Source organism: Streptomyces sp. CAU 1734, assembly GCF_039888735.1.
GTDB lineage: Bacteria > Actinomycetota > Actinomycetes > Streptomycetales > Streptomycetaceae > Streptomyces.
This window is the reverse complement of sequence record NZ_JBDQQP010000008.1, coordinates 1-115,343: the sequence shown is the minus strand read 5'-3', so window position 1 is coordinate 115,343 and position 115,343 is coordinate 1. Positions and strand designations below refer to the sequence as shown.

General features: G+C 71.5%; 86 protein-coding genes, 1 tRNA gene, 2 rRNA genes and 1 riboswitch (1 of these 90 running past the window's edge). Of the genes, 29 read left to right on the top strand and 60 right to left on the bottom strand.

The features are described from left to right. A protein-coding gene (locus AAFN69_RS17095) for a helix-turn-helix domain-containing protein (protein WP_347729377.1) crosses the window boundary here: on the top strand, positions 1-473 show its 3' portion. 397 nt of this gene lie to the left of the window's left edge; only the last 473 of its 870 coding nucleotides appear in the window; the start codon falls outside the window, past its left edge; it ends in the stop codon at positions 471-473. Positions 474-551: 78 nt separating this feature from the next. Here the strand turns inward: AAFN69_RS17095 and AAFN69_RS17090 are convergent, their stop codons facing one another. Further along, complete coding sequence (locus tag AAFN69_RS17090; RefSeq protein ID WP_347729376.1) at positions 552-1,820, bottom strand: MFS transporter; 1,269 nt, start codon at positions 1,818-1,820, stop codon at positions 552-554. Between the two features lie 422 nt (positions 1,821-2,242). Continuing rightward, complete coding sequence (locus AAFN69_RS17085; protein WP_347729375.1) at positions 2,243-3,076, bottom strand: sulfurtransferase; 834 nt, start codon at positions 3,074-3,076, stop codon at positions 2,243-2,245. Positions 3,077-3,308: 232 nt separating this feature from the next. On the opposite strand from AAFN69_RS17085, the gene AAFN69_RS17080 reads away from it, so the two are divergent. Continuing rightward, complete coding sequence (locus AAFN69_RS17080; protein WP_347729374.1) at positions 3,309-4,112, top strand: VOC family protein; 804 nt, start codon at positions 3,309-3,311, stop codon at positions 4,110-4,112. A gap of 75 nt (positions 4,113-4,187) precedes the next feature. Here AAFN69_RS17080 and AAFN69_RS17075 read toward each other — a convergent pair whose 3' ends face one another. The 4 genes from AAFN69_RS17075 to AAFN69_RS17060 all read right to left on the bottom strand — a co-directional run bounded on the left by AAFN69_RS17075 (position 4,188) and on the right by AAFN69_RS17060 (position 10,218). Next, a complete protein-coding gene (locus tag AAFN69_RS17075; RefSeq protein WP_347729373.1) occupies positions 4,188-4,874 on the bottom strand; it encodes a thymidine kinase in 687 nt (228 codons plus the stop codon). A 121-nt stretch (positions 4,875-4,995) separates the two neighbouring features. Beyond that, a complete protein-coding gene (locus AAFN69_RS17070; protein ID WP_347729372.1) occupies positions 4,996-6,198 on the bottom strand; it encodes a nucleotide pyrophosphatase/phosphodiesterase family protein in 1,203 nt (400 codons plus the stop codon). Next, positions 6,198-6,791: a DUF5998 family protein gene (locus AAFN69_RS17065; protein ID WP_347729371.1), complete on the bottom strand. Its 594-nt coding sequence runs from the start codon at positions 6,789-6,791 to the stop codon at positions 6,198-6,200. The genes AAFN69_RS17070 and AAFN69_RS17065 overlap by 1 nt, the downstream gene beginning before the upstream one ends. Before the next feature lie 46 nt (positions 6,792-6,837). Beyond that, entirely contained in the window at positions 6,838-10,218 is a 3,381-nt protein-coding gene (locus AAFN69_RS17060) for a GNAT family N-acetyltransferase (protein ID WP_347729370.1), read from the bottom strand. 220 nt (positions 10,219-10,438) lie between these two features. Here AAFN69_RS17060 and AAFN69_RS17055 point away from each other — a divergent pair, with 220 nt between their 5' ends. After that, entirely contained in the window at positions 10,439-10,720 is a 282-nt protein-coding gene (locus AAFN69_RS17055; RefSeq protein WP_347729369.1) for an HPr family phosphocarrier protein, read from the top strand. Between the two features lie 227 nt (positions 10,721-10,947). On the opposite strand, the gene AAFN69_RS17050 is transcribed toward AAFN69_RS17055, so the two are convergent. The 4 genes from AAFN69_RS17050 to AAFN69_RS17035 form a co-directional block, all read right to left on the bottom strand. After that, on the bottom strand, positions 10,948-11,625 hold the full coding sequence (locus AAFN69_RS17050; RefSeq protein ID WP_347729368.1) for a GntR family transcriptional regulator: 678 nt from the start codon (positions 11,623-11,625) through the stop codon (positions 10,948-10,950). A 413-nt stretch (positions 11,626-12,038) separates the two neighbouring features. Further along, positions 12,039-12,803: a M23 family metallopeptidase gene (locus AAFN69_RS17045; RefSeq protein ID WP_347729367.1), complete on the bottom strand. Its 765-nt coding sequence runs from the start codon at positions 12,801-12,803 to the stop codon at positions 12,039-12,041. A gap of 13 nt (positions 12,804-12,816) precedes the next feature. Next, a riboswitch (cyclic di-AMP (ydaO/yuaA leader) is annotated at positions 12,817-12,978 on the bottom strand. Between the two features lie 255 nt (positions 12,979-13,233). Next, positions 13,234-14,601: a pitrilysin family protein gene (locus tag AAFN69_RS17040; RefSeq protein ID WP_347729579.1), complete on the bottom strand. Its 1,368-nt coding sequence runs from the start codon at positions 14,599-14,601 to the stop codon at positions 13,234-13,236. A gap of 26 nt (positions 14,602-14,627) precedes the next feature. Further along, positions 14,628-16,004 (bottom strand): pitrilysin family protein, encoded by a 1,377-nt coding sequence (locus AAFN69_RS17035; RefSeq protein WP_347729578.1) that lies wholly within the window; start codon positions 16,002-16,004, stop codon positions 14,628-14,630. Between the two features lie 389 nt (positions 16,005-16,393). Here AAFN69_RS17035 and AAFN69_RS17030 point away from each other — a divergent pair, with 389 nt between their 5' ends. Continuing rightward, positions 16,394-18,847, top strand: coding sequence for a DNA topoisomerase IV subunit A (locus tag AAFN69_RS17030; RefSeq protein WP_347729366.1), 2,454 nt, complete (start codon positions 16,394-16,396; stop codon positions 18,845-18,847). Positions 18,848-19,011: 164 nt separating this feature from the next. Here the strand turns inward: AAFN69_RS17030 and AAFN69_RS17025 are convergent, their stop codons facing one another. Both AAFN69_RS17025 and AAFN69_RS17020 read right to left on the bottom strand, forming a co-directional pair. Further along, on the bottom strand, positions 19,012-20,211 hold the full coding sequence (locus AAFN69_RS17025; RefSeq protein WP_347729365.1) for a CobW family GTP-binding protein: 1,200 nt from the start codon (positions 20,209-20,211) through the stop codon (positions 19,012-19,014). Positions 20,212-20,223: 12 nt separating this feature from the next. Next, on the bottom strand, positions 20,224-21,411 hold the full coding sequence (locus tag AAFN69_RS17020) for a citrate synthase/methylcitrate synthase (protein ID WP_347729364.1): 1,188 nt from the start codon (positions 21,409-21,411) through the stop codon (positions 20,224-20,226). A 65-nt stretch (positions 21,412-21,476) separates the two neighbouring features. Here AAFN69_RS17020 and AAFN69_RS17015 point away from each other — a divergent pair, with 65 nt between their 5' ends. The 3 genes from AAFN69_RS17015 to AAFN69_RS17005 all read left to right on the top strand — a co-directional run bounded on the left by AAFN69_RS17015 (position 21,477) and on the right by AAFN69_RS17005 (position 25,228). Further along, positions 21,477-22,715 carry a citrate synthase family protein gene (locus AAFN69_RS17015; protein ID WP_347729363.1) on the top strand — a complete coding sequence of 413 codons (1,239 nt, stop codon included), beginning with the start codon at positions 21,477-21,479 and terminating at the stop codon, positions 22,713-22,715. 120 nt (positions 22,716-22,835) lie between these two features. Continuing rightward, positions 22,836-24,515, top strand: a complete 1,680-nt coding sequence (locus AAFN69_RS17010) for a sensor histidine kinase (RefSeq protein WP_347729362.1) — start codon at positions 22,836-22,838, stop codon at positions 24,513-24,515. Positions 24,516-24,547: 32 nt separating this feature from the next. Further along, positions 24,548-25,228: a response regulator gene (locus AAFN69_RS17005; RefSeq protein WP_347729577.1), complete on the top strand. Its 681-nt coding sequence runs from the start codon at positions 24,548-24,550 to the stop codon at positions 25,226-25,228. Between the two features lie 85 nt (positions 25,229-25,313). Here the strand turns inward: AAFN69_RS17005 and AAFN69_RS17000 are convergent, their stop codons facing one another. Next, complete coding sequence (locus AAFN69_RS17000; protein ID WP_347729361.1) at positions 25,314-27,431, bottom strand: DNA topoisomerase IV subunit B; 2,118 nt, start codon at positions 27,429-27,431, stop codon at positions 25,314-25,316. Between the two features lie 434 nt (positions 27,432-27,865). Here AAFN69_RS17000 and AAFN69_RS16995 point away from each other — a divergent pair, with 434 nt between their 5' ends. Then, a complete protein-coding gene (locus AAFN69_RS16995) occupies positions 27,866-28,096 on the top strand; it encodes a hypothetical protein (RefSeq protein WP_347729360.1) in 231 nt (76 codons plus the stop codon). 227 nt (positions 28,097-28,323) lie between these two features. On the opposite strand, the gene AAFN69_RS16990 is transcribed toward AAFN69_RS16995, so the two are convergent. The 6 genes from AAFN69_RS16990 to AAFN69_RS16965 form a co-directional block, all read right to left on the bottom strand. Further along, positions 28,324-29,139, bottom strand: coding sequence for a serine protease (locus AAFN69_RS16990; RefSeq protein WP_347729359.1), 816 nt, complete (start codon positions 29,137-29,139; stop codon positions 28,324-28,326). A gap of 179 nt (positions 29,140-29,318) precedes the next feature. Continuing rightward, the gene (locus AAFN69_RS16985; protein ID WP_347729358.1) at positions 29,319-30,863 is read right to left on the bottom strand and encodes an RNA polymerase sigma factor; all 1,545 of its coding nucleotides are present in this window, start codon (positions 30,861-30,863) and stop codon (positions 29,319-29,321) included. 345 nt (positions 30,864-31,208) lie between these two features. Continuing rightward, positions 31,209-32,096 (bottom strand): FCD domain-containing protein, encoded by an 888-nt coding sequence (locus tag AAFN69_RS16980; RefSeq protein WP_347729357.1) that lies wholly within the window; start codon positions 32,094-32,096, stop codon positions 31,209-31,211. A gap of 159 nt (positions 32,097-32,255) precedes the next feature. Next, positions 32,256-34,457, bottom strand: coding sequence for an ATP-binding cassette domain-containing protein (locus AAFN69_RS16975; protein WP_347729356.1), 2,202 nt, complete (start codon positions 34,455-34,457; stop codon positions 32,256-32,258). 150 nt (positions 34,458-34,607) lie between these two features. Continuing rightward, entirely contained in the window at positions 34,608-35,372 is a 765-nt protein-coding gene (locus tag AAFN69_RS16970) for an NUDIX domain-containing protein (RefSeq protein ID WP_347729355.1), read from the bottom strand. A gap of 186 nt (positions 35,373-35,558) precedes the next feature. Beyond that, a complete protein-coding gene (locus AAFN69_RS16965) occupies positions 35,559-36,968 on the bottom strand; it encodes a DUF4192 family protein (RefSeq protein ID WP_347729354.1) in 1,410 nt (469 codons plus the stop codon). Between the two features lie 113 nt (positions 36,969-37,081). On the opposite strand from AAFN69_RS16965, the gene AAFN69_RS16960 reads away from it, so the two are divergent. Together AAFN69_RS16960 and AAFN69_RS16955 are read left to right on the top strand one after the other, a co-directional pair. Beyond that, the gene (locus tag AAFN69_RS16960) at positions 37,082-39,271 is read left to right on the top strand and encodes a RecQ family ATP-dependent DNA helicase (RefSeq protein WP_347729353.1); all 2,190 of its coding nucleotides are present in this window, start codon (positions 37,082-37,084) and stop codon (positions 39,269-39,271) included. Positions 39,272-39,500: 229 nt separating this feature from the next. Beyond that, positions 39,501-40,130: a hypothetical protein gene (locus AAFN69_RS16955; protein WP_347729352.1), complete on the top strand. Its 630-nt coding sequence runs from the start codon at positions 39,501-39,503 to the stop codon at positions 40,128-40,130. 231 nt (positions 40,131-40,361) lie between these two features. Here AAFN69_RS16955 and AAFN69_RS16950 read toward each other — a convergent pair whose 3' ends face one another. From AAFN69_RS16950 to AAFN69_RS16925, 6 genes are all read right to left on the bottom strand, one after another. Further along, positions 40,362-40,979: a hypothetical protein gene (locus tag AAFN69_RS16950; RefSeq protein ID WP_347729351.1), complete on the bottom strand. Its 618-nt coding sequence runs from the start codon at positions 40,977-40,979 to the stop codon at positions 40,362-40,364. A gap of 81 nt (positions 40,980-41,060) precedes the next feature. Further along, positions 41,061-41,762 (bottom strand): ribonuclease HII, encoded by a 702-nt coding sequence (locus AAFN69_RS16945; protein ID WP_347729350.1) that lies wholly within the window; start codon positions 41,760-41,762, stop codon positions 41,061-41,063. 370 nt (positions 41,763-42,132) lie between these two features. After that, positions 42,133-43,893: a DUF4153 domain-containing protein gene (locus AAFN69_RS16940; protein ID WP_347729349.1), complete on the bottom strand. Its 1,761-nt coding sequence runs from the start codon at positions 43,891-43,893 to the stop codon at positions 42,133-42,135. A gap of 242 nt (positions 43,894-44,135) precedes the next feature. Continuing rightward, complete coding sequence (locus AAFN69_RS16935) at positions 44,136-45,047, bottom strand: ADP-ribosylglycohydrolase family protein (RefSeq protein ID WP_347729348.1); 912 nt, start codon at positions 45,045-45,047, stop codon at positions 44,136-44,138. Positions 45,048-45,060: 13 nt separating this feature from the next. Then, entirely contained in the window at positions 45,061-45,720 is a 660-nt protein-coding gene (locus tag AAFN69_RS16930; protein WP_347729347.1) for a histidine phosphatase family protein, read from the bottom strand. Positions 45,721-45,884: 164 nt separating this feature from the next. Beyond that, positions 45,885-46,490 (bottom strand): YdbC family protein, encoded by a 606-nt coding sequence (locus AAFN69_RS16925; RefSeq protein WP_347729345.1) that lies wholly within the window; start codon positions 46,488-46,490, stop codon positions 45,885-45,887. 207 nt (positions 46,491-46,697) lie between these two features. Between AAFN69_RS16925 and AAFN69_RS16920 the strand changes: the two genes are divergently transcribed. Beyond that, the gene (locus AAFN69_RS16920) at positions 46,698-47,237 is read left to right on the top strand and encodes a TerD family protein (protein ID WP_347729344.1); all 540 of its coding nucleotides are present in this window, start codon (positions 46,698-46,700) and stop codon (positions 47,235-47,237) included. Between the two features lie 75 nt (positions 47,238-47,312). On the opposite strand, the gene AAFN69_RS16915 is transcribed toward AAFN69_RS16920, so the two are convergent. Then, a complete protein-coding gene (locus AAFN69_RS16915) occupies positions 47,313-50,201 on the bottom strand; it encodes a vitamin B12-dependent ribonucleotide reductase (protein WP_347729343.1) in 2,889 nt (962 codons plus the stop codon). A 172-nt stretch (positions 50,202-50,373) separates the two neighbouring features. After that, positions 50,374-50,886, bottom strand: coding sequence for a transcriptional regulator NrdR (nrdR, locus tag AAFN69_RS16910; RefSeq protein ID WP_347729342.1), 513 nt, complete (start codon positions 50,884-50,886; stop codon positions 50,374-50,376). Between the two features lie 679 nt (positions 50,887-51,565). On the opposite strand from nrdR, the gene lexA reads away from it, so the two are divergent. Further along, entirely contained in the window at positions 51,566-52,360 is a 795-nt protein-coding gene (gene lexA / locus AAFN69_RS16905; RefSeq protein WP_347729341.1) for a transcriptional repressor LexA, read from the top strand. Positions 52,361-52,777: 417 nt separating this feature from the next. On the opposite strand, the gene AAFN69_RS16900 is transcribed toward lexA, so the two are convergent. Beyond that, positions 52,778-54,748, bottom strand: coding sequence for an ATP-dependent DNA helicase (locus AAFN69_RS16900; protein WP_347729340.1), 1,971 nt, complete (start codon positions 54,746-54,748; stop codon positions 52,778-52,780). 140 nt (positions 54,749-54,888) lie between these two features. Continuing rightward, positions 54,889-56,805: an IucA/IucC family protein gene (locus tag AAFN69_RS16895; RefSeq protein ID WP_347729339.1), complete on the bottom strand. Its 1,917-nt coding sequence runs from the start codon at positions 56,803-56,805 to the stop codon at positions 54,889-54,891. A 544-nt stretch (positions 56,806-57,349) separates the two neighbouring features. On the opposite strand from AAFN69_RS16895, the gene AAFN69_RS16890 reads away from it, so the two are divergent. Both AAFN69_RS16890 and AAFN69_RS16885 read left to right on the top strand, forming a co-directional pair. Beyond that, complete coding sequence (locus tag AAFN69_RS16890) at positions 57,350-58,525, top strand: hypothetical protein (RefSeq protein WP_347729338.1); 1,176 nt, start codon at positions 57,350-57,352, stop codon at positions 58,523-58,525. 69 nt (positions 58,526-58,594) lie between these two features. Then, positions 58,595-59,752: a hypothetical protein gene (locus tag AAFN69_RS16885; protein ID WP_347729337.1), complete on the top strand. Its 1,158-nt coding sequence runs from the start codon at positions 58,595-58,597 to the stop codon at positions 59,750-59,752. A gap of 313 nt (positions 59,753-60,065) precedes the next feature. On the opposite strand, the gene hflX is transcribed toward AAFN69_RS16885, so the two are convergent. The 6 genes from hflX to miaA all read right to left on the bottom strand — a co-directional run bounded on the left by hflX (position 60,066) and on the right by miaA (position 68,463). Continuing rightward, the gene (gene hflX / locus AAFN69_RS16880; RefSeq protein WP_347729336.1) at positions 60,066-61,592 is read right to left on the bottom strand and encodes a GTPase HflX; all 1,527 of its coding nucleotides are present in this window, start codon (positions 61,590-61,592) and stop codon (positions 60,066-60,068) included. A gap of 259 nt (positions 61,593-61,851) precedes the next feature. Beyond that, complete coding sequence (locus AAFN69_RS16875) at positions 61,852-63,387, bottom strand: M1 family metallopeptidase (RefSeq protein ID WP_347729335.1); 1,536 nt, start codon at positions 63,385-63,387, stop codon at positions 61,852-61,854. 65 nt (positions 63,388-63,452) lie between these two features. Next, on the bottom strand, positions 63,453-65,765 hold the full coding sequence (locus AAFN69_RS16870; protein WP_347729334.1) for an HD domain-containing protein: 2,313 nt from the start codon (positions 65,763-65,765) through the stop codon (positions 63,453-63,455). 143 nt (positions 65,766-65,908) lie between these two features. After that, positions 65,909-66,844, bottom strand: coding sequence for a diaminopimelate epimerase (gene dapF, locus AAFN69_RS16865; protein ID WP_347729333.1), 936 nt, complete (start codon positions 66,842-66,844; stop codon positions 65,909-65,911). A gap of 139 nt (positions 66,845-66,983) precedes the next feature. Continuing rightward, the gene (locus tag AAFN69_RS16860) at positions 66,984-67,418 is read right to left on the bottom strand and encodes a hypothetical protein (RefSeq protein WP_347729576.1); all 435 of its coding nucleotides are present in this window, start codon (positions 67,416-67,418) and stop codon (positions 66,984-66,986) included. 106 nt (positions 67,419-67,524) lie between these two features. After that, positions 67,525-68,463, bottom strand: coding sequence for a tRNA (adenosine(37)-N6)-dimethylallyltransferase MiaA (miaA, locus tag AAFN69_RS16855; RefSeq protein ID WP_347729332.1), 939 nt, complete (start codon positions 68,461-68,463; stop codon positions 67,525-67,527). Positions 68,464-68,647: 184 nt separating this feature from the next. On the opposite strand from miaA, the gene AAFN69_RS16850 reads away from it, so the two are divergent. Together AAFN69_RS16850 and AAFN69_RS16845 are read left to right on the top strand one after the other, a co-directional pair. After that, a complete protein-coding gene (locus AAFN69_RS16850; protein WP_347729331.1) occupies positions 68,648-69,085 on the top strand; it encodes a hypothetical protein in 438 nt (145 codons plus the stop codon). A 41-nt stretch (positions 69,086-69,126) separates the two neighbouring features. Next, positions 69,127-69,372, top strand: a complete 246-nt coding sequence (locus AAFN69_RS16845; RefSeq protein WP_347729330.1) for an antitoxin — start codon at positions 69,127-69,129, stop codon at positions 69,370-69,372. A 171-nt stretch (positions 69,373-69,543) separates the two neighbouring features. Here the strand turns inward: AAFN69_RS16845 and AAFN69_RS16840 are convergent, their stop codons facing one another. Continuing rightward, positions 69,544-70,251: a hypothetical protein gene (locus AAFN69_RS16840; RefSeq protein ID WP_347729329.1), complete on the bottom strand. Its 708-nt coding sequence runs from the start codon at positions 70,249-70,251 to the stop codon at positions 69,544-69,546. Between the two features lie 58 nt (positions 70,252-70,309). Further along, on the bottom strand, positions 70,310-71,827 hold the full coding sequence (miaB, locus tag AAFN69_RS16835) for a tRNA (N6-isopentenyl adenosine(37)-C2)-methylthiotransferase MiaB (protein WP_347729328.1): 1,518 nt from the start codon (positions 71,825-71,827) through the stop codon (positions 70,310-70,312). 160 nt (positions 71,828-71,987) lie between these two features. Here miaB and AAFN69_RS16830 point away from each other — a divergent pair, with 160 nt between their 5' ends. Further along, positions 71,988-72,986 (top strand): TAXI family TRAP transporter solute-binding subunit, encoded by a 999-nt coding sequence (locus AAFN69_RS16830; protein WP_347729327.1) that lies wholly within the window; start codon positions 71,988-71,990, stop codon positions 72,984-72,986. Between the two features lie 183 nt (positions 72,987-73,169). Here AAFN69_RS16830 and AAFN69_RS16825 read toward each other — a convergent pair whose 3' ends face one another. Both AAFN69_RS16825 and AAFN69_RS16820 read right to left on the bottom strand, forming a co-directional pair. Next, positions 73,170-74,567 carry a HAMP domain-containing sensor histidine kinase gene (locus tag AAFN69_RS16825; protein ID WP_347729326.1) on the bottom strand — a complete coding sequence of 466 codons (1,398 nt, stop codon included), beginning with the start codon at positions 74,565-74,567 and terminating at the stop codon, positions 73,170-73,172. Between the two features lie 7 nt (positions 74,568-74,574). Further along, entirely contained in the window at positions 74,575-75,276 is a 702-nt protein-coding gene (locus tag AAFN69_RS16820) for a response regulator transcription factor (RefSeq protein ID WP_347729325.1), read from the bottom strand. 477 nt (positions 75,277-75,753) lie between these two features. On the opposite strand from AAFN69_RS16820, the gene AAFN69_RS16815 reads away from it, so the two are divergent. From AAFN69_RS16815 to AAFN69_RS16780, 8 genes are all read left to right on the top strand, one after another. Beyond that, positions 75,754-76,542: an amino acid ABC transporter ATP-binding protein gene (locus AAFN69_RS16815; RefSeq protein WP_347729324.1), complete on the top strand. Its 789-nt coding sequence runs from the start codon at positions 75,754-75,756 to the stop codon at positions 76,540-76,542. Between the two features lie 34 nt (positions 76,543-76,576). Beyond that, positions 76,577-77,410, top strand: a complete 834-nt coding sequence (locus tag AAFN69_RS16810) for a glutamate ABC transporter substrate-binding protein (protein ID WP_347729323.1) — start codon at positions 76,577-76,579, stop codon at positions 77,408-77,410. A 75-nt stretch (positions 77,411-77,485) separates the two neighbouring features. Continuing rightward, positions 77,486-78,160, top strand: a complete 675-nt coding sequence (locus tag AAFN69_RS16805; RefSeq protein ID WP_347729322.1) for an amino acid ABC transporter permease — start codon at positions 77,486-77,488, stop codon at positions 78,158-78,160. Further along, the gene (locus tag AAFN69_RS16800) at positions 78,157-79,035 is read left to right on the top strand and encodes an amino acid ABC transporter permease (RefSeq protein WP_347729321.1); all 879 of its coding nucleotides are present in this window, start codon (positions 78,157-78,159) and stop codon (positions 79,033-79,035) included. The genes AAFN69_RS16805 and AAFN69_RS16800 overlap by 4 nt, the downstream gene beginning before the upstream one ends. A 277-nt stretch (positions 79,036-79,312) precedes the next feature. Then, positions 79,313-80,920 carry an FAD-dependent monooxygenase gene (locus AAFN69_RS16795; RefSeq protein WP_347729320.1) on the top strand — a complete coding sequence of 536 codons (1,608 nt, stop codon included), beginning with the start codon at positions 79,313-79,315 and terminating at the stop codon, positions 80,918-80,920. Positions 80,921-80,952: 32 nt separating this feature from the next. Next, the gene (locus AAFN69_RS16790; RefSeq protein ID WP_311605579.1) at positions 80,953-81,039 is read left to right on the top strand and encodes a putative leader peptide; all 87 of its coding nucleotides are present in this window, start codon (positions 80,953-80,955) and stop codon (positions 81,037-81,039) included. Between the two features lie 173 nt (positions 81,040-81,212). After that, a complete protein-coding gene (locus AAFN69_RS16785) occupies positions 81,213-81,716 on the top strand; it encodes a cysteine dioxygenase (protein WP_347729575.1) in 504 nt (167 codons plus the stop codon). Next, positions 81,713-82,156, top strand: a complete 444-nt coding sequence (locus AAFN69_RS16780; protein ID WP_347729319.1) for a rhodanese-like domain-containing protein — start codon at positions 81,713-81,715, stop codon at positions 82,154-82,156. The genes AAFN69_RS16785 and AAFN69_RS16780 overlap by 4 nt, the downstream gene beginning before the upstream one ends. Before the next feature lie 272 nt (positions 82,157-82,428). On the opposite strand, the gene recX is transcribed toward AAFN69_RS16780, so the two are convergent. The 4 genes from recX to AAFN69_RS16760 form a co-directional block, all read right to left on the bottom strand. Then, positions 82,429-83,109 (bottom strand): recombination regulator RecX, encoded by a 681-nt coding sequence (gene recX / locus AAFN69_RS16775; protein ID WP_347729574.1) that lies wholly within the window; start codon positions 83,107-83,109, stop codon positions 82,429-82,431. After that, the gene (gene recA / locus AAFN69_RS16770) at positions 83,021-84,151 is read right to left on the bottom strand and encodes a recombinase RecA (protein WP_347729318.1); all 1,131 of its coding nucleotides are present in this window, start codon (positions 84,149-84,151) and stop codon (positions 83,021-83,023) included. The genes recX and recA overlap by 89 nt, the downstream gene beginning before the upstream one ends. Positions 84,152-84,476: 325 nt before the next feature. Beyond that, positions 84,477-85,613 carry an AI-2E family transporter gene (locus AAFN69_RS16765; protein ID WP_347729317.1) on the bottom strand — a complete coding sequence of 379 codons (1,137 nt, stop codon included), beginning with the start codon at positions 85,611-85,613 and terminating at the stop codon, positions 84,477-84,479. Positions 85,614-85,876: 263 nt separating this feature from the next. Continuing rightward, on the bottom strand, positions 85,877-86,071 hold the full coding sequence (locus AAFN69_RS16760; protein WP_347729316.1) for a DUF3046 domain-containing protein: 195 nt from the start codon (positions 86,069-86,071) through the stop codon (positions 85,877-85,879). 79 nt (positions 86,072-86,150) lie between these two features. Between AAFN69_RS16760 and AAFN69_RS16755 the strand changes: the two genes are divergently transcribed. Further along, positions 86,151-87,086, top strand: a complete 936-nt coding sequence (locus AAFN69_RS16755; RefSeq protein ID WP_347729315.1) for a hypothetical protein — start codon at positions 86,151-86,153, stop codon at positions 87,084-87,086. Between the two features lie 64 nt (positions 87,087-87,150). On the opposite strand, the gene AAFN69_RS16750 is transcribed toward AAFN69_RS16755, so the two are convergent. From AAFN69_RS16750 to AAFN69_RS16740, 3 genes are all read right to left on the bottom strand, one after another. After that, positions 87,151-87,459 carry an AzlD domain-containing protein gene (locus AAFN69_RS16750; RefSeq protein ID WP_347729314.1) on the bottom strand — a complete coding sequence of 103 codons (309 nt, stop codon included), beginning with the start codon at positions 87,457-87,459 and terminating at the stop codon, positions 87,151-87,153. After that, the gene (locus AAFN69_RS16745) at positions 87,456-88,277 is read right to left on the bottom strand and encodes an AzlC family ABC transporter permease (protein WP_347729573.1); all 822 of its coding nucleotides are present in this window, start codon (positions 88,275-88,277) and stop codon (positions 87,456-87,458) included. Before AAFN69_RS16745 ends, AAFN69_RS16750 begins: the two co-directional genes overlap by 4 nt. Positions 88,278-88,354: 77 nt before the next feature. Further along, positions 88,355-89,380 (bottom strand): AraC family ligand binding domain-containing protein, encoded by a 1,026-nt coding sequence (locus tag AAFN69_RS16740; RefSeq protein WP_347729313.1) that lies wholly within the window; start codon positions 89,378-89,380, stop codon positions 88,355-88,357. 221 nt (positions 89,381-89,601) lie between these two features. Here AAFN69_RS16740 and AAFN69_RS16735 point away from each other — a divergent pair, with 221 nt between their 5' ends. Together AAFN69_RS16735 and AAFN69_RS16730 are read left to right on the top strand one after the other, a co-directional pair. Next, a complete protein-coding gene (locus tag AAFN69_RS16735; RefSeq protein ID WP_347729312.1) occupies positions 89,602-94,344 on the top strand; it encodes an ATP-dependent helicase in 4,743 nt (1,580 codons plus the stop codon). A 69-nt stretch (positions 94,345-94,413) separates the two neighbouring features. Beyond that, entirely contained in the window at positions 94,414-95,229 is an 816-nt protein-coding gene (locus AAFN69_RS16730) for a DNA-formamidopyrimidine glycosylase family protein (RefSeq protein WP_347729311.1), read from the top strand. A gap of 136 nt (positions 95,230-95,365) precedes the next feature. On the opposite strand, the gene AAFN69_RS16725 is transcribed toward AAFN69_RS16730, so the two are convergent. The 11 genes from AAFN69_RS16725 to AAFN69_RS16675 all read right to left on the bottom strand — a co-directional run bounded on the left by AAFN69_RS16725 (position 95,366) and on the right by AAFN69_RS16675 (position 111,740). Next, the gene (locus AAFN69_RS16725; protein ID WP_347729310.1) at positions 95,366-95,602 is read right to left on the bottom strand and encodes a hypothetical protein; all 237 of its coding nucleotides are present in this window, start codon (positions 95,600-95,602) and stop codon (positions 95,366-95,368) included. A gap of 485 nt (positions 95,603-96,087) precedes the next feature. Continuing rightward, complete coding sequence (locus AAFN69_RS16720; protein WP_347729309.1) at positions 96,088-96,492, bottom strand: hypothetical protein; 405 nt, start codon at positions 96,490-96,492, stop codon at positions 96,088-96,090. Between the two features lie 303 nt (positions 96,493-96,795). After that, positions 96,796-97,266: a DNA starvation/stationary phase protection protein gene (locus AAFN69_RS16715; RefSeq protein ID WP_347729308.1), complete on the bottom strand. Its 471-nt coding sequence runs from the start codon at positions 97,264-97,266 to the stop codon at positions 96,796-96,798. A 438-nt stretch (positions 97,267-97,704) separates the two neighbouring features. Then, positions 97,705-98,088 (bottom strand): helix-turn-helix domain-containing protein, encoded by a 384-nt coding sequence (locus AAFN69_RS16710; protein WP_347729307.1) that lies wholly within the window; start codon positions 98,086-98,088, stop codon positions 97,705-97,707. Between the two features lie 109 nt (positions 98,089-98,197). Next, on the bottom strand, positions 98,198-98,725 hold the full coding sequence (locus tag AAFN69_RS16705; RefSeq protein ID WP_347729306.1) for a CinA family protein: 528 nt from the start codon (positions 98,723-98,725) through the stop codon (positions 98,198-98,200). Then, entirely contained in the window at positions 98,722-99,390 is a 669-nt protein-coding gene (gene pgsA / locus AAFN69_RS16700; protein WP_347729305.1) for a CDP-diacylglycerol--glycerol-3-phosphate 3-phosphatidyltransferase, read from the bottom strand. Before pgsA ends, AAFN69_RS16705 begins: the two co-directional genes overlap by 4 nt. Further along, entirely contained in the window at positions 99,387-100,934 is a 1,548-nt protein-coding gene (gene rimO, locus AAFN69_RS16695) for a 30S ribosomal protein S12 methylthiotransferase RimO (protein ID WP_347729304.1), read from the bottom strand. The genes pgsA and rimO overlap by 4 nt, the downstream gene beginning before the upstream one ends. Before the next feature lie 187 nt (positions 100,935-101,121). Beyond that, positions 101,122-101,952: a helix-turn-helix domain-containing protein gene (locus AAFN69_RS16690; RefSeq protein ID WP_347729303.1), complete on the bottom strand. Its 831-nt coding sequence runs from the start codon at positions 101,950-101,952 to the stop codon at positions 101,122-101,124. Positions 101,953-102,161: 209 nt separating this feature from the next. Next, positions 102,162-105,068, bottom strand: a complete 2,907-nt coding sequence (locus AAFN69_RS16685) for a DNA translocase FtsK (RefSeq protein ID WP_347729302.1) — start codon at positions 105,066-105,068, stop codon at positions 102,162-102,164. Between the two features lie 209 nt (positions 105,069-105,277). After that, positions 105,278-106,006 carry a response regulator gene (locus AAFN69_RS16680; RefSeq protein ID WP_347729301.1) on the bottom strand — a complete coding sequence of 243 codons (729 nt, stop codon included), beginning with the start codon at positions 106,004-106,006 and terminating at the stop codon, positions 105,278-105,280. Between the two features lie 274 nt (positions 106,007-106,280). Further along, positions 106,281-111,740, bottom strand: coding sequence for a HAMP domain-containing protein (locus AAFN69_RS16675; RefSeq protein WP_347729300.1), 5,460 nt, complete (start codon positions 111,738-111,740; stop codon positions 106,281-106,283). Positions 111,741-112,009: 269 nt separating this feature from the next. Here AAFN69_RS16675 and AAFN69_RS16670 point away from each other — a divergent pair, with 269 nt between their 5' ends. Further along, positions 112,010-114,664, top strand: a complete 2,655-nt coding sequence (locus AAFN69_RS16670; protein WP_347729299.1) for a SpoIIE family protein phosphatase — start codon at positions 112,010-112,012, stop codon at positions 114,662-114,664. 44 nt (positions 114,665-114,708) lie between these two features. Here the strand turns inward: AAFN69_RS16670 and AAFN69_RS16665 are convergent. The 3 genes from AAFN69_RS16665 to AAFN69_RS16655 form a co-directional block, all read right to left on the bottom strand. Further along, positions 114,709-114,781 (bottom strand) — tRNA-Thr (locus AAFN69_RS16665). 272 nt (positions 114,782-115,053) lie between these two features. After that, positions 115,054-115,170, bottom strand: a 5S ribosomal RNA gene (gene rrf, locus AAFN69_RS16660). A gap of 72 nt (positions 115,171-115,242) precedes the next feature. Beyond that, a 23S ribosomal RNA gene (locus tag AAFN69_RS16655) occupies positions 115,243-115,343 on the bottom strand; the annotation flags it as partial.

Here is a 115,343-nt window from a genome sequence, read left to right as displayed (position 1 = left end):
TGGGCTGGAACGCGGCCTGGGGCGCCCTGTGGGGCAGCCCCGACGCCGTGCCGTCCGACCGGCGCAATCTGATGTGGCTGATGGTCGCCGACCAGCGGCTGCGCGCGGTGCTGCACGACTGGGAGCCGCTGGCCATGAATGTCTTCCAGCACTTCCGCGCCCAGGCGGGTCCGGCGCTGGCGGATCCGCGCACCTCCGAGGTCTATCAGCGCCTGGACGAGGACGCGCCGGAGCTCCGCCACTGGTGGGGCTGCCATTCGGTGGCGGAGCTGACGGCGCGCGCGGTCACGGTGGAACCGGCCGGGGTGGGACGGGTGGAGCTGTCGCTGTCGTCCTTCCACCCCGTGGACGACCCGAGCGCGCTGGTCCTTCTCTTCACTCCGGTGACGGCGGCGGGGCGGGCCCGGATGACGGCGCTGGCCGAGCGCCCGCTGCGGTCCGTGGACACGGACACCGGCCGCCGGGCGGTCTGACCCCCGGCACGGAACGCGCGTACGGACACCGGGATCCTCCCACCGGTGTCCGTACGCGTTTCTCGTGGCCCGCCCGGTTCAGACGCGCTCGTCCCGGCTGTCGTCGCGGGGCCGCTCGGCGGGGGTCCGGCGGCCGGCGGTGAGCGTCACCGCGACCAGGGCGGCGAGGAGCGCCAGTCCGGTGCCGATGACCAGGGTGCCGGCCGTGACGCTGCCGAAGAGCCCCAGCGCCCAGGCCCCGACACCGGTTCCGGCGTACATCGTGGAGGTGAGCCAGGCGCTGGAGGTGGCGCGCAGCTCCGGGTTGACGGTGCCCGCGAGGGTCTGCTGATCGGTGACGAAGCCACCGCTCGCCACGAACCAGAGCACGACGCCGACGAGGGCGAGCGGCAGCCCGGGCCCGTACGCGGAGAGCGCGATGCCGCCGGCCATCAGCAGGCCCCAGAGCGGGAGCAGCGGCACCTGGCTGCCGCCGCCGCCCGCCGCCCGCGCCTTGTCGCCGAGGCGTCCGCCGAGCAGCGACCCGATGACGCTGCCGGCGCCGACCAGGACCCCGATCAGCCCGAGCGCCGAAACGGAGAGGTCGAAGCGGTGCACGAGCAGGGCGCCGAGGAAGGTGTACGCGCCGAGGTTGGCCGCGTGGAAGAGGGTGTTGACGGTGAGCGCCTTGCGGAGCGTCGGGTCGCTCCACCCGGCGAACACGGCGCGCACGGCACCGGCCGAGGGCTTCCCGGCGCCCGGCGCGCCGGTGCCGGCGGGGTCGGCGGGGAGCTGGCGCAGCAGCAGCGGGAGCGCGGCGGCGGTGGCGATCGCCATGGCGAGGAAGGCGGAGCGCCAGCCGGCCCAGCCGGCGAGCAGGGCGCCGAGCGGCACGCCGACGACCTGCCCGCAGGAGAAGAGCGCCATACCGAGTCCGAGGGCCCGGCCGCGTACCGCGTCCGGCGCGGTCTCGGCGATATGCGCCCAGATCGCGGGCCCGGCGGCCGCGGCGGCCAGTCCGGCGACCGCCCGGGAGATCACCAGCACGGTGAGGCCGCCGGAGATGGCGGCGATGGCGTTGGAGACGAGGAAGAGCAGCGCTCCCGCGACCAGGGTCCGGCGGCGGCCGAAGCGGTCGCTGAGCAGCCCGAGGAAGGGCGCGCTGATCGCGTACACCAGCACATAGGCGGTGACGCTGGAGGCGGCGGCGGCCTCGCTGACGTCGATGTCGTCCGCGATGGTCGGCAGCAGCGGCGAGACGAGGAAGGTCTCGGTGCCGAAGAGGAAGAGGAGGGCGAAGACCCCCGCGTACTGGAGCCGGTTGAAGGTTCCGGCGGCGGGGTCGGGGGCGTCCGGCGGAGCGCTCAAGGGGAGTTCACTGCCTTTCGGGCGGCTGCGGGGAGGGGATGGTGTGCGGAGCCGCGGAAAGGCCGTACGGGGTGGTGCGGAGGTCAGCGGGCGGCTCCCCCGGCGGGATCGGACCCTCGGGGCAGCCATCGTGCTCGGGCGGCGGAACGCCAGCCAGACAGGCGTTGATCCTGTGACCAGGGGTCACAGGCACGGGGGCGCCATCCGGGGGCGGGGCGGGGGCAGGATCGGGGCCGGGCGCCGCCCCGGCGGTGGACCGGGCACGGGCCGGGGCCGCGAGCGGTCGGCTCGCACGGCCCTGCCCGTGGAGCCGGGCACCCGCCGGGAGGAACCCGTTCGTACCGGCCGCGGAACCGGGAGCGGTGGCCCCGGCCGGTACGGGCCGGCCCCGGGGCCCCCGTACCCGCCGGGCAGCGTCCGGCTCAGCCGCGGTCCGGGCCCGTCGCCACCGGGCGGGCCGGGTCGCGGGTCCACTCCGACCAGGAGCCGACGTACAGGGCGGGGGTGTATCCGGCCAGTTCCAGGGCGACGGCCTGCTGCGCGGCCGAGACACCGGAGCCGCAGTAGACGCCGACCTCGGTCCCGGCCTCGCCCGCGCCCAGCGCGGCGAACCGCGCGGCCAGCACGTCCGGCGGCAGATAACGCCCGTCCTCCGCGGTGTTCTGCGCGGTCGGCGCGGAGACCGCGCCCGGGATGTGTCCGCCCACCGGGTCGATCGGCTCCACCTCGCCCCGGTACCGCTCCGCCGCGCGGGCGTCCAGCAGCACTCCCTCGCGGGCCAGTTCCGCCGCGGTGCCGGCGGTCAGCAGGGGCAGTCCGCCACCCGGCACGGGCACGAAATCGCCCTCCGCGGGGGCGGGCACGGCGGTCTCCAGCGGTCCGGTCCAGGCGGCGAGTCCGCCGTCGAGGACCCGGACATCCCGGTGGCCCGCCCAGCGCAGCAGCCACCAGGCGCGCGCGGCGGCCCAGCCGAGCCCGCCGTCGTAGACGACGACGGGGGCGGAGGCCGAGACCCCGGCCCGGCGCATCACCGCGCCGAACTCGCCCGGGTCCGGCAGCGGATGGCGCCCGCCCTCCCCCGCCGGGCCGGCGAGCTCCGCGTCGAGGTCGACGAAGACGGCCGAGGGCAGGTGCCCGGCCTCGTACTCCGGCCGCCCGTGCGGGCCGCCGTGCTGCCAGCGGATGTCCAGAAGCACGGGTGGCCGGGAACCGTCCAGCGCGTCTCGGAGTTCATCTACGGAAATGATCGGCTTCATGAAGGTCATCCTTGCGTAGAAAGTCGCGTCACATAACGCCGCCGATAAGGATGTGCAACATCAAAACGGGCAGGCTCTCAGCGAGAACCCGCCAAAATCGGCGCGGCCGGGGAGCGCTCGGGCGTGGGTAATGGAAGCATTCGCACGGGGCGCACGGTCTCACGCCATACCCGCGCAGACACGCCCCGGTCCCCCCGCACGGCCACCACGATGGTCCGAGGAGAGAGTGACAATGACCGAGGCGACTCGGCACACGCCCGGCACACCCTGCTGGGTGAGCTTGATGGTGCATGGTCTGGATGAGATCCAGACGTTCTACGGTGAATTGTTCGACTGGGAGTTCTCCCCCGGGCCCCGGAAACTGGGCCCCTACGTACGTGCGCTGCTGGACGGAAAGGAGGTCGCCGGCCTGGGGCGGCTCCCCGTCGACCGGCATCTGCCGGTCGCGTGGACGCCCTACATGGCGGCCGACGACGCGTACACCGCCGCCGAGACGGTCCGGCACAGCGGCGGCACACTGGGCGTCGGTCCGCTGGATGTCGAGGACGCCGCCCGGATCGCGATCGTGACGGACCCGGCCGGCGCGATCTTCGGACTGTGGCAGCCCGTCGCCCATGGCGGTATCGCGCTGAGCGGCACCCCGGGCACACCGGTCTGGCATGAACTGCGGACCTTCTCCACGGAGTCCGTGACCAAGTTCTACGAGACGGTCTTCGGCTACGAGCCGGAGCCCGCGGCACTCGCCGACGACGACGCCGATGACGTCATCGGTGTCGGCGAGGACCATGTGACGCTGCGGCTGAACGGCCGCCGGGTGGCCTCGCTGCACGGAGTGGGCCGCTCGGTGCTGCCGCGCGACCGCGGTTCGTACTGGATGACCTATTTCGCGGTCGAGGACACCGATGTGACGGCGGCTCGGGTGACCGAGCTGGGCGGTCATGTGCTCGAACAGCCGGCCGAGGGGCCCTATGGGCGCGTGGCGACGGTGACGGATCCGGAGGGCGCGGTCTTCACGATCATACGGCCGCGTTCCTGAGACGGCCGGGTGCCCGGGACGCGGTGCACCGTACTCGTGTGCCGGGGGTGACCCCGGCGCACGGGTACGGACGGGTCAGGCTCCGGTCCGGTCCGCCGCGGGGCCGCCGGCGGTGTCCACCGGCAGTACGTCCGGCGACAGGGCCGCCGCCCGGGCGCTCGCCGCGGTCATCCGGCGCCGGTGGTGGCGCCGGCAGAGAACCTCGTAACCGACGGTCCGGTCGTGCTCGCCGGCGTTGACGTCGCCGATGACGACCTGGGCGCCCTCGACGACCATCATCCCGCCGACCGTGCGGGCGTTGTGCGTGGCGCGCGCACCGCACCAGCAGAGGGCCTCGACCTGAAGCACCTCTATCCGGTCCGCGAGCTCCACCAGCCGCTGCGAGCCGGGGAAGAGCTTGGAACGGAAGTCGGTGGTGATCCCGAAGGCGAAGACATCGAGCTCCAGGTCGTCGACGACCCGGGCGAGCTGGTCGATCTGGTCGGGCGCGAAGAACTGCGCCTCGTCGGCGATCACATAGTCACATCGGCCGCCCTGGGAGAGCCGGTCGACCAGATGACCGTAGAGGTCGAACCCCGGCCCCGCCTCGACGGCGTCGGTGACCAGGCCCAGCCGGGAGGAGAGCTTGCCCTCGCCGGCCCGGTCGTCGCGGGTGAAGATGATCCCCTGAAGGCCGCGTGCGGAGCGGTTGTGCTCGATCTGAAGAGCGAGGGTGCTCTTTCCGCAGTCCATGGTTCCGGAGAAGAACACCAGCTCGGGCATGGCAGGTTGGGGGCCTTTCACATCTGTTGTCCGTACCGGACAGTGTCACGCGCACGGGTGGAACGGTGGTGGAATCGGGCTCGGGCGATCCGCTCGGGCGATCCGCTCGGCGGAGGCAGTCTCAGGAGCGCACTTCGATGAGCGGGACGAGCTGCTCGACGGGCGTCATGGACCCGTGCATACCGACCAGCGCCGACTCATTGGGCTCGCGGACGGATGCGGTGATCGCGACATCGTCGCAGGCCGCGGCGATCACATCGCCGATCCGGCCGAGCACCCGCCCGTCCACCGCGGGCCCGAACCAGCCCGCGGCGATCGCCTCGTCCCGGCTCGCCACCCAGAAGCGCTCGCCGAGCACCTCGCGCCAGACGGTCAGCACATCGGCCGCCGCGCCCGGGACCGCGTAGACATGCCGGGAGCGTCCCTCACCGCCGAGGAGGGCGACTCCGGCCCGCAGTTCCCAGTCCTCGTCGAAGTCGATCCTGGACTCTTCGTCGAAGGGGATGTCGATCATGCCGTGGTCGGCGGTCACATAGAGCGCGGTGCGCGGCGGGAGCTGTTCGGCCAGCCGCTCGGCGAGGCGGTCGACATACATGAGCTGGCCGCGCCAGGCGTCGGAGTCGACCCCGAAGCGGTGGCCCTTGCCGTCGACCTCGCTGTAGTACGTGTAGACCAGCGACCGGTCCCCGGCCGCGAGCTGCTCGGCGGCCAGGTCCATCCGCTCCTCGCCGCTGAGGCGCCCGTGGAAGGTGCCGCCGCTGAGGGCGACCTGGGTGAGCGGGGTCTGCTCGAAGGCCGGGGACGACACCTGCGCGGTGTGCACCCCCGCCTCGTGGGCGAGCCGGAAGACGGTGGGATACGGCTGCCAGACCTGCGGCGGGGTCCACGGCCGCCAGCGGAGCTGGTTCATCAGCGCGCCGGTCTCCGGGTCGCGGGCGCTGTAGCCGGGGAGGCCGTGCCGGCCGGGGGGCTGTCCGGTGCCGACCGAGGCCAGCGAGGTGGCGGTGGTGGCGGGGAACCCGGCGGTGATGGGGCGGCCGGTGCCGCCGCGCGAGGTGTGCAGCAGCGAGGCGAGGAAGGGTGCCTCGGCGGGATGGTTCCTGATCTGCTCCCAGCCGAGGCCGTCGATCAGGAAGACGCAGTTCCGGTCGGCCGGGGTCAGCTCCGGGATGACGGGTGTGAATCCGGGCACACCCTGTCCGGCCACGAGCGTCGGCAGCAGGTCGGCCAGCGAGCCGGCGCCGTACTCCGGGACGGGAGCGGTCGCCACGGCGAGCGGTATCGGGTCGTCCGGCCAGAGTGCCGTCGTCGCGGACCGGCCCATCAGTGCGCGGAGCCGGTGGCGGCGGTCGCCTCGGAGAGCGCCTGCGCGAAGGCGAGGGTCTGCCGGACGGTGTCCGGGCCGTCCCCGGCCTCGCTCACCCGGAGGCTGAGGTCGTCGGCGGTGGAATTGCCGGTGTAGCCGTGGTCGGCCTCGCAGTTGGGGTCGCCACAGGCGGCGGGCTCCAGATCGAGCCGGGACACCGCGCCCCAGCCGATGGTGAGCACGACCTCGCGGGGCAGCGTGCCGGGCGTGTAGGACTCCGGGTTGGCCACCACACGGCTGACGACCACGGAGGAGATCCGGTCGAGCTTGACCGACTCCGTGGAGGTGGTGGCGTACGGGGTCGGGGAGCTGGAGTCCGCGGTCTGCTCGTCGGTATGGCTGACGATGAAGCGGTTGCCCGTGAGCACGAGGACGGTCACATGGCGACGCACTTCATTGGCGTCGAAGGTCGTCTCCTGGTGCACCAGGTACGACGCGATCTGCTCGCCGCCGACGGCGGCCTCCACCGCCTCTGCCACGAGAGCCGGGTAGTAGCCGCTGCGCTCGATCGCGGCGCGCAGCCCCTGGGTCGTCGTACCGGTCTTCGCCATACGGTCCATCCTACGGGGCCTCCGGGGCGGCATACGCGCACTCCGCTCAGTAGCTGGGGAGTCTGCGTGGTCCCAGGTCAGTGAAGGTGGCGGGCGGCGCCAGCCGGACGGAGGCGCCGAGAACCGAGAGTCCGTGCTGAGCCACGACAACGGGTTCAAGACTGATTCCGACCACTTCCGGGTGGTCGTCCACAAGTCGTGATACCCGGAGCAGCAGCTCTTCGAGCGCCGGGGTGTCGACCGGGGCGGATCCCCGCCAGCCGAAGAGGAGCGGTGCGGTGCGGATGGCTCTGATCAGTTCGGCCGCGTCCCGGTCGGTCGCGGGCACGAGCCGGTAGGAGATGTCCCCGAGCAATTCCGAGGCGGCTCCGGCGAGCCCGAAGGAGAGTACCGCCCCGACGGCGGGGTCGATGACGGCGCGGATGACGGTGTCGACGCCCCTCGGGGCCATGGACTGGACGACGGGTTGCAGCTCAGCGGGCTTGCCGAGGTGTGCGGTGAGTTCGCGGTAGGCCAGCCGGAGCTGCTCCTCATTGGCGAGATCGAGCCGTACGCCGCCGAGGTCGGCGCGGTGGCGGAGGTGGGGTGCGGTGGTCTTGAGCGCGACGGGGTAGCCGAGCTTCCCGGCCGCGGCGGCGGCTTCGTCCGGGCCGGGCGCGGGCAGCGTCGGCCGCACCTCGATCCCGTACCGCCCGAGCAGCTCCCGCGCGTCGTCACCGGCGAGTTCGCTGCTCCGCCGCCCGCTCCCGGCCGCGACCGCCCCGCCGCCGCCGAGGGGCGGACCGGGCGTCCCGCGCCCGCCCCGCACGATCCTCCCCGCGGTCCGGTCCACGGCCCCGGGCCACGCGGGACTCCCGGGCGCGGGCGGACCGGCGGTCATGACGCTGTCACCGGGGGACGCGGCGTGCCCGGCCGCGGGGCCGGACGACGCACCGGCGTCCCGCGCGGACGCGGTCCCGGGTCCGGGCGGAGTACGGGATGACGCCGCGTGATCCACCGCGCCGCCCTGCCCGGCCGGCCCGGACGGAACCACGGCCCCCGTCGCGCCGGCACGCCCGGCCGTGGGACCGCCCACATCCCCGGCGCCCCGCACGGACGCGGGCGACCCGGCGGCATCCTGCCCGGACGGAACCACTGCCACCGGCCCGCCGGGCTCGGGCGCGACACCGTGACCGGGCCGGGCCCCGGGCCCGGCCCCGCGCTCCCCCGCGCCGAGCAGGCGCTCGATCTGCGCGGCGGCGCCGCTCTCGTCGATGTCCTCGTACCCGGGCACCTTGCCCGGCTCGGCGGCGTGGCGGCGCCAGTCGGCGTAGGCGACGGCACGGGAGAGGGCCCGGACGGCCCGCTCGGCGGCGGGGTAGGCGGGGATGCGGGAACGGGGGGCGGCGGACGCGGCACTGTCCGGCCCGCCGGCCGGCTCGTCCGGCGCCGCGTCCCCTCCGGGGGCGCCGGCGGCGTCCGGGACCCCCGGCGGCGTGCCCGGCACGGACGGCTGCCGGAAGACGGACGCCGCGCCCGGCACCGTACCGGCACCGGCCCCGCGCCGGTCCGCCGGCGCGGGCCTGGCCGCGGCGAGGGCGTCCGAGAGGCCACCGAGCTCCACATGGACCACCGCGACCGGCTTGGCCGGCGCCGACGCGGCGGCCTCGCTGAGCGCGGCGGCCAGCACCTCGCCGTCGCCCGACTCCATGACGCCGTTCTCCCCGGCCCAGGGGATCGCGGTCACCACCACGGCGTCGCAGTCGTCGCCAGCCAGCGCCGCGGCGAGGGCGGCCCGGAAGCCGGCGGGGGTCGCCTCCGTGGTCAGGTCCTGCGGCGGCAGCGGACGGAGCCCTTCCGCGAGACAGGCGTCATAGGTCAGCAGCCCCAGCGACTCGGAGTTCCCGAGGATCGCCACCCTCGGCCCGGCGGGCAGCGGCTGGCCGGCGAGGAGCAGACCGGCGTCGATGAGTTCCGTGACGGTGTCGACCCGGATCACCCCCGCCTGCCGGAGCAGCGCCCCGACCGCCGCGTCGGGGATGCGGGTCACCGGCACCGCGTGGCCGGGCGGCTCGCTGCCGCTGTGGCGGGCCCCCTTCACCACCACCACGGGCTTGACCGCGGCCGTGCGGCGGGCCAGCCGGGTGAATTTGCGCGGGTTGCCGATCGACTCCAGATAGAGCAGGACGACATCGGTGTCCGGGTCCTCGTACCAGTACTGGAGGAAGTCGTTGCCGGAGACGTCGGCGCGGTTGCCGGAGGATATGAAGGTCGAGAGTCCGGCGCCGCGCCGGTGCAGACCGGAGAGCAGGGCGATCCCGATCGCCCCGGACTGGCTGAAGAGGCCGATCCGGCCGCGCTCGGGGGCCTGCGGTGCCAGTGAGGCGTTCAGCCGGACGCTCTCCGCCGTGGAGATGATCCCGAAGGAGTTCGGGCCGATGATCCGCATGCCGTACGAACGCGCCCGCCGCACCAGATCGCGCTGGCGCCGCCGCCCCTCGGCGCCGCTCTCCGCGTAGCCGGCGGAGAGGACCACGAGCCCCCGCACCCCGTGCTCGCCGCAGTCGGTGACCACCTCCGGCACCCGCTCCGCCGGGACGGCGATCACCGCGAGATCGACCGGTTCGCCGGTCTCGGCGACGATCTCGCCGATGGAGCGGAAGGCGGGCGCCCCGTCGAGTTCCCGCTGCTCCGGGGGGAAGGCGGTGTTCACCGCGTGGACGCGGCCGGTGAATCCGCCCGCGAGAAGATTGCGCAGCACGCTCCGCCCGACCCCGCCGGGGGCACGGCCGGTGCCGATGACCGCGACCGAGCCGGGGGCCAGCAGCCGCTGCACCGAGCGGGCCTCGGCACGCTGCTCGCGGGCGCGCTGGACCGCGAGGGACTTCTCGGTCGGTTCGAGATCGAGGGTCAGATGGACGGAGCCGTCCTCGAAGCTGCGTTTCTGGGTGAACCCGGCGTCCCGGAACACCTTGATCATCTTGGTGTTCGCGGGCAGCACCTCCGCCGCGAACCGCCGGATCCCGCGTTCCCGGGCGACGGCCGCGATGTGTTCGAGGAGCGCGGAGGCAACCCCGCGCCCCTGATGCGCATCCTGTACGAGGAAGGCGACCTCGGCCCGGTCGGCGGGGGCGCTCGCGGGACGCCCGGCGGAGTCGATCCGGTCGAAGCGGACCGTCGCGATGAACTCGCCGCCCACCGTGACGGCGAGACCGACCCGGTCGACGAAGTCATGGTGGGTGAAGCGGTGCACGTCCTTGGCGGAGAGATGCGGGTAGGGCGCGAAGAAGCGGTAGTACTTCGACTCGTCCGACACCTGTTCGTAGAAGCTGACCAGGCGCTCGGCGTCCGCGGTGGTGATCGGCCGGATGCGCGCGGTGCCTCCGTCGCGGAGCACCACATCCGCTTCCCAGTGATCGGGGTACGCGTGCTCCGGCTCGGTCTGCATGCCGAAAGCCTACGGCTCGGCGGGCCGGTACGGATGGTCCGGAGCCGGCCGGATCGCGGTACGGAAGCGGCGGGCCGCCCCGTCGCCGCGGCGCCCGGGGCCGGGCCCCGGGGGCCACCCCGGCCGGAAGCCACCGCCCCGCGCGGCGGTGACGGCCCCCGGGCTCCGTATCATGAGACACTGGTCTAGACAACATCTTTTGATCTTGAAGGGCAGAACCATGGCTGAGCGCCGCGTCAATGTCGGCTGGGCCGAGGGCCTTCACGCCCGTCCCGCCTCCATCTTCGTCCGTGCCGCCACGGCTTCCGGCGTCCCCGTGACGATCGCCAAGGCCGGCGGCAGCCCGGTCAACGCCGCTTCGATGCTGGCCGTGCTCGGCCTGGGCGCCGAGGGCGGCGAGGAGATCGTGCTCGCCTCCGACGCCGAGGGCGCGGACGCCGCCCTGGACCGGCTGGCCAAGCTGGTCGCCGAGGGGCTCGAGGAGCTTCCGGAGACGGTCTGAGCCCGATCGGCCGCCCTCTCCGCCGAGGAGCCGCTGTTTCCCGTCCTCGGGAGACCGCGGCTTCTCTGTTTTCCCGGTGCGCCCCCGCCGGGCGGGCCGTTCCCTCCCCCGCATTCAGCCGGGAAATACTCGCGCGATAAACAAACCGGGACCCGGAACCCTCGTGAATCCGGGCAGCGCGGAACAGGCCCCGCGAATGGGGCCGTTCTTTTTGTACGGCCCCATTGTTAAATGCGGGCACGCGCCGTGTTCACAGCGTGTTGCGGAGTCCGCGGCCGTCCGGCGTCCCGGAGCCGGTGCGCGGCGGCGGCGTGCCCGGCGTGGCGCGCGGTCAGCTCCCGCGCCCGGTCCGCGTCACCCCGGGCCACCGCGTCCAGGATCGCCGCGTGTTCGGCCCACCACAGGCCCGGCTCGGCCGGCTGGTCCACCGCGTACATCCAGGTGATCTTGGCTCGCAGCTGGGTGAGCATGGTGATCAGCCCCGGACTGCCGGACGCCTGGACGAGGGTCTCGTGGAACCAGCCGCCGAGGGCCCGCAGATCCTCGCTGTGACCTCGGCGGGCCCGCTCCCGGCCGAGCCGCACCAGCCCGCGCAGCACCTTGAGATGCGCCTCGGTGCGCCGCCGGGCGGCTCCCGCCGCCCCCAGCGGTTCGAGCAGCGTCCGGGCCTCCAGCAGATCGGCGGCCTCCTGCGCGGTGGGTTCGGCGACGGCGGCACCGGCATGGCGGCGGATGGTGACAAAGCCCTCGGACGCCAGGGTGCGCAGCGCCTCGCGGACCGGGACGCGGGAGACCCCGTAGCGGCGGGCGAGCTGTTCCTCGGCGAGCCGGGTCCCGCGCGGGAATACCCCGGAGACGATGTCGTCGCGAATCGCCGTGCAGACCGAGTGCGCGGGCACGCGCATAACCGAACCTCCGCTTCAATCCGCTGAAAACGCGAGCGAAACGCGGCTGACCGCGTTTGTCCGGTGACTCTATTGCAGCCATCCGGGGTTTCCGGGGGAACAGCGGAAACCATGGATGTCTTTTGGCCGGTCCGGCACGGATGAACCGGGGCCGGAGTCGCGGAATGCCCGGCGCACCCGGGGATCGCGGGCCTGCGCACCCGGGGACCGCGGACCGGCCGCGGGACCGTGCCCGCCGGACATGCGCCGGGCCGGTATCGGCGGCGGGCCGGCGGGCCGGCACCGGCGGTGATGCGGCGGTGCGGCGGTGCCGAACGGCTCAGGGGCGGGTTCCGGGGGTGATTGCCCCCGGAACCCGCCCCTGAGCACTCCCGCCCGGCCGGGAGCGCGGCCCCCGGCCCGCCGGGCCGGTGTCAGATCGCGACGCCGTGCGCCCGCAGATACTCGATCGGATTGAGGTCGGATCCGTACTCCGCCGTCGACCGGGCCTCGAAGTGCAGATGGGCGCCGGTGGAGTTGCCGGACGAGCCCGCCTGGCCGATCTGCCGCCCCGCCGTGACCTCCTCGCCGACCGCGACCTGGATGGAGGCGAGGTGCCCGTACTGGGTGAAGGTGCCGTCGAACATCCGGATCACGACATTGTTGCCGTAGGCGCCGCCCCAGCCCGCCTCCACGACCGTGCCCGTGCCGACGGAGACGACCGGAGTGCCGTGCGAGGCGTGGAAGTCGATGCCGGAGTGACGGCCGGAGGACCAGAGCGAGCCGCCGGATCCGTAGGCCGTGGAGACATGGGAACCGGCGACGGGGAGCGTGAAGGTGTTGAGCCGCTTGCGCTCGGCCTCCCGGGCGGCGCGCGCCTCGGCCTCGCGGAGCTCCTTGGCGCGCGCCTCGGCCTTGCGCCTGGCCTCCTCGGCCTGCCGGGCCGCGGCCACGGCCTCCTGCTTCTGCGCGACGGCCTGGCCGGCGACCTCGTCGGAGAGCGTGTCCGGGTCGGCGGCGAGGATCAGCGTCATCCCGGTGTCGTCGGGAGCGGCCGTACCGGTCTCGGCGGCCACCGCCGTGGTGGTGAGACCGGTGCACACACCGGTGGCGAGGGTGGCGACACCCGCGAAGCCCGCGCCTCTGCGTGTCATCCGGCTCGGGGCACGGTGCTTCCCGGTGGGGCGGTCGAACGCCATGAAGGGGGCGGTCCTTTCCTTCCTTCTCGCCTACCGGGTTAGCTGACGGGTTCGGAGCAGGAAGGTCTCCTACGGGCGTCTCCGCGCTGCCGCGGACGGGCCCGATTCACCCCGGGGGATATGGATCCCCGGCTCCCCTGGCTCGCGCCGGACGGGGACTCGGCGATGACTGTCCGTGCCGCGGATGCGGCGTACTGCGGGCGAACAGCCGGACCGACGCTAAGCGCGCGGCCTTTCGATCACCAAACAGAGATCGATTTTTGTTGCGCATGCCACAAGGCAGACGGGTGAGTACCCCATAACAATCCACCAAATAGGACATAAGCGAGAACCCCGGCATCCATGTGATGCCGGGGTTCCCTCCGGTGGACCGGATTCCCGGGCCCGGTTTCCCGGGCGATCCGGGGCGATCCGCCCGGCGGCGGCTCAATCAGCCGGTGACCACGGTCACTTCGCCGATACCGAGCGCCTTGACCGGCTCGGCGATCTGCGCCGCGTCGCCGACGAGCACGGTGACCAGGCGGTCCTGCGGGAAGGCGCTGACGGCCGCCGCGGTCGCCTCCACCGTGCCGGTCTCCGCCAGCCGCGCGTACAGCCGGGCCTGGTAGTCGTCGGGCAGATGCTGCTCGACCTGGTCCGCCAGGGTGCCCGCGACCGATGCGGCGGTCTCGTACTTCAGCGGCGCGACACCGACCAGATTCTGTACGGCGACATCCCGCTCGGCGTCGGTGAGCCCGCCCTCGGCCAGGGTGCGGAGCACCTTCCAGAGGTCGTCCAGGGCCGGACCGGTGTTGGGGGTGTCCACCGAGCCGCTGATGGCCAGCAGCGAGCGGCCCGAGCCGTCCGGACCGGAGCGCAGCACCTGGCCGTAGGCGCGGACGCCGTAGGTGTATCCCTTCTCCTCCCGCAGCACCCGGTCGAGCCGGGAGGTGAGGGTGCCGCCGAGGCAGTAGGTGCCGAGCACCTGTGCGGGCCAGACGCTGTCGTGCCGGTCGGGACCGACCCGGCCGATCAGCAGCTGGGTCTGCACGGCTCCGGGGCGGTCCACGATGACGACCCGGCCGGTGTCATCGGCGGTGATCGGCGGGATGGGACGGGCCGGGGCGGTGTTTCCCGTCCAGTCGCCGAGGGTCTCGGCGAGCACCGCGTCGAGGTCGACCCCGGTGAGATCGCCCACGATCACCGCGGTGGCGGTGGCCGGCCGGACATGGGCGTCGAAGAAGGCGCGCACGGCGGCGGAGTCGATCCGCGCCACGGTCTCCTCGGTCCCCTGGCGGGGGCGGGACATGCGCAGGGAGCCGGGGAAGAGCTGGCGGTACAGCTCCTTGGCGGCGCGGCGCCCCGGGTTGGCCATCTCGTGCGGGATCTCGTCCAGCCGGTTGCGCACCAGCCGCTCGATCTCGCCGTCCAGGAACGCGGGGGCGCGCAGCGCCTCGGCGAGCAGGCCGAGCGCCTTGGGGAGCCGGGAGACCGGCACCTCCAGCGAGACCCGGACACCGGGGTGGTCGGCGTGTGCGCCCAGGGTGGCGCCACAGCGCTCCAGCTCGGCGGCGAACTCCTCGGCGGACCGCTTGTCGGTCCCCTCGGAGAGGGCGCGCGCCATGATGGTGGCGACCCCGTCGAGACCGGCGGGCTCCGCTTCGAGCGGTGCCTCCAGATTGATCTCGACCGCGACGACCTGCTGTCCGGGCCGGTGGCAGCGCAGTACGGTCAGGCCATTGCCCAGGGTGCCGCGCTCGGGGGCGGGAAACGCCCAGGGCCTGGCTTCCCCGGCCTGCGGCTGCGGGTGGAACTCCATGGTGGTCAACGGCTCGGCGGTGTCGGTCACTGGCCCGCCCCTTCTTCGTTGTCGTCGCTGTCGCTGTGGTTGCCGGCGTCGTCGCCATCGCCGTCACCGGCCGCGGCCGGGAGCGGCTCATAGACCAGCACGGCGCGGTTGTCGGGGTGCAGCCTGGCCGCGGCGACCGCCCGCACCTCCTCCGCGGTGACGTCGAGCACGCGTTCCACGGCGGTCAGCGCCAGCTGCGGGTCCCCGAAGAGGACCGCGTACCGGCAGAGCTCGTCGGCGCGGCCCGCGACGGTGCCGAGCCGGTCCAGCCACTCGCGCTCCAGCTGGGCCTGGGCCCGCTCCATCTCCTCCTCGGTGGGACCCTCCGCGGCGAACCGGGCCAGCTCCTCGTCGACCGCGGCCTCGATCTGCGGAATCTCGACCCCGGCCGAGGTCTTGACGTCCAGCCACCCCAGGGACGGCGCCCCGGAGAGCCTGAGCAGCCCGAATCCGGCGGCCACCGCCGTCCGGTCGCGGCGCACCAGGCGGTTGTGCAGCCGGGAGGACTCGCCGCCGCCGAGCACGGTGAGCGCCAGGTCGGCGGCGTCCGACTCCCGGGTGCCGTCGTGCGGCAGCCGGTAGGCGGCCATCAGGGCGCGGGCCGGCACCTCCTCCTCGATGACATGGCGCAGCTGTTCGCCGATGTTCTCCGGGAGGGAGCCGTCGCGCGGGGGCTGCTTGCCGTCGTGGGAGGGAATGGAGCCGAAGTACTTCTCGACCCAGGCGAGGGTCCGCTCCGGGTCGATGTCGCCGACGACGGAGAGCACGGCGTTGTTCGGCGCGTAGTAGGTGCGGAAGAACGCGCGCGCGTCGTCGAGGGTGGCGGCGTCCAGATCGGCCATCGATCCGATCGGGGTGTGATGGTACGGATGGCCCTCCGGATAGGCGAGGGCGGTCAGCCGCTCGAAGGCGGTGCCGTAGGGGACATTGTCGTACCGCTGGCGGCGCTCGTTCTTGACGACGTCCCGCTGATTCTCCATCGACTCCTCGTCGAGGGCGGTGAGGAGGGAGCCCATGCGGTCCGCCTCCAGCCAGAGCGCCAGCTCCAGCTGATGGGTGGGCATGGTCTCGAAGTAGTTGGTGCGCTCGAAGCTGGTGGTGCCGTTGAGCGAACCGCCGGCGCCCTGCACCAGCTCGAAGTGGCCATTGCCGAGCACCTGCTTGGAACCCTGGAACATCAGGTGCTCGAAGAGGTGGGCGAGTCCCGTACGGCCCTTGACCTCGTGGCGCGAGCCGACGTCGTACCAGAGGCAGACCGCGGCGACCGGGGTCAGATGGTCCTCTGAGAGCACCACGCGCAGGCCATTGGCCAGCCGGTGCTCCGTCGCTGTCAGGCCGCCCGAACCGGCCTGCGCTGTGGCCGTGTGACCCATGGGCATGTACGTCCCTTCGATCGCGATGCTGCGTTCACTGTGTTTGCCGCGTGTGGCGTTTTCCCCGCACTGCCACTGTATGCAAGCGCGCTGACACCTGGCGAAGTTCCCGCGCGCGGCGACGCCGGGTCCGCGGCGGGTCCGGCCGGGACCGGGACCGGGGGCGGCCGGCGTCGGGACCGGCTCCGGCAGCGGTCCCGCGGGGCCGCGGCGCGGCTCCCGTACGGTACGCGGGAGGGCCGGCCGGGGTGGTGAACACACCCGCCGCGAGTGGCTTTCCGGGGCCGGTGCGCTCTCTTCGACCGGGTCGCGGTCCGTGTTGTCAGTGGGACGGTCCACAATGGTCGGCATCAGAACCCGACCCGGTACGTGAAGGAGCAGCAGCCGCGATGGCCCGCCGCAGCACGAAGACCCCGCCGCCGCCCGACGATTTCGAGGAGCGGATCCTCGACATCGACGTCGTCGACGAGATGCAGGGCTCCTTCCTCGAGTACGCCTACTCGGTGATCTACTCCCGGGCCCTGCCGGACGCGAGGGACGGCATGAAGCCGGTCCAGCGCCGGATCGTCTACCAGATGAACGAGATGGGGCTCCGGCCGGACCGGGGCTATGTGAAGTGCGCCCGGGTCGTCGGGGAGGTCATGGGCAAGCTGCACCCGCACGGCGACGCCTCGATCTACGACGCCCTGGTGCGGATGGCGCAGCCGTTCTCGATGCGCTTGCCGCTGGTCGACGGCCACGGCAACTTCGGCTCGCTGGGCAATGACGACCCGCCGGCCGCCATGCGGTACACCGAGTGCCGGATGGCCGACGCGACCTCGCTGATGACCGAGTCGATCGACGAGGACACCGTCGACTTCTCGCCGAACTACGACGGGCAGGAGCGGGAGCCCGTCGCCCTCCCGGCCGCCTATCCGAATCTGCTGGTCAACGGCTCGTCCGGGATCGCGGTCGGGATGGCGACCAACATGGCGCCGCACAATCTGGGCGAGGTCATCGCCGCGGCCCGCCATCTGATCCGCTATCCCCACGCGGATCTGGAGGCGCTGATGCGCCATGTGCCGGGCCCGGATCTGCCCACCGGCGGGCGGATCGTGGGGCTCTCCGGCATCAGGGACGCCTATGCGACGGGCCGCGGCACCTTCAAGATCCGCGCCACGGTCACGGTGGAGGACGTCACCCCCCGCCGCAAGGGCCTGGTCGTCACCGAGCTGCCGTTCTCGGTCGGCCCGGAGAAGGTGATCGCCAAGATCAAGGACCTGGTCGGCTCGAAGAAGCTCCAGGGCATCGCCGATGTGAAGGATCTGACCGACCGCGCCCACGGCCTGCGGCTGGTCATCGAGATCAAGAACGGCTTCGTTCCGGAGGCCGTGCTGGAGCAGCTCTACAAGCTCACGCCGATGGAGGAGTCCTTCGGCATCAACAATGTGGCCCTGGTGGACGGCCAGCCCCTGACCCTGGGGCTCAAGGAGCTGCTGGAGGTCTATCTCGACCACCGGTTCACCGTGGTCCGCCGGCGCAGCGAGTTCCGGCGCGGCAAGCGGCGCGACCGGCTGCATCTGGTCGAGGGCCTGCTGGTGGCCCTGATCGACATCGACGAGGTCATCCGGCTGATCCGCTCCAGCGAGAATTCGGCGCAGGCGAAGGAGCGGCTGATCGAGCGCTTCTCGCTGAGCGATGTGCAGACCCAGTACATCCTGGACACCCCGCTGCGCAGGCTCACCCGGTTCGACCGGATCGAGCTGGAGTCCGAGCGCGACCGGCTCACCGGTGAGATCGAGGAGCTGACCCGGATCCTGGATTCGGACAGCGAGCTGCGCAAGCTGGTCTCCGGCGAACTGGCCGCGGTGGCGAAGAAGTTCGCCACCGAGCGCCGCACCGTGCTCCTGGAGTCGGCGGGGACCCCGGTCGCCGCGGTGGCCCTGGAGGTCGCGGACGATCCCTGCCGGGTCCTGCTCTCCTCCACCGGGCTGCTCGCGCGCACCGCGACGGACGAGCCGCCGTCGGAGCCCGCGGCCAAGCGCGCCAAGCACGATCTGATCGTCTCGGCGGTGCCCGCCACCGCGCGCGGCGATGTGGGGGCGGTGACCTCGGCGGGCCGGCTGCTGCGCCTCGCGGTGATCGACCTGCCACAGCTGCCGCAGACGGCCACCGCGCCGAATCTCTCCGGCGGCGCGCCTCTCTCGGAGTTCCTCTCCCTGGAGACGGGCGAGTCGGTGGTCTGTCTCACCACCCTGGACGAGTCCTCGCCGGGGCTGGCGCTGGGCACCCTTCAGGGGGTGGTGAAGCGCGTGGTCCCCGACTATCCGTCGAACAAGGACGAGTTGGAGGTCATCACCCTCAAGGACGGTGACCGGATCATCGGCGGGGCAGAGCTGCGCACCGGGGAGGAGGATCTGGTCTTCATCACCTCCGATGCCCAGTTGCTCCGCTATCAGGCGGCGCAGGTCCGTCCGCAGGGCCGGGCGGCGGGCGGTATGGCCGGCATCAAGCTGGCGGACGGCGCCAGGGTGATCTCCTTCACGGCGGTCGACCCGGCGGGCGATGCGGTGGTCTTCACCGCGGCGGGATCCACCGGCGCGCTGGACGACTCCGTCACCACGGTGAAGCTGACACCGTTCGACCAGTACCCGCGGAAGGGCCGGGCGACCGGCGGAGTGCGCTGCCAGCGCTTCCTGCGCGGTGAGGATGTGCTGCTGCTGGCGTGGGCGGGGCCGGCCCCGGCCCGCGCGGCCCAGGCCAACGGCATGGCGGCCGTGCTGCCGGAGCCCGATCCGCGCAGGGACGGCTCGGGTACGCCGCCCGCCTCGGCGATCGCGGTCCTCGCGGGCCCGGCGGGCTGATCACCGGGGGATGCGGGCGGGTCCCGTACCGCCGGGGGTGCCGGGCCGGGCCACCGGGGGTGCCGGGCAGCGGACGCCCGTACCGCCCCCACGGCTCGCACCACCCGTATCGCTCATGAAGGGACCGGCCGGTCCGGAGCATGTCTCCGGGCCGGCCGGTTCTCTCACTCCGCGTCCCACTCGCCGCCCGCCGGATCCGGGTCGGGCCAGGCTTCGGCTTCGGCTTCGGCTTCGGCGGAGTCCGGCGCGCCGGTCTCGTCGTCCGGCCGCCGCACATAGCGCAGTACGCCCCACATGCTCCGCTCGTCGGGCAGATCGGACGCCCCGGTCACCCTGGTGGCGTCGAGCTCCCCGCGCAGGGCGGGGCCGTCGATGCCGGACCCGATGAGCACCAGTTCGGTGAGGGGTTCCGCACCGCCCGGCCAGGGTTCCGGGTAGAAGCGCAGAAAACGGCCGACCGCGTGCACGGCGTACCGGTTGCGCGGATCGGCGGTGCCGAAGTCGATGAATCCCTTGATCCGGTAGAGCCCGCCGGGCCTGGAGTCCAGGAATTCGATCAGCCTGCGCGGATGCAGGGGCTCCCGGGCGGTGAAGTCCACGCCGGTGTAACCGGAGTGCAGATGTCCGGTGTGCCGGTGGCCGGCCTCCCCGCACTCCCCGGCAGCGCACCCGCCGTCCGCGCCCTGCCCGCCGTCCGCCGCGGTGTCGTCGTCCAGCAGGTCCTCGAAGGCGAGCTGGCCGACCCGCTCCCCGGCCGGTCTGCGGTCGAAGAAGAGTTCGGGGTCGACCCGCCCGTACACGGACTCGACCAGCGCCGCCGTGCCGCCGAGCGCGGAGCGCAGCCGGGTGAGCTCCGCCGCGTCGATCCGGTCCGTCTTGTTGAGCACGACCAGATCGGCGATGGCGAGATGGCGGTCGATCTCGGGGTGGCGTTCCCGGGTGGACTCGAACTCGGCCGCGTCGACGACCTCCACCAGCCCCCCGTACACAATCCGCTCGTTCTCGCTGGCCAGCAGCATGCGGACCAGTTCCTGCGGTTCGGCGAGGCCGCTCGCCTCGATCACGATCACATCGAGCCGGGCGGCGGGCCGGGCCAGCTTTTCGAGAAAGACATCGAGCTCGCTCGCGTCGACGGCGCAGCAGAGGCAGCCGTTGCCGAGGGAGACGGTGGAGTCGCCGAGCTGGCCGGCCACCGTCATGGCGTCGATCTCGATCGATCCGAAGTCATTGACGATGGCCCCGATCCGGGTGCCCCGGCCCGCTCTGAGCAGATGGTTGAGCAAGGTGGTCTTGCCCGATCCGAGGAAGCCCGCGAGGACGATGACGGGAATTTGCCTGCTCGGCGGCGGGGTGGACGGGCTCACCTGGGACCTTTCTCAGACTGCGGGCACGGGCTGCGGCGGGGGCGGCCCGGCGTAGCGGGCCGCCGGGCGGATGATCTTCGAGTCCGCCGACTGCTCCAGGATATTGGCGCTCCAGCCGACCACCCGGGCGGCGCAGAAGGTGGGGGTGAACATCTCGCGCGGCAGACCGCACAGCTCCATGACCACTCCGGCCCAGAACTCGACATTGGTGTGCAGCTCCCGGCCCGGCTTCAGCTCCGCCAGGATCTCCACCACCTCCTTCTCGACCCGGACGGCCAGTTCCACCAGCGGCCCGCCGAAGCTCTCCGCGATGGAGCGCAGCAGCCGGGAGCGCGGGTCCTCGGTGCGGTAGACGGGGTGGCCGAAGCCCATGATCCGGTCGCCCGCGAGCACCCGCTCCCGGATCCAGGGGCCGATGCGCTCCGGGGTCCCGATGGCGTCGAGGGTGTCGAGCGCCCGGCTCGGCGCACCGCCGTGCAGCGGCCCGGAGAGCGCGCCCACCGCACCGGTCAGGGCGGCGACGACATCGGCGCCGGTGGAGGCGATCACCCGGCCGGTGAAGGTGGAGGCGTTGAAGCCGTGGTCGACGGTGGAGACGAGGTACTGCTCGACGGCCCGGACCCGGTCCGCCGCCGGTTCGGTGCCGGTGAGCATGTACAGGTAGTTGGCCGCGTACGGCAGATCGTCGCGCGGTTCGACCGGCTCCAGGCCCCGGCCGAGCCGGTGCAGCGCGGTGAGCAGGGTGGGTACGGCGGCGACCGCCCGGAGCGCGTCCGCGCGGCGCTCCTCGGGGGCGAGGTCGTACACCGGGCGCATCCCGGCCGAGGCCCCGAGCAGGGAGAGCGCGGTCCGCAGCCCGGTGAGCGGGCCGGAGGGGGCACCGGCGCGGGCGATGGCGGGCAGCGCGGCCGACACCTCGCCGGGGAGCCGGCGCAGCGGCGCGGTGTGCGCCAGGAAGGCGGTGCGCCCGGCGGCGTCCGGGAGCCGCCCGTCGAACATCAGCTGCCAGACGTCCTCGAATGTCCTGGTGCGGGCGAGCTCCACCGCCGAGTACTGGCGGTAGTGGTAGAAGCCCTCGCGTCCGCGCACATCTCCGAGCTCGGTGTCGGTGACAACGACACCCGCGAGTCCGCGCGGTACGGGGGTGGGGGTGGGGGTGGGATGCATGGTCTCCTCCTCGGACATGATTCGACTGTCCATGCTTGATTCAATCCTTGTCAATATTGATTGAATCAATGTGTACATGGAGTGTGTACGGTGTTCCCATGACGGATCACTCAGCGGACGCGGGGCGGCTGACCACCCGCGAGGCGGCCGACCGGCTCGGGGTGAAGCCCGAGACGGTGTACGCGTATGTCAGCCGGGGCCAGCTCGCCAGCCGCCGGGATCCGGGCGGGCGCGGCAGCACCTTCGACGCCGCGGAGGTGGAGACACTGGCGCGCCGGGGCCGCCGGGACCCATCGGCGGGCGGCGATCCCACCCAGCGGATCCGTACCGGCATCACCCTGATCGAGCGGGACCGCTACTGGTTCCGCGGCGTCGACGCCGCGGAGCTGGCGCGCCGGTACCACTACGAGGAGATCGCCGACTGGCTCTGGACGGGCACCCTGCGGCCCGGAATCCGCTTCACCGCCCCGCCGGGGGCGCTCGCGGCGGGGCGGCGGGCGGTGGCGGCGCTGCCCGCGGAGAGCGGCTCGGCGGACCGGCTCCGGGCGGCGGCGATCGCCGCGGCCGTCACCGACCCGGTCAGATTCGACCTCGACCGGGACGCGGTGCTCGGCAGCGCCAGGATCCTCATCCCCACCCTGGTGGACGCGCTGCCGCCGGCCGGGCCGGGCGGTTCCGGCGAGCGGGATCCGCTGGCGCTGCGGCTCTGGTCCCGGCTGACCGCGCGGCCGGCCGACGCGGAGTCGCTGCGGACCCTGGACATGGCGCTCTCGCTGCTCATCGATCACGATCTGGCCGCCTCCACCCTCGCCGTGCGGGTCGCGGCGTCGACCCGGGCCCATCCCTACGCCGCTGTCTCGGCCGGTCTCGGCGCGCTCGACGGCCCGCTGCACGGGGCGGCCGGCGGACTGGCCCACCGGATGCTCGCGGAGGCGCTGGAGCGCGGCGGCGCGGCGCCGGTGGTGGCGGACCATCTGCGGGCCGGCCGCTCCGTCCCCGGCCTCGGGCACCGGCTCTACCGGGGCCGCGATCCGCGCGCGGAGGCGCTCTTCGAGGCGCTGGGGCGGATCCCGGCGGCCGGTCCGGCGCTGGAGACGGCCCTGGAGGTGGAGTCGGCGGCGGCCCGCGGGCTCGATCTGAAGGCCAATGTCGATCTCGCCCTCGCGGTGCTGACGGTGGCCTCGGGGATGCCGGCCGACGCGAGCGAGACGATCTTCGCGGTGGGGCGCACGGCGGGGTGGATCGCCCATGCCCTGGAGGAGTACGGGGAAGGGTCGCTCCGGCTCCGCCCCAGCGGCCATTACACGGGCCCCCGGCCCCCGCTGCCCCTGCCCTGAGCGGCCGGGCCCGCGAGGCCCTGGCGGGCGGTCCGGCGCCCTTCCGGACAGCCCGGGGATTTCGCCGTCCCGGCAGTGTGAATTTCGGAAAGCCACATTCGCCGTTTACCGTTCTCAGACATGAGCCCCGAACCGAGCACCTCCGCCAGACGACGGCGGTTCGGCTGGCCGCAGCGGGTCTTCTCCCAGGTCCTGCTGATGCAGCTGGCCATCGCCACCGGAGTCACCGTGCTGGCCACGGGCTTCTTTCTGGCGCCGCTGAGCGCCCAGCTGGACGACCAGGCGATGCGCAGGGCGCTCGCGATCGCGCAGACCACCGCCTCCGGCGATGTCGCCCGGGATCTGCTGGCCACCAGTCCGACGCCCGACGGCCCCGTCCAGGCCGAGGCGGAGCGGATCCGCAAGGCCACCGGCGCCGAGTATGTCGTGATCATGGACATGGGAGGGGTGCGCTGGTCGCACACCTCGACCGAGCAGATCGGCCGGGTCGTCTCCACCGATCCCAGCGCCGCCCTGGCCGGCCTGGAGGTCATGGAGATCGACGACGGCACGCTCGGCCGCTCCGCCCGGGGCAAGGTCCCGCTCCGCGACGCCGACGGCCGGATCATCGGCGGGGTGTCGGTCGGCATCGAGTACGACAGTGTCCGCGACCGTCTCTTCTCGGCCATCCCCGGTCTGCTGCTCTATGCGGGAGGGGCGCTGGCAGCGGGGGCGCTGGCCGCCTATCTGATCTCCCGCAGACTTCAGCGGCAGACCCATGACCTGGCCTTCTCCGATATCTCCGCACTGCTGGCGGAGCGCGAGGCGATGCTCCACGGCATCCGCGAGGGAGTCGTGGCCCTGGACGCCAAGGGCCGGATACGCCTGATGAACGACGAGGCCCAGCGGCTTCTCGGCCTGGAGTCCGACGGCAAGGGCCTCGGCCTCGCCCAGCTGCTCGGCGAGGGCCGCACCACCGATGTGCTCGCGGGGCGGGTCACCGGCGAGGATCTGCTGACCGTGCGCGGACACCGGGTCCTGATAGCCAACCGGATGCCGACCGACGACGGCGGCGCGGTGGCCACCCTGCGCGACCGCACCGAGCTGGAACAGCTCGGCCGGGAACTGGACTCCACCCGGGGTCTGATCGACGCCCTCCGCGCTCAGGACCATGAGCACGCCAACCGCATGCACACCCTGCTCGGCCTGCTGGAGCTGGAGATGCACGACGAGGCGGTCGACTTCGTCACCGAGGTCGTCGGGGTGCACCGGGCCACCGCGGAGCAGGTGACCGAGAAGATCCACGACCCGCTGCTCGCCTCGCTGCTGGTGGGCAAGGCGACGGTGGCGGCGGAGCGGGGCGTCTCGCTGTGGATCGCGCCCGAGACCCTGCTCCCGGACCGGGTGGTGGACCCGCGCGGACTGGTCACGATCGTCGGCAATCTGGTCGACAACGCGATGGACGCCGCCGCCGGGGCGGAGAGCCCGCGCATCGAGGTCGAGCTGTACTCACAGGGCCGCACGGCGGTGATCAGGATCACCGACACCGGTCCGGGCGTCCCGGACGAACACCGCGAGCTGATCTTCACCGAGGGCTGGAGCACCAAGGAACTCCCCTTCCACGGCAAGCGCGGGCTCGGACTCGCCATGGTCCGCCGGCTGGCGGAACGGCAGGGCGGCAGCGCCCGGGTGCGGGACGCGGACGGCGGCGGCGCGGAATTCGTCGTCGTGCTCCCGGAGGCGCTGAACGAACTGCCCGGTGAGTCCGAGCCGGAGTCCGTACCGGCGGCCGGCGGAGAGCTGGAGGCGGAGGCGCGATGAACAGCATGGGCGGCACCGGCCGGATCCCCGGTGTGATCGATGTTCTCGTCGTGGACGACGATGTCAGGGTCGCGGGCATCAACGCGGCCTATGTGGCCAAGGTGCCCGGTTTCCGGGTCTGTGCCACGGCCCACTCCGCGGCCGGGGCACTGGCCCGGATCGCCGATTCACCGGCCGATCTGGTGCTGATGGACCACTATCTGCCGGACGGCAACGGCCTCGCGGTGGTGCGCGAACTGCGCAGACTCGGCCACCAGACCGATGTGATCATGGTGACGGCCGCGCGCGATGTGGCCACCGTCCAGGCCGCGATGCGGCACGGCGCGCTCCAGTACCTGGTGAAGCCGTTCAATTTCGCCGGACTGCGCGCCAAGCTGGAGGCGTACGCGGGGCTGCGCCGCACGCTCTGCGGGGGCGGTGAGGCGGAGCAGGCCGAGGTGGACCGGATCTTCGGCGCGCTGTCGGCCGGCTCGGTCACTCCCGACCTGCCCAAGGGCCACTCCCCCACGACGGCCGAGGTGGTGCGCCAGGTGCTGCTGGCCGCGGAGGGGGCGCTCTCCACTCAGGAGATCGCCGACCGGGCGGGGGTGAGCCGTCAGACCGCCCAGCGCTATCTGAAACTGCTGGAGCGCACCAACCGGGTCCGTCTCAGTCTGAAGTACGGCGAGACGGGCCGTCCCGAGCACCGCTACCTCTGGTCCGCGAGCCCCTGACGCCGGGGTGCTGCCCCCGGAGCCCGGTCAGGGGCCCCGGGAGCCGGCCATGCGGGCCGGGGGGACCCCCCGGCCCGCCGCCGCGTCAGGCGTCGATCCGCGAGCGGTCCAGGGTCGCCGCCGAGCTGGTGATGAACTCCTTGCGGGGAGCGACCTCATTGCCCATGAGCAGATCGAAGACCTGCTCGGCCGATTCCAGATCACCGATGTTGATCCGCCGCAGGGTGCGGTGGCGCGGATCCATCGTCGTCTCCGCCAGCTGGTCGGCGTCCATCTCGCCGAGGCCCTTGTAGCGCTGGATCGCGTCCTTGTAGCGGACTCCCTTGCGCTGGTACTCCAGCAGCGTCTGGCGCAGTTCGTTGTCCGAGTAGGTGTAGACGTACTTGTCCTGGCCCTTCTTGGGCTGGACCAGCTCGATCCGGTGCAGCGGCGGCACGGCGGCGAAGACCCGCCCCGCCTCCACCATCGGGCGCATGTAGCGCTGGAAGAGCGTCAGCAGGAGACACCGGATGTGGGCGCCGTCGACATCGGCGTCCACCAGCAGCACGATCTTGCCGTAGCGGGCGGCGTCGATGTCGAAGGTCCGGCCCGAGCCGGCTCCTATGACCTGGATGATCGCGCCGCACTCGGCGTTCTTGAGCATGTCCGAGACGGACGACTTCTGGACGTTGAGGATCTTTCCGCGGATCGGCAGCAGTGCCTGGAATTCGCTGTTCCGGGCGAGCTTGGCGGTGCCGAGCGCGGAGTCGCCCTCCACGATGAAGAGCTCGCTGCGCTCGACGTCGTCGCTGCGGCAGTCGGCGAGCTTGGCGGGGAGCGTGGAGGACTCCAGCGCCGTCTTCCGGCGCTGCGCCTCCTTGTGCTGGCGTGCGGCGATACGGGTGCGGGCGGCGGCGACCGCCTTCTCCAGCACCGCGCGCGCCTGGGCCTTGGCATCGCGCTTGGTGGAGGTCAGGAACGCCTTCAGCTCCTTGGCGACCACATTGGCCACGATTCTGTTGGCCGCCGAGGTGCCGAGCACCTCCTTGGTCTGCCCCTCGAACTGCGGCTCGGCCAGCCGGACGGTGACCACGGCGGTCAGTCCCTCCAGGGCGTCGTCCTTCACGACGTCGTCCTCGGCGACGCGCAGCAGCTTGGCGGAGCGCAGGACCTCATTGACCGTCTTGGTGAGCGAGCGCTCGAAACCGCTCACATGGGTGCCGCCCTTGGGGGTGGCGATGATGTTGACGAAGGACCGGACATTGGTGTCGTAGCCGGTGCCCCAGCGCAGGGCGATGTCGACACCGAGCTCCCGGGTGACCTCGGTGGGGGTCATGTGTCCGCGGTCGTCGAGAACGGGCACGGTCTCCTTGAAGGTGCCCTGCCCGGTGAGCCGCAGCACGTCGCAGACGGCCTTGTCCTGGGCCAGGTACTCGCAGAATTCGCTGATCCCGCCGTCGAACCGGAAGATCTCCTGGCTCTTGCCCTCGCCCGCCAGATCCCGCTCGTCGCGGACCACGATGGTCAGGCCGGGCACCAGGAAGGCGGTCTGGCGGGCGCGCTGGTGCAGCGTCTCCAGATTGAGCTTGGCCTCTTTGAGGAAGATCTGGCGGTCGGCCCAGTACCGCACACGGGTGCCGGTGCGGTTGCGGGGTACGCGCTTGCCCTTGAGGAGGCCGTTCGCCGGGTCGAAGGGGGCGTCGGGGCCCTGCTCGGTGAACATCCCGGGGACGCCTCGGCGGAAGCTGATCGTGTGGGTGGCGCTGTTGCGGTCCACCTCGACGTCCAGCCGGGCCGAGAGGGCGTTCACCACGGAGGCTCCCACGCCGTGGAGGCCGCCCGAGGCGGCATAGGAGCCGCCGCCGAACTTGCCGCCCGCGTGGAGCTTGGTCATGACGACCTCGACCCCGGAGAGGCCGGTCTTGGGCTCGACGTCGACCGGGATGCCCCGGCCGTTGTCCTGCACCTCGACGGAGCCGTCCTCGTGGAGGATGACCTCGATGTGATCACAGTAGCCGCCCAGGGCCTCATCGACGGAATTGTCGATGATCTCCCAGAGGCAGTGCATCAGACCACGGCTGTCCGTGGACCCGATGTACATGCCCGGGCGCTTGCGGACCGCTTCGAGACCTTCAAGGACGAGCAGGTGCCGCGCGGTGTAGTTGGAGCCGTCACGCTCTGCGGTCAGCAGCGCTGTGGACGGCACGGACGTTTCGGCGGTCACGCGGTTCGCTCCTCGCTGAATTTCGGAAGTGGCCCAAGGGGGTAAGGCCCGGCGTCGGTCACCGGCTCAGAGGGTACCGATGCCTGGTAGAGCCGGTGTAACGCCACCCTCGTGTCTCCGTCATGCTAGTCCAGCCTCGTACGCTCGTTCGATCCCTCGATGGAGTGAAGCAAACATCACGTTCCCTTTGAGGCATGAACCATTTAGGCTCCGGGCACGTCCTCAACAACAACCGGCAAGCCGGCCGGGAGGGCCAAATGAGACAAGCAACGCGAAATCCGTAAAGCACAGCAATACGGCTCATTCGCCGCCACCCGGAAGCAGTCAGCCTCCTTGAGAAGAAAGTTCAGGGAAAAGTCCCGAGCGGGAACGTTTTGGGACTGGTTGGATGTTGACCCTGGTACGACAGCTCGTCGAGCTAGAGAAGAGGCGACGTGACTACTGTTCTGACCCCTGCGAGCCCGTTGACGGCCGCTGACCGCTGCGACCGCTGCGGCGCCCAGGCGTACCTGCGCGTCGTTCTGAGCAGCGGCGGTGAACTGCTCTTCTGCGCCCATCACGGACGCAAGTTCGAGCCGGAACTCAAGAAGATCGCCGCGGAAATACAGGATGAGACCGACCGACTGACGGCCGTACCGGCCGGAGCCGGTGAAGAGGGGCACTGAACCTCTTATCCACGACGAGCGACGGTCGGTCCCCCCGGACCGGCCGACGGGCGGGCAACCCTGACGATTCAGGGGTGCCCGCCCGCTCTCGTACCGCGCCACTCCCGCACCCGCGTTCCGTACCGCCCCGCTCACGGACGGTCCGGAACGCACCCGGGTCACCCTCTCCCGCCGCCCGCCGTGCGGTTCCGCCCGCGGCCCGGGCCGCGGGCGGAACCGCACGGCGGCTACGGTCCGGCGATCGCGGCGACCCGTGTGTAGACACCGGGGCTGTCGGCCCGTCCGCAGCCACTGCCCCAGGACACCAGGCCGATGAGCCTCCCACTGGCCACCAGAGGCCCCCCGCTGTCCCCCTGGCAGGCGTCCCGCCCTCCCCTGGGGTCTCCGGCGCAGAGCATCGTGGCGGCCCGGTAGCGGCCCCCCAGGCCCCCCGGGTACGCGGCCTCACAGGCCCGGTCCGAGAGCACGCTCACCTCGGCGGCATGCAGCGACCTGGCATAGGTCCCCGTACCGCTGGTGTCGCCCCAGCCGTAGACGGTGGCCGCCGCTCCCGGCCGGTAGCGGGGATCCCCGGCGGGGGCCACCTCGATCACCTGGGACTGCGGCAGCGCCTCCGCGAGGGTCAGCACCGCCAGATCGGCGTTGCTGGTGCCCGGGTCGTACTGGGGCGAGACCCAGCTGCCGGCCACCGCGACCTCCCGGCCCTCGCCGCCCGACAGCTCCGTGCGCCCGACGATGACCCGCAGATCCGGCACCTCGTCCACCTCCCGGCCCAGTACCGACCGGCCGAGACAGTGCGCGGCGGTCATCACCCGGGTGGGTGCCACCACGACTCCCCCGCAGAACTGTCCCGACCGCGTTCCCCCGAACCGGTCACGGCTGGCGAGCGCGACCACCCAGGGGCTCTGGGCGGCCCGCGCCGGCGAGCCGCCCACCACAATGCTGTCGGCCGCGGCCTGCCCCGGGGCGGCCAGGGGCAGCAGGGCGCCCGCGGGAAGCAGGGCGAGTGCCCCGGTCAGCGCTCGGACGAACGGACGGCGCATAACTACTCCTGACTCTGTGTGAATTGGGCCCACTCAGAGTCATGCAACGTACGGCCCTTCGCACCTGCGGACACGGCGAGGGCCCGGATTCCTGGCGGAATCCGGGCCCTCGAACGTCTCATTCCGTACTGTCGTGGCGCCACTTCCGATGGCAGGCCGCGGCGGTGCGGAGGCCGCTCCTAGTCGAGGTAGTCGCGCAGCACCTGCGAGCGCGACGGGTGGCGCAGCTTCGACATGGTCTTGGACTCGATCTGGCGGATGCGCTCGCGCGTCACGCCGTAGACCTTGCCGATCTCGTCCAGGGTCTTCGGCTGTCCGTCGGTCAGGCCGAAGCGCATGGAGACCACGCCCGCCTCGCGCTCGGAGAGCGTGTCGAGCACCGAGTGCAGCTGCTCCTGGAGCAGGGTGAAGCTGACCGCGTCGGCCGGGACGACCGCCTCGGAGTCCTCGATGAGGTCACCGAACTCGCTGTCGCCGTCCTCGCCGAGCGGGGTGTGCAGGGAGATCGGCTCACGGCCGTACTTCTGGACCTCGATGACCTTCTCGGGGGTCATGTCGAGCTCCTTGGCCAGCTCCTCCGGGGTGGGCTCACGGCCCAGGTCCTGGAGCATCTGGCGCTGCACCCGCGCGAGCTTGTTGATGACCTCGACCATGTGCACCGGGATACGGATGGTGCGGGCCTGGTCGGCCATGGCGCGGGTGATGGCCTGCCGGATCCACCAGGTGGCGTACGTGGAGAACTTGTAGCCCTTGGTGTAGTCGAACTTCTCGACGGCGCGGATCAGACCGAGGTTGCCCTCCTGGATCAGGTCCAGGAAGAGCATGCCGCGGCCGGTGTAGCGCTTGGCCAGCGAGACGACGAGCCGGAGGTTGGCCTCCAGCAGGTGGTTCTTGGCGCGGCGGCCGTCCTCGGCGATGATCTCCAGCTCGCGCTTGAGCTTCGGCGCCAGCTTGTCGGAGTTCGCCAGCTTGTCCTCGGCGAAGAGACCGGCCTCGATGCGCTTGGCCAGCTCGACCTCCTGCTCGGCGTTGAGCAGGGGCACCTTTCCGATCTGCTTGAGGTAGTCCTTGACCGGGTCGGCGGTGGCACCGGCCACGGCGACCTGCTGCGCGGGAGCGTCGTCCTCGTCCTCGTCGGAGAGTACGAAGCCCTTGTTCTCGCCCTCGGCCTCTTCCTCGTCGCCCTTGGCGCCGGGCTGGACCTCATCGAGCAGCTCTTCGCCGTCGCCCGGCTCGTCGGCGTCCTTCTTGGCGGTCGTCTTCTTCGCGGCCGTCTTCTTGGCGACGGTCTTCTTCGCGACGGTCTTCTTCGCGGCCGTCTTCTTCGCGGCGGCCTTCTTGGCGGGCGTGGCCGCCGGGTCGTCGCTCTCGGAGCCGGCGGCGGAGGCCGTACCGGCGGCGACGGTCCTGACGGTCGTCGTCTTGGCGGCGACGGCCCTGGTGGCGGTGCGCTTCGCCGGGCTCTTCGCGGCGACGCTCTTGCGCGAGCGTTTGGGCGATTCCGCGGCACTGACCATCAGCGTCACACCCTCTTCCTCGAGGATCTGGTTGAGGCTGCGCAGAACATTCTTCCACTGGGTTGGCGGAATCTGGTCGGCCTCGAAGGCGCGACGCACGTCATCGCCGGCGATCTGCCCATCAGCCTTTCCCCGCTCGATGAGCGCCATCACAGACTCGGACTCGGCGATCTCCGGCGGGAGCGTACGGGATGTGCTGGCCGACACGAACAACCTCTCGGAACGATGGAAACGAGTTCCGGTCCCGCCCATGATCGGGCAGGGACCGACGACCACCGGGCTGCGGATGTGCCGGTGGCGCGGGCGGAACCTCGGGTGAAACTGAACAGCGCCGCGAACGGCTGCCGTATTCCCTCCTAGGCTGTCACCTCTTAGGTCATCGCCCTGTTTCGAGGAGTGTTACGCCCAATCCGCGTGGCCCGAGTCACACTCCATCTGCGACGAAACAGCCATATCGGCTGATTAGCGCATAACCGTGCCGCCGGACCCCCATGGAGTCCGGCGGCACTCGGTGCGCACGCCTCGGCACTCCCGGCCGCGCGGCCGTGCCGGTCAGTGCTCGCGCGGCGCGGGCACGACGCGCTCCACCTCCGGGTGCACGGTGAGCAGCTGGCGCATGGCGGATTCGGCGGCATGCGCGTCGCCCGCCGCGAGGGCGTCGGCGATCCGGGCGTGGTGCGCGAGGGAGACCTCATTGGGGCGGTCACAGCCGGTGACGGGCCCGCCGGAGACCTGGAGCGCGGCGGAGACGATCCCCGAGAGGTGTTCGAGCATGCGGTTGCCCGCGAGCTGGATGAGCAGCGCGTGGAACTCCGTGTCGGCGCGGGAGAAGGTGATCCCGTCGTTCTGCGCGAGGGCGTGCCCCATGATCTCGACCATGTCGGCGACACGCTGCTGGATGTCCTCCCGGCTGTGCCCGGCGGCGAGGCGGGCGGCGAGGGGCTCGATGGTCCAGCGCAGCTCGAACAGCTCGCGGCGCTGGTCGTCGCGCTGCGGACCGAAGGCGCGCCACTCGATGATGTCGGGGTCGAGCAGATTCCAGTCACTGACCGGACGGACCCGGGTGCCGACATTGGGGCGGGCGCTGACCAGGCCCTTGGCCTCCAGGACGCGGAGGGATTCGCGCACGACGGTGCGGGAGACCTCGAATCGCTGGCCGATCTCCTCGGGGACGAGCGGGCGGTCGGCGCCCAGATCGCCGGAGACGATCATCTGGCCGAGCTGCTGGACGAGTTGGCCGTGCAGACCTCGGCCGCGGCTGCCCGCCGTGCGGCGGCCGACCCGGCCCAGCTCGGTTTCGGAGCTGTCCCAGGCGGGCGGGGAGACGCGGTCGGGGCCGGGCGACTCCGCGTACGGGTATCGGTCGAGTTCGCCCGGGCCGGCGAGGCCGGAATCGGCGGGGCGGGCGGCGGTCATCATGGTGTGCGCAAGGGTACTCACGCATCCTTTGTCGGCCCGCCTTCGACGGCCCTTGAGGTCTTTGCTGAAAAGCACACGAAAGGGTGATCGCCGCTTCCCCCACAATTGACGCTTTAAGGGAGAGAAACGGGCGCACTCAAGGGAGTTGCCGACAGATCGCCACACCTCGATCGATCATGATCACCAAGGGGTCTCACGGCGAAGGCCGGTGAACAAATACACGCAGATCAGAACAGTCAGCGACAACATCAGTGCCAGGCCGACCGGTTGTGCTGACAGCCGCAGCACCGCCGCCGGCGCTCCGTCGGCCGCCCTCGGCAGCCACACCCAGCCGATTTCCCGGAGTCTGCCGGGGAATCCGGCGATCGAACGCGCCGAGGGCACGACCAGCGCCTGCTGGAGGAGCGGTGCGACGACCACCGGTACGGCGAGGACCGCGGCGACCCCGGCGGACGTGACCCGGAAGACCCCGGCGGCCAGCAGTCCGGCCCAGGCGCAGCCGGCCGTGAGGGCGCACCAGCCGGCGAGCGGGCTGGCCGGGTTCCGGGGCAGCGCGTCGGCTCCGGTGCCGTAGACGAGATGGAGCGCGAGGGCGTCGGCCGCCACGACGGCCAGGGCGGCCGGCACGACGACGGCGGCGGTCACCACGAGCTTGGCGAGGAGCAGGCCGAGCCTGCGGGGAACGGCACCGCGGGCGGCGGCGAGCGCCGGATAGCGGTACTCGTCGCCGAAGGAGAGCGCCCCGATGAGCCCGGCGCCGAGGGCGGCGGGCGGCAGCGGCAGATACTCCGGCCAGGCGGCGAGCGCGACGGGCACGGGGGTGGCCCGGGAACGCGCCATCAGCAGACAGATCACGACGGACGCGAGCGCGGTGACGGCCAGGACGACGGCGGGGGTGCGCACCCCGAACAGCCGGTGCAGCTCGTACCGCACCGGCCGTACGGGGCCGGCGGCCCGGCCCGGCCGGGGGCGGGGTGCTGCGGCGCGGCGGGAGGGTGTCGCCCCGGAGGCGGTGGACCTCTTGGGGGTGATGGGACTCTCCGGGTTGGCGGGGCTCTCGGGAGCGGTGGGCCTTCGGAGACCGGAGACGCCCGCGAGGGCTGCGGTACGGGAGGGGGCGGGAGGGGGGGCGGGGGCGACCGCCGATGAGGCGCGCCCGCCGGCACCACCGGGCTCGGGGTGGGGGTGGGGGTTCGAGTCCGGGAGTGTCTGCGGCTCCGTGCCGGGGGCCGCCGGTCCCGGTACCGGGGAGGCTGACGACACGGGCTCCGGGTTCGGGCCCGAGGGCGGGTCCGAGTCCGCATTCGGGCGCGAGGCCGAGTCCGGAGCCGGGTCCGGGTCCGGCACCGGGGAAGGCAGCGAACCCGGGCCGGCGGCCGGGCTCGCGATCGGGGTCACGGGAACGGGCCGGCTCACGGACGGGCCCTCGGATTGCCGGACGGCGCGGCCCCGGCCGGCCTCCCCGCGCTCCGGGGGCCGCCCGGCCGCGAAGGCCCCCGGCCGGGCTGCGGCGCCGTCCCCGCTCTCCTCCGCGAGCCGGTGTACGAGCACACCGTGCCGGAAGGCCGTCTCGCCGACCTCCGCACAGCTGCTGCCGTACACGGAGAGCAGGCTGCCGTGCTCCGCCACGGCCTCTACGGAGCGGTGTGCGGCCCGCGCCTCCCGCTGGAGCAGGGCGGCGAGCCGGGCGGCGTGCGGGGTGCTCACGGCCACCCTGGGGCGCAGCCTGGTGCGGGCGAAATCCCCGGCGTCCTGGTCCGCGACGAGCCGCCCGCTGTCGATGGTGACGACCCGGTCCGCGAGACGGACGGCCTCCTTGGGGTCCTCACCGGTGCACAGCACCGCCCGGCTCCGGGCCGCCTGGTCGCGCAGCGCGGCGTACCACCAGCCCCGCTCGCCCGGGGAGAGGCCGGTCAGCGGCTCGTCGAGAACGAGCGTCCGGGGGTCGGCCAGCAGCGCGGCGGCCAGGCCGAGCCTGCGGTCCGCGCCGAGGGGAAGGGTGCCGAGCCGGTGAGATCCGAGTGCCGTGAGGCCGACCGCCGCCAGCGCTTCGTCCGCGCGGGCCGACGGCACTCCGGCGGCGGCGCAGAGCATCCGGAGCTGCCCCCGGGCCGTCCGCGCGGGATGGCCGGGTACGTCTCCGAGGAGCGCGCCCACCTCGCGTGCGGGGTTGGCGACTCGGTCCAGGAGGTTTCCCCGGAAGCGGGTGATCCCCCGGCCCGATTCGATTCCCAGGATCAGGCGCAGCGCGGTCGTCTTCCCGGAACCGGCCGGGCCGAGCAGCACGGTGACCCGGCCGGGCGGGGCGTCGAAGCTCAGGTCGTCGACGGCGGGCGGGCCGGCTCGCCGGTGCGTGCTGGTCAGTCCGATGGCCTGGAGCATCGTTTCTCTCGGGGAACGGCGTAGGGGGGCGGCTCGGCAACAGAAGGAATATCGCGGAAGATAACGCGACCTTCAGCCCATTTCCGTGCACCGCGCTGCCGCCCGCCGCCAACCACCCCGATCCGGCCCACCCGGGCCGCGACGGACCCGTCAGACGTCGGGCCGCAGCATCGGCGGGTTGAGCACCGTGGCCCCGCCGGCCCGGAAGAGCTGTGCGGGCCGGCCGCCCTGACGGGTGGTCGTCCCGCCCGAGGGAACCAGGAAGCCGGGGGTGCCGGTCACCTTCCGGTGGAAATTCCTCGGGTCGAGCGCCACGCCCCACACCGCCTCGTACACCCGCCGCAGCTCGCCGACGGTGAATTCCGGCGGGCAGAAGGCGGTGGCCAGGGAGGAGTACTCGATCTTGGACCGGGCGCGCTCCACACCGTCCGCCAGGATCCGCGCGTGATCGAACGCCAGGGGGCCCGAGTGCTCCTCGTCCCGCCCGAACCCGCCCTCCTGACCGAGCAGATCGTCGACGGACGCCCACCGTGCGCTGTTGGCGTCACCACCCGCCCGGGGGGCGGGCAGATCGGGGGCGAGCACCAGATGGGCGACGCTGACCACCCTCATTCGGGGGTCCCGCCCGGGGTCTCCATAGGTGGCGAGCTGCTCCAGATGGGCGCCGTTGCCGGATGCCTGGGAGGCCGGGTCGTGCGCGGTGAGCCCGGTCTCCTCCGCCAGCTCACGGCCGGCCGCCGCCGCCAGGTCCTCGTCCCCCCGTACAAAGCCGCCGGGCAGCGCCCACCGGCCCTGGAAGGGCGGCTCCCCGCGGCGTACGACCAGCGCACAGAGCGCGTGGCGCCGCACGGTGAGCACGACCAGGTCGACGGTGACAGCGAAGGGGGGAAAGGCCGACGGGTCGTAGGGAGACATGCCGTGATCATAGTCGTCTGCCTGACGATAAACACTCCTTTCCCCTCCCCCGGCCCGGGGTTTTCGCGCGGCCCGCCGCGGCTGTCGCGAGGGGCCGGTCCCCTCCGGCCGTACCGCCCCCGGAGCCCGGCCGCCCTCGTGCGCCCAGGGCCCCGGGAGACGCGGCGCGACCGGGACGGAGGCGGCTCACCGGCGCGCTTCCCCCTCCTCCTGTGACCGGCTCTCGGCCCGGCGGCGGTTGCGGACGGCCTTCACCGGACCGCTCCCGGCGGGCCGCACCGGCTTCCCGGCCGGCGGCCGGGGTGTCCTCGCCGCACCGGGCGGGCGCGTCCTGCGGACCCGCGCCGGACCGGCCGCTCCCCGGTGATCGTGCGGCGCGGCCGGCCGGTCGCCGGCCTCCGGGGCGCCGGGCATGTCCAACCCCTCCGGAATCTCCGGCACCGTCTCCGGGATCTCCCGTCCGGCCTCCCCCGGGCCCCGCTCCCGCCGGAAGCACGCACGCAGCTCCTCCGGGTCGAGCCCCTCATTGCACGCCTCGTGCAGCAGCCGGGCGAACACGTACTCCGGGTCCTTCCGCAGCGCCAGCCCGAGGGCGACCCGCGCGCCCGTCTCGTCGCCGGTGGACCAGGCGACCCAGGCGGCGAGGGTGAGCGGCGCGGCCGCGTGTTCGGAGTAGGCACCGACACAGCGGCGCGCCAGCGCCCGCCAGAGCCGCAGGGCAGGCCTGGTGTCCGGCCCCTCCATCCAGGCGGCGGCCCGGTCCCGGGTCTCCCGGTCCTGCATTCCCAGAATGACGGCGGCCGCCTCGTCGTCGGTGATGAGCAGATCGTCGGCTCCGTCGACGTCCCAGGTCTCCGGGGTGCGCTCGGCGCCGGCGAGGCGCTCGATGAGGGACCGGGAGAGCGCGATGGTCTCCTCCCCGATGCCGGCGCGGTCCACGCTGCTCAGCAGCCTCGGCACCAGGCGCGCGCATGCCTTGTCCAGCGCCGTCTCCTGGTCCTTGACGGAGACCAGGACGGACGGCTCCAGCCTCGCCTCCAGCTCGCGGAGTGATCCGCGGACCCGGATTCCGGCATAAGCCGCGGCGGCGGCCATCACCGAGGTGCCGGGGACGGCCATGGCACTGCCCTCCGGCGGACAGCAGCGCTCATCGGGACAGCAGTAGGACCAGTAGCGTCCGTCCGAGATGCACAGCGCCTCGTAAACGGGCACGTCGAGCTCTCCGCAGGCGGTCCGCAGCCGCTGCGCCAGCGGGCGGAGCCGCTCCATCACCTGGTTTCCGCTCTCGCCCCGGGCGGGGTCCTGGCAGAGGAAGACGACGATGCCGTCGGGCCGGGCACCCCGGCGCTCGCTCCCCTCGATCAGTGATTCGGCGAGCTGACGGGCGACGGGCGGCCATTCCCGCTCCGAGGCCGGGATACCGAGCCGGGCGCGCCCGCCGAAGCGGCCCCGGCTGCCGTGCAGGGCGACCATGACGACGGAATCGGTCGGGTGGTACCCGAGCATGTACGGAAGCGCGTCGGCGAGTTCGGCGGGGCCCCGCAGGGTGATCTGCGGTTCATCGGCATGGCCCATGGATTCCTGGTGCTTGTTCATGGCATCGACGGTCTCCTGAGCACAGCGGACCCGTCGACCCCTGTGGATAACGTTATCCACAGGCTGAGGCGCTCGTTTCGCGTGTTGTCGGTCCCATCGGGTTGCATGGGGGTATGACCAACGCAGAGCACACCGATCCCGCCGACCGCGCCGGCCTCAGAGCGGAAGCCGATGCCGTGCTCACCCGTCTCGTCTCGGACGACACCGGTACCGCACGGCTGCGCGAGGACCAGTGGCGGGCGATCGAGGCGCTCGTCGCCGACAAACGCCGGGCGCTGGTCGTGCAGCGGACCGGCTGGGGCAAGTCGGCGGTGTATTTCGTCGCCACCTCGCTGCTCCGCCGGCGCGGCAGCGGACCGACCGTGATCGTCTCTCCCCTGCTGGCTCTCATGCGCAACCAGGTGGAGGCCGCCGCCCGGGCGGGCATCCGCGCACGCACGATCAACTCCTCCAACCCCGAGGAGTGGGAGACGGTCCAGCAGGAGATCACCTCGGGCGAGGTGGATGTCCTGCTGGTCAGTCCGGAGCGGCTGAACAATCCGGATTTCCGCGATCAGGTGCTGCCGCGGCTGGCAGCCGCCACCGGTCTGCTCGTGGTGGACGAGGCGCACTGCATCTCCGACTGGGGCCATGACTTCCGCCCGGACTACCGCCGGCTGCGCACCATGCTGGCGGAGCTGCCCGCGCGGGTGCCGGTGCTGGCGACCACCGCCACGGCCAATGCCCGGGTGACCGCCGATGTGGCGGACCAGCTCGGCACCGGCGCCGGTTCGGACGCCCTGGTCCTGCGCGGGCCGCTCGACCGGGAGAGCCTTTCGCTCGGGGTCCTCTCGCTCCCCGACGCCGCGACCCGGCTCGCCTGGCTCGCCGATCACCTCGGGGAGCTGCCGGGCTCGGGAATCATCTACACGCTGACCGTCGCAGCGGCCGAGGAGGTCACCGCGCATCTGCGGCAGTGCGGGCACACCGTGGCCTCCTACACCGGTCGCACGGAGAACGCCGACCGACAGCAGGCCGAGGAGGATCTGCTCGCCAACCGGGTCAAGGCGCTGGTGGCCACGTCAGCGCTCGGAATGGGTTTCGACAAGCCCGATCTGGGCTTCGTGATCCACCTCGGCTCCCCCTCCTCGCCGATCGCCTATTACCAGCAGGTGGGCCGGGCGGGCCGCGGTGTGGACCATGCCGAGGTGCTGCTGCTGCCGGGCCGGGAGGACGAGGCGATCTGGCAGTACTTCGCCTCGGTGGCCTTCCCGCCGGAGGAGCTGGTGCGGCGCACCCTGGACGTGCTGGCGCACGCGGACCGGCCGCTGTCGCTGCCCGCCCTTGAGCCCCTCGTCGAGCTGCGCCGCACCCGGCTGGAGACCATGCTCAAGGTGCTCGACGTGGACGGCGCCGTACACCGTGTGAAGGGCGGCTGGACCAGCACCGGCACCCCCTGGGTGTACGACTCCGAGCGCTATGCCCGTGTCGCCCGGCAGCGGGAGGCGGAACAGCAGGCCATGCGGGAGTACGCCCGGTCGACGGGCTGCCGGATGGAGTTTCTGCGGCGGCAGCTGGACGACCCGGAGGCGGTGCCCTGCGGGCGCTGTGACAACTGCGCGGGAAGCCGGTTCAGCGGGAAGGTCTCCGATTCGGCGCTGGACGCCGCGCGCGGGGAGCTGAGCAGGCCGGGCGTGGAGGTCGAGCCGCGCAAGATGTGGCCGACCGGTCTGGCGGCGGTGGGTGTCGGCCTGAAGGGCCGGATCCCCGAGGGCGAGCAGGCGTTCGCGGGCAGGGCGCTCGGCAGGCTCTCCGACATCGGCTGGGGCAACCGGCTGCGGCCGATGCTGGGACCGCAGTCCCCCGACGCCCCCGTGCCCGACGATGTGGCCGGCGCGGTGGTGACCGTGCTCACCGACTGGGCGAGGGGGCCCGGCGGCTGGGCGTCCGGTGCGCCCGGCGCGCCCGCCCGGCCCGTGGGTGTCGTCACCGTCGCGTCCCGCGCCAGGCCCCGTCTGGTGGAGTCGCTCGGGGCCGGAATCGCCGAGGTCGGCCGGATGCCGCTGCTGGGATCGGTGGAGTACACCCCCGAGGCCGAGGGGCTCCGCGCGTCACGCACCAACAGCGCTCAGCGGGTGCGGGCACTGCACGAGGCGTTCTCGGTTCCGGCCGAGCTCGCGGCGGCGCTGGCCGCGGCCGAAGGACCCGTACTGCTGGTTGACGACCTTTCGGACAGTGGCTGGACTCTCGCCGTTGCGGCCCGGCTGCTGCGCAGGTCCGGAGCGAAAGGAGTGTTCCCGCTGGTCCTCGCGGTTCAGGGGTGAGCCGTGAGGAGCGCTGAAGGGCTCCGCGAGACCTCCGATAGGACGGGATAAGTACGTCATACCCACTGATTCCCGCCGGTGTGCCAAATTGCTCGTTGCCGCATGACGGCGGGACAGCAAGAATTGGAATGCTCCCCGCACGGCCTGTTCGCGGTTCGCAACGGCTGTGTCTCGGCGCGCCCTCACCCGACCCTGCCCGCACTGTGGGCGCGTATGCGAAGGGAGGACTGTGACCTTCGGATTCGCTTCGTCCGCAGCCACCTCGATCAGTAACTCCGCCAATTCCGCCAGCCGCCTCGCCAGGATGCTGGAACCCGCCGAGTGGGCGGCGGCGGGCATCCCGCTGCTGCGCAATCCCCGTGAGGTGGTGAGCGGGCTCCACGCCCGCCACCGGCCGATACCGACGACGGCGGTCGTCGCGGTGCTCGACCCCGAGGAACGCCTCGCGGCGAGTGCCTCATTCGTCCGCCGTTCCGTGCCCGCCGACGGCTGGGAGTTCCGCAATGCGCTCCTCTCCCATCTGCGCCGGGTGATCCCGCACGACCTGCGCCGCCGGACTCCGGTGCGCACCGCCGTTCTGCTCTACTGCCGCGAGGGCGACGAGCGGTGGACGGAGGAGGACGGCGCCTGGATGTGGGGCCTCCGGGACGCCTGCACCCTGCACGGCCTGCGGTGCGGTGCGTACATCACGCTGACCCGCGGGGGGTGGCAGGTGCTCGGTGAGGGCCGGGGCGGTCGCAGACCGAGCTCCACCTCCGAACCGAGCGATCTGGCCGAGATCTCGGCCACCGTCGAGCCGCTGGAGCTGCGTACGGCCAGCGGGGCGCCGGAGGCCCTCCGCCGTACGGCCGCTCGCTGATGTTCCCGGGCCGGGCAGGCCCGGGAACTCCCGCCCTGCCGCGTCGCCGGTCGGGCATGCCCCGTGCCGGTGAGCCGGGTGCCGAGTCCTGACCGGCGGCCCTGCGGCAGGAGGCGGAGCGGCAGCGCGAGGCAATCACCGTGCCCGTCCGGCTGCCCGCGCGACGGGCAGCCGGTGAAGCATCCGGCCGGGCGGCGGCCCGTGCCGTACGGATGGGCCCGGGCCAGTGGCTCAGACGCTCGCGCCGAGAACCGCGCCGACCCGCTGGGGATCACCGCAGACGATCAGCAGCGCGCCGGCCTTCGCCCTGGCCGCGGGGAGCGCCCGGGCGTCGGTGTCGGCACCGCCGTTGAGCGCCACCACGACCACCGGACGGGCGGCGGCCCGCTCGGCCGCCGAGGCGTCGGCGTAGAAGACATCGTCGCCCGCGTCCTGCTGGGACCAGTAGGCGGCTTCGCCGAAGGACAGCTCGTGTGCGGCCCACGGGTGCTGTTCCCCCGTGGTGAGCACCAGGACGTCACCGGGTGCCCGGCCCGAGTCGAGGAGCAGGTCCACCGTCTCCTCGGCGGCGTCGAGCGCGCCCTCGGCGGAGGCGGGAATGAGCTGGACCTGCGGCTCGGCGGGTCGCGGCGCCGGGGAGACCGGCGGCTGTCCGGTGGCGGGATTCGTGCGCTGCGCCGGCGGGGCGGGCTTGACGGCACCGGGCCCGGGGCTTCCGGGGCGCGGGGAGGTCATGGAACGCGGACCGGGTACGGGACGAGGGGTCGGCGCGGTACGGCTGGTGGCCGGAGTGGCGCGGGGACCCTGGGCGCTCTCGTGAATCTGAGGCTCCTCGGGAGGGAGAGGCATGGGTGGATGTCTATCAAATGCCGGTTCGAACGGCATCGGTGGGTGGGCACCTGAGTGCCGCCGCCCGGTGGACGGGGTGGTTCAGAAATCGAAACCGAGCTGACCCCCGCTCTCCCGTTCCGCGGCTCCGGCGGGGACGCGGACCTTCTTGAGGTGGCGCCACCGGGGCATTGCGTCGAGGTAGGCCCAGGAGAGCCGGTGGTACGGGGTGGGGCCGCATTCCTCGAGGGCCGCCTTGTGCACGGGTGAGGGGTACCCGGCGTTGGAGCCGAAGGCGAAGTCCGCGTACTGCCCGGGGAGTTCGGCCATCATCGCGTCGCGGTGGACCTTGGCGAGCACCGATGCCGCGGCGACCGCGATACAGGACTGGTCGCCCTTGATGACCGTCCGGACCTGCCAGGGGGCGCCGAGGTAGTCGTGCTTGCCGTCGAGGATGACGGCATCGGGCCGCACCGGCAGGGCTTCCAGCGCCCGGCCGGCGGCGAGCCGCAGTGCTGCGGTCATCCCGAGCAGGTCGATCTCCTCGGGCGAGGCGTGGCCGAGCGCATGGGCCGTGACCCATTTCTCCAGTTCGGCGGAGAGCTCGGTACGGCGTCTGGGGCTGATCAGCTTGGAGTCGGTGAGTCCGGCGGGGGGTCTGCGCAGACCGGTGATCGCGGCGCACACCGTGACGGGACCGGCCCAGGCCCCGCGTCCGACCTCGTCGACACCGGCAATGACCTTGGCGCCGGTGGTGGCCCGGATCGAGCGCTCGACTGTGTGTGTGGGTGGTTCGTACGGCATGGCGCCAGCAAGGTTACGCCGCTCGCCCCCCGGGATGACAACCGGATTCCGGTCTCAGTTCGTCTCACGTCCGGGTGTTCCCGTCCGGGCACCGCGGCACGGTCCGGGCGGAGCGGCCGGACCCCCGGCCGGCATGACGGAGAGTTCCCGCTCGGGACACGCAGTCGTTCGCTCACGCACACACATGAAGGGCCCGCCCATGACCTCGGGACAGCGGTGGCCGACCACTTCGCGGACTCCGGCCGGCACACGGAGAGCAGGTGGAGAGAGGCGATGAGAGTGCGAGGGCCCACCACACCGCGATACCGCCCCGGAAGCCGCAGAGGCCACCCGGCCCGATCATTGCTCCGGCAAACCATTCGACTGCGGGCTACCGCCCGGGGGTGGCGCCCCCGTCGTACTCGTCCCCCTCCCCGCGCATCCGCCCGTACTCACCGCACTGCGAGCCCGTGGCGTCGACCGGGCGCTCGGCGATGATCCGCCGCGCCCGGTGCTCCGACCAGCTGGTGGCGTACCAGGGTTTCCCCCTGTCCGCTTCGAGGTTCCGGGCCAACCGCTCCAGCGCACAGGAGCGCAGGGGTTCCGGCAGCCCGTCGAGTGCGGGTACGGCGTCAGCCGAGAGGGCCGGGAAGTAGTCGACATCGATCTTGCCGGTCCGCTCGTACCGTGCCACGTTCCGCTCGGCGACCACGCCGTCCGGGGACATCAGCCCGAAGGCCAGCACCGCGGCGACGGCACTGGCGCCGACGGCCCGGGGCAGCCAGGCCGCCCCGAACACCCCGGCCGCCATGATCAGTACGATCACGAGGCCCAGCCATAGCTCCATGGCCGCGACCGACACCCGCAGCCGGGTCAGCCCGTACGCGTCGACATAGAGATCCATCCTCCGCAGGGCGGAGGCCACCACCACCAGGGTGAGCAGGCAGAGGGTGCCGAGCACTCCGCGCACCAGGGCGCGGTCCCGGGGGCCGGAGCGCGGGGCCCAGCGCAGCGCGAGCGCGATCACGACCAGGGTGAGCAGGGTCGCCCAGAGCAGCTGCCAGAAGCCCTGGCGTGCGTACTGCGCGTACGTCAGCCCGGTCTCCTCCAGCACCTTGTCGTACCCGCCGAAGAGAACCGCCAGCTGGACGGCGATGAAGGCGGCGACCAGCAGATCGAGGACGATGAGCGGCAGCGCCCATTCCCAGCGGGGGCGGGCCTTCCCGGCGCGGAAGGCGAGCCGGTCCCAGCGGAGCGGCGCGGCGGCGGCCCTGGCCGCGGCGAGCGCGCCGGTCAGGCCCAGCAGGAAGAGAAGGAAGCGCCAGGGCCCGTCCGCCACCGGGACATCCGGTATGAGCCCGCCGAGCAGATCCGCGAAGGCCGCGTCGGCACTCGCGAAGAGCGCGCCGAAGACCAGCAGCAGGCCGGCGGCGATGCCGGTGGTCCGCAGCACCGGGCCCCAGCGTCCGCGCGACCGGCCCACGCGTTCGGCCACACCCTGCCGGGCCCAGCCGATGGCGGGGACGACCGCGGCCGGGATTCCCAGCGGGCCGAGGAGAAGCCCGGGCCAGGTACGGCCGCCGTGCAGCGCCAGCGCCCCGGCGCCGAACGCCGCGACGACGGCGAGCGAGGAGGGCCAGTTCGAGTCCCGCAGCGCGGGCACGACCAGCAGGACGAGCCCGCCGGCGGCCCACACCCAGGTCCAGGGACGCGGCAGACGGCCGGCCGTCCGGGCGGCGAAGGACGCGGCGAGGGCGGCACTCACGGCCACGATGAGCAGATTCGGCCCGGCGCCGTCGCCGAGCAGTGCCGCGCTCAGCAGACCGGTCGCCAGAGCCGACCACAGCGTGGCCGGCCGTACGGCGGCGGGAGGACGGGGGCGTACGCGCATCGCCCAGGGTTCCTGTTCGCCCTTGCGCCATCGCCCCGCCGTCGATCCCTCGGCGGCGGCACGGGAGCGCACGGGTCCCGGCCCGGCCGCCTTGGCCGGGGCGGGCCCCGGCGCGGGAGATCTCCCCTCGACGGCTTCCGGCGCGGATGCCTCCCCCGGGACTGCTCCCGGCCCGGTCGCCTCTCCCCGGGTGGCCGCCGGTGTGGCGCTTTCCGGCGTGGTGTCCTCCGGGCCGGTCTCCGCCGGCTGGTTTCCGGACATGGGTCCCCCTCCCGACCGGGTCGTCCCGCACGGCGGCAGGCCCCCGCGACCCGGCATCCTCGACTGCTCGCACCGGCGCCGGAGCGGAGTGCCGACCGGTCCGGCGCGCGTGACGGACAGGCTAACCGCGCGCCATCAGCCCTACAGCGGACGGCCATTGGCTGGATCAAGACCGTGACACTCGGCAGCCGGGGATGGGCGCACCCCGATCCCGGCCGCCGGGCACCGGCTCGCCCGGCGGGTCAGCGCGCGGTGCGGGGAAGCCAGTCCGGCAGTTCCTCCGTACGGTCCAGCCAGGCGGCCGGAGGCCGGCCCGCACTCCCGGAGCCGGCGACCACACCGCCCACGATCGCGCAGGTGGTGTCCACATCACCGCCCACCTGAGCGGTGGTCCAGAACGCCCGCTCGAAGTCGCCGAGCGAACGGGCCGCCGACCACAGCGCGAACGGCACCGTGTCATGGGCACTCGTCCGCCGTCCGCTGCCGAGGACTGCGGCGACGGTGGCGGGATCGTCGTAATCGAGCATGTCCAGCGCGCGACGCAGACCGGCCCCGACCGCACTGCGCGGTACCAGCGCGATCACACCCTCCAGCAGGACGCGCGGGCTGGGCGGCCCGGCCGGATCGGCGGCGATCGACGCGGCGGCGGCCACGGCCATCGCGCCGACGACCGCCTCGCGGTGCTGATGGGTGGTGTACGAGGAGATCTCGGCCTGGTGGGTGGCCTGCTCCGGGTCGTCCGCGTACCACGCGCCCAGCGGGGCGATGCGCATCGCCGAACCATTACCCCACGAGCCCTGGCCGTTGAACAGGCCCGCGGCGAGTTCTCGCCAGTCGCCGCCCTCTCGGATGAGCCGGAGCATACGGTTCACGGCGGGGCCGTACCCGCGGTCGAAGTCGTGGTGGTCGGCGAAGGAGCGGGCCAGTGCGTCCTGGTCCACCCGGCCGTGGCCGGCGAGGACGGCGAGCACCGAGCACGCCATCTCGGTGTCGTCGGTCCACTGCCAGCCACCGGACGGCAGTTCACGGCGCTTCAGCAGCGGATAGTTGGCGGGTACGAAGAACTGGGAGCCCAGGGCGTCTCCCACGGCGAGTCCGCGCAGGCTGTTCAGGGCGCTTTCAAAGCGCTGGTGCAGAGAGAAGTCAGCGGTCATCTTCCTGCCAACTCTAGCCGGTGGCCCCGTACGGTTCCGGGGTCCGCCAGCGCTCGAAGGGCCGGTCAAGGCTGTAGCGGCCGTCCTCGCGGAGCTCCAGGACCCGGATCTCGCCGTTGCCGGGATTGGACAGCGACTCGAAGTCGGCGACGGTCCAGTGGAACCAGCGCATGCAGAAGAGCCGCATCGTCAGCCCGTGGGTCACCAGCAGGACGTTCGGCGGATGGTCGGGGGCCTCGAAGCTCCGGTACAGACTCTCCAGGAAGGCCCCGACCCGGTCGTAGACATCCGCCCCGGACTCTCCCTGGGCGAACCGGTAGAAGAAGTGCCCGTACGCGTCCCGATACGCCTTCTGCAACCGCACGTCGTCCCGGTCCTGCCAGTTTCCCCAGTCCTGCTCACGCAGGCGCGGCTCCTCCCGTATGCGCACCCGGCCCGGGTCGAGGTCGAAGGCCCGGAAGGTTTCATGGGTGCGCCGGTAGGGCGAGACATAGACACTGACCCGCTCCGGTCCGAAGAGCTCCCGCAGCCGCACACCGGCGGCTCTGGCCTGGGCCTCTCCCCTGGCGGTCAGCCGCAGTGCGTGATCGGGCTCGCGCTCGTACACGGTGTCGTCGATGTTCCCCTCCGACTCGCCGTGCCGGACGAGGACGATGCGTCGTGGTCGTGCCATGTCTCCGACACTAGATCGGTCCGGCCGCGGACGGGCGGTCGGGCCGGGGCGGGCCGGCACCGGCAGGGGTCCTCCGGACGGAATCCGCACCGCTCCGGTCCGGGCCCGCACGATCCGCGACCGCCGGATTCGAGACCGCCGGACTCAGGACCCCGGGTCCCGGGTCAGACCGTCCAGGAGGGTTCGAGCTGCACCACGTCCCCGGCGAGGGACGCGATGTCCGCCTCCGTCTGGGTCCGCAGCAGCAGTCGCTCCACGCGCTCCCGCCGGTACTTTCCGTGCTCGGCCTCGGACCGCCACATCGACATGACCAGGAACTCGTTCTCCGGCGCCTCGCCGAAGAGGCCGCGCACCATCCCCGGTGAACCGGCCATCGCCGGATTCCACACCTTCTCCTGCATCAGGGCGTAGTGCTCCACCCGGTCCGCGTGGACCTTGCAATGCGCGATCCGCACCACGTCAACACCGGTGAACCGCGGCTCGAACCCGGTCTTCACATCGAATCGGTAGTCGAACAGCTTCGCCTGAAGATCCCGGTAGGTGCCGGACTGGCCGGCCGCCAGGCGATCGTGCGAGCGCGCCATGAAGGAGTCGTAGAAGGCACGGCTCTCCCAGAAGGCGAACACATGAGCGACATTCGGCCGTCCCTTGCTCCACCCGCCGCCCTGCCCCCGGAATCCCGGCTCGCCCGGCAGCCCCGCCCATTTCCGCTGTCCCCGCTCGAACCCACGACGGTCCACCACGGTGCAGCGAATCCACTTGACCAGCACCGCGCCATCGTACGGCCCGGAGCGTGGCCGCGGTCACTGTCCGCGAAAGGTGCTCTCCGGGCGCAGCGCGGTGCCGTCGGAGCGCCCTTACCGGAATACGCGATGCCGGATGCGGCGTACAGCAGCCAACTCCTCGCCGTGACCGGTGCGGAGCCGATACGGTCAATGAACGGAGCAGAACTGGCGGTTACGGGGAAGGGGTATTGGGTGAGCAGCCTGAGCAAGGGCGTCCGCAAGGCGGAGGTGAGCCTCCGGTGGGATCCGAGCCCGATGGGTGCCGACCCGCATGACCTGGACATAGTCGCGGCGACCTACCGAGGGGACGACCCGCACGGACAGCCGGCGTATGTCGTGCACTTCGACAGCCGTTCGCCCGACGGCACCATCACTCTCGCCCGGGAGAGCAGGACAGGGCAGGGTTTCGGCTTCGACGAGGTCATGTCCCTGGAGTTCGAGCGGCTGGCACCGGTGTACGGCCGGGTCGTGGTGGGCGTGGTCGTACAGCAGCGTGACGGCCGATGCGTATTCGGTGATGTCGCGAACACACACGCCAAGGTGAATGAGGGGCACACCGAGCTGTGGAAGACCGATTTCTCGGCAGTGGCGGGGTCCACGGCGGCGGTCGTCGCGGAGTTCGTCCGTGACGAGGGCGGAATCTGGAGCTACCGGGAGGTGCTGCGCGGCTTCGACGCCGATCCGCAGGAGTTCGTTCCGCTGATGGGCGGCCGGGGAGAGCACGGCCAGTGAAAAGACCGGGGTGGTGGCGCCGGCCACCGGCACCACCACCCGAGTCACCCCGTCACGCCGGGCCGGCGTGAGGGATCAGCTGCAACCGCTGGTCGAGCCGCAGCCCTCACAGATGTAGCAGGAGCCCGCCCGCTGCATCTTGGTACCGCAGGAGAAGCAGAGCGGCGCGTCCGCGCTGATGCCCAGCTGCATCTCCACCAGTTCGGCGGAGGTGTGGGCCTGCTGCGGCGCGGGGACCGCCGCCTGGGGGGCGGCGACCGGGGCCGGCTCCTGGCGGAGCGGCGCCGACTGGGCCAGGCCCGCGACATCGAGCGCGAGCTCTTCGTCGGAGGGCTCGTACGAACCGGTCTCCAGGTGACGCTGACGCTCGTCGGCCGAGTGGATTCCGAGCGCGGAGCGGGTCTCGAAGGGCAGGAAGTCCAGCGCCAGGCGGCGGAAGATGTAGTCGACGATCGACTGCGCCATGCGGACGTCCGGGTCGTCGGTCATTCCGGCCGGCTCGAACCGCATATTGGTGAACTTCGAGACATAGGTCTCCAGGGGCACGCCGTACTGGAGGCCGACCGAGACGGCGATCGAGAAGGCGTCCATCATGCCCGCCAGGGTGGACCCCTGCTTGGACATCTTCAGGAAGACCTCACCGAGACCGTCGTCCGGGTAGGAGTTGGCCGTCATGTACCCCTCGGCTCCACCCACGGTGAAGGAGGTGGTGATGCCGGGGCGGCCCTTCGGGAGGCGCTTGCGGACCGGACGGTACTCGACGACCTTCTCGACCGCGGCACGGATCGTGTCCTCGGCCTTCTCGGTGATCTCCGTCTTCTCCGCTTCCTTGGTCTTGGCGGAGAGCGGCTGGCCGACCTTGCAGTTGTCGCGGTAGATCGCGAGCGCCTTGACGCCCATCTTCCACGCCTTGAAGTAGATCTCCTCGACCTCTTCGACGGTCGCCGACTCCGGCATGTTCACCGTCTTGGAGAGGGCGCCGGAGATCCAGGGCTGGATCGCGGCCATCATCCGGACGTGACCCATCGCGGAGATGGACCGCTCGCCCATGGCGCAGTCGAAGACCTCGTAGTGCTCGGTCTTCAGGGCCGGCGCGCCGATCACATTGCCGTTGTCGGCGATGTGGGCGACGATCGCGTCGATCTGCTCGGGCTGGTAGCCGAGGCGGCGCAGCGCCTGCGGCACCGTGCCGTTGACGATCTGCATCGAGCCGCCGCCGACCAGCTTCTTGAACTTGACCAGGGCGAGGTCGGGCTCAAGGCCGGTGGTGTCGCAGGACATCGCCAGACCGATGGTGCCGGTCGGGGCGATGACGGACGCCTGGGCGTTGCGGAATCCGTTCCGCTCGCCGAGGCGGATCACGTCCTGCCAGGCTTCGGTGGCCGCCGCCCAGACCGTGCTGTCCAGGTCGTCCACCCGGACGGCCGTGGCGTTGGCGTCGGCGTGCTGCCGCATGACGCGGTTGTGCGGAGCGGCGTTGCGGGCGTAGCCGTCGTAGGGCCCCACCACGGCGGCCAGCTCGGCCGAGCGCTTGTAGGAGGTTCCCGTCATCAGGGAGGTGATGGCACCCGCGAGGGCACGTCCGCCGTCGCTGTCGTAGGCGTGGCCCGTGGCCATCAGCAGCGCGCCGAGGTTGGCGTAGCCGATGCCCAGCTGCCGGAAGGCGCGGGTGTTCTCGCCGATCTTCTCGGTCGGGAAGTCGGCGAAGCAGATGGAGATGTCCATCGCGGTGATGACCAGCTCGACGACCTTGGCGAAGCGCTCGACGTCGAAGGACTGGTTGCCCTCGCCGTCGTCCTTGAGGAACTTCATCAGGTTGAGCGAGGCGAGGTTGCAGGACGTGTTGTCCAGGTGCATGTACTCGCTGCACGGGTTCGAGCCGTTGATCCGGCCGGACTCGGGACAGGTGTGCCAGTGGTTGATGGTGTCGTCGTACTGGATACCCGGGTCGGCACAGGCCCAGGCGGCCTCCGCCATCTTGCGGAAGAGCGACTTGGCGTCGACCTCCTCGATGACCTCGCCGGTCATACGGGCCCGGAGGCCGAAGGAGGAACCGGACTCGACGGCCTTCATGAACTCGTCGTTCACCCGGACCGAGTTGTTGGCGTTCTGGTACTGGACGGACGTGATGTCGTCGCCGCCCAGGTCCATGTCGAAGCCCGCGTCGCGCAGGGCGCGGATCTTCTCCTCTTCCTTCACCTTGGTCTCGATGAAGCTCTCGATGTCCGGGTGGTCGACATCGAGGATGACCATCTTGGCCGCACGGCGGGTGGCGCCGCCGGACTTGATCGTTCCGGCGGAGGCGTCGGCTCCGCGCATGAAGGAGACCGGGCCGGAGGCATTGCCACCGGAGGAGAGGAGCTCCTTGGAGGAACGGATCCGGGAGAGGTTCAGGCCAGCTCCGGAGCCGCCCTTGAAGATCATGCCCTCTTCCTTGTACCAGTCGAGGATCGACTCCATGGAGTCGTCGACGGCCAGGATGAAGCAGGCGGAGACCTGCTGCGGCTGGGGCGTGCCGACGTTGAACCAGACCGGGGAGTTGAAGCTGAAGATCTGGTGGAGCAGGGCGTACGCCAGCTCGTGCTCGAAGATCTCGGCGTCGGCGGGGGAGGCGAAGTACTTGTGGTCCTCGCCGGCCTTCCGGTACGTCTTCACGATCCGGTCGATCAGCTGCCGCAGACCGGTCTCGCGCTGGGGAGTGCCGACAGCCCCGCGGAAGTACTTGCTGGTGACGATGTTGACCGCGTTCACCGACCAGAAGTCGGGGAACTCGACGCCACGCTGCTCGAAGTTGACCGAGCCGTCGCGCCAATTGGTCATGACGACGTCACGGCGCTCCCAGACCACCTCGTCGTACGGATGCACGCCGGGGGTGGTGTGGATGCGGTCGATGCGCAGACCCTTGGCCGTCTTGATCCCCTTGGTGCGGGACCCTCGTGCCGGGCCGCTCGTCGTCTCTGTCATGCCGCCTCCCATATACGGGCAAAAACGCCCTGAAGTGCCGAGATCTTCCCAGGGCACAGTCTCTGTTCTGATGACATGGGCGCACACGGCACCCATGGCAGATCTTGTCGCCGCCCCGCCGCGGGACCGGTCGTCCGGGCCCGCGGGCGCGAACCGCTCCGCGCGGCGTCGCTCAGTCGGCGGCGGGGGCGGGGACGCGGACCGCTGGGGCCTCCGGCGTTCCGCTCTTCCCCGCGGGCAGCCGGTGGTCGCGGAGCTCCGCGATGGCCGCCTCGAAGTCCTCAAGTGAATTGAACGCCCGGTACACGGACGCGAAGCGCAGGTAGGCGACGAGGTCGAGTTCCTGCAGGGGGCCGAGTATGGCCAGACCCACGTCGTGCGTGGTGAGCTCGGCGCTTCCGGTCGCGCGCACCGCTTCCTCGACCCGCTGGCCGAGCTGGGCGAGCGCGTCCTCCGTGACCGGCCGCCCCTGGCATGCCTTGCGCACGCCGGAGATGACCTTGGTGCGGCTGAAGGGCTCGGTCACGCCGCTGCGCTTGATCACCATGAGCGACGCGGTTTCCACCGTCGTGAACCTGCGCGAGCAGTCGGGGCACTGCCGACGGCGCCGGATCGACGTGCCGTCGTCGGTGGTGCGACTGTCGACCACTCGGCTGTCCGGGTGCCTGCAGAAGGGGCAGTGCATGGATCCCAACCCTTTCTGATGACATGACCGAATTGCCCCGACCGGCCGTGGAGCCTCTCGAAGCAGCCCCCAGCATAGGCGATGGCCGCACCCCCGGAGCACAGGGACCACTAGTTCTGGGCAGCAGCCACAATCCAACCACTAGATCTGGGGTTTGACCGCGGTTTCCACCCCAACCGCGTGTCGTTCGGAGGGCCGCCGCTCGCGGAGGGCGTACGGGCCGTGACACGGCGGTACGGAACCGGCGCCGCCCCGCATCGCCCCGCCCGTCCCGGCGGCGGGCGCGGCTCGCACGGTGCGCGGTCGCCGCGCCGCGGCGGGTGACATCACCGCCCTCGGCCGGTGCCCCGGGATGCCGGGGCGGAGGCGCCGCCATGAGAGTACGGGAAAGGCACGGCATCCGGCATTGCGGTCCGGTTCCCCGGATTCCGGGGCGGCGAATGCGAGACTGGGCGCACCCGCCCGCGCCGCGACGGCCGAGAAGCCTTACCGTAATGGACGTGAATTGCCTCGGGGGCGCCGCTATCGGAGCCCCCGGTGAAGCGACCGCTTGGACATACACCCAAACGCAGACGCACGTAAGGCAATCCTTAATTTTTCACTCGAACGTGTGTTTGGCGCAACCTTTCGAAACCAACTACCGTTGTCCAGCTAGGGAGACCATTCGAGAGGGGCCGACGTGACCACCACCGCAGACAGTGCCACCATCACTGCCCAGGACCGCTCCCATAACCGATTCGAGCCGGTGCATGCCATGAACGACGCAGCCACGCCCCCCGATGGGGCAGAGCCTTCCCGGGCCGCTCGATCGATGCCCGGCCGACCTCCGGGTATCAGGGCGGACAGTTCCGGACTCACGGATCGGCAGCGGCGCGTCATCGAGGTGATCCGTGACTCCGTGCAGCGTCGCGGATATCCGCCGTCGATGCGCGAGATCGGCCAGGCCGTGGGGCTCTCCAGCACCTCCTCCGTCGCCCACCAGCTCATGGCGCTGGAGCGGAAGGGCTTTCTGCGGCGCGACCCGCACCGGCCCCGGGCGTATGAGGTGCGCGGCTCCGATCAGCCGAGCACCCAGCCCACCGACACCACCGGGAAGCCGGCCGCCTCCTACGTTCCACTGGTCGGGCGCATCGCGGCCGGCGGCCCCATCCTGGCCGAGGAATCCGTCGAGGACGTCTTCCCGCTCCCCCGGCAGCTCGTCGGCGACGGCGAGCTGTTCGTCCTCAAGGTCGTCGGCGATTCGATGATCGAAGCGGCCATCTGCGACGGGGACTGGGTGACCGTGCGCCGCCAGCCCGTCGCGGAGAACGGCGACATCGTCGCCGCGATGCTCGACGGCGAAGCCACCGTCAAGCGCTTCAAGCGGGAGAACGGGCATGTGTGGCTCCTCCCCCACAATGCCGCCTACCAGCCGATCCCCGGAGACGACGCCACCATCCTCGGCAAGGTCGTCGCGGTCCTGCGGCGGGTCTGACCACCCGCCGCCCCCGACCGGGGCCCCGGGACCCACTGCGCCGGTCCCGGGGCCCCGTACACAGCCACAGAGCCGGCGAAGCTCCCGGCCCGCCAAGCCGCGATTCGCCGCCCCGGAACTCCCCCGGGGGTTGTGACCCGGTTCGGTTCGCCCTTCCCTCTCGCACACGCGCCAGGCCGATGCGCCCCCGCACACCATTGCGGGGGCGCATCGGCATCCGCGAAATGCCACACCGCGCACCCCCGCGCCCCGCACAAATTGTGTGCCCCGGCCATACGGCCACCGGCCAATCCCGCACCGCCGCGCAATACCCGCATCACCGGCGCCATCTGCCGGTCCCGGTAATGGCGCCGTCGTTTGTTGGCCACACCAAAGTGTGTGCCGCCCCAAAGGATTGCGGCGGCACACCGCCGCGGATTACGCCCCGTCCGCCTTCGCGGTCGCGTCAATAGCGGCCAGGGACCGCCGCACCTGGTTACGGTCCGTCGTGTACCAGAAATCAGGCAGTGACGCCCGGAGGAAACTGCCGTACCGCGCATTGGCCAAACGCGGGTCCAGCACGGCGACCACACCCCGGTCCCCGGTGGCCCGGACCAGACGGCCCGCGCCCTGAGCCATCAGAAGGGCCGCATGGGTCGCCGCGACCGCCATGAATCCATTGCCGCCCGCGTCCTCCACCGCCTTCTGCCGGGCGCTCATCAGCGGATCGTCCGGGCGCGGGAACGGAATACGGTCCATCACCACCAGCTGGCAGCTCGGGCCGGGGACGTCCACCCCCTGCCAGAGCGAGAGCGTGCCGAAGAGGCAGGTCTCGGGATCAGCCGCGAAGTTCTTGATCAGCTCGCCGAGGGTCTCCTCGCCCTGGAGCAGAATCGGCTTGTCGAGCCTGCCGCGCAGCTCCTCCGCCGCCGCCTGCGCGGCCCTCATCGAGGAGAAGAGCCCCAGCGTGCGCCCGCCCGCGGCCTCCACCAGCTCGGCGAGCTCGTCCATCATGTCGCCCCGTGATCCCTCACGCCCCGGGGTCGCCAGATGCCGGGCGACATAGAGAATGCCCTGCTTCGGATAGTCGAAGGGCGAACCGACGTCGAGTCCCTTCCACTGCGGAACATCCTCCCTCTCGGTCCCCTCCGGCGAGAGGCCCAGCGAGGCGCCCACGCCGTTGAAATCGCCGCCGAGCTTGAGGGTGGCCGAGGTCAGCACCACCGACCGGTCGGTGAAGAGCTTCTCCCGCAGCAGCCCCGAGACATTCATCGGCGCCACCCTGAGCGAGGCGCCGAAGCGGTCGTGGCGCTCGTACCAGACGACGTCGTACTCGGAGCCCTGGGTGATCCGCTCCGCCACTCCGTGGATGGACTCCACCGAGGCCAGGGCCTGCTTGCGCACGGCGTCCTCGTCCTGGACGGACTTGTCACGGGTGGCGCCCAGTGCGGAGATCACGGTGCGCGAGGCGTCCCGCAGGGAGAGCAGGGCATAGCCCAGATCCTCGGGGATCTCCACCAGCCGGCCCGGCAGGGCCAGCTCCATCAGCCGCTCGAATGTCTCGGCGGCGGTCTGCAGCGAATCCGCGGCCTTCTCATTGACGAGCTTGGCCGCCCTGCGGACGGCACGGTTGACCTGGCCGGGGGTGAGCTCGCCGGTGGCCGCTCCGGTGACCCTGGAGACCAGCTCATGCGCCTCGTCGATGACCAGGACCTCATGCGGCGGCAGCACGGGGGCGCCCTCGATGGCGTCGATGGCGAGCAGCGCGTGGTTGGTGACGACCACATCCGAGAGCTTCGCCCGCTCCCGGGCCATCTCGGCGAAGCATTCCGCGCCGTACGCGCACTTCGACGCCCCCAGGCACTCCCGGGAGGTCACGGAGACCTGGGACCAGGCGCGGTCCGAGACACCCGGCGTCAGGGCGTCGCGGTCGCCCGTCTCGGTCTCGTCGGCCCAGTCCCGCAGCCGCAGCAGGTCCTTGCCGAGCTTGCTCGTCGGGGTGGCCGACTCGAACGGGTCGAAGAGGCCGTCTTCCTCCTCCTGCGGCACCCCCTCGTGCAGCCGGTGCAGACAGAGGTAATTCGACCGCCCCTTGAGCATCGCGAACTCGGGACGGCGGCGCAGCAGCGGATGGAGCGCGTCGACCGTACGCGGCAGATCGCGCTCGACCAGCTGGCGCTGGAGGGCGAGCGTCGCGGTGGCGATGATCACCCGCTCCCCGTGAGCCACCGACGGGACCAGATAGCCCAGCGACTTCCCGGTGCCGGTGCCCGCCTGGACCAGCAGATGGGAACCGTCGTCCACCGCCTGCGCCACGGCCTCCGCCATGGCGATCTGACCAGGTCTTTCCACACCTCCGACGGCGGAGACGGCGGCATGGAGGAGCTCGGGGAGGGATGGCTTCGTCATAGGCCGACCACCCTAAGGCCCGACACTGACACCGCGCTCCGTTCCCCTCGGAATCCGCCCCCGCGAGGGTTACGGAATAGCACCTTCCGCAGGCGGGCCCCGGCGGCCGGGCCACGCCCGGCGACACGGCCCCTCATGCGTCAGGGGGCGAGCGGGTTGGTGATGGTGACATAGACGGACTGGGTGTCGACGGGACCGATCAGTTCGTCGAGGCCGTGCAGCCGGGTGAGGAGATTCGCCTTCGTGCGCAGGGTGGGCGATTCCAGCAGCCTCGCGGGCAGGGACGAACCGATGGACGCGGCGGAGGCCAGGAACCGCCGGAGGGCGGCGAGCAGCACCCGCTCGTCTGCCAGGCGCTGGGCCCCGAAGGCTCCGATCAGACCGAGAATGTTGTTGATCCCGAGGTAGTAGACGAATCGCTCGTCCACCACGCCGTCCGCGACAAAGGTGTCGCTCGCGACGCCGACCCCCGGGAGCCGGTGATCCAGCTCGGTCCGCCGTGACTCACGGAAGTAGTACCCCTGATTGTCCCGGTACCGGCCTCCGGCGGGCCAGCCGTCGGGGTCGAGGACGACCAGGGTGTTCTGCTGATGCGCTTCGAGGGCGATCCCGGCGATGGCGTCCAGCCGGAGCACGGGGCGGACGCAGTGATCGAGATAGCGGAGGAACCACTCGCCGGCCACCGCGCCGGCGGGCCGGCCGGTGCGCGCGGCCAGCCGGTGCACGATGTCCCCGAGCCGGGAGACCATCCCGCGATGGCCGGGGCGCGGGCGCGGTGCGGTGAGGCCCGCCACGCAGACGGCGTCGTCGCCGGGGCCGAAGGGATTGTGGCGCAGTACGGCGTCGAGCCCGGCCACGGGTGTGCCGTCGGGGCCGTCGACAGCGAGCCACGCGGGGTCGCGCACAATGTCGAACCCCGGGTCGGCCGCCCGCCACTGTTCCGCGAGGCCGGTTCGCAGCAGCCGGTGGACCTCCACCCCCCGGTGGAGCTCCTTGCGGAGGTGCTCGCGGCGGGAGTTGGTGATGCGCACGCCGAGCGAGAGCTTGAGCATGGCCTCGGCGCCCGGGCGGTACACGGTCCGGAGGGAGGAGGTGGGGTGCCAGTGGGCGCCGCGCGGTCCCAGATCGCGGAGCAGGCCGGCGTCGAGCAGCGCGGCGACGGCGGGGCGGTGGGTCACCTCACGGGCCTGCCAGGGGTGCAGGGGAAGGGCGGCGGTGTGCTCGGGGAGGGCGGGGCCGTCCAGGAACCGCGCGGCCAGACGGTCGGCGGGGACGAGCCGGCCGCGTTCGGTCCAGGCCGAATCCGCGGCCAGGACCGACCGGTCGACAGCCATCCAGTGCAGCCGGAAGGATCCGTACGACTCCGGCGACCAGCGGCGGTTCTCGGCCGGGGTGAATTCCTCGCGGCTCTTGGGGCTCGGATGGAGGGGATGGCCGAGCGTCAGGGACTGCTCGGCGGTGAGGAAGAGATCCGCCCCGGGGGCGGGGTCCGGGTGGGCCCGGCGCTCGGCGATGAAGAGCGCGGTACGGCGTACGGAGTCGGCGACCCGCCCCACCAGATCGCGGCCGGCCCCGGCGGGACCGGCCTCCCGGCTCAGCAGGGCGGCGACGGTCACGGCGTCGGCCGGCCCGGCACCGGCCCGCGAGTGTTCCAGGGCAGGCGGCGCGAAGCGGTGCCATCCGGTGGTTGACCAGTAGCGGACCGGGACGAGCAGCGCGGTGCCGCTGGCGGGCAGGGGAATGCGCAGCACCGGGCCCGGGGGCATGCCGATGTCGTTCTCCCGTACCCAGCAGCGCAGCAGATTCTCGGCCGTCGCGGTGTCCGCGGCGCGTTCGGGGTCGGGTCCGTCGAGCGGATCGGGGGACGGCGGGACGGCGGAGGCGCCGGCCGCGGTGGTCGCCGGTAACGGCTGCCGGATGTTCCGGTGCCCCCGGTACTGGCGGGGGACGGCCGGCTCGGCGCCGGGATGCGGGAGATCCGGCGTACGGGCGTCCGCGACATGGCCGGCGCCGTCCTCGCGGGTGCGGGGGGCGCCGGTTCCGGGGTGGGGGATCACATGGCTCCTCGGGGCTGAGCGGGGCGGGGGCGGGGTGCTGCGGACGAGGCGGGCGGGCCGGGACCCTGGTTCACAGGGGAGTTCCCCGGCCCGGCCCGGGGGCCGCGCGGGTGGCTCCGGGGATTGTTCCCGGCTTTCTCGCGGGGTGTCCCACCGGGGGCCGGCGGTGCGGCCGGGCCGCCCCGAGATCGTCGGGGCGGCCGGGGCCCGTCCGGGAGATCCCGCCGCGCCGGTGTGCCGCGGCGGCCGGCGGCACGGTGTCCGCCGGCCGTGCCCGTCCGTGCTCCCACCCACACCAACGACCTCCCGGGGCGGGGATCACGGGCGGCGCGAAGATCCTTGCGCCCGCGGAACCGCGGACCGGCCGCGTGCCGTCCCCCACGGCACCGGCATAGTCTGGTCCGCGTTCCGGGGAGGGATCGGGTCCGCCGCGGCCGCGCCGCTTCGGGTTCCCCGGAGCCCGGCGCGGCGCAACTCGGCGGCACGGTGGTCCGGTTCCGCGGTTCACATGTACCGAAGCACGAAGTCCCAGGGGGATCACGAGATGCGACCCATTCGCCCGAAGCCGGCTGTTGCCGCGATATCCGCCGTGCTCGCGCTGGCCCTCACCGCCTGCGGGCCGGGCGGGGACACCGCGGCCGACGCTCCGAGCACCCCCGCCGGCCAGGGGCCGGAGGGCGGGATAACCATCCCGGAGGAGCTCAGGAACCGGCTCAAGGAGCACGGTATCGATCTGGACGCGTGGCGCGGCGGCGAGTGGAGGAACTGGGACAGGGACAAGTGGCTTCGCGAGGCGAAGGACTATGTCAATCCGATCATCGAGGACTTGTGGGACCCGGACCGGATGCGTGAGGCGGAGAAGCCGCCGGAGCAGCCGATCGACCGGGACATCCCGGGCGACGAGGGTGTCACCGACCCGGCGCCCGCGCCGGTGAAGGCGCGGGCGGTGAACGCCCCGTACCGTGCGAACGCCGCCGAGGCGGGCAAGGTCTTCTTCGACGGCCCGGGTGGTTCGATGGTCTGCTCGGCGACGGTCGTGAAGGACCCGGCCAACCCCGGCAGGTCGAATCTGGTGTGGACGGCCGGTCACTGTGTTCACGCGGGCAAGAAGGGCGGCTGGTACCGCAACATCGCCTTCGTGCCTGCCTACAACGACGGCGCGAAGCCGTCGTCGGAGCTGGAGGGCACGCCGAAGGCGGAGATCGCCCCGCACGGCGTCTGGTGGGGTGACTGGGTGCAGACCTCGGACCAGTGGATCGCCCGGGGGGCGAAAACCGGTGGCCAGGGGGCTCCGTACGACTTCGCGGTGATCCATGTGACCCCGGAGAAGGGCGGCAAGGGCAAGTCGCTGGAGGAGACGGTGGGTTCGGCGCTCCCGGTGGAGTTCAGCGCCCCGGCGGCCCCGGAGATCAGCGGAATGACGGCCACCGGCTATCCGGCGGCGGCGCCGTTCGACGGTGAGCGGATGTTCCAGTGCGCGGACGCCCCCGGCCGGCTCTCCGTCAGGGCCGAGGAGCCGACGATGTACCGCATCGGCTGCACCATGACCGGCGGTTCCTCCGGGGGCGGCTGGGTCGCCGCCGGCCGGGACGGCCGGCCCGCGCTGGTGTCCAACACCTCGATCGGCCCGGTCTCGGCCGGCTGGCTGGCCGGCCCCAGGCTGGGCGAAGAGGCGGAAGCCGTGTACAACGCCGTGAGTGAGAAGTTCGCCGGACGGTAGTTCCGGACCGGCGGTGGGCAGCGGGAGCTCCCCCGGGCGGTAGAGAAGACCCGGAGGGGGCTCGCACCCATGCGATCCAAGCGTTCTTCGCCGGCCACCGCCGTCGTCGCCCTGGCGATGGCGGCGGCCATCGGCGCCTGCGGAGTGACAGCCCCGGGCGATCCGGTCCCCGCCGCGCCGGCGTCGGCCGGTACGGCCGGGGATGTCACCGGTGGGCCGGCCGGTGGCGGGAACGGCGGCTTCGGCGCGGACGGCGGGCGGGACGGTGACTGGCGGAACTGGGACAAGGACGGCTGGCGCCGGGAGGCCCAGGACTTCACCAATCCCGTGATCGAGGATCTGTGGCGGCCGGAGCGGATGAACGCGGCACAGCCGCCACCCCAGACGCTCGCGGAGAGCGACGCCCCCGGTGACCAGGGGGTCACCGACCCGGAGCCGCGGCCGGTCGCCGCGGAGGAGGAGGCCAGGCCGTACCACCGGAACGCCGCTCCGGTCGGCAAGGTCTTCTTCGACGGCCCGGCCGGGCCGATGGTCTGCTCGGCGACGGTCGTGAAGGACCCGCGGAGCCCCGGCAGGTCGAATCTGGTCTGGACCGCGGGCCACTGTGTCCACGCCGGGCGGGACGGTGGGTGGTACCGCAACATCGCCTTCGTACCGGCCTACAACGACCATGGCCTGACCCCCGATTCACTGGGGTCGGCCCGGCCGCACGAGGTCACGCCCTACGGCGTCTACTGGGCGGACTGGGTGTCGACCTCGGCCGAGTGGATCGGTCTCGGCGGCCCGGACGGGGGCGCCGGGGCCCCGTACGACTACGCGGTCATGCATGTACGGCCGAAGGAGGGCACCAAGTCCCTGGAGGAGACCGTCGGTGCCGCCCTCGATGTCGACTTCGACGCTCCGGCCGCCCGGCACATCCCCTCCATCGGGGCCTGGGGCTATCCGGCCGCTCATCCCTTCAACGGCGCGATCATGCACAAGTGCATCGACCGGCCGGGGCGGCTCTCCCTCGCCCCCGGCGCGCCGACGATGTGGCGCATCGGCTGCACCATGACCGGCGGCTCCTCCGGCGGCGGCTGGTTCGCCGGAGGGCCGGACGGCCGGTCGGTCCTGGTCTCGAACACCTCCATCTCCTCCGACACCGCCGGCTGGCTCGCGGGGCCGCGGCTCGACGAGGGGGCGCGGCGGATCTACACGGCGGTCAGCGAGAAGTACGCGGGCGGGTGACCCGGCCCGGGCGGGCGGAAACGCCCCCGCCGGAACGGGGACGCCGGCGGGGACCGCGACCGGACCCGGCAGGGGGACCGGGGCTGTCGGAAAACCGGGCCGGGGAACCTGCGGAGGACCGGGCCGGGGAACGAGCGGAGGACCGGGCGGGGCGGGGAACAGCAGCCGGACCGGGCCGGCGATCCGGCGCGGGACCTCGGAGGAAGAGGAAACGGAGAAGTGCCCGCCCCTCACGCGGAGGGACGGGCACTTCCGTCGCCGGCTCCGGTCACGGGCGCCGATGGCGCCCGGTCACGGAGACCGGTGGGCGAATCTAGTGAGGCACCGGCACATACGGCGCGAGGGCCGCCGCCAGCTCCTCATGGACACGGGCCCTGAGCAGGGTGCCTTCCGAGGTGTGCTCCTCGGAGAGAACCTCGCCGTCGGCGTGCACCCGCGAGACGAGACCGCCCTCGGTGTAGGGCAGCAGCGCCTCGATCTCCACCTCGGGCCGGGGCAGCTCTGCGTCGATGAGCGCCAGCAGCTCCTCGATGCCCGCACCGGTCCGGGCCGATACGGCAATCGCGTGCCGCTCGATGCGGAGCAGCCGCTGGAGCACCACCGGATCGGCCGCGTCGGCCTTGTTGATCACCACGATCTCGGGCACGTCGAGCGCGCCCACATCGCGGATCACCTCGCGCACGGCGGCCAGCTGCTCCTCCGGCGCCGGGTGTGATCCGTCCACCACATGAAGGATCAGATCGGATTCGCCGACCTCCTCCATGGTGGAACGGAACGCCTCGACGAGGTGGTGCGGCAGATGCCGTACGAATCCGACGGTGTCGGCCAGGGTGTAGATCCGGCCGCTCGGCGTCTCGGACCGGCGGACGGTCGGATCCAGGGTGGCGAAGAGGGAGTTCTCCACCAGGACTCCGGCGCCGGTGAGGCGGTTGAGCAGCGAGGACTTTCCGGCATTGGTGTATCCGGCGATGGCGACCGAGGGCACCTTGTTGCGGCGCCGCTCCTGCCGCTTGATCTCACGGCCGGTCTTCATCTCCGCGATCTCCCGGCGCATCTTCGCCATCTTCTCGCGGATCCGGCGCCGGTCCGTCTCGATCTTGGTCTCACCGGGGCCTCGGGTGGCCATGCCGCCACCGCCGCCGCCACCCATCTGCCGGGAGAGCGACTGTCCCCAGCCGCGCAGCCTCGGCAGCATGTACTGCATCTGCGCCAGGGCCACCTGCGCCTTGCCCTCACGGGACTTGGCGTGCTGGGCGAAGATGTCGAGGATCAGGGCGGTCCGGTCGACCACCTTGACCTTGACGACATCCTCGAGATGGATCAGCTGCCCGGGGCTCAGCTCACCGTCGCACACGACGGTGTCCGCACCGGTCTCGAGCACGATGTCCCGAAGCTCCTGTGCCTTGCCCGATCCGATGTAGGTGGCCGGGTCGGGCTTGTCACGGCGCTGGGTCACACCGTCGAGCACCAGCGCGCCCGCCGTCTCGGCGAGAGCCGCCAGCTCCGCGAGGGAATTGTCCGCGTCCTGCACGGTGCCCGAGGTCCAGACACCGACCAGCACCACACGCTCCAGGCGCAGCTGCCGGTACTCGACCTCGGTGACGTCTTCCAGCTCGGTGGAGAGGCCCGCGACTCGCCGCAGCGCGGCCCGCTCGGAGCGGTCGAACTGATCGCCGTCCCGCTCTCCGTCGATCTCGTGGCTCCAGGCGACGTCCTCTTCCATCAGGGCATCGGCCCGAAGGCTCTCAAAACGCGTCTCGGCGTCAGTCTCCGCGGAGCCGGCGCGGCTCTGCTTCTCGGAGCGCTGCTCGTCCTGGGAAGGGGATGAAGAGGAGGTCATTGGATCCTTACGTTGATGAGGATGGTTCTCAGGGGCCGCCGGACGGATCCGGGACGGCCTCTCACAGTCACAACGGGTGACGGGCTCGGATGATTCCCCTGCGGATCACCGATTCGGGTCCGGTCCCGGCTCCGTCGTCGACCCGTCGATGTTCCCACGGTGCCGACCGGGGCGTCATCCGGGTTTCCACCGGTTTCCCGAACCCCGGCCGCCGGGCCCCGGACACCCGGCGCCGGGCCCGACCCGGGCTCCGCGGGCGTCAGCCGCGTACCGGGGTGCTCGTCGGCACCACCGTCCAGTCGGGGTGCCCCGGCATCGGCGGCGTCTTCTCCGCGTACAGCCAGCCCCGGAAGAAGTCGTCCAGATCGCGCCCCGCGATCCGCGCGGCCAGCGCGGTGAAGTCCGCGGTGGTCGCCGTGGAGTCCCGGTGGGTCCGCACCCAGGCCCGCTGGAGCTGGTCGAAGGCGTCCGCGCCGATCGTCTGCCGCAGGGCGTACAGCACCAGTGCGCTGCCGTCGTACACCACCGGCCGGAAGAGGCTGATCTTCTCCCCGGGAGCCGGGGGCTCCGGTGCGGCCGGCGGGCCGCCGTCCGCCCGCCACGCGTCGGAGCGCCGATACGCCTGGCGCATCCGCTTCTCCAGCGTGTGCCCGGACGTCTCCTCGGCGTAGAGGGCTTCGTACCAGGTGGCGTGCCCTTCGTTCAGCCAGAGATCGGACCAGGCGCGGGGCGAGACACTGTCGCCGAACCACTGGTGGGCCAGTTCGTGGACCATGATCGAGTCGACGTACCACTCGGGGAAGAGCCCGCCGGCGAAGATCCGGCGTTCGAAGAGCGAGAGTGTCTGTGTCTCCAGCTCGAAGCCGGTGTCGGCATCCGCGATCAGCACACCGTAGTTCTCGAAGGGGTACGGGCCGACCTTCCCCTCCATCCACGCGATCTGGCCGGGGGTCTTCCGCAGCCAGGGCTCCAGTTCGTCGCGGTCGGCGGCGGGCACCACATCGCGCACCGGCAGCCCGCGGGGGCCCTCCCGGGTGGGCACCGCGGAGTCGCCGATCGAGACCTGTGCCAGCTCGGTCGCCATGGGGTGCACGGTCCGATACGCCCAGGTGGTGGTGGCGCCGTTGACCTCCCTGCCGGTCCGCAGGCCGTTGGCGACCGCGGTGAGCTCGCTGGGCGCGGTGATCCGGAAGGTGAAGTGGGCCTTGTCGGACGGATGGTCGTTGGAGGGGAAGACCCGGTGCCCGGCATCGGCCTGGTTCGCCATCGCCAGCCCGTCCCCGGTGCGCACCCAGCCGCCGGCGGCGGCACCCCGGGGGTCGCTGGTGTGCCGCACGGTGATCCGCAGCCGGGAACCGGCCGGCAGGGGCAGCGCGGGCTGGACGACCAGGTCCTCGCCGGCGGCGGCGAACTCCGCCGGGAGGCCGTTGACCTCCACCGCGCTCACCGTGCCGTGGGTGAAGTCGAGATTGACCCGCTCCAGTTGTCCGGTCGTCCGGGCGTCGATCGTGGTGACGGCGTCCAGCGGGGCGGTGTTGCTGCCGCGGTAGGTGAAGGCGATGTCATAGCTCTGTACGTCGTACCCGGGGTTCCCGAGGTGCGGGAAGAGCGGGTCACCGATGCCCAGCGGAACCGGGGCGGGCGGCGGCAGGGCCGCGGCGACCAGGGTGGCCGAGGCGGCGGCCAGCAGTACCGCGCGCAGGCGTCGGCGACCGGGGGAGGACGCGGGGAACCGGGAGGAACGCGGTGCGCGGACCGCGGCGGGCCCGCGCGGGTCCGTGGAAATGGACGGCATGCCCTACGGCTATCAGCGCATCCGGCGGGGTGTGCGGCGGCGCGCGCCGGACCACCCGAATGAGGTCAGCCGGTGGCCGCCGGATGCTGGGCACGGCTGACGTCGTACACACCCGGTACATCGCGCATCGCCCGCATGAGCGCCGGAAGTCCGGCGGCGTCGGGGAGTTGCAGGGTGTAGGTGTGGCGTACGCGCTGTTCGCTCGGCGGTTCGACGGTGGCCGACACGATGGCGGCGCCCTCCACGGCGATGGCCTCGGTGAGGTCCGCGAGGAGCCGGGGGCGGCCGAAGGACTCGGCGACCAGGGTGACCCGGCATCCGGCGGCGTCGCCCCAGCGGACCGGGATCGGCCGGCGGTCGCGGGCCTTCATCCGGGTGACGGCGGAGCACTCCTCCCGGTGCACGGTCACCACACCGCCGCGCACGGTGAAGCCGGTGACGGCGTCGGGCGGCACCGGTGTACAGCAGCCGGCGAGCCGTACGGTGGCGTCCGGCAGATCGACGACGGCATTCGCGGCGGGCAGCCGGTCGGCCTCGGCGGCGACGGGTGCCCGGCCCCGGACCACCGCCTCCGGGGCCGGTGTCCCTTCGGGGTGCGCGTCCAGCCAGGCGGTGATGGCGATGCGCGCGGCGGGCGTACGGGCGTGGTCGAGCCATTCCGGGGAGGGGCCGAAGACGCTGTCGCGGCTGCCCTGGTCCCGGTGGGTGCCGTCGAACGCCGCGATGCCGTCGCGGCGCGCGGCGCCGGTGTCCCGGGGATCGGTGTCCCGGGGATCGGTGTCCCGGGGATCGGCGTCCCGGGGATCGGTGTCCGTGCAGGCCTCCGCCGGCGCATGGCGGTCGGGGGTCTCCCGGCTGTCCGCCGCCGTCCCGGGGCCGCCGTCCGCGTCATGGGCGAGAAGGAGTTGCACGGTGTCGCCGTCGCTGAGCACGGTGCTCAGGGTGGCGAGGCGGCCGTTGACCCTGGCCCCGATACAGGCATGGGCCTGTTCGCCGTACTGGGCGTACGCGGCGTCCACACAGGTGGCGCCCACCGGGAGCCCCAGGATGCCGCCGTCCGCGCGGAAGACCGTGATCTCCCGGTCCTGTGCCAGATCGGCGCGGAGGGAGGACCAGAAGGTGTCGGAGTCCGGTGTGGATTCCTGCCATTCCAGGAGCCGGGAGAGCCAGCCGGGCCTGGTGGGATCGGCGCGCTCGCCGTCGGCGGGTTCGGCGGCGCCCGGCGCGGTCGCGGTGTGCTCGGAGGGGAGATGGGGGTTGCCCAGCGCGATCACCCCGGCTTCGGCGACCTTGTGCATCCGGTGGGTGCGGATGAGGACTTCGGTCACCGCCCCCCGGGGCCCCGCGACGGCCGTGTGCAGCGATTGGTAGAGGTTGAACTTGGGTGCCGCGATGAAGTCCTTGAACTCCGAGATCACCGGGGTGAAGCAGGTGTGCAGCTCGCCGAGGACTCCGTAGCAGTCGGCGTCCTCGCCGACGAGGACGAGCAGCCGGCCGAAGTCGGTGCCGCGCAGCTCGCCGCGTTTGGCGCGGGTGCGGTGGACGGAGACGAAGTGGCGCGGCCTGATGTGGACTTCGGCGGGGATGCCCGCCTCGCGCAGTACGGCCCGGAAACGCTCGGACATGGCGTCCAGGGCGGCACCGGCGGTGGCGTTCTCCGCGATCAGGGCGCGGGTCCGCTCGTACTCCTCGGGCTGGAGGATGGCGAAGACCAGATCCTCCAGCTCGGTCTTGAGCGCCTGCACACCGAGCCGTTCGGCGAGCGGAATGAGCACGTCCTGGGTGACTTTGGCGATGCGGACCTGTTTCTCGGGGCGCATCACCCCCAGGGTGCGCATATTGTGCAGCCGGTCGGCGAGCTTGATCGACATGACCCGCACGTCGTTGCCGGTGGCGACGAGCATCTTGCGGAAGGTCTCGGGCTCGGCCGCCGCGCCGTAGTCGACCTTCTCCAGTTTGGTCACGCCGTCGACGAGATAGGCGACTTCGGCGCCGAAGCCCTTGCGCACCTGATCGAGGGTCACCTCGGTGTCCTCGACGGTGTCGTGGAGCAGGGAGGCGGTCAAGGTGGTGGTCTCCGCGCCCAGTTCGGCGAGGATCAGGGTGACGGCAAGCGGATGGGTGATGTAGGGCTCGCCGCTCTTGCGGAACTGGCCGCGGTGGGACGACTCGGCGAGCACGTACGCCCGGTGCAGGATGGCCAGTTCGGCTTCGGGGTGGTGGGCCCGGTGGGCGTCGGCGACATGCCCGATGGCGTCGGGCAGCCGGTCGCGCCCGGCCGGTCCGAGCAGAGCCGCCCGGCCCAGCCTGCGGAGGTCGATCCTGGGACGGCCGCGTCTGCGGCTGTGGGCACCAGGGTTGACGGCCTCTGCACTCATGGGGGCACCTCCGGGCGGCATTCGACCGGCGAGAGAAAGGGCGGGAACGCCCTCCGGGCCGGTGCTTGATGCTACCGAGCCCACCACGTGGAGCAGTCCGGCTCTCGCCGAGCGTGAACCGGATCACCCATTCGAGCGAAGCTCTATCCGGTTGTGGTGTCCGAGTGTACGAGGAGCGAAGGCGCTATGCGGCCCTCTGCCACAATCACCGCGGGGCCGGTCATTTCGATCTCGCCGTCCGGCCGTTCGGTGATGAGCAGCCGTCCGCCGGGAAGATCCACGGTGTAGGTGACGGGGAGTCCGGTGACCGAGGGATCGACGCCATCCCTGCGGGCCGCCGCGACCGCGACGGCGCAGGCGCCGGTGCCGCACGAGCGGGTCTCGCCGGAGCCGCGCTCATGGACGCGCATGGCCACATGGCGCTCCCCCCGGTCGGCGACGAACTCGATGTTCACCCCGTCGGGATACGCGCCGGCCGGGGTGTACGCCGGCTCGGTGAAGAGGTCGCCCGCGTGCCGGAGGTCGTCGACGAAGGCCACCGCGTGGGGGTTGCCCATGCTCACATTGCGGGCGGGCCAGACCCGGCCGTCCACGGTGACGGTGACGGACTCCGCCGGGAGCACGGCACGGCCCATGTGGACGGTGATGTCGCCCGCCTCGCCGCCGGGCCCGGACTTGGCGATGTGCACGGTCTTGACCCCGCCGCGGGTCGCCACCGGGAACTCGCCCGCCTCCGCATGCCCCGCGCTCTGGAGATACCGGGCGAAGACACGGACGCCATTGCCGCACATCTCGGCGATCGAGCCGTCGGCATTGCGGTAGTCCATGAACCACTCGGCCCGGTCCGCCATGGCCCTGGCCTCGGGGTGGGCGGCGGACCGCACGACATGCAGCACGCCGTCCCCGCCGATCCCGGCACGCCGGTCGCAGAGCCGCGCCACCGCCGGGGCGGACAGCTCCAGCTCATTGCCGGGGTCGGGGATGATGACGAAGTCGTTCTCCGTGCCATGGCCCTTGAGGAAGGCGACGGGCGGCTTCGATGCGGATGCCGGAGGCGGTGCGGTGCTCACATGGTCCATCGTACGAGGGGGGTACGACACCCGGCTCCGCGGCCGCCCCGGCGCGGGTGGGACACGGGTGCACGGCGGCCGTGCGGTACGGGACGGAATGCCGGTGCGCGAGGGGCGCGGCCACGCCTCCGCCGGAGGGGCGGAGCCGTCAGCGCAGGCGCGCGACGCGCCAGACGGCGAGCGCGACCAGCAGGGCGCCGACACCGACGTACAGGGCGATCACCCGCCAGTCGGGGCGTTCGCCGGAGCCGCGCGGCGGCAGTCCGGGCCAGGTGTGGCCGACCCGGCGGGCGGCCATCACTCCCCAGCCGGCGGCACAGCAGCTGATCAGCAGTCCGAGCATGGCGACGACGGCGCCGCCGCTCGTGCTGAAGGCCAGGGGGAAGCCGAACATCAGGGATCCGATCGCCGCCAGGGCGACGATGGGGGCGAGCTGCCAGATCCGCAGCCGGCGGGCGGGCCGGAGCTCGACCTCGACCTCGTCCGCCAGAAGACTCTCGTCGGGACCGTCGGGGCTCAGACCGGGTGCGCCGGCGACGGCGTCCCGCCGTTGCCGGTCGGTGTCATGAGGGCCGGCCTCCATCGCCACCCGCCCTCCCCACTCGGACTCCACAGTCGATCGATGCTCGATGATGGCACGGCCGGGGGCGCCGAAATGACAGGCAGGGCGTCCCGATGCCATCACGTGATCAGGCTGTAACCGCTCGTTCGATCAACGCCAGCGCCCGCTGGGGAAGTTCCCCGCGGTCGGCGGCGGCGCCACTGAGCCAATGCACCCTCGGATCTCTTCTGAACCATGAATCCTGACGGCGCGCGAAGCGTTTGGTGGCACGCACGGTCTCGTCGCGCGCCTCCTGTTCGGTGCACTCGCCCGCGAACGACCGGAGGATCTGCTGGTAGCCCAGGGCGCGTGACGCCGTGAGCCCCTCGCGCAACCCCTGCGCCTCCAGTGCGCGCACCTCGTCGATCAGTCCGGCCTCCCACATCCTGTCCACCCGGTCCGCGATGCGCTCGTCAAGCTCCGGGCGGGCCACGTCGACACCGATCTGGACGGTGTCGTAGACGCTGTCGGGGCCGGGCAGATTGGCCGTGAAGGGCTTGCCGGTGATCTCGATCACTTCGAGCGCCCGGACGATCCGGCGGCCGTTCCCGGGGAGGATGGCGCGGCCCGCGCCGGGATCGGCGGCGGCGAGCCGGGCATGCAGCGGGCCCGGGCCCGAGGCGGCCAGTTCCTCTTCCAGCCGGGCGCGGATCGCGGGGTCGGTGCCGGGGAAGTCGAGGGCGTCGACGGCTCCGCGCACATAGAGCCCGGACCCTCCGACCAGGACCGGGGTACGGCCCTCGGCGAGCAGCCGGTCGATCTCGGCCCGGGCGAGCTTCTGGTAGTCGGCGACATTGGCGGTCTCGGTGACGTCCCAGACGTCGAGCAGATGGTGGGGGACTCCCCCGCGCTCCTCCACCGTCAGTTTCGCGGTGCCGATGTCCATCCCCCGGTACAGCTGCATGGAGTCGGCATTGACGACTTCCCCGTCCAGCCGGCGGGCCAGGAAGACCCCCAGATCGGACTTTCCGGCCGCGGTGGGACCGACAACGGTGATGACCCGCGGTGCGGGAGCTGAGCTACTCACCGCCCCAGTCTCGCAAACTCCGGCCGATGTCCCCGAATGAGCGAGGTGACGCCCCGCTCGGGGCTTCGTTGCCTGTTGCGGGATTCCGAACACCGGTCTCCCCGCCGACTGCCCGGGGGCACCGGCAGCAGAGGGCTCAGGGCAGCGCGGATCTTCACCCACCCGAGTACGCTATGGAGAAAATATGGGCGTTTTTGCATGGTTCCTTCGCCGGTCCAAGGGATCCGGGGACGTCACGGACACGCAGGCTTCCCCGGCCGGGGAAGCGGGCGCGGATACCCTGGCGGCGGAGCCCGGGGCCGGACGGGAGGACACGGCCGGGTCCGCGGACCCGGCCGCGCGGGATACCGCGGATACCGCCGGGACGGAGCGGACCGAGAGCTCGAAGGACACGGCGGACGCGGTGCGGCAGGCCGCTCCGCAGGATATTGAGGGCGGTGCGGGCACGGAGAGCGCCGAGCCCGCGGACGGCGCGGAGAAGGCGGCGGCCGAGGTGACCGAAGCCGGTACGGCGGAGGAAGCGAAGGCAGCGGATACGGTCGCGGAGAGTGTGGAGATTCCCCGGCAGCAGTCGGCCGGGGAGGCCGCGGACCGCGAGGCCGGCGAGGGCGCCCGCAAATAAGTTCACACAGTCGCACGCAGTCCCACGACGAAAGGTGCCCCATGGGTCTCCTGGACAACCTGAAGGCCAAGCTCGCCCCCGCCAAGGAGAAGGTCTCCGACTTGGCGCAGCAGCACGGGGACAAGATCGAGCAGGGTCTGGACAAGGCCGCGCACGCGGTCGACGCACGGACCAAGGGCAAGTACAGCGACAAGATCGTGACCGGCACCGGCAAGGCCAAAGAGGCCCTGGACCGGATCGCGCACAAGGATGACGGCGGCAACCCGCCGAAGCCGCCCACGTCCTGATCGGACCCCGGGAGCCCGCCGGCTTCCGGAATCCGGTGGATTTCAACGGCGGACGGCCGCGGAGCATCTCGCTCCGCGGCCGTCCGTCTGTTTGTTTGTTTGTTCGTCTGCCTGTCTGTCTTTGCGGTGCCGTTCCGTGCTGTCCTCGCGGTGCCGTTCCGTGCGGACGGGTCAGGACCAGGTCGCGACGTGGTAACCGACGCCGTACGGAGCGTCCTCGTACAGCAGGCGCCCGCCGAGACCGGCGCCCTCCGCGGCGCCCGCGAGCACCTGCCAGGGGGCGCGGCCGGCCGCCTTGAGCTCGTACGACAGTGACGCGTCCAGCGCGGCCAGGGCGGCGGTATCCGCGTCGCCGAGCGCCCGGGCCACCTCGGTGTCGAAGCCCTCGGCCCGTTCGTCCAGATAGCCCGGCGCCTTCAGGGTGCGGCATGCGCTGCCGTCGCCCATCACCAGCAGGGCCACCCGGTCCGCCCGGGCGGCCAGATCGCGCCCGGCGGCCAGGGCCGACGCCGGTGCCGAGTCCTCGCCGACACCGAGCCCCTCCACCGGGGACGCGGCCCAGCGCGCCCGGCCGAGCAGCCAGGCCCCGACGGACAGGGAGTGCGGAAGCGGGCGTTCCTGGGCGGGCCCGACACCGAGGTGTACGCCGGTGTCGACCCCGAAGCCGCGGAAGGAGCCGGCCGCGCCGGCACGGTGGACGCCCCGGCCGTCCTCGTCGGCGGGTCCGACCACCACCAGGAGACCGGGCCGGGCGGCCGCGAGGACTCCGACCGCGTCGGCACACGCGGTCCGCGCGGCGTCGAGTTCGGCTGCGGCGCCCGCGGCGACCTCGGGCACCAGCAGCGGCGGGCAGGGACAGACTGCGGCGGCGACAAGCATGATCGGCAGCCTAGTGCGTACCGGGCCGCGGTCCGGGGACCGGACGGGCGCGGCCGGGTCAGCCCAGACCGCAGGCGGGCGCCGCGGCGGCCGGCAGCGGCTCCGGGACACCGATCTTCGGCAGACCGAGCATCACACCGGCCGGTTCGGCGGGCTTGGCATTGCGCTTCTCCCAGGCGTCACCCGCGCTGGTGCGGCGCACGGCGGCGACCGGCCCCTCGGCGAGCAGATGGTGGGGGGCGGCGTAGGTGATCTCGACGGTCACCACGTCACCGGGGCGGACCTCGCCGTCCGGCTTGGTGAAGTGGACCAGGCGATTGTCCGGGGCACGGCCCGAGAGCCGGTGGGTGGCACCGTCCTTGCGGCCCTCGCCCTCGGCGACCATGATCTCCAGGGTCCGGCCGACCTGCTTCTTGTTCTCGGCCCAGGAGATCTCCTCCTGGAGGGCGACCAGCCGCTCGTAACGGGCCTGGACGACGGCCTTCGGGATCTGTCCGTCCATGGTCGCGGCGGGGGTGCCGGGGCGCTTGGAGTACTGGAAGGTGAAGGCGTTGGCGAACCGCGCCTCGCGGACCGTGTGCATCGTCTGCTCGAAGTCCTCCTCGGTCTCGCCGGGGAAGCCCACGATGATGTCGGTGGAGATGGCGGCGTGCGGGATCGCGGCGCGCACCTTCTCGATGATCCCGAGGAACCGCTCCTGCCGGTAGGAACGGCGCATCGCCTTCAGGACGGTGTCCGAGCCGGACTGCAGGGGCATGTGCAGCTGCGGCATCACATTGGGCGTCTCCGCCATCGCGGCGATCACGTCGTCGGTGAAGTCGCGGGGGTGCGGGGAGGTGAACCGGACGCGCTCCAGGCCCTCGATCCGCCCGCAGGCGCGCAGCAGCTTGCTGAATGCCTCGCGGTCGCCGATGTCGGAGCCGTAGGCGTTGACGTTCTGGCCGAGCAGGGTGATCTCGGATACGCCTTCGGAGACGAGCGCCTCGATCTCCGCGAGAATGTCGCCGGGCCTGCGGTCCTTCTCCTTGCCGCGCAGGGCGGGCACGATGCAGAAGGTGCAGGTGTTGTTGCAGCCGACGGAGATCGAGACCCAGGCGGCGTAGGCGGACTCGCGGCGCGTCGGGAGGGTGGAGGGGAACGCCTCCAGCGATTCCGCGATCTCCACCTGCGCCTCTTCCTGGACGCGGGCGCGCTCCAGCAGGACGGGCAGCTTGCCGATGTTGTGCGTGCCGAAGACGACATCGACCCAGGGAGCCCTGGTGACGATAGTGTCGCGGTCCTTCTGGGCGAGACAGCCGCCGACGGCGATCTGCATTCCGGGGCGCCGGGTCTTCATCGGCGCGAGGCGGCCGAGGTTGCCGTAGAGCTTGTTGTCCGCGTTCTCCCGGACCGCGCAGGTGTTGAAGACGACGACATCGGCGTCGCCGTCGGCGTTCGCGGGGGCGCGCACATAGCCGGCCCGCTCCAGCAGTCCGGACAGCCGTTCGGAGTCATGGACGTTCATCTGGCACCCGTAGGTGCGGATCTCATAACTGCGCTGAACGTCCACTGCCTGGCTCCGGTCGCTGCTGGTCATGTGACAAGGGTAGGCGGTGACCGGGGCAGCTCATGCCCGGGAGCCCGCGGTCCGCCGAGGGCCGTGCGGGGCCGTGATCGCCGGGAGGAGCGGTTCCGCTTGTGGCGTCCACTCGCCAGGGCCTGGTCATTACAGGGAGTCACCTGGCAGGATCGCAAACATGTTCCAGGCCACATTCCGTATCAGCCGCCGTCGCGCCGTCCAGGCGTCGACGGCCCTGGTGGTGCTGCTCGGAGTGGTGTTCTGGTGGCTGCTGCCCCTCGGCGAGTCCCGGCCACAGGGGTCGATCACCTTCAGTACGGGCTTGCAGACCGGTGTCTATCAGCGGTACGGCGCCATGCTGAAGGACGCCCTGGCCAGGGACATGCCCGATGTCGAGATACAGCTGCGGCTGAGCGAGGGATCCCAGCAGAATCTCGCGCGGGTGGCCTCGGGCGAGGCGGATTTCACCATCGCCACGGCCGACGCGGTCGCGAAGTACATACGGGACGGCAAACCGGGCGCGGAGCGTCTGCGCGGGTGTGCCCGGCTCTACGACGACTATGTGCAGCTGGTGGTTCCCCGGGGCTCCTCCGTGCGCGGGGTGGAGGATCTGCGCGGCAGGAAGGTGGGGGTCGGGCCGGAGGGGTCGGGGGTGCGGCTGGTGGCCGATCGGCTGCTGGCGGCGTCCGGGCTGGATCCGGCTTCGGACATCACACCGGTGCCCGCCGGGATAGACACCGTGCCCGGGCTCCTGGAGCTCGGGGAGCTCGACGCCTTCTTCTGGTCGGGCGGTCTGCCGACCGGAGCGGTGCGGAAGCTGTCCGAGCAGATGGAGGTACGGCTGGTGCCGCTGAAGCCGGCACTCGTCGACCGGGTCCACGCCTCCAGCGATGTGACGGGCTACTACCGCCTCGCGGTGATGCCGGCGGACGCCTACCCGCGCGCTCAGAACAATGTGCCGGTGCCGACGATGGCGGTGGCGAATCTGCTGGTGACCACGGAGGGGGTGGAGAAGGCGATGGTGGAGGGGTTCACCCGCACCGTGATCAAGAGCCGGGATCGCATAGGCAACACGGTCCATCCGGCCCAGCTGGTGGACCTGAGAACGGCGATTTACACGGATCCGCTGCCACTGCACGAAGGGGCGCAGGGCTACTACGTCTCGGAGAAGCCCTGACGTTCGCTCGTCATCCCTCTCCGCATCCCCGTCCGTACCGCTGTCACCCGCCCCACTCCGCCCATTCCTGTCCGGGGTCCGGGCGTCCGGGTCCGGGCGTCCGGCCTCGCCGACGGAGACCGCGGTCATCGGGAAGAGCTCGCCCCTGCGAGGCGGTGCCCGGCGGTCTCCCGGCTCATGGCCTCACGCCGCTCCCGGGGCGGTACGCGGCAGGGTGACGGTCACCCTGAGGCCCTGGGGGGTGTGGTGGGCGTAGGAGATGCGCCCGCCGCCCGCCGAGAGGAGTGCGCGGGAGATCGAGAGCCCGAGACCCGAGCCCTTGATGTTCTGGTGGCGGCCGCTGCGCCAGAAGCGGTCACCGATGCGGGCCAGTTCCTCATCGGTCAGACCCGGGCCGCCGTCCGTGGTCACGATGGTGCAGCTGTTGCCTTCCGAGGCCACCGAGACAGTGACCTCCTCCCCTCTCGGCGTGAACTTGAGCGCGTTGTCGATCACGGCGTCCAGGGCGCTGGAGAGGGCGATGGGGTCGGCCCAGGCGGTGATCGCCGTCAGCCGCCCGGTGAGGCGGACACCCTTCTCATCGGCGAGCGGGCTCCAGGCGGCTATGCGCTCGGCGGCGAGTTCGCCGATGTCGACGATTTCGAGGGAGGCGGAGGTGTGTTCGGCCAGTGCCAGATCGAGCAGGTCGTCGAGGACCTGGGAGAGGCGTTTGCCCTCGGTCCGGACCGAGGCGATCTCCTGGTTGTCCTCGGGCAGTTCGAGAGCGAGGAGTTCGATACGGAGCAGCAGTGCGGCGAGCGGGTTGCGCAGTTGGTGGGAGGCGTCGGCGACAAAGGCCCGCTGCTGTTCCAGCACCTCCTCCACGTTGTCGGCCATCTCGTTGAAGGAGCGCGCCAGCCGGCGCAGTTCCGGCGGGCCGCCGGCCGCCGCGACCCGGGAGTTCATCCGGCCGGTGGCGATGTCGTGGGTGGCCGCGTCCAGGATCCGCACGGGGCGCAGCACCCAGCCGGTGAGGCGGAAGGCGGCGCCGACGGCGAGCAGCATCGCCGCGCCCTCGCCCGCCGCGATCAGCAGCCAGCCCTCCAGGACCCGGGCGCGCAGCTGCCCGGTGGGGGATTCGGTGAGCACCACGGCGACCACATCGCCGTCGCGCACCACCGGCGAGGCGACCACCAGCCGGGCCTTGTCCTGCCAGGGCCAGACCTGGGGCGGATCCTGGCTCCGCCGCCCCGTCAGGGCCTCCTTGAACGCCTGGTACCCCGCGGTGCCCCGGGCCGGGAGGGACCAGCCCTCGGGGGCGAGGGCCATGGCCGTCTCGTCGCGGTAGAAGATGCCGACGCTGATCGAGTAGGTGGCGTTGTAGCGGTTGAGCTGCTCGCGCAGGGTGGAGCGCCGGCCGTCCACGCTGCCCGAGTCGGTGACGAACTGAGCCAGCGCCGCGAACCGCACGGTGTCGTCGATCCGGTCCACGACGACCCGCTGCTGCTGGGCCGCGGCGAGGCTGACGGCGAGCGGAAAGCCGAGGGCGAGCAGTACGCCCGCCATCAGGACGATGAGGAGGGGAAGGAGTCGAGTGCGCACAGGAGGATCAGGCAGTCGGGGCCACGAGCCGGTAGCCGACGCCTCGGACGGTCTCGATCAGGGCGGGCATGCGGAGCTTGGAGCGCAGGGAGGCGACATGCACCTCAAGGGTGCGGCCGGTCCCCTCCCAGCTGGTGTGCCAGACCTCGCTGATGATCTGCTCGCGGCGGAAGACCACTCCCGGCCGCTGGGCGAGCAGCGCCAGCAGGTCGAATTCCTTCCGGGTGAGCTGTACGGATTCACCGCCGACGCTGACGCGGCGCGTGGGCAGCTCGATGGTGACCGTGCCGAGCGTCAGGGCGTTGCCCACCTCGCCCGCGAGATCGTCGGCGGAGGGATTGCGCCTGCTGACGGCGTGGATACGGGCGAGGAGTTCCCCGGTGTCGTACGGCTTGACCACATAGTCGTCGGCGCCGAGGTTGAGCCCGTGGATCCGGGACCTTATGTCGGAGCGGGCGGTCACCATGATCACCGGTGTCGAGGTGATCTTGCGGAGCCTGCCGCACACCTGATAACCGTCCAGATCGGGCAGCCCGAGGTCGAGCAGGATCACGCCGAACGGCGGCTTGCCGGGGTGGGAGGCGGGCAGCACGGAGTGCAGCGCCTCCTCGCCGTTGCGGGCGTGGACCACGTCGAAGCCGTGCCGTGCGAGCACTGCGGAGAGCGCGGCGGCGACATGGTTGTCGTCCTCGACGAGCAGCAGCCTCATGGACCCCCTTCGGTCATGCGATTCGGCCGGCGGCCGGGTGGTGCGGTCGGTGGTGCGCGGTCGTACGGCCCCGGATCGGCACCGGCTCCCGATCGGCACCGGCACTCCCGGCCGGGCGGGCGTGAGCCGCGGTGCGAACCTGCGCGGTGCACGGTCCCGCGCGCGGCGCCGGGCTCGCCCGGGTCCGGTTCACGGGTTCCAGTGTGCGGTCCCGGCCGGGCTCCGGCGCACGGTACGTCGGGTGCCGCGGCGCGCGGCGCACCACGGCATCAATCCCGATCCCCGCCGGGGAGTCAAGTGGCATTTCCCCACCAGCCGGTTTCCGTTATCCACCCGGTACGCCGGACGTCACCTCCTTCACCCATAGTGTCCGCCTGAAGCCATATCGTTATGCTCAATTTCCGCTCAGATGTAATGACGCTGGTCGCACCACGTCACTAATGTCCTCCCAACCGAGGAGGACGGAGCGACAAGCCGATGAGCGGAGTATCAGTAACCAAGGGTGCCGCAGACGCTGTGCCGGCGGCCGGCGGTGACCTGGTCGTACTGAACAACGTCAACAAGCACTTCGGCGCGCTGCACGTGCTCCAGGACATCGACCTGACCATCGCCCGCGGCGAGGTCGTGGTCGTCATCGGACCCTCCGGGTCCGGCAAGTCCACACTGTGCCGCACCATCAACCGCCTGGAGACGATCGACTCCGGTGCGATCTCGATCGACGGCAAGCCGCTGCCCCAGGAGGGCAGAGAGCTGGCCCGGCTCCGCGCCGATGTCGGCATGGTCTTCCAGTCGTTCAACCTCTTCGCACACAAGACTGTGCTGGAGAACGTGATGCTGGGCCAGGTCAAGGTCCGCAGGACGGAGAAGAAGGCCGCCGAGCAGAAGGCGCGCCGGCTTCTCGACCGGGTCGGCGTGGGGTCGCAGTGCGACAAGTACCCGGCCCAGCTCTCCGGCGGTCAGCAGCAGCGCGTCGCGATCGCCCGTGCGCTGGCCATGGACCCCAAGGTCATCCTCTTCGACGAGCCGACCTCGGCTCTCGACCCGGAGATGATCAACGAGGTCCTCGAAGTCATGCAGCAGCTGGCGAGGGACGGGATGACGATGGTCGTCGTCACCCACGAGATGGGTTTCGCCCGCTCCGCCGCGAACCGGGTGGTCTTCATGGCCGACGGCAGGATCGTCGAAGAGGCCGCGCCCGATGAGTTCTTCAACAACCCGCGCAGCGACCGGGCCAAGGACTTCCTGTCGAAGATCCTGCACCACTGACGACCGACGAATCACGACGTAAGGGATGTTCACCATGAAGCTCCGCAAGGTATCCGTGGCCATCGCCACGGGGCTCACCCTCTCGCTCACCCTCGCCGCGTGCGGCGGTGACAGTGGTTCCGACAGTGGCGGCGGCAAAGACAAGATCACCGTTGGCATCAAGTTCGACCAGCCCGGTCTCGGCCTGAAGACGCCCGAGGGCAAGTACACCGGCTTCGACGTCGACGTCGCCACGTATGTCGCCAAGGAGCTCGGGTACGAGGCCAAGGACATCGTCTGGAAGCAGGCCCCCAGCGCGGAGCGCGAGAACCTGATCCGCAACGGTGATGTCGACTTCGTGGCGGCGACGTACACGATCAACGACAAGCGCAAGGCGGAGGTCGACTTCGCCGGACCGTACTTCCTCGCCCACCAGGACCTGCTGGTCCGCACCGACGAGACGGGCATCACCAAGCCCGAGGACCTCAACAGCAAGAAGCTGTGCTCGGTCACCGGCTCGACCTCGGCGCAGAACGTCAAGGAGAAGCTGGCGCCCAAGGCGGACCTTCAGGAGTTCGGCGGGTACTCGGAGTGCCTGACCGGCCTGGAGAACAAGGCTGTTGACGCGCTGACCACGGACGACTCCATCCTTGCCGGTTTCGCCGCGCAGAAGGAGCACCAGGGCAAGTTCAAGCTCGCCGGCCTGAAGATGAGCGACGAGCCGTACGGCATCGGCCTCAAGAAGGGCGACAAGGAGCTCCGGGACAAGATCAACAAGGCCCTGGAGAAGATGCAGTCCGACGGCTCCTGGGAGAAGTTCGTCTCGGCCAACTTCGGCCCGGCCAACTACAAGAACGACCCGGCACCGAAGATCACCGAGACCAGCTGAAGCCGGCGGTGACGTGCCACCGGCCCCGGCCGGTGGCACGCGCCACGATCCAACCAGGAGAGATCGCGGGTCAACGTGTTCGACTTCCTTGATTCCGGGCAGTACGACCTGCTCGGCGCGTTCTGGACGACGGTCCAACTCGCCTTCTACTCGGCCGTGGGCTCCCTGATATGGGGAACACTGCTGGCCGGAATGCGGGTCGGCCCCGTACCGATGATGCGGGCCTTCGGGACCGCCTATGTGAATGTGGTCCGCAACATCCCGCTGACCGTGATCGTCGTCGCCTGCTCACTGTGCCTCTTTCAGACACTGGGCTTCGAACTCGGCGGCGACAACTCCAAGGACACCGGCTTCCGGCTGGCAGTGCTCGGCCTGATCGCCTACACCGGCACCTTCGTCTGTGAGGCGCTGCGCTCGGGCATCAACACCGTCCCGGTCGGCCAGGCCGAGGCGGCCCGCGCGCTGGGGCTGAGCTTCTTCCAGGTGCTCACGCTCATAGTCCTCCCCCAGGCGTTCCGCTCCGTCGTGGCTCCGCTGGCGAATGTACTGATCGCCCTCACGAAGAACACCACGGTGGCGGCGGCGATCGGCGTCGCGGAGGCGTCCCTGCTCATGAAGGAAATGGTCGAGAACGAGGCCCAGGCGCTCTTCGCCGTCTTCGCGCTCTTCGCCTTCGGGTTCATCGTTCTCACCCTGCCCACCGGGCTGATCCTCGGCTGGGTGGCCAAGCGCGTGGCGGTGAAGCGATGACTTCCGTTCTCTATGACGCCCCCGGCCCCCGGGCCAAGCGGCGCAATCTGCTCTACACCGGCGTCTTTCTCGTCCTTCTCGGGCTCGCGGCCTGGTGGGTTCTCGCCACCATGGCCGAGAAGGAGCAGCTGACCGCGGAGAAATGGAGCCCGTTCGTCACGGACTCCCAGGTATGGACCACCTTCCTGCTCCCCGGACTCTGGGAGACGGTCAAGGCGGCCGCGATCGCCGTGGTGATCGCCCTGCCGCTCGGCGCGGTTCTGGGCATCGGACGGCTCTCCGATCACGCCTGGGTACGGGTGCCCGCCGGAATCGTGGTCGAGTTCTTCCGCGCGATCCCGGTGCTGCTGCTGATGGTGTTCGCGAGCGCCGCGTTCGTGCAGTTCACCGACATCGAGTCGGACATCCGGCCGATGTACGCCGTGATCACCGGCCTGGTGCTCTACAACGCCTCGGTGATCGCCGAGATCGTACGGGCGGGAATCCTCTCCCTCCCGAACGGGCAGACGGACGCCGCGAAGGCGATCGGTATGCGCAAGTGGCAGAGCATGGCCTTCGTGCTGCTGCCGCAGGCGGTCACGGCCATGCTCCCGGCCCTGGTCAGCCAGCTGGTGGTGATCGTCAAGGACACCGCGCTGGGCGGCGTGATCCTCGGCTTCTCCGAACTGCTCTACCAGAACCGCCCGATCACCGCGAACTACGGCGCCAACACCATCGCCACGCTCACGGTCATCGCGCTGATCTACGTCGTCCTCAATTTCGCGCTCACCAGCCTGGCGGGCCGGCTCGAGAGCCGCAGCCGCCGGACCAAGAAGAGCACGGGGGCAGTGGTCGACATCAAGAAGATCGACGCAGGACTCGGCGGCGGGGTCTGACCCGTACGCCGATGGGAGAGGGGCGGTGGCGCGGCGGTGCCACCGCCCCTCTCCCTTGCCCTCGTACAGTGCGGTACGCGGCCCGCGGCCCGGCCCCCGCGCGGTCCCCCTCCGTGCGGGAACCACCCGCTGCGGCATCCGGCCGAACAGTGCGGGCCATGTCGTTCTCCTGTCACTTGACGCAGGAACCCCCAATCGGTTGCATACGTTCTGTGATCACGTACCGGACCACCACCGCCTATGCCGGCCCGACCCTGCAAGCCCGGGGAGTCGTGCCGTGGACCCGGTGATCATTGTCGGCGCGGGACCGGTCGGGCTGGCGCTCGCGCTCGCGCTCGCGCGGCAGAGTGTTCCGTCCGTCGTGCTGGACGAGAGCGACGGCGGCGAAGAGCCGCGTCCCGCGCGCACCGTCGTGCTCCGTTCCGATACCGCCGCCATGGCCGAGCGGCTCGGTTGCGCCACCATCCGCGACGAGGGCGCGCACTGGTCCGGCTGGCGCTCCATGCGGCGCAAACAGCAGGTCAGGCAACTACCGCTGGGCGGCGCCGACGACGAGGACGCGCCGCCGTCCCCCCTGCACATTCCCCAGCATGCGCTCACCCGCGGGCTGCGCGAGGCCGCCGGTGCCCAGCCGCTGGTCACCGTGGTGACCGAGAGTCATATGGACGCACTGGAGCAGGACGCGGACGGTGTCACCGTGCACACCCGGGGCCCGGCGGCGACCTGGTGGCGCGGCAGTCATCTGGTGGGCTGCGACGGCGCGCGCTCCACGGTCCGCAAACTCCTCGACATCCGCTTCCCCGGGCGCACCGCCGTGGAACGGCATGCGGTCGCCACCCTCCGCGCCGAACTCCCCTGGCCCGACGAGGCCGTGTCGCACCGTCTGCCGCCCTGGCGGTCCGGCGGCCCGGAGATCACCGCCCGCCCGCTGCGGGACGACACCTGGCGGCTGGACTGGCTGCTTCCGCCGAGTGGCGAACTGGTCACCCCGGACACCCTGGTGGCCCGCGTCCGGGACACCCTGGCGGGCTGGTGCGGGGAGACACCTCCGTACGAGCTCATCGACACCGGCGTCCACACCGTTCACCACCGGCTGGCCCGGCGCTGGCGCGTGGACCGGGCGTTTCTCGCGGGCGACGCGGCGCATCTGCTCGGCGCGCTCGGCACGCAGGGCGTCGACGAGGGGCTGCGGGACGCCGGGAATCTCGCCTGGAAGCTGGCGCAGGTCTGGCACCACGGCCCGTCCGACGCCCTGCTGGACAGCTATCAGGCCGAGCGCAGGACCGCCGTCGCCGCCCGGCTGCGCGCCGCCGACCAGGCCCTGTCGGGGCTGCGCGGGAGCAACCCGCTGCGCGGCCGTCTGCCCGGCGCCGCGCGCGGGCAGGACACCCTCCTGAGCGACGGCCATGTGGGGCAGGGGACACTCGGATCTCTCCCGGTGTACGCGCACTCCCCCCTCGCGCCCGAGCACACCCCGGCCCGGATCTCCGTCGGTACGGCGGCGGGGGCACCGGTCGCGGATGTCCGGGTGACGGCGCCGGACGGCACGAGCGCGCGGCTGCGCGACCGGCTGGGGCAGGGACGGGCGCTGGTGGTCCTGGTGGCGCCCGGTACCGGGGTGTGGGACCGCAGGCACTGGCAGAGCGCGGGGCTGATGCCCCGGCTGGCGGCCGCGGTGAGCGCGCTTCCGATACGGGCCGAACTGCTGGTGACGGAGGGCTATCCGGGTGCCTCGGCGCACTGGGTCCTGCTGGTGCGGCCGGACGGCCATCTGGTGGCGGCTTTCTCCGGGGTGCGCCCGGCCGAGCTGTACGCGGCGGCGGACGCGGTCCGGGGCGGCGCACCCGCTGAGACACCCAGCGACCGCACTGCGGACATCAATTGACCCATGGGGGTCACCATGGTCTACTCCGAAATGTGACCGACACCGATGTGCGCCTGTGGCGGAGGGTCCATATGGACCTCGTCCGCTACGCGGGCTGCGTGTGTCGACCGTCCTGCTGAACTCGCCTTCCCTCCGCGCGCCGTGGGTCGATGCCCGGTGTGCGTTCCAGCGAACTCTCAGGACGGTTTCCGTGTCCCAGTCTCCACCCGGGTCCGCCCCGGTCTTCTCCCCGCCGCTCTCCCCCACCGCCCGCTCCTCCGCCGGCACCGTCCGGCACGCTGCTTACGGGCGGGTGGGCCGAGGTGGTCCCACCTCGGCCGAACTGCTCGACTTCGTCCGGCGGGCCGCTGCCGACAGCGAGCTGATCGCGACGCTTCCGCTCGATCCGGAAGGCCGTACCTGGGTCCGGCTGGACGGGCCCCGCGGGAGCGAGGCATGGCTGATCGGCTGGCCCCCGGGCACCGGAACCGGCTGGCACGACCACGCGGATTCCCTGGGTGCCTTCGCCACGGCGGCAGGTCAGCTGACGGAGAACTCCCTCTCCGTACGGCTTCCGTCGGACGGCTGGAAGACCCTGGAACTACACGAGGGACTCGACCGGGAACGGCGGCTGGCGGAAGGCCAGGGCCGGGCGTTCGGAACGCACCATGTGCACGAGGTGCTGAACCCGTCCGCGACCGAGCATGCCGTGTCGGTCCACGCCTACTACCCGCCGCTGCCGCTGATCCGCCGCTTCAGCCGGACCGGACCGGTGCTCCGTCTGGAGCAGGTCGAACGTCCGGAGGACTGGCAGTGAGCGGCCGGGAGACCTCGGGCGACGGGGCGACGGGGCCGGGCGGTCCGGAGGGGCCGATCGGGATAGACGAGCTGCTGGAGAAGGTCCGGGCGGATCTGGACCGGATCGGCCCGGAGCGGGCTTTCGGGGAAGCCTCGGCCGGTGCGCTGCTGGTGGACATCCGCTATGCGGCACTGCGCGAGCGTGACGGGTTGATTCCCGGTGCGCTGATCGTGGAGCGGAATGAGCTGGAGTGGCGGCTCGATCCCCAGGGCAGCCACCGGGTGCCCGAGGCGGACAGCCATGAGCTGCGGATCGTGGTGATCTGCAATGAGGGGTACGCCTCGTCGCTGGCCGCGGCCTCGCTGCGCCAACTCGGGCTGCACCGGGCGACGGATCTGATCGGCGGCTTCCAGGCGTGGAAGGCCGCAGGGCTGCCGGTGGACCGGGCGGACCGATGAGCGGAGCGGAGTGAGCACGGAGCGGCGGCCCGGGGAGGAGAAGGGCGAGCGAGGGCGGAATTCCGCCGTACTGCTCACCTTCCCCTGAGCCCGAGGAGCCCCTGCCCTGCGGGCCCGGGCTCCTCACCGGCCTCCGCCGGCCTGCCGTTCCGCCGACCGCCGGGTGCCCGTCACGCCGCCCGTACGACCGGCTCCGCCGAAGCCGGCACCGGAGCCGCTTCGGCTTCCGTACCGCTGCCGATGCGAGATGCCGATGCCGATGCCGATGCCGATCAGAGGATCTCGTCCAGATCCTCCACGTCCTCTCCCTCTTCCTCCAGCGCCCGCCGGACCACGCGGAGCGCCATCCCCTCTCCGTATCCCTTGCGGGCGAGCATTCCCGCGAGGCGGCGCAGCCGCCGGTCGCGGTCCAGTCCCCGGGTGGAGCGGAGTCTGCGGGCGACCAGCTCCCGCGCGGTCGCCTCCTCCTGATCCGAGTCGAGCTGCCCCACCGCCTCGTCGATCAGGGCGGAATCGACCCCCTTGGTCCGCAGCTCCCGTGCCAGTGCGCGCCGGGCGAGCCCCCGACCATGGTGCCGGGACTCCACCCAGGCACCCGCGAAGGCCGCGTCATTGATGAGGCCCACATCCTCGAAGCGGGAGAGCACCTCCTCGGCCACCTCGTCGGGGATCTCCCGCTTCCGGAGCGCGTCCGCGAGCTGTTTTCGGGTGAGCGGATTGCCGGTGAGCAGGCGCAGACAGATCGCCCGTGCCCGCTCGGCGGGGTCGGCCGGTCCGGGTGGCAGCACTTTCCCGGCCCTCGACGGGTCAGTGCTGCCACCCTGCCCAGAGGGCGGCCGCTTCGCTGAGAAAGCCATGACCGGACTAGCTCTTGGCCGCCGCGGTCCTGGCCGTCTTCGCCTTGCCCGCGGGTGCGGGCACGGACTTGGCGGCCTCGTCGGCGGGAGCCGCAGCGGCGCTCGGCGCCTCCGCCGCCGGCTCGCTGCCCGGTGCCTCCGGCCTGACCCCGACGCCCAGCTTGTCCTTGATCTTCTTCTCGATCTCGTCGGCGAGATCGGGATTGTCCTTCAGGAAGTTGCGGGCGTTCTCCTTGCCCTGGCCGAGCTGGTCACCCTCGTACGTGTACCAGGCACCCGCCTTGCGCACGAAGCCGTGCTCGACGCCCATGTCGATCAGACCGCCCTCGCGGCTGATCCCGTGCCCGTACAGGATGTCGAACTCGGCCTGCTTGAAGGGCGGCGCAACCTTGTTCTTGACGACCTTGACACGGGTGCGGTTGCCCACCGCGTCCGTGCCGTCCTTGAGGGTCTCGATACGCCGGATGTCCAGCCGGACCGAGGCGTAGAACTTCAGCGCGCGGCCACCGGTGGTGGTCTCCGGCGAGCCGAACATCACACCGATCTTCTCGCGGAGCTGGTTGATGAAGATCGCCGTGGTCTTCGACTGGTTGAGCGCACTGGTGATCTTCCGGAGCGCCTGGCTCATCAGCCGCGCCTGGAGGCCGACGTGCGAATCACCCATCTCGCCCTCGATCTCCGCGCGGGGCACCAGCGCCGCGACGGAGTCGATCACGATCAGGTCGAGCGCGCCGGAGCGGACGAGCATGTCCACGATCTCCAGGGCCTGCTCGCCGTTGTCCGGCTGGGACAGGATCAGGGAGTCGATGTCGACGCCCAGCTTCTTCGCGTACTCCGGGTCGAGAGCGTGCTCGGCGTCCACAAAGGCCACCGCGCCGCCCGCCTTCTGGGCGTTGGCCACCGCGTGCAGGGTCAGGGTCGTCTTGCCGGAGGATTCCGGGCCGTACACCTCCACCACGCGGCCGCGCGGCAGCCCGCCGACGCCGAGGGCGACGTCGAGCGCGGTCGACCCGGTGGGGATGACCTCGATGGGCTCATTCGGCCGCTCGCCCAGGCGCATCACCGCGCCCTTGCCGAATTGCCGTTCAATCTGTGCGAGCGCGGCGTCCAGCGCCTTCTCGCGGTCGGTTCCTGCCATGGGTTCCACCCGATTTGCTTGTGTCGATCGCTTCACGTCACAGACGCTAACCCCTGCCACTGACAATGGGCCCCGGCGTCCCGTCCGCCTGTGGATAACTCCATGAGATCGGTGGCCGGAATCTCATGAGAACGGATGTTCGATTTTGGTGTCAAGCGCACTCCCCGGCGTGCCGCGAAGTACCTCTGACCCCAGTGTCCCCGACCGGTGAAGGATTCCCGGGAGGGCGGCGGACTCCGGGCCGCGAGCCGCCCGGGAAACGGCCGGGGGGAACGGAACGGGGGGCGCTCCGCCCTGGAGCACCCCCCCGTCACCGCTCACCCGGTCAGGCGGAGTCGTCCGCCCCGGCCTCGCGCCGCCGGCCGCCCAGCACCGTGCCCATCCTCCGCAGCAGCCGCCCGTCCCGCCGGCGGTGCCCCTGCACCCGGGGATCGTCGGTCACGTCGTAGCGCCGCACATAGGCGCCGAGGAACGCCTGGAGGGTGGCGACCGCCGGAATCGCGATCAGCGCGCCGACCGCGCCCATCAGCGCCGTGCCGACGATGACGGAGCCGAAGGCCACGGCCGGATGGATGTCGACGGTCCGGGCCGTGAGCTTGGGCTGGAGCACATAGTTCTCGAACTGCTGGTACACCACCACGAAGCCGAGCACCCACACCGCGTACCAGGGGTTCACGGTGAAGGCGATCAGCATCGGCAGCGCGCCCGCCAGATAGGTGCCGATCGTCGGGATGAACTGCGACACGAGGCCGACCCAGACGGCCAGCGCCGGAGCGTAGGGCACCCCCAGAATCTCCAGCAGCACGAAGTGCGCGGTGCCGGAGATCAGCGCCATCAGCCCCCGTGAGTAGAGATAGCCGCCGGTCTTGTCGACGGCGATCTCCCAGGCGCGCAGCACCTCGGCCTGCTTGGCCGGGGGCAGAACGGAACAGAGCGCCCTGCGCAGCCGGGGCCCGTCGGCCGCGAAGTAGAACGAGAAGAGGAAGATCGTCAGCAGCTTGAAGAGCCCGCCGAGAACAGTTGCGGAGATGTCGAGCACACCGCTCGCACTGTTCTGCACGTATTTCCGCAGCCAGTCCGATTCCAGGACATTCTTCTGGACCTCCAGCCGCGACAGCTCCGTGTGGAAGGTCTGGTTGATCCAGCTGATGACCGAGTCGAGGTACTTGGGGAAGTCCTCGACCATGGTCACGATCTGATCCGCGAGCATCGAGCCGAGAAGCACCACGAAGCCGACGGCCGCCGCCAGGACACCGAAGAAGACCAGGAAGGTGGCGAGTCCCCGGCGCATGCCGCGCGCCGCCATCCGCCCCACGGCGGGCTCGATCGCCAGCGCCAGGAAGAAGGCGATCAGGATGTTGATCAGCAATCCGATGAGCTGGTGGAAGGCCCAGTTGCCGAGCTGGAAACAGGCATAGAGGGCAAGGGCCAGCACCATGGCGCGCGGCAGCCAGCGGGGCATGCGGGCGGGAAGGACACCGGTCTCGGATCCGGGCGGCGGTGTGTCCGGCGGAGTCGCGCCTCCGGGCGCACCGGTGGACCGGGGGCCGCCGGCCTGCCCTGGCACCGCCCGGCCGGAATTCTTCCTTCCGCCCGTGGTGTCGGATCCATCGGATCCGTGCTGGTCATTTCTGTCGGTCTTCGGAGCCACGGGCCAAGTGTGGCCTACCCGCCGGCCCTCCGGGTGCGCCGGAGCCGACCGCCGGCCCCGGCGCACCGGCCGGATCAGCGCTTGTCGGCGGGGATGTCGACGGCCGCGCAGACCACCCGCCACACCTCTTTCGCTTCCCAGCCCTCGTTCAGCGCCTCGTGGACCGTGCGTCCGCCCAAGTCGGCCATCACATGATCGCGGGCGAAGGAATCGGCATAGGACCCGCCGAAATGATCAGCCATTCTTTCCCAGAAAATCGTCAACCGCATGCCCTCAGTATCCCGCCACCGGGTTGCGGTGCCGCACGTTCCGTATACGGCCGGATCTTTCCCCCCTACGGTCGGTGACATGGCTGGAACCGGAGCAGGCACCGCACTCTCCCCCTCGTCACCCCTCGCCCGCGCGGAGCGGTTCATCTGGCTCACCGCCCGGGTGCTCGAACAGCGGCGTTTCGCGTATCACTTCCTCGGCGGCGCCTCCGATGCCGTGGAAACCGCCCTGACCGCCTATCTCAACGGGGACGGCGGGTACGGCCACGCCCTCGAACCGGATCTCCGCGGCCCTGTCAGTCAGCCCCTGCACACCGGCCACGCCCTGCGGGTCCTGGATTCCATCGGCCGCTGCGGCGGACTGCGGGTGGAACGGATGTGCCAGTACTTCACCCGGGCGTCGACGGCGGACGGAGCGCTGCCCGCCGTCCTTCCCTCCCAGCGCGGCTATCCGGCCGCGCCCTTCATCCCGGTCGTCGACGACCCCCCGGGTGAACTGCTGGCGACGGGTCCGGTGGTCGGGCTGCTGCACGGCAACCAGGTCTGGCATGCCTGGCTCTTTCGCGCCACGGACTTCTGCTGGGCCGCCGTCGACGCGCTGGAGCACTCCCATCCGTACGAGATCGAGGCGGCCGTCGCCTTTCTGGAGGGCGTCCCGGACCGGGCGCGGGCCGAGGCGGCGGCGGACCGGCTGGGGCGGCTGGTCCGGGAGCGGCGGCTGGTGGTGCTCGACCCCGGGAAGCGGGACCGGTACCCGGTCGCCGACGGGTACGCACCCGGTGAGCACCACTTTCCGTACGACTACGCCCGTACGCCCCGGTCCCCGGCGCGGCGATGGTTCACGGACGAGGAGATGGCCCGCTCGCTCGACCATCTGGAGAGCGCGCAGGAGGAGGACGGCGGCTGGCCGGTCACCTGGCGTCCATGGGCGCCGGGTACGTCGCTGGAGGCCCGGCCGATCGTGACGGTCGAGGCACTGCGGACCCTGCGGGCGTACGGGCGGGCCATCGGCTGAGGCCACGGCCCGGCGGCTCCCGCTCCCGCTCCGGATCCCGGTCCCGGCCCTTGTCCTTGTGCGGTCAGCCGGTGACCGCCCGCACCCCGGCGGTGACCAGGACAGCCGCACCGATCACCACGAGGAAGGGGGCCCGCAGAACGAGCGCGAGCGCCGCCGCGGCGACTCCGGCGACGCGCGCGTCGAGGACGAGGGCGCCGTTCGCGCTGAAGGTCTGCTGAGCGGTGAGGGCGGCCAGCAGGGCGACGGGCAGCAGGGCCGCGAGCCGCTGGACGACCGGGCGCTCCAGGGCGTTGGCGGGGACCAGCAGACCGGCCAGTTTGACGAGATAGCAGCCGACGGCGGTCGCCGCGATCGCGATCCAGACACTCATCGGCTCTCCCCTTCCTTCTGGTGGGTGCTTTCCTCCGGAGCGGTGCCGGCGGTGTCCGGCGGGGCCGCCGGCTTCGCCGCCCCGGCGGCGTCCGGCGGGCCGGTCATGCGCCGGCCCTTCAGCCAGAGGACGGCGGGGGCGGCCAGCGCGGCCACCAGGACCGGTACTCCGGCGGGCAGTACGGGCAGCAGGCCCAGCCCGAGCACGACCGCGAGCCCGGCGGTCAGCCGCTCGGTCGCCGTGCGCAGCATCGGGGCCAGCAGCGCCAGGAAGACGGCCGGGCCGGCGGCGTCCAGGCCCCAGGCGCCGGTGTCGCCGATGGCCTCCGCGCCGAGCGCGCCCAAGAGGGTGGTCAGGTTCCACAGGACGTAGAGCGACAGCCCGGTGACGGTGAACCCGAGGCGGGCGGCCCGCCGGTTCGGCTGGGCCAGGGCGACGGCGGCGGTCTCGTCGATCACCCACTGGGCGGCGAACGGACGCACGGCGCGGGGCAGGGCGAGCAACTGGGAGAGCCGCAGCCCGTAGAAGGCGTTCCGGATGCCGAGGAAGAAGGCACCCGCGGCGGCGGTGTACGGATTGCCGCCCGCAGCGAGGGCGCCGACCAGCGCGAACTGGGAGGCGCCGGTGAAGACCAGCAGGCTGAGCGCACAGGTCTGGAGAAGAGTGAGCCCGGATCCGGCGGAGGTGACGCCGAAGGCGAAACCGGACAGGCCGACGGCGATGCCGACGCCGAGTGAGTCCCGGACGACCGCGGAGTCCGGCTTGGCGGTGCCGTCGGTGGATTCGGCGGCACCGGCGGGCGCGGCGGGGCCGGGTATCCGGGGGTGTGCCGGTGGACGGCTTGCGGGTTGGGTTGTCTGTTCTGCCACCCCAGGGACGTTACGCGGGGCTGTGATCAGCGGTCTTGTACGTTCTTGCGGGCTCCGCCCGGCGGGGTTGTCCGCGACGGCGCGGAGAGTCTCGGCGCGGCGGGCGCCGGGGTGCGGGCACCGCTGCCCGCCTCTCCCGTCGGAGCCGTTCCCTCCGTATCCGGGGCAGGGGCCGGGGGACGCTCCCCGGCGGGCCCGTCCTCCCGGGATGCGGGGAGCCGCCCGGCGCGTTCTCTGCGGTACGCGCCCGGGGGCACCCCCACGATCCGGGTGAAATGACGGTTGAGATGCGGCTGGTCGGTGAAGCCCACGGCGACGGCCGCCTCGGCCGGGGTGCCGCCGGAATCCAGGAGCCGGCGGGCCCGGCGCACCCGGGCGTCGGTGAGCCAGGTGTGCGGCGGCATGCCGTACGCCCTCCGAAAGGCGCGCAGCAGGGCGAACGGACTGGTGCCCAGCTCCCCGGCGAGCCGTTCCAGCGACGGCGGATCGGCCATGCGCTCCTCCAGTACGGCCCTGGCCAGCGCCGCCGTGCGCGACCCGGAGTCCGGCCGGGCGCCGCGGGGCGGCAGACGGCTGCCGTGACGGCCGAGGAGTCGGGCGACGGCGACCCTGAGCAGGCTGTCCGCCGCGAGCGCGTTTCCCGCTTCCGCGGCCCGGTGCACTCCCTTGATCAGTTCGGCGGCCTGCGGGTCCTCGACGATCGTCTCGCCGAACACCGGAGTGCCGCGCAGGGTGCTGACCTCGTCCGCTATCGCCGCGATCAGGCCGACCGACGGATAGAGGGTGGAGTAGGTCCAGCCGTCGGGATCACCGGCCCGCGCGGAGTGCGGCACCTCCGGGTTGATCATGACAACGGTGCCGGGGCGGGCCCGGATCAGGCCCTCGGGCAGCTGTACGTCCTCCACACCGCCGCTGACCGCGCCGAGGGTGAATCCTTCATGGCTGTGGCGGCGGAAGGTGTGCCGGACATACCGGGCGCGCAGCAGATCGAGGCCCGGCAGCTCCTCAAATCTCCAGTGCCTGGCCCACTCGCCCCGCTGCGGCTCCCCCATACCGCCCATTGTCCTCCGGACCGCGCTCCGGCGGGCCGCGCGGGCCGCCGGAGCACGCCGATGACCTCGGCGGTACCGGTCCGGGCGGGCGGGCCCGGGGAAGGCCGGGCGAGTATCCGGAATCGAGGAAACCGGGGCAAGCGAGTCCGGATGTGGCGAGGAGTGGACACGGATCCGGCTGTGGAGGCCGATTGTCAGTGGCGCGGTGCACGATGGGGGACATGGCCAGGACTGCGCTCGACTCCTTCTCCCCCGCGACCCGGAGCTGGTTCGCGGGAGCCTTCAGTGCGCCCACCGCCGCGCAGGAGGGGGCGTGGCACGCCATCGGCGAGGGATCGGATGTCCTGGTCGTGGCGCCGACGGGCTCGGGAAAGACCCTCGCCGCGTTCCTCGCCGCGCTGGACCGGCTGGCGTCCGTCCCCCCGCCCGCCGAGGCGAGGAAGCGCTGCCGGGTGCTGTACATCTCCCCGCTCAAAGCCCTCGCCGTCGATGTGGAGCGCAATCTTCGCAGCCCGCTGACCGGAATCACCCGGGAGTCGGTACGGCTGGGGCTGCCCGAGCCGGAGGTGCGGGTCGGCATCCGCTCGGGCGACACCCCGCCCGCCGAGCGCCGGTCGATGATCAGCAGACCGCCGGACATCCTGATCACCACGCCCGAGTCGCTCTTCCTGATGCTCACCTCAGCGGCCAGGGATGCCCTGGCCGGCGTGGAGACGGTGATCCTGGACGAGGTCCACGCGGTCGCCGGCACCAAGCGGGGGGCCCATCTCGCGCTCTCGCTGGAGCGGCTGGATCAGCTGCTGCCCCGTCCCGCCCGCCGGATCGGGCTGTCGGCGACGGTCCGCCCGGTGGGCGAGGTGGCCCGCTATCTCTCACCGCAGCGGAAGGTGGAGATCGTCCAGCCGCCCTCGGGCAAGGAATTCGATCTCTCCGTGGTCGTCCCGGTGGAGAATCTGGACGAGCCGCGCGCGGCCCGGGCCCCGGAGGACTCGGGACGGGACGGCTCCGCCGCCGTGCCCTTCGAACCCCCGCTCCCCGGCGGCTCCCCGGGCGGCTCACACGGCCGGCGGGAAGGGCCGTCGATCTGGCCGCATGTGGAGGAGCGGATCGCCGACCTGGTCCAGGCGCACCGGTCCACCATCGTCTTCGCCAATTCACGGCGGCTGGCGGAGCGGCTGTGCAACCGCCTCAACGAGATCGCCCATGAGCGCGCCACCGGTGAACCCTTCCCGGAGAAGGCACCGCCGGCCGAGATCATGGCCCAGTCCGGGGCGGCACAGGGCGCGCCGCCGCTGCTGGCCCGCGCCCACCACGGCTCGGTCTCCAAGGAACAGCGCGCCCAGGTGGAGGAGGATCTGAAGGCGGGCCGGCTGCCCGCCGTCGTGGCCACCTCCAGCCTGGAGCTGGGCATCGACATGGGCGCGGTCGATCTCGTCGTCCAGGTCGAGTCCCCGCCCTCGGTCGCCTCGGGGCTCCAGCGGGTCGGCCGTGCCGGGCATCAGGTGGGCGCGGTCTCCACCGGAGTGGTCTTCCCCAAGTACCGCGGCGACCTGGTGCAGGCCGCCGTGGTCACCGAGCGGATGCGCACCGGTTCCATCGAGGCGCTCCGGATCCCGTCCAATCCGCTGGACGTACTGGCCCAGCAGCTGGTGGCGATGGTCGCCATGGATCCCTGGCAGGCCGATGACCTGCTGGCGCTCGTCCGCCGGGCGGCCTCGTTCTCCGCACTGCCGGAGTCCGCGTTCACCGCCGTTCTGGACATGCTCGCCGGGCGCTACCCCTCCGACGCCTTCGCCGAGCTGCGTCCGCGCGTGGTCTGGGACCGCGTCGGGGGCACGGTCACGGGCCGGCCCGGCGCGCAGCGCCTCGCCGTCACCTCCGGCGGCACGATTCCCGACCGGGGGCTCTTCGGGGTCTTCCTCGCGGGCGCCGACCCGAAGAAGGGCGGCGGCCGGGTCGGCGAACTGGACGAGGAGATGGTGTACGAGTCGCGGGTCGGCGATGTGTTCACCCTCGGCACCACGTCCTGGCGGATCGAGGACATCACCCGGGACCGGGTGCTGGTCACCCCCGCCCCCGGGGTGCCGGGCAGACTGCCGTTCTGGAAGGGCGACCAGCTGGGCCGCCCGCTCGAGCTGGGCCGGGCGGTGGGAGCGTTTCTGCGCGAGGTCGGCGCCCTCTCCCCCGAGGATGCCCGGCTGCGGCTGCTGGCGGCGGGGCTGGACAACTGGGCGGCGGAGAATGTCCTCGCCTATCTCGACGAGCAGCGCCGGGCCTGCGGCCATGTGCCCGATGACCGCACCATCCTCGTGGAGCGGTTCCGGGACGAGCTGGGCGACTGGCGGGTGGTGATCCATTCCCCGTTCGGCGCGCAGGTGCACGCGCCCTGGGCCCTGGCGCTCGGTGCCCGGCTCGCCGAGCGGTACGGCATGGACGCCCAGGTGATGCATGCCGACGACGGCATTGTGCTGCGGCTGCCGGACGCCGATCTGATGGGGCTGGATCTGCTGGACGGCGATCCGGCGCATCCCGGCGCGGCCTTCGACGGCGAGCAGAGCCCGGTCGGCGCGGCGGACACCGTCTTCGAGAAGGATGAGGTCGAGCGGATCGTCACCGACCAGGTGGGCGGCTCGGCGCTGTTCGCCTCCCGGTTCCGCGAGTGCGCGGCGCGGGCCCTGCTGCTGCCGCGCCGCAGCCCGGGCAAGCGCACCCCCCTGTGGCAGCAGCGCCAGCGGGCCGCTCAGCTGCTCCAGGTGGCGAGCGAGTTCGGATCGTTCCCGATCGTGCTGGAAGCGGTCCGGGAATGCCTTCAGGACGTCTTCGACGTCCCTGGGCTGACCGAGCTGATGGGGGACATCGAGTCCCGGCGGGTCCGGCTGGTCGAGGTGACCACCCCCGAGCCCTCGCCCTTCGCCCGCTCCCTGCTCTTCGGCTATGTCGCCCAGTTCCTGTACGAGGGCGACTCACCGCTCGCCGAGCGGCGGGCCGCCGCCCTCTCCCTCGACTCGCGGCTGCTGGCGGAGCTGCTGGGCCAGGCGGAGCTGCGGGAGCTCCTCGACCCGGATGTCCTCACCGAGCTGGAGCGGGAGCTGCGGTGGCTCACCGAGGACCGGCGGGTCAAGGACGGCGAGGGAGTCGCCGATCTGCTGCGCGTCCTCGGGCCGCTCACCGAGGCGGAGTTGGCGGAGCGCGGTGCCGACCCCGGGTGGGCCGCGGAGCTGGCGGCCTCCCGGCGCGCCATCCGGGTCAGGATCGCGGGGACGGACCACTGGGCCGCGATCGAGGACGCGGGCCGGCTGCGGGACGCGCTGGGCACGGCCCTGCCGGTGGGTGTTCCGGAGGCGTTCACCGAGCCGGTCAGGGATCCGCTCGGTGACCTGCTCGCCCGTTTCGCGCGCACCCATGGCCCCTTCACCTCGCAGCAGGCCGCCGACCGGTTCGGTCTGGGACCGGCGGTGACCGATGGCGCCCTCCAGCGCCTGGCGGCGGACGGGCGCGTGGTCCGGGGCGAGTTCCGGCCCCCGCACACCCCATCGACCTCTTCCGAGGATTCCGGGGCCCGCTCCGTGGATCCGCTCCTCGGCCAGGAGTGGTGCGACGCGAATGTGCTGCGCAGGCTGCGCCGCCGTTCGCTGGCCGCGCTCCGGCACGAGCTGGAGCCGGTGGCACCGGCCGCCCTCGCCGCGTTCCTCCCCCAGTGGCAGCATCTGAACGGCAGGGATCTGCGCGGTATCGACGGCCTCGCCCGCGCGATCGAACAGCTTCAGGGTGCCGCGGTGCCCGCCTCCGCGCTGGAGAAGCTGATCCTGCCGTCCCGTGTCCACGGCTACGCCCCCGGGCTGCTGGACGAACTGACCACGACCGGCGAGGTCCTCTGGGCCGGTGCGGGCGCACTTCCCGGGAAGGACGGCTGGATCTCCCTCTATCCCGCCGACACCGCGCCCCTGCTGCTCCCCGAGCCGCATCCGCTGGAGCTGACCGCGCTCCACGAATCGGTGCTCACCGTCCTGGCCCCCGGGTTCGGGCTCTTCTTCCGCCAGATCGCCGACCAAGTCCGCGCCACCACCCACCCGGATGCGACGGATCCGCAACTGGCCGACGCGGTGTGGGATCTGGCCTGGTCCGGCCGGCTCACCAATGACACGCTCGCTCCGCTCCGCTCCCTGCTCGGCTCGGGCCGCACCGCCGGAGCCACCGCCCACCGCGCCCGGCGGACCGTGCCCCGAGGCCGGTACGGAAGCCTGACGGGAGCAGCCCGCCCGGTCTCCCGCGGCGGACCGCCGACCGTGAGCGGCCGCTGGTCGCTGCTTCCGGCGCGGGAGCCCGATGCCACCCACCGCGCCCACGCTCTGGCCCGCACCCTGCTGGACCGGTACGGCGTGGTGACCCGGGGAGCGGTGGCGGCCGAGGGGGTGCAGGGCGGATTCTCGGCCGTGTACCGGGTGCTGTCGGCATTCGAGGACAGCGGCAAGGCGCGCCGCGGCTATGTGGTGGAGGGCCTGGGCGCGGCGCAGTTCGCGGTGGACGGCGCGGTGGACCGGCTGCGGGCCGCCGCCGGGGCGCGGGAGCGCGCGGATGTCACGGCTCCTGCCGGAGCGGTGGTCCTGGCTGCCGCCGACCCCGCCAATGCCTATGGCGCGGCGCTCCCCTGGCCCGAGCCCCCGGAGGGCGCGAGCCACAAGCCGGGCCGCAAGGCGGGTTCCCTGGTGATCCTGGTCGGCGGTGAACCGGCGGTCTACATGGAACGAGGCGGGCGCACCCTCCTCGTCTGGGCGACCGCCCCCGGCGATCCGGCGCTGCCGGCCGCGGTGGAGGCACTGGCCGGCGCGGCTCGGGCGGGCACCCTGGGCACCGTCACCGTGGAGCGGGTGAACGGCTCCCCGGCGCTGACCTCCCCGCTCGCTCCCGTCCTGGAGGCGGCGGGCTTCCATGCCACACCCCGGGGGCTGCGCATACGCCCCTGACGGAACACGCGGGCGGCTCCGGTACCGCCGTGGACCCACCGGGGCCGCGGTCGGCGCATCATGGAGGGCATGCCCGAAGGAGACACTGTCTGGCTGACCGCGAAGCGGCTGCACGCCGCCCTCGCCGGGCGGGAGCTGACCCGGTTCGATCTGCGGGTGCCGCGTTTCGCCACCGCCGATCTCACCGGCCGGACCGTGCTCGATGTCACGCCGCGCGGCAAGCACCTCCTCACCCGGATCGAAGGCGGTGCGACCCTCCACTCCCATCTCAGGATGGACGGTTCCTGGCGGGTCTTCGACGCGGGCGAGCGCTGGCACGGCGGCCCCGGACATCAGATCCGTGCCGTCCTCGGCAACACCCGGCAGACCGCCGTCGGCTACCGCCTCCCCGTCCTCGAACTGCTGCGCACCGAGGACGAGTCGGCGGCCGTCGGCCACCTCGGGCCCGATCTGCTCAGCCCCGGCTGGGACGGCACCGCTGCCGCCACCGCCACCGCCCGGCTGTCCGCCGACCCGTCCCGGCCGCTTGGCGAAGCCCTCCTGGATCAGCGCAATCTCGCCGGGATCGGCAATGTCTACAAGTCCGAACTGGCCTTCCTGGCCCGGGTCACCCCCTGGCTCCCGGTGGGTGAACTGCCCGACGGTGTTCCCGAACGGCTGGTGGCCACCGCTCACCGGCTCCTGGAGGCGAACAAGGACACCTTCGACCGCCGGACCACCGGACCGGGGGCACCGAACCGGCCCCGGCTCCATGTGTACGGGCGCGCGGGCCGGCCCTGTCTGCGGTGCGGGGCCGCCATCCGCAGGGCCGGGCAGGACGACAGCAGGGGTGAGCGTGTCAGCTACTGGTGCCCCGGCTGCCAGTCGGGCCCGGCCGGCCCGTGAACACCCGCTGTTCCACCGGCACAGTCATTGACACCCCGTCAGATCTGGTCGTGCGGTCCCGCCACGCCACTCAGGGCGTACGGCCTCACCGGGTGCACCGCACTTCTCACCGGCGCGGCGTTGACCACCGGCCGGATCAGCCGTCCGAACGGCGGCGCGGCCATGTCCTGGTGATCTCCCGGGTGGCCATACGTCCTCGGTACGCCGTCACATGGACCGGAAGCAGGCTCAGCCCCCAGCCGCCGGCGGCGACCGCCCCCTCGACGAGTCCGGCGCGCTCGGGGACGAGCACCAGCCGCAGCACGGCCCACCACCACAGCGCTCCGGCCAGCAGCACGGCCGTGCGGCCGAAGCCGATCCCGCGTCGCGGCATGGCCGCCTCCCTCAGGTCCACCCGGGACCGGCGCGATCATCCGAGCCGGAACTCTCCCGAAACGATCCCGGCGGACCGGGGAACCGATCCGCGTACCGGCCTCGGCGCGCTCCGCGCACCGCCCGTCCGCACATCACACTCGGTGAGGTTCGCCAGTGCAATCGCAAACGTGCGCGATCCTCGCGGCCCGCCCGCCGCCGCACCGCGGCCTCCAGCGCACCTCCAGCACTTCTCGTGCGGCTCTCCAGCGACTTTTCGCCCGGCTCCGGTATCAGGCGGCCGAAAGACGTCTTCTCCACCGGTGCGCCAAAACTTTTCCGGGCATTTCCCCGGCCGGGATGTCCGGGGGTTCCGCGGTTCCTCCCGATACCGGACATTCCGCGGTTCTTCTGTGATCAAAACCGAAGCTCCGGAACGCCGCAACTTCTCCGCGAGCACATCACCATCGGAAGAAAGCCCTTTCCCCGCCGCCGGCCGGCCGCTCATCAGCCAAATCGCCGGAACAGCCATTCCGGCATGACATCGGAGTCCGTCAGCGGTGGCCCGAATTCGTATCCGTGCCGCCCCCAGTGCCCCATCGGCAGGTGACAGCCCTCCTCCTGCACCGTCCCCGTCAGGAAATTCGCGGGGCAGTCCTCCAGCCGCAGCATCTCCCGCCCGGGGCCGTATTCATCACCTTCGGGCCAGCGGATCCACATATTCCACGGCGGGATCTCCTCGGTACCGCTCACTCCCTGCGCAATCACGCAGTGCACGCCCTCATGCCCCGTCTCGAGGGCGCAGTAGAGGCGCCGGCTGAGTTCGAAGCCGCCCTCCAGCCGGGCGAGGGAGGCCAGCTCGTCCTCGCGGAACAGGACCCTGCCGGGACAGGAGATCTGATACAGGGACATGGCTTCGTCTTCCCCTCAGGCGCGGATCCGCCCCGCCGACCGCCCCGGCGGAACCCCCGTAGCCACAGTGTGGCGCCACGGGGGCCGCGAGGTGGGGGAAATGGCCGAGCTGTGCCCGCACGGGGCAATCCGCCCGGCTGAGTTCACTCTGAGCCGCCTCGTCCGGATCTCCGGGATTCCGCCCGGTCCGGACCGCCGGGCTGCCCGGACGGAACCGGGCGGCCCTCAGTACCGGTGACGGAAGCGGCGGGACCGGCAGCGGAACCGGTCACAGAACCCGGCGGTACGGCAGGACCGGCGGCCCTACGCGCTCTCCGCCTGGAACATCCACGCGTGCTTCTCCAGATCACCGGTGAGACCGATGAGGATGTCCTGGCTCACCGGGTCCGGATCCCCGGTCGTCGCGATGCGCTCCCGCATCCGTACGATCACCGCGTCGAGGGCCTTCACCAGCACCTGTACCGCGTCAACATCCTTGATCCACCCCTCCGGCACGGCGCCGATGGCGCTCTGCGACGCCACGGTCGCGGCCCGCCCGTCCGGCGTGACACCGATGGCGGAGGACCGCTCGGCCACGGTGTCCGAGTGCAGCCGGGCGGTGTCGACCACCTCGTCGAGCTGCAAATGCACGGACCGGAAGCGCGGACCGACCACATTCCAGTGCACCTGCTTGGCCACCAGCGAAAGATCCACCAGATCCACCAGCGCACCGCGCAGGGCGTCACCGACCGCCTTGAGGTCGGCCTCGGACAGTGGGCTCTTGACGACAGACATGCATGTCCTCCACTCGGTTGTCGGTGTTTTCCACCATGACATAGGCACTCGAACAAGACATTCGGACGGCCCTCACTCCACCCGAAGCCCGCTCCCGAGCCTCCGTCCGGGCCCTTGGCCCGGCTCCCGGTACCGACCGGATCCGCCCCGTTCCGTACTCAGCAGCGCGCCTACCCCGCTCCCGCGCGCCCAGTCACCGCAATCCACCGTGACCCGGACCACCCGGAGAAGGAGCGAGAGGCAAGCAGCCCGCCGGCGCGGAGCGAGAAAGCACGAACCGAGAAGAAGAAAGCACGAAACCCTACGCAGAAGCCCCGGCTCACCGCCCTGAGGGCAGCGACCGGGGCTCAAGCTCGCACCGTTCCTCACCGAAGCCGTACGGGTCGTCTCCGTACCGCCCGGTGCCATACCGCACCGCACGCGACCGCGCCGTACGCATCACGCAGCGACAACGTCGACGGCCTCCGCCGGCGTCTTGATCGTCACCCGTTCCGTCGGCACACCGGCCACGGACGTCACGGAGACGGAATTCAGCATCGACCGCACCGGTGCGGGCACCGGTTCGCTTGCCGCTGCCGACCGTGCCAGCTCGGCCAGGGACAGCTCGTCGCTCACTTCACGCATGAGCTCGGACATCCGTACGTCAAGCGCGTCGCAAATCGCGGAGAGCAGCTCGGAGGAAGCCTCCTTCTGCCCCCGCTCCACCTCGGAGAGATAGCCGAGCGAAACTCGGGCGGACGAGGAGACTTCGCGCAGAGTACGGCCCTGGCGCTGGCGCTGCCGACGCAGCACGTCACCCAGCAGGCGACGGAGCAGAATCATCGGTGGCTCCCTCCTCGGACCGCGTAGCCGCATCCTTCACGCCCCACCGTACCGCCTCGCGCTGCGGCCGTGCGGGGAGCGATGTCGTGTTCACTCAGGGCTGCAAACATCAATTCCCCCCGTTCTGTTCCGTATCCTTTGCCCGCGCCGTTTCCAGGAGTTCACCCAGCAGCAGGGCGAGCACGCTCCGTACACTCTCTCTACGGATTTCCGCACGGGTGCCGTTCAACCTCAGCACAGCAGTTTTCCCGGTTCCGTTCAGTCCGGCTACAGCCACATGGACCGTGCCGACCGGATTTCCGTCCTGCGGACCGGGCCCCGCCACACCCGTGGTCGCGATGCCCCAGTCCGCGCCGAGCACGGTGCGCGCACCCGCCGCCATCTGCGCGGCGACGGCGGAATCCACGGCCCCGCGCTGGGCCAGGAGGGTTCCGTCGACCCCCAGGACATCCCGCTTCACATCGGTGGCATAGGCCGTCACCGATCCGCGGAAGGAGGCCGAGGCTCCGGGCACACCGGTCAGCTCGGCGGCCACCAGACCGCCGGTGAGGGACTCGGCCGCCGCGACCGTCTCGCCGCGTTCGGTGAGAAGCGCGAGAATCCGTGCCGCGGTGGCGTCCGCCCCGGAGGTGGTCACCGGTCGGTCACCCCGGCGGTTCCGCGCTCCTTGGCCAGACCCCGGCGCCGCAGCAGAATCGCCTGCCGTACGTAGTCGAGGCCGGTGATCACCGTCAGCGCGACCGCGAGGGCCATCACCCAGAAGCGCATGGTCGCCAGCGGCCCGGTGAGCGCCAGGACGTACATGCCGACCGCCGTGCCCTGCGCCAGCGTCTTCAGCTTGCCGCCGCGACTGGCCGGAATCACTCCGTGACGGATCACCCAGAACCGCATCAGGGTGATTCCCAGCTCGCGGAAGAGGATCAGCGCGGTGACCCACCACGGAAGATCACCGAGCGCCGAGAGACAGATCAGTCCGGCGGCCATGATCGCTTTGTCGGCGATCGGGTCGGCGATTTTCCCGAAATCCGTGACCAGGTTGTACGCGCGGGCCAAATGCCCGTCGAAAACATCGGTGATCATGGCGACCGCGAACGCCGCCCAGGCCCAGGCGCGCCAGACCGGGTCGTATCCGCCGTCCTGGAGCAGCAGAAAAACAAACGCGGGGACCAGGAGCAGCCGCACCATGGTGAGGATGTTGGCGATGTTCCAGAGGCTGGCCTGATTGACGGCGGCAGCACCCAGCTTCCCGCCGGGTGCATGCCTTCCGGTGCCGCCCCCCGCGGATGCCGGCACTCCGGTCATCTGGCCGCCTCCTCGCCCGGGATCAGGCCGGCCGTGACCTCGCTGTACCGGTCGGCCGTGACATCGCTGTACTCGGCGATCAGATCGACACCGAGCGTGTCCACCGCCTTCGCCGTGACGATACGGCCGACGGCCAGACCCTCGCCCTCCGTGAAGACCACCTGGCCGTCCGTCTCGGGCGCCTGGTGCGCCGCACGGCCCACGGCCGCCCACTCGCCGTCGTGGCCGGCGTCGCCGTCCACCGACTCGATGAGCACCTCAAGGCTCTCCCCGAGCCGCTCCTCGGCACGCTGCGCGGTCAGCTCCTCGGCGAGCCGCGACAGATGCGCGAGCCGCTCGGCGATCACCTCGGCGTCGAGTTTGTGCTCGTAGCCGGCCGCTTCCGTGCCGTCCTCGTCGGAGTAGCCGAACACACCGATGGCGTCGAGCCGGGCATGGGTGATGAAGCGTTCCAGCTCGGCGAAGTCGGCCTCGGTCTCGCCGGGGAAGCCGACGATGAAGTTGGAGCGGGCACCGGCCTGCGGGGCCTTGCCGCGGATGGTCTCCAGCAGCTCCAGGAACCGGTCGGTGTCGCCGAAGCGCCGCATCGAGCGGAGCACGGCGGGCGCGGAGTGCTGGAAGGAGAGGTCGAAGTACGGCACGACCTTGGGGGTGGAGGTCAGGACGTCGATCAGCCCCGGCCGCATCTCGGCGGGCTGGAGATAGCTGACGCGCACCCGCTCGATGCCGTCGACCTCGGCCAGCTCGGGCAGCAGGGTCTCCAGCAGCCGGATGTCGCCGAGGTCCTTGCCGTACGAGGTGTTGTTCTCGGAGACCAGCATGACCTCCTTGACACCCTGCTCGGCCAGCCAGCGCGTCTCACCGAGAACGTCGGAGGGCCGGCGGGAGATGAAGGAGCCCCGGAAGGAGGGGATGGCGCAGAAGGAGCAGCGCCGGTCGCAGCCTGAGGCGAGCTTCACCGAGGCGACGGGGCTGGTGCCCAGCCGGCGGCGGAGCGGCGCGCGCGGGCCGGAGACGGGTGCGACACCGTCCGGCAGATCGGCCGGAGCGGGCTCCGCGGGCGGCTCGGCGGGCGCGCCGTGACCCGGCAGCGCCACACCGGTGGCCCCCTGCCGTTCGGCGGGGCTCAGCGGGAGCAGCTTGCGGCGGTCGCGCGGGGTGTGCGAGGCGTGGATGCCGCCGTTGAGGATGGTCTGGAGCCGGTCGGAGATGTCGGCGTAGTCGTCGAATCCGAGCACACCGTCGGCCTCGGGCAGCGCTTCGGCCAGCTCCTTGCCGTACCGCTCGGCCATGCAGCCGACCGCGACCACGGCCTGGGTTCTGCCGTGGTCCTTGAGATCATTGGCTTCGAGCAGGGCGTCGACGGAGTCCTTCTTGGCGGCTTCGACGAATCCGCAGGTGTTGACGACGGCGACATCCGCGTCGGCGGCTTCCTCGACGAGCTGCCAGCCGTCTGCTGCCAAGCGGCCTGCCAGCTCCTCCGAGTCCACCTCGTTACGGGCGCAGCCAAGAGTGACAAGGGCGACGGTACGGCGTTCGGGCATGAGCTCAAGACTACTTTGTCCTGGCCCACGTCCCTGCCGCGAGGTTCCGGCCCCCGGTGGGCGGTTCTGTCCGCCTGTGTCCCCATCGGGGGCCGATCCGGTCACGGAAGCCGCCGTCGCGCCGTCCCTCCGGGGAGGGACGGCGGGGGCGTACGCGGACGGCACGCGTACCGGCGCACCGCGCCGGTCAGCCCGCCTCGGGGTCGCCCTCCGTGTACGAGAGCCGCTGCACCTGGCCCGGCTGGAACTCGTTCTCGACCAGCTTGCCGTTCACATAGAGCTCGATCACGCCGGCGTTCCCCAGGATCAGATCGACCCGCTCGTCGTCCTGGAAGGTCTTGGAATCACCCTTGTTCAGGGTGCCGTCGAAGAAGATCTTGCCGTTGGCGGCCTTGGCCGAGATCCAGCTCTTGTCCTCGATCACCGTGAGCCTGACCGTCACCTTGTCCTTCGGCACCGCCGCGATGGCGCTGTCCGAGGGATCGGGCTTGGGGTCGGCGGGCTTCTCGCGGGACGGCTGCGGTGTGGCCGACCCCTCGTCGGCGCCGGCCGGTCCCTCCGCCACCTGGGTGGTCCGGCGCGGCTCCTCACCGTCGCTGAAGAGGGTGAAACCGACGAATCCGACGACGGCGACGATCGCCGCGACCATGGCCGCGGTCCAGTTGGGACGGCGCGGTTCCGGCCGGATGCGCTCGGCCTCGAACAGGGGTGCGGCCGGGGTCGGCGCGGGCCGTCCGCCGCGCTCGGAGTCGTACCGCGCCACCAGCGGGGCGGGGTCGAGCCCCACCGCCTGCGCGATCATGCGGATGTGCCCGCGGGCGTAGACATCGCCGCCGCTGCGGGTGAAATCGTCGTGCTCGATCGCCTGGATGATCGGGACGCGCACCCGTGTGGAGGCACTGACCTCGTCGAAGGTCAGGCCGGATCCGATCCTGGCCTGGTGGAGGACTCGGCCGATCGAGGGCGGCTCCTCCTCGGGGGAAGGCCGGTCGTCTTCGGGGGAGTTGCCGATGGACACGGGGGCGCCTTTCGAGCGTGTAACCACCTGCTGGAGGTTCAGTGTATGACTGGTACGAAAGGGTGGGGCAACCGGGCGACCGGGATCTGTACGCCATCGGAATGGCCCGGTGACCTTCCCGCCGGCGGGCCGGTTTCCCGCCCCTCTCTCCAACTTGACGTATGACCGGTGGAAACGGTTGCCCACCCAACGCCGCGCGAGCCGAACCCTTATGGGTGAGGCTCTCCCCGGATCACCGCGAGCACGCCGTCCAGCTCCTCGGGTTTCACCAGAACGTCACGTGCCTTGGAGCCCTCGCTCGGCCCCACGATGTTCCGCGACTCCATCAGGTCCATCAGCCGGCCCGCCTTGGCGAAGCCGACCCGCAGCTTCCGCTGGAGCATGGAGGTGGACCCGAACTGCGTGGAGACGACCAGTTCGGCCGCCTGGCAGAGCAGATCCAGATCGTCGCCGATCTCCTCGTCGATCTCCTTCTTCTGCCGGGAGCCGACGACCACGTCCTCCCGGAAGACGGGGGCCATCTGGTCCTTGCAGTGCTGGACGACGGCCGCGACCTCCGCCTCGGTGACGAAGGCGCCCTGCATCCGGGTCGGCTTGTTGGCCCCCATCGGCAGAAAGAGTCCGTCGCCCTTGCCGATCAGCTTCTCGGCACCCGCCTGGTCGAGGATGACGCGGCTGTCGGCGAGCGAGGAGGTCGCGAAGGCGAGCCGGGACGGCACATTCGCCTTGATCAGACCGGTGACGACATCGACGGAGGGCCGCTGGGTGGCGAGCACCAGATGGATCCCGGCCGCACGCGCCAGCTGGGTGATGCGGACGATCGCGTCCTCCACGTCACGCGGCGCGACCATCATGAGATCCGCCAGCTCATCCACGATGACCAGCAGATACGGGTAGGGCTGAAGCTCCCGCTCGCTTCCCTCCGGCGGCTTGACCTTGCCCTGGCGCACCGCCTGGTTGAAGTCGTCGATGTGCCGGTAGCCGTACGCGGCGAGGTCGTCGTACCGCAGATCCATCTCGCGCACGACCCACTGGAGCGCCTCGGCGGCCCGTTTGGGGTTGGTGATGATCGGGGTGATCAGATGGGGAATGCCCTCGTACGCGGTGAGTTCGACCCGCTTGGGGTCGACAAGCACCATGCGCACATCCTCCGGAGTCGCCCTTATCATCACCGACGTGATGAGGCAGTTGATGCACGACGACTTTCCGGAGCCGGTCGCTCCGGCGACCAGGATGTGCGGCATCTTGGCGAGATTCGCCATCACATAGCCGCCCTCGACATCCTTGCCGAGCGCGACCAGCATCGGATGATCGTCCTCCGCCGCGTCCGCGAGCCGCAGTACATCGCCGAGGTTGACCATCTCGCGGTCGGTGTTGGGGATCTCGATGCCGACCGCGGACTTGCCGGGAATCGGCGAGATGATCCGCACATCCGGGCTGGCGACGGCATAGGCGATGTTCTTGGTCAGCGCGGTGATCCGCTCGACCTTCACGGCCGGGCCGAGCTCGACCTCGTACCGGGTCACCGTCGGGCCCCGGGTGAAGCCGGTGACGGCCGCGTCGACCTTGAACTCCATGAAGACATTGGTCAGCGAGGCGACCACGGTGTCATTGGCGGCGCTGCGGGTCTTGCCGGGCCCGCCGCGCTCCAGCAGATCGAGCGCGGGCAGCGAGTAGGTGATGTCACCGGAGAGCTGGAGCTGTTCGGCACGGGCCGGCAGCGGCTGGGGCTCGGGCGCCGGCTTGGTGAGATCCGGTACGGCCCCGCCCCTCCCGGCCGGTGCGGTCCGCTCGGCGCTCCCGGGCCGCTCCCGCTCGGCGGCGGGGCCGGCGGGCGCGGCGCCCGGTGCCTGCCGGGAGACGGCCCGCTGCCGCTCCGCGGTGAGATCCCGGGTGAGGTCGGCGACGAGCGGCGAGGGCGGAAGGCCGTTGTAGACCGCTCCGTCGAGCGCGGCGGCAGCGGCGGCGGCCACATCGACGGCGTCCATGGGGCGGCCCAGCGGGGAGATGATATCCTCTCCCCCGCCCCGGGCGCCCCGGCGGCGGCCGGGCGCCTCCGGCTCGGCGTCGTCCGCGTCACCGGGGGCGTACGCCGGCGGCGCGCCGCGACGGCGCGCGCCGGGCCGTCCGCCGCGTCCCTGAACGGTGTCGCGCCACTGCTCCTCGTACCGCTGATCGTCCTCGTCGGCCTCCTCCGGCTCCGGCAGCGGGGCGATGAGGCCCAGCCGGGTGCCGAGGAGCCGCAGCCGCTGCGGGATGGCGTTGACGGGGGTCGCGGTGACGACCAGCAGCCCGAAGACGGTGAGCAGGAGCAGCAGGGGTACGGCGAGCACCTCGCCCAGCGCGAAGATCAGCGGCTCGGACGCGCCCCAGCCGATCAGCCCGCCGGCGTCCTGCACCGCCTCCGTACGGCTGCGCTCGGGGGCGCCGCAGGCGATGTGCACCTGGCCGAGCACCCCGATCAGCAGCGCCGAGAGGCCGATCACGATCCGGCCGTTCGCCTCGGGTTTCTCCGGGTGGCGGATCAGCCGGGCGGCGACGACACCCAGCAGTATCGGAACCAGCAGATCGAGCCGGCCGAAGGCTCCGGTCACCAGCATCTCGACCAGATCGCCGACCGGGCCGCGCAGATTGGACCAGGTGCCGGCGGCGACGATCAGGGCCAGCCCGAGGAGCAGCAGCGCGAGGCCGTCCTTGCGGTGCGCCGGGTCGAGCCCCTTCGCGCCCCGCCCTATGCCCCGGAAGAGGGCACCCACGGCATGCGCGAGCCCCAGCCAGAGGGCGCGCACCAGCCGGTACACACCCCCGGTGGGTGAGGGCGCCGGTTTGGGCACGGGCTTCCTGGCAACGGCCTTCTTCCCGGCGGGCTTCCGGGCCGGGGCCTTCCCGGCGGGTGCTTTCCCGGCCGGGACGCGCTTCGGGGCCGCGGCCTTCTTGGCAGCGGGTTTCCGCGCGGGCGCCACCTTCTTCGCCGCACCCGCCGCGCCTGCCGCACCGGCGGAGCCCGGGGACCGCCCGCTGCCCGCCGCCCCCGCACCACCGCTCGTACGGCCCGCGCGCGGCTTCGCGGTACTCGCCGCGTCCTGGGAACTCTTGCCGGACGTACGTGGGGCCATGGTGGTGAGGTTACCGGTGTGAGCGGCGGTGGACACGTGTGCCCACCCCTTCACCCGTTCGTGTCGCCGATGACCGCTCCGGAGTGACGTCTGCTCAAGCGGGAGCGGGGCGCGGGGAGTCAACCTCCGTACCGTGCGCCCGCTCCGCCGGAGGCCGGCGGGCCGACGCCGAAAACCCGCCCGGACCGGTTGTTCCGGTCCGGAGCGGGTCAGTGCGGCGCGGGCGGGGTGTTGCCGCCGGTGCCCGGTTCCAGGGCGTCCAGGGCACGGCGCAAACCCGTGAGTTTGCGTTCGAGATGGGCGGCGGTGGCGACCGCGGCGCCGTCGGCCGATTCGTCGTCCAGCTGTTTGGTGAGCGCCTCCGCCTGTTCCTCGACCGCCGCGAGCCGCGCGGACAGCTCGGCGAGCAGCCCCGCGGCCTCCCGGCCGCCGATGGACGGACCCAGCGGTCCGCCGGCCGCGCCGGCCGACGACCCGGCGGCCGCGGCGGGAGTCTGCCCGCCGCTTTCGAGCTGGAGACGCAGCAGCGCCGCCTGCTCCCGCAGCTGGCAGTTCTTCATGTACAGCTCGACGAAGACCGAGACCTTCGCCCGCAGCACCCAGGGGTCGAACGGCTTGGAGATGTAGTCGACCGCACCCGCCGCGTATCCCCGGAAGGTGTGGTGCGGACCGTGGTTGATCGCGGTGAGAAAGATGATCGGGATGTCCCGGGTCCGCTCTCTCCGCTTGATGTGCGCGGCGGTCTCGAATCCATCCATGCCGGGCATCTGAACGTCCAGCAGGATGACCGCGAAGTCATCTGTCAGCAGCGCCTTGAGCGCTTCCTCTCCCGACGATGCCCGCACCAGTGTCTGATCGAGCGCGGAGAGAATGGCCTCCAGCGCCAGCAGATTCTCCGGCCGGTCATCGACCAGGAGGATCTTGGCCTTCTGCACCATGCCCCGTCCTCCTCGCCCCGGCTTGGGGTCTCCCCGGCTCCATGAGCCGGGGGACGCACCGGGCGCCGCCCCAGGGGACGACTCACTTGTGTCGCCCGTCCTTGTGCCGGTCATGGTAGCCGCACCCCACCCATCGCCACACCCTGTCACCACGATGTCACTGTGCACATAGCAGAAACGTAACGGGAGTCCAAAAGGTTCCCCGTATAACGCCCTCTCACACCCTCCTGGCCACCGTCAGTCATGAACTGCCCAAGATCCGAACGTAATTCGCTCACCTCTGATGCATCCACTGCTCCATCACTGACAGCAAGTGATCGGGATCGACTGGTTTGGTGACATAGTCCGAAGCACCCGACTCGATCGCCTTCTCCCGGTCGCCCTTCATCGCCTTCGCCGTGAGCGCGATGATCGGCAGCCCGGCGAACTGCGGCATCCTGCGGATCGCGCTCGTCGTCGCGTAACCGTCCATCTCCGGCATCATGATGTCCATCAGAACAACCGTCACATCGTCGTGCTGCTCCAGCACCTCGATGCCCTCCCGGCCGTTCTCCGCGTACAGCACCGAGAGTCCGTGCTGCTCCAGCACGCTGGTGAGCGCGAACACATTGCGGATGTCGTCGTCGACGATCAGCACCTTCTCATTGTCGAAGGCGAAGGTGCGACGCGGCTCCTGCGGCTCGGCGGTCTCCTCGGCGCCCGTCTCCGGACGGTAGCCGGATCCGGAACCCGCCGGCGAGCCGGACGGCGTCGGAGAGGCGGGCAGTGCCGACCGCTCCTCCATCGCCCCGATCGCCTTGCGCCGGCGCCGGAAGAGCGCCGCGGGACCGCTGTGCGGCTCCGGCTGCACCGGCCGCTCCAGCTGCGGGAATCCATCCGCCGCACCGTGCTCGTCCTCGCCCGTGCCGTGCCCCGGCCCCATCGGCTCGGTGGGGTGCAGCGGCAGATAGAGCGTGAAGGTCGAGCCCCGCCCCGGCTCACTCGCCGCGTGGATCTCACCGCGCAGCAGCCGGGCGATCTCCCGGCTGATCGACAGCCCCAGACCCGTACCGCCGTACTTGCGGCTGGTCGTCCCGTCGGCCTGCTTGAACGCCTCGAAGATCACCCGCATCTTGCCCGCCGCGATCCCGATCCCGGTGTCCGTCACCGAGAACGCGATCAGCCCGGACTCCGGATCCCGCAGCGAACCGACCTCCAGCAGCTGCTCGCGGATCGCCTGCGGCACATCGGCCCCGGCCGGACGGATCACCAGCTCCACCGCACCCGAATCGGTGAACTTCACCGCGTTCGAGAGCAGATTGCGCAGCACCTGGAGAAGCCGCTGCTCATCCGTGTGCAGCGTCGCGGGCAGCTCCGGCGAGACCCGTACGGAGAAATCGAGACCCTTCTCCGCCGTCAGCGGCCGGAAGGTCGCCTCCACGTAGTCGACCAGCTGCACCAGCGCGATCCGGGTCGGGCTGACATCCATCTTGCCCGCCTCGACCTTCGACAGATCGAGGATGTCGTTGATCAGCTGGAGCAGATCCGAACCGGCACCATGGATCGTTTCCGCGAACTCCACCTGCTTCGGCGAGAGATTGCGCTCCGCGTTGTCCGCCAGCAGCTTCGCCAGAATCAGCAGCGAGTTCAGCGGAGTCCGCAGCTCGTGCGACATATTGGCGAGGAACTCGCTCTTGTACCGCATCGACACCGCGAGCTGCTCGGCCCGCTCCTCCAGCACCTGCCGGGCCTCTTCGATCTCGGTGTTCTTCACCTCGATGTCGCGGTTCTGCTGGGCCAGCAGCTCCGCCTTCTCCTCCAGCTCCAGATTGGACTCCTGAAGCGCCTTCTGCCGGTTCTCCAGCTCCGCGGAGCGCTCCCGCAGCTGCTCGGTCAGCTCCTGCGACTGCTTCAGCAGCACCTCCGTCTTGGAGTTGACACTGATGGTGTTCACACTGGTCGCGATCATCTCCGCGATCTGGTTGAGGAAGTCCCGCTGGATCTGGGTGAACGGCTGGAAGGACGCCAGCTCGATCACCCCGAGCACCTTCCCCTCGAAGAGCACCGGCAGCACGATCACATGCGCCGGGGACGCCTCCCCGAGCCCCGAGGAGATCTTCAGATACCCCGGCGGCACATTCACCTGAATCGTGCGCTTCTCCTCGGCCGCCGTGCCGATCAGCGTTTCGCCGGGACGGAAGGAGGTGGGCATCAGCCCGGCCGAGTAGCCGTAACTGGCCCGCATGCACAGCTCGTACGAGCCGTCCTGGCCACTGCCCACCACATCCGGCCCGCCCACCTGGGTCGCCAGGAAGAAGGCACCGTGCTGCGCCGAGACGACCGGCGTCAGCTCACTCATGATCAGCGAGGCCACGTCGTCCAGATCGCGCCGCCCCTGCATCAGACCGGAGATCCGGGCCAGATTGCCCTTCAGCCAGTCCTGCTCCTCATTGGCGAGCGTGGTGTCGCGCAGATTCGCGATCATGGTGTTGATGTTGTCCTGGAGGACCTGGATCTCGCCGGCGGCATCCACATCGATCTTGAGATTGAGATCACCGCGGGTCACCGCCGTCGCCACGGCCGCGATGGCGCGCACCTGACGGGTGAGGTTCCCGGCCATCTCGTTCACCGACTCGGTGAGATCGCGCCAGGTGCCGTCCACGTCACGGACCCGGGCCTGACCGCCCAGCTGCCCGTCCGTACCCACCTCACGGGCCACCCGGGTGACCTCCCCGGCGAACGACGACAGCTGATCGACCATGGTGTTGATCGTGGTCTTCAGCTCCAGGATCTCGCCCCGCGCGTCGATGTCGATCTTCCGGGTGAGGTCACCGGTGGCGATGGCGGTGGTGACGGTGGCGATCTGCCGCACCTGACCGGTCAGATTGGACGCCATCGAGTTCACCGACTCGGTGAGGTCCTTCCAGGTGCCCGAGACACCCGGCACCCGCGCCTGCCCGCCGAGCCGGCCGTCCGTGCCCACCTCGCGCGCGACCCGGGTCACCTCGTCGGCGAACGACGACAGCGTCGTCACCATCGTATTGACCGTGTCGGCCAGCTCCGCGACCTCGCCGCGCGCCTCGACCGTCACCTTCTTGGTCAGATCGCCGTTGGCCACCGCCGCCGAGACCCGCGCGATGTTCCGCACCTGATTGGTCAGGTTGTTGGCCATCAGATTGACGTTGTCGCTGAGGTCCTTCCAGATACCGGTGACCCCGCGCACCCGCGCCTGGCCGCCCAGTACGCCCTCGGTGCCCACCTCGCGCGCCACCCGGGTCACCTCGTCGGCGAAGTCCAGCAGCTGGTCGACCATGGTGTTCACGGTCGTCACCAGTTCGAGGATCTCGCCCTTGGCGTCCACGGTGATCTTCTTCGACAGATCGCCCTTGGCCACCGCGGTGGTCACCTCGGCGATATTGCGCACCTGGGAGGTGAGGTTGTTCGCCATGAAATTGACGGACTGGGTGAGGTCCTTCCAGGTGCCGCTGACACCCTGCACCTCCGCCTGGCCGCCCAGAATGCCCTCGGTGCCCACCTCGCGCGCCACCCTGGTGACCTGCTCCGCGAAGTTGGAGAGCTGGTCGACCATGGTGTTGAGCGTGTTCTTCAGCTCAAGGATCTCGCCCCGCGCGTCCACATCGATCTTCTGCGACAGATCACCCCGCGCCACCGCCGTGGCGACCTGCGCGATGCTGCGGACCTGGCCGGTCAGATTGGACGCCATCGAGTTCACCGAGTCGGTCAGATCGCGCCAGACCCCGGCCACCCCGGGCACCTGCGCCTGACCGCCCAGCCGGCCGTCCGTACCCACCTCACGGGCCACCCTGGTGACCTGGTCGGCGAAGGCGGAGAGCTGGTCGACCATCGTGTTGATGGTGTTCTTCAGCTCAAGGATCTCGCCCCGCGCGTCCACATCGATCTTCTGCGACAGATCACCCCGCGCCACCGCCGTCGTCACCTGGGCGATCTGCCGGACCTGAGAGGTCAGGTTCCCGGCCATGAAGTTGACGGAGTCGGTGAGCTCCTTCCAGGTGCCGCTGACGCCGTCCACCCGGGCCTGGCCGCCGAGCCGGCCCTCGGTGCCCACGTCCCGCGCCATCCGGGTCACCTGATCGGCGAAGGAGGAGAGCTGCGCCACCATCGTATTGACGGTGTTCTTCAGCTCCAGCATCTCCCCGGCCACATCCACCGTGACCTTCTGCGACAGATCGCCCCGCGCCACCGCGGTCGTCACCTGCGCGATGTCCCGCACCTGACCCGTCAGATTCCGGAACGCCGTGTTCACCGAATCGGTCAGGTCCTTCCACGTACCCGCCGCACCCGGCACCTGCGCCTGACCGCCCAGCCGGCCCTCGACACCGACCTCCCGGGCCACCCGGGTCACCTCGGAACCGAAGGAGGAGAGCTGCGCCACCATCGTATTGACGGTGTTCTTCAGCTCCAGCATCTCCCCGGCCACATCCACCGTGACCTTCTGCGACAGATCGCCGTTCGCGACCGCGGTCGTCACCTGCGCGATGTCCCGCACCTGACCCGTCAGATTCCGGAACGCCGTGTTCACCGAATCGGTCAGGTCCTTCCACGTACCCGCCGCACCCGGCACCTGCGCCTGACCGCCGAGCAGCCCCTCCGCGCCGACCTCGCTGGCGACCCGGGTCACCTCGTCCGCGAAGGTGCGGAGCGTCTCGGTCATCTGGTTGATCGTCTCGGCGAGCTGCGCGACCTCGCCGCGCGCGCTGACGGTCACCTTCTGCGACAGATCGCCGTTGGCCACCGCGGTGGTCACCTCGGCGATGCCGCGCACCTGCGAGGTGAGATTGCCGGCCATGGTGTTGACGGAGTCGGCGAGGTCCTTCCAGACGCCGGCCACCCCGGGCACCTCGGCCTGACCGCCGAGCTCCCCCTCGGTCCCGACCTCGCGGGCCACCCGGGTCACCTCGGAGCCGAGCGCCTGGAGCTGGTCCACCATCGTGTTGACGGTGTTCTTCAGCTCCAGCATCTCCCCGTCGACATGGACGGTGACCTTCTGTGACAGATCGCCCTTGGCGACCGCCGTGGTGACCAGCGCGATGTCCCGCACCTGGGCCGTCAGCCGGTCCGCCATGGTGTTCACGGAGTCCGTCACATCACGCCATGAACCGGACATGCCGCGGACCTGGGCCTGGCCGCCGAGCTTGCCCGCCGTACCGACCTCCAGCGCCACCCGGGTCACCTCGTCGGTGAACACCGAGAGCTGATCCACCAGGCTGTTCACCGTCCGCGCGACCTTCAGCGACTCACCGCGCAGCGGTCGTACGCTCTCGTCCGCGCCGTGCGAACGCAGCTCCATCCGCTGCTGGAGATCGCCCTCGGCGACCGCGGAGAGCACCCGGCTCACCTCGGAGAGCGGCCGGGACAAATCGTCCACCAGGGCGTTCGAGGCGTCGATGGCCGAGGCCCAGGAGCCCTCACAGGCACCCGTCTCCAGCCGTTCTGTGAGCTTTCCCTCCCGCCCGGCGACCCTGCGCACCCGCGCCAGCTCTCCGGTGAGATGCACATTGCGGTCGGCGACCTGGTTGTAGACGGCCGCGATCTCGGCCATCAGATCGTCGCCCGACACGGTCAGCCGCTTACGGAAATTGCCATCGCGCATCGACTCCAGAGCCGCCAGCAGCTTGTTCAGCGCCGCTGTGTCGACCTCCGTGGTCGCATTGCTCCGGGCTCGTCCGCCTTTCGCACGCGTGCTTGTGCCACGCGTTGCCACGCCAGACTCCACCGTGTCCCTCCCGCAGGGGTTGGCCGTACTGCTCCGGGTGTATCAGGAAGCCTGCCCAGTGTTTCACCCAAGCGGAACCAGGCCATAACAGTTCGGCAGCATCGCTCGGCGTCCCCGCACCCGGAGGGCGGAAACAGCGGCAACCTGCATCCGCTCGGACAGCGAAGGTAAGTAACCTGGCATCCGGCTGTCCAACCGCCCCGGTCCGCCCGGTCGGGTCGAAGTGGGCGAGAGAACTACCACCGGGCACCGGGAGGGGCAGGCCGAACATGGCGGAGCCGGGCGTCGAGACGCGTACAAGGAGTTCTGTGATCACCGCGCGGGCGGCTGCCACCTTCGATCCGGTCGGGCGGTCCGTGGCGACCGCACGGGCTTTTGTCCGCGACACCCTCCAGGGGTGGGGCTACAGCGAAGTCGTCGATGACGCCGTCGTCCTCACCAGTGAACTGGTCACCAATGCGGTCATCCACGCCGGAACATCGGCGGACGTGCTCTGCCTGCGGCTGGGGGACAGTGTCCGTATCGAAGTCGGCGACCGCTATCCCGAACGCGAGGTGCCGATCCAGGCCGCCGGGCACTCCTTCGGCAATCTCGACAGCGAGAACGGCCGCGGCCTGATGCTGTGTTCGGCCCTCGCCTCCCGCTGGGGTGTCGAATACACCCCCACCAACAAGCAGGTGTGGTTCCAGCTCGATCTGCCGCAGCGCCCGGTCGGCACCCGCTCCGCGGGCCCCGTTCTCCCGACCGCGATGCTCCCGGTCGCCGACGAGCGGGTGAGGGTCGCCGTCACCCAGATCGACCGCGCCGGCGCCATCTCGGTCTGGAACGAGGACGCCGAGCACGTCTTCGGTTACGCCGCCGAGCAGGTCATCGGCAAACCCCTGGCCGACCTCGCCGCCTGGCCGCAGACCCCCGGCATCGGCACCGGTTTCGCCGAGGCGCTCCAGCTCTCCCGCTGGGAGGGCAGTTACGGCATCCGGGGCACCGACGGCCGGGTCATCCCCGTGTACGCCTCCCATCTGCGGGTACGCGACAGCCGGGGCGAGCCGTCGACCGTCTGTCTGCTGGTGCGGGACGAGGAGCGGGCGGTCCTCCAGACCCCGCAGCGCGTCCCGGTCTCCGAATCGGGCACCGAGAGCCACAGCACCGACCCGTTCGAGGTCTTCATCGGCTCCCCCGCCCCCGACGATCTGGACGGGCTCCTCCAGCGCACCGTGGAGCGCGCCCGTGACATGCTCGACGGCGACGCCGCCTTTCTGCTGCTCGCCACCGATGACGAGACGGAGCTGGAGGTACGGGCCAGCACCGGCCTTCCCTCGGCCCGCCAGCGGTTCGCCCGGGTCCCCGTCGAGGCGGGCACGGGCCGGTACGGCTCGGCGAGGATGCCGGCGGTTCACGACGATCTGACGGCGGTTCCGGGCGCGGTGCCGCTGCTCAGTTCCACCGGTATGCGTTCCGTGGTGACCGTGCCGCTCAAGGTGGAGGGCCGGCTCACCGGCTCTCTCGGGGTGGCGGCGGAGTCCCCCGGCCGCTACTCCAACGAGGAGGCCCTGCGGCTCCAGTTCGCCGCCGACCGGATCGCGCTGGCCGTGGAGTCCGCCCGGCTGGGCGAGCTCGAACGCCTCCGGCGCGGTTCGCTCTCCTTCCTCGTGGAGGCGTCCGATCTGCTGGCCGGAACCCTCGACCGGGACCAGACGCTGGCCCTGATGGCACAGATGACGGTCCCGACCCTGGCGACCTGGTGCGCGGTGTACACGATCGCCGATCCGGCGTCGGATCCGTATCTGAGCTTTGTGCTGCACGAGGACGAGGACCGCATCGACGGCCTCAAGGCCCTGCTCTCCAAGATCGCCCCACCCGAGCCGGTGACGACCCCGGGCGCCCGCGTGTGGGGCGCCCCGTCGGAGGCGGCCCAGAAGGCCGCCGTACTGGCCTCCAGGCAGGAGCTCGGCCTCGGTGTCACCTCCCCGGTCTCCCCCGGCATCGGTACGACGCTGGCGACGGCCGCCGCGGTCGGCGGAGAGACGGTCGTACTCCCCCTGGTGGCCCGGAACCGCGTGATCGGCATGCTGACCCTCGGCAAGCCGTCCGACGACCACTTCCGCCAGGAGATCCTGGAGCTGGCCGAGGACCTCTCCCGCCGGGCCGCCCTCGCGCTGGACAATGCCCGGCTGTACTCGGAGCGCGTCTCGATCAGCCAGTCCCTCCAGCGCAGTCTGCTGCCCCCGGAGAGCCCGGCGATCCCCGGTGTCGAGGTCGAGGTCATCTACCGCGCCGCCGGTGAGGGCAATGAGGTGGGCGGCGACTTCTACGACGTCTTCCCGATCCGGGACGGCGCGTACGGCTTCGCCATCGGCGATGTCTGCGGTACGGGCCCGGAGGCGGCGGCCGTCACCGGTCTGGCCCGCCACGCGCTGCGGCTGCTGGCCCGGGAGGGCTTCGGCGGCCCGGCGGTGCTGGAGCGTCTCAACGCGGCCATTCTGGACGAGGGTGCCCGCAGCCGCTTCCTCACCCTGCTCTACGGCGAGCTCTGGCCCCAGGAGGACGGCAGCGCTCTCCTCAAGGTCGTCTGCGCCGGCCATCCGCTGCCCCTGCGGCTGCGCCCGGACGGCACGGTGGAGCCGGCCGCGGAGCCGCAGCCGCTGCTGGGGGTGATCGAGGATCTGGAGCTGTACGAGCAGATGGTGACGCTGGATCCGGGCGATGTCCTGCTCTGTGTCACGGACGGCATCACGGAGCGCCGGGAGGGCACGAGGATGCTGGGCGACGAGGGCCTGGCCGAGGTTCTCCGCCACTGCACCGGCCTCACCGCCGGCGCGGTCGCCGCCCGGGTGCTCCGCGCGGTGGAACGCTTCGCGGCCGAGCCGGCCTCGGACGACATGGCCATCCTCGCGATGCGCATCCCGCAACCACAGAAGTCCTGAACACAGAGAAGGCCCCCGCCGAATGGCGGGGGCCTTCTTTCATGAGCCCCAATACGGAATCGAACCGTAGACCTTCTCCTTACCATGGAGACGCTCTACCGACTGAGCTATTGGGGCCTTGTTGCTTCGCTTACGCTGTTCAACGAGGTAAAGCATACCCTCATCCAGGGGCTGCTTTGAACCACTCCCGCGAAAGAATCCGAGCTCAGGACGGCCGGCTGCCCTGCACTGCCGGCCGCCGCCGCGACGGCGGGGCCCAGGGCGTACGGAGGCCGGCCGCGCCGGTCCGGGGCCCACTCGCCGGCGGGCCACCGAAGCTCTGGGGGCAGTTGTTTTCGGGCATGCGAAAGGACCCCACACCTAAGGCATGGGGCCCTCTCTCAAAAATTGTTCGGCGGCGTCCTACTCTCCCACAGGGTCCCCCCTGCAGTACCATCGGCGCTGAAAGGCTTAGCTTCCGGGTTCGGAATGTAACCGGGCGTTTCCCTAACGCTATAACCACCGAAACACTATGAAACAATCAACCAGCAAAATGGTTGTTCATGGTTTCAGAACCAACACAGTGGACGCGAGCAACTGAGGACAAGCCCTCGGCCTATTAGTACCGGTCACCTCCAGCGGTTACCCGCCTTCCAGATCCGGCCTATCAACCCAGTCGTCTACTGGGAGCCTTAACCCC

Bases quoted from the DNA above. Each gene is read 5' to 3' on its own strand.
- AAFN69_RS17085 (WP_347729375.1), bottom strand. From the start codon at position 3,076: ATGAAGCCGATCATTTCCGTAGATGAACTCCGAGACGCGCTGGACGGT.
- AAFN69_RS17080 (WP_347729374.1), top strand. From the start codon at position 3,309: ATGACCGAGGCGACTCGGCACACGCCCGGCACACCCTGCTGGGTGAGC.
- AAFN69_RS17075 (WP_347729373.1), bottom strand. From the start codon at position 4,874: ATGCCCGAGCTGGTGTTCTTCTCCGGAACCATGGACTGCGGAAAGAGC.
- AAFN69_RS17070 (WP_347729372.1), bottom strand. From the start codon at position 6,198: ATGGGCCGGTCCGCGACGACGGCACTCTGGCCGGACGACCCGATACCG.
- AAFN69_RS17065 (WP_347729371.1), bottom strand. From the start codon at position 6,791: ATGGCGAAGACCGGTACGACGACCCAGGGGCTGCGCGCCGCGATCGAG.
- AAFN69_RS17060 (WP_347729370.1), bottom strand. From the start codon at position 10,218: ATGCAGACCGAGCCGGAGCACGCGTACCCCGATCACTGGGAAGCGGAT.
- AAFN69_RS17055 (WP_347729369.1), top strand. From the start codon at position 10,439: ATGGCTGAGCGCCGCGTCAATGTCGGCTGGGCCGAGGGCCTTCACGCC.
- AAFN69_RS17050 (WP_347729368.1), bottom strand. From the start codon at position 11,625: ATGCGCGTGCCCGCGCACTCGGTCTGCACGGCGATTCGCGACGACATC.
- AAFN69_RS17045 (WP_347729367.1), bottom strand. From the start codon at position 12,803: ATGGCGTTCGACCGCCCCACCGGGAAGCACCGTGCCCCGAGCCGGATG.
- AAFN69_RS17040 (WP_347729579.1), bottom strand. From the start codon at position 14,601: ATGGAGTTCCACCCGCAGCCGCAGGCCGGGGAAGCCAGGCCCTGGGCG.
- AAFN69_RS17035 (WP_347729578.1), bottom strand. From the start codon at position 16,004: ATGGGTCACACGGCCACAGCGCAGGCCGGTTCGGGCGGCCTGACAGCG.
- AAFN69_RS17030 (WP_347729366.1), top strand. From the start codon at position 16,394: ATGGCCCGCCGCAGCACGAAGACCCCGCCGCCGCCCGACGATTTCGAG.
- AAFN69_RS17020 (WP_347729364.1), bottom strand. From the start codon at position 21,411: ATGGACAGTCGAATCATGTCCGAGGAGGAGACCATGCATCCCACCCCC.
- AAFN69_RS17015 (WP_347729363.1), top strand. From the start codon at position 21,477: ATGACGGATCACTCAGCGGACGCGGGGCGGCTGACCACCCGCGAGGCG.
- AAFN69_RS17010 (WP_347729362.1), top strand. From the start codon at position 22,836: ATGAGCCCCGAACCGAGCACCTCCGCCAGACGACGGCGGTTCGGCTGG.
- AAFN69_RS16990 (WP_347729359.1), bottom strand. From the start codon at position 29,139: ATGCGCCGTCCGTTCGTCCGAGCGCTGACCGGGGCACTCGCCCTGCTT.
- AAFN69_RS16975 (WP_347729356.1), bottom strand. From the start codon at position 34,457: ATGCTCCAGGCCATCGGACTGACCAGCACGCACCGGCGAGCCGGCCCG.
- AAFN69_RS16970 (WP_347729355.1), bottom strand. From the start codon at position 35,372: ATGTCTCCCTACGACCCGTCGGCCTTTCCCCCCTTCGCTGTCACCGTC.
- AAFN69_RS16965 (WP_347729354.1), bottom strand. From the start codon at position 36,968: ATGAACAAGCACCAGGAATCCATGGGCCATGCCGATGAACCGCAGATC.
- AAFN69_RS16960 (WP_347729353.1), top strand. From the start codon at position 37,082: ATGACCAACGCAGAGCACACCGATCCCGCCGACCGCGCCGGCCTCAGA.
- AAFN69_RS16950 (WP_347729351.1), bottom strand. From the start codon at position 40,979: ATGCCTCTCCCTCCCGAGGAGCCTCAGATTCACGAGAGCGCCCAGGGT.
- AAFN69_RS16945 (WP_347729350.1), bottom strand. From the start codon at position 41,762: ATGCCGTACGAACCACCCACACACACAGTCGAGCGCTCGATCCGGGCC.
- AAFN69_RS16940 (WP_347729349.1), bottom strand. From the start codon at position 43,893: ATGTCCGGAAACCAGCCGGCGGAGACCGGCCCGGAGGACACCACGCCG.
- AAFN69_RS16935 (WP_347729348.1), bottom strand. From the start codon at position 45,047: ATGACCGCTGACTTCTCTCTGCACCAGCGCTTTGAAAGCGCCCTGAAC.
- AAFN69_RS16930 (WP_347729347.1), bottom strand. From the start codon at position 45,720: ATGGCACGACCACGACGCATCGTCCTCGTCCGGCACGGCGAGTCGGAG.
- AAFN69_RS16915 (WP_347729343.1), bottom strand. From the start codon at position 50,201: ATGACAGAGACGACGAGCGGCCCGGCACGAGGGTCCCGCACCAAGGGG.
- nrdR (WP_347729342.1), bottom strand. From the start codon at position 50,886: ATGCACTGCCCCTTCTGCAGGCACCCGGACAGCCGAGTGGTCGACAGT.
- AAFN69_RS16900 (WP_347729340.1), bottom strand. From the start codon at position 54,748: ATGACGAAGCCATCCCTCCCCGAGCTCCTCCATGCCGCCGTCTCCGCC.
- AAFN69_RS16890 (WP_347729338.1), top strand. From the start codon at position 57,350: ATGCGACCCATTCGCCCGAAGCCGGCTGTTGCCGCGATATCCGCCGTG.
- AAFN69_RS16885 (WP_347729337.1), top strand. From the start codon at position 58,595: ATGCGATCCAAGCGTTCTTCGCCGGCCACCGCCGTCGTCGCCCTGGCG.
- hflX (WP_347729336.1), bottom strand. From the start codon at position 61,592: ATGACCTCCTCTTCATCCCCTTCCCAGGACGAGCAGCGCTCCGAGAAG.
- AAFN69_RS16875 (WP_347729335.1), bottom strand. From the start codon at position 63,387: ATGCCGTCCATTTCCACGGACCCGCGCGGGCCCGCCGCGGTCCGCGCA.
- AAFN69_RS16870 (WP_347729334.1), bottom strand. From the start codon at position 65,765: ATGAGTGCAGAGGCCGTCAACCCTGGTGCCCACAGCCGCAGACGCGGC.
- dapF (WP_347729333.1), bottom strand. From the start codon at position 66,844: ATGGACCATGTGAGCACCGCACCGCCTCCGGCATCCGCATCGAAGCCG.
- AAFN69_RS16860 (WP_347729576.1), bottom strand. From the start codon at position 67,418: ATGGAGGCCGGCCCTCATGACACCGACCGGCAACGGCGGGACGCCGTC.
- AAFN69_RS16850 (WP_347729331.1), top strand. From the start codon at position 68,648: ATGGGCGTTTTTGCATGGTTCCTTCGCCGGTCCAAGGGATCCGGGGAC.
- AAFN69_RS16845 (WP_347729330.1), top strand. From the start codon at position 69,127: ATGGGTCTCCTGGACAACCTGAAGGCCAAGCTCGCCCCCGCCAAGGAG.
- AAFN69_RS16840 (WP_347729329.1), bottom strand. From the start codon at position 70,251: ATGCTTGTCGCCGCCGCAGTCTGTCCCTGCCCGCCGCTGCTGGTGCCC.
- miaB (WP_347729328.1), bottom strand. From the start codon at position 71,827: ATGACCAGCAGCGACCGGAGCCAGGCAGTGGACGTTCAGCGCAGTTAT.
- AAFN69_RS16830 (WP_347729327.1), top strand. From the start codon at position 71,988: ATGTTCCAGGCCACATTCCGTATCAGCCGCCGTCGCGCCGTCCAGGCG.
- AAFN69_RS16820 (WP_347729325.1), bottom strand. From the start codon at position 75,276: ATGAGGCTGCTGCTCGTCGAGGACGACAACCATGTCGCCGCCGCGCTC.
- AAFN69_RS16815 (WP_347729324.1), top strand. From the start codon at position 75,754: ATGAGCGGAGTATCAGTAACCAAGGGTGCCGCAGACGCTGTGCCGGCG.
- AAFN69_RS16810 (WP_347729323.1), top strand. From the start codon at position 76,577: ATGAAGCTCCGCAAGGTATCCGTGGCCATCGCCACGGGGCTCACCCTC.
- AAFN69_RS16800 (WP_347729321.1), top strand. From the start codon at position 78,157: ATGACTTCCGTTCTCTATGACGCCCCCGGCCCCCGGGCCAAGCGGCGC.
- recA (WP_347729318.1), bottom strand. From the start codon at position 84,151: ATGGCAGGAACCGACCGCGAGAAGGCGCTGGACGCCGCGCTCGCACAG.
- AAFN69_RS16765 (WP_347729317.1), bottom strand. From the start codon at position 85,613: ATGCCCCGCTGGCTGCCGCGCGCCATGGTGCTGGCCCTTGCCCTCTAT.
- AAFN69_RS16760 (WP_347729316.1), bottom strand. From the start codon at position 86,071: ATGCGGTTGACGATTTTCTGGGAAAGAATGGCTGATCATTTCGGCGGG.
- AAFN69_RS16755 (WP_347729315.1), top strand. From the start codon at position 86,151: ATGGCTGGAACCGGAGCAGGCACCGCACTCTCCCCCTCGTCACCCCTC.
- AAFN69_RS16750 (WP_347729314.1), bottom strand. From the start codon at position 87,459: ATGAGTGTCTGGATCGCGATCGCGGCGACCGCCGTCGGCTGCTATCTC.
- AAFN69_RS16740 (WP_347729313.1), bottom strand. From the start codon at position 89,380: ATGGGGGAGCCGCAGCGGGGCGAGTGGGCCAGGCACTGGAGATTTGAG.
- AAFN69_RS16735 (WP_347729312.1), top strand. From the start codon at position 89,602: ATGGCCAGGACTGCGCTCGACTCCTTCTCCCCCGCGACCCGGAGCTGG.
- AAFN69_RS16730 (WP_347729311.1), top strand. From the start codon at position 94,414: ATGCCCGAAGGAGACACTGTCTGGCTGACCGCGAAGCGGCTGCACGCC.
- AAFN69_RS16725 (WP_347729310.1), bottom strand. From the start codon at position 95,602: ATGCCGCGACGCGGGATCGGCTTCGGCCGCACGGCCGTGCTGCTGGCC.
- AAFN69_RS16720 (WP_347729309.1), bottom strand. From the start codon at position 96,492: ATGTCCCTGTATCAGATCTCCTGTCCCGGCAGGGTCCTGTTCCGCGAG.
- AAFN69_RS16715 (WP_347729308.1), bottom strand. From the start codon at position 97,266: ATGTCTGTCGTCAAGAGCCCACTGTCCGAGGCCGACCTCAAGGCGGTC.
- AAFN69_RS16710 (WP_347729307.1), bottom strand. From the start codon at position 98,088: ATGATTCTGCTCCGTCGCCTGCTGGGTGACGTGCTGCGTCGGCAGCGC.
- pgsA (WP_347729305.1), bottom strand. From the start codon at position 99,390: ATGACCGGAGTGCCGGCATCCGCGGGGGGCGGCACCGGAAGGCATGCA.
- rimO (WP_347729304.1), bottom strand. From the start codon at position 100,934: ATGCCCGAACGCCGTACCGTCGCCCTTGTCACTCTTGGCTGCGCCCGT.
- AAFN69_RS16685 (WP_347729302.1), bottom strand. From the start codon at position 105,068: ATGGCCCCACGTACGTCCGGCAAGAGTTCCCAGGACGCGGCGAGTACC.
- AAFN69_RS16680 (WP_347729301.1), bottom strand. From the start codon at position 106,006: ATGGTGCAGAAGGCCAAGATCCTCCTGGTCGATGACCGGCCGGAGAAT.
- AAFN69_RS16670 (WP_347729299.1), top strand. From the start codon at position 112,010: ATGGCGGAGCCGGGCGTCGAGACGCGTACAAGGAGTTCTGTGATCACC.